The following is a 112,936-nucleotide window of genomic DNA, read 5'->3' on the forward strand; positions in this document are numbered from 1 at the left end:
CTGATGCTGTCCGGCAAAAAGTCGGTTGCAGAAAACATCATCTACGGTGCATTCGAACACATTCAATCCAAGTCGGGCAAAGACCCGCTGGAAGTGTTCACGACCGCGATCAACAACGCCAAGCCGCTGGTGGAAGTCAAGTCCCGCCGTGTCGGTGGCGCCAACTACCAGGTGCCAGTGGAAGTTCGTCCGGTTCGTCGTATGGCGCTGTCCATGCGTTGGTTGCGCGAAGCCGCAAACAAGCGCAGCGAAAAATCCATGCCGCAACGTCTGGGTGGTGAACTGCTGGAAGCGGCTGAAGGCCGCGGCGGCGCGATGAAGCGTCGTGACGAAGTGCACCGTATGGCAGAAGCGAACAAGGCGTTCTCGCACTTCCGCTTCTAAGCAAAAGGGCGAAGGTAGGGGGAATATTTCCTTGTGCTAACGTCCCCGTAGTATCTGTTGTTCAGGCCGGGCTCATTTTGATCATCAAGATGATGCTCGGTTTTGTCCATTCAAAGATTTAGGAAAAATTATGGCACGCAAGACCCCCATCGAGCGCTACCGCAATATCGGTATTTCGGCTCACATCGATGCTGGTAAAACCACCACCACCGAGCGCGTCCTGTTCTACACGGGCGTCAACCACAAAATCGGCGAAGTGCACGATGGCGCAGCGACGATGGACTGGATGGAGCAAGAGCAAGAGCGCGGCATTACCATTACTTCGGCAGCGACGACCTGCTTCTGGAGCGGTATGGCCAACAACTTCGCCCCGCACCACATCAACATCATCGACACCCCGGGCCACGTTGACTTCACCATTGAAGTTGAACGCTCGATGCGCGTGCTCGACGGCGCCTGCATGGTTTACTGCGCAGTCGGCGGCGTGCAGCCACAGTCGGAAACCGTGTGGCGTCAGGCTAACAAGTACAAAGTTCCACGTCTGGCCTTCGTCAACAAGATGGACCGTACCGGCGCGAACTTCTTCAAGGTCTACGAGCAGATGCGCGCTCGCCTGAAGGCAAACCCGATTCCACTGCAGATCCCGATCGGCGCGGAAGAGAACTTCCTGGGCGTGGTCGATCTGGTCAAGATGAAGGCCGTGTACTGGGACGACGCGTCGCAGGGCATGAAGTTCGACTACCGCGACATCCCTGCAGAACTGCAGGACGAAGCCAACGAATGGCGTGAAAAGCTCGTCGAGACCGCTGCTGAAGCGACCGAAGAGCTGATGAACAAGTACCTGGAAGAAGGCGACCTCTCGGAAGAAGAGATCAAGGCCGCTCTGCGCCAGCGTACCATCGCGTCGGAAATCGTCCCGATGATGTGCGGCACCGCGTTCAAGAACAAGGGCGTACAAGCCATGCTCGACGGCGTGATCGAATACCTGCCATCGCCAATCGACATCCCGCCAGTCAAGGGCGTGGACGAAGATGACGAGCCAGTTGTGCGTGAAGCCAAGGACGACGAGAAGTTTTCGGCGCTGGCATTCAAGATCATGACCGACCCGTTCGTTGGTCAGCTGATCTTCTTCCGCGTCTACTCGGGCACGATCAAGTCGGGCGACACCGTCTACAATCCGATCAAGAACAAGAAAGAACGTCTTGGTCGTATTCTGCAGATGCACGCGAACCAGCGCGAAGAAATCAAGGAAGTCCACGCTGGCGACATCGCCGCTGCGGTTGGCCTGAAAGATGCAACCACGGGCGAAACCCTGTGCGATCCATCGTCGATCATCACGCTGGAAAAGATGGTCTTCCCTGAGCCGGTGATTCAGCAGGCAGTCGAGCCAAAAACCAAGGCCGACCAGGAAAAAATGGGCCTGGCACTGAACCGCCTGGCACAAGAAGATCCGTCGTTCCGCGTGCGTACCGATGAAGAATCGGGCCAGACCATCATCGGTGGTATGGGCGAGCTGCACCTGGAAATTATCGTTGACCGCATGAAGCGCGAATTCAACGTGGAAGCAACCGTCGGCAAGCCACAGGTTGCGTACCGCGAAACGATCCGCAAGGCAGTCACCGACGTCGAAGGCAAGTTCGTCAAGCAGTCGGGCGGTCGTGGTCAGTATGGTCACGCAGTCCTGACGATCGAGCCGCAAGAGCCGGGCAAAGGCTTCGAGTTCATCGACGCGATCAAGGGCGGTGTGGTTCCACGCGAATACATCCCTGCAGTCGAAAAAGGTGTGCGCGAAACCCTGACCTCGGGCGTGCTGGCCGGTTACCCAGTGGTTGACGTCAAAGTCACCCTGACCTTCGGTTCGTACCACGACGTCGACTCGAACGAAAACGCGTTCCGCATGGCCGGTTCGATGGCATTCAAGGACGGCTGCCGTAAAGCCAACCCTGTCATCCTCGAGCCGATGATGTCGGTCGAAGTCGAAACGCCGGAAGACTACGCCGGTAACGTGATGGGCGATCTGTCGTCGCGTCGCGGTATGGTGCAGGGTATGGACGAAATTCCAGGCGGCGGCGGCAAGATCATCAAAGCCGAAGTGCCACTGTCGGAAATGTTTGGTTACTCGACCTCGCTGCGTTCGGCGACCCAGGGCCGTGCGACCTACACGATGGAATTCAAGCACTATTCGGAAGCGCCTAAGCACGTGATTGACGCTATCGTCACTGCCAAGTCGAAGTAATCAGCAATACAAGCAATTCAAGGGAGACGGGACGTCCTGTCTCCCTTTAAACAGAACATATCGTTTCTTTAAAGGAATCTGGAAATGGCAAAAGGTAAATTCGAACGGACCAAGCCGCACGTCAACGTCGGCACCATCGGTCACGTTGACCACGGCAAAACCACCCTGACGGCTGCTATCGCAACTGTCCTGTCGAAGAAATTCGGCGGTGAAGCCAAGGCCTACGATCAGATCGATGCGGCACCGGAAGAAAAAGCACGCGGCATCACCATCAACACCGCGCACGTTGAGTACGAGACCGAAAACCGTCACTACGCTCACGTTGACTGCCCAGGCCACGCCGACTACATCAAGAACATGATTACCGGTGCTGCGCAGATGGACGGCGCTATCCTGGTGTGCTCGGCCGCTGACGGCCCAATGCCACAGACCCGCGAGCACATCCTGCTGGCGCGTCAGGTTGGCGTTCCGTACATCATCGTGTTCCTGAACAAGTGCGACCTGGTCGACGACGCAGAACTGCTGGAACTGGTCGAAATGGAAGTTCGCGAGCTTCTGTCGAAGTACGAGTTCCCAGGCGACGACGTCCCAATCATCAAGGGTTCGGCACGTATGGCCCTCGAAGGCAAGCCGGGCGAAATGGGTGAAGAGTGCATCACCCGTCTGGCCGAAGCACTGGACACCTATATCCCAACGCCAGAGCGCGCTGTTGATGGCGCGTTCCTGATGCCAGTGGAAGACGTGTTCTCGATCTCGGGTCGCGGTACCGTTGTGACCGGTCGTGTCGAGCGCGGCGTCGTCAAAGTCGGCGAAGAAATCGAAATCGTCGGCATCATCGACACCGTCAAGACCACTTGCACCGGCGTGGAAATGTTCCGCAAGCTGCTGGACCAGGGTCAAGCTGGCGACAACGTCGGCCTGCTGCTGCGCGGTACCAAGCGTGAAGATGTCCAGCGTGGTCAGGTCCTGGCAAAGCCAGGTTCGATCAAGCCGCACAACCACTTCACCGGCGAGATCTACGTTCTGTCGAAAGATGAAGGCGGCCGTCACACCCCGTTCTTCAACAACTATCGTCCACAGTTCTACTTCCGTACGACTGACGTGACCGGTTCGATCGAGCTGCCAGCAGACAAAGAAATGGTCATGCCAGGCGACAACGTGTCGATCACCGTCAAGCTGATCAACCCGATCGCGATGGAAGAAGGTCTGCGCTTCGCAATCCGCGAAGGCGGCCGTACCGTCGGCGCCGGCGTTGTTGCAAAAATCCTGCCTAACTAATCAGGGCAAGATGGTGGATCGGCTCTCTTTCGGGAGAGTCTGATTGACACAACGATGGGGACAGACTTTTCGGTCTGTCCCCATCTGTTTGGGTGGGAACGATGTTATACTCCCGCCTCTTGTGCAGTAACGAAGTATCTCGACCACATTGCCGGCACCAAGCCGGAACGTTCTTTTAAAGGAAATCGCATGTCCGCTAACCAGAAAATCCGTATTCGCCTGAAAGCATTCGACTACAAGCTGATCGACCAGTCGGCCCTGGAAATCGTCGAGACCGCGAAGCGCACCGGCGCCGTCGTCAAAGGCCCAGTCCCACTGCCAACCCGTATCCAGCGTTTCGACGTGCTGCGTTCGCCACACGTGAACAAGACCTCGCGCGACCAGTTCGAAATCCGTACGCACCAGCGTCTGATGGACATCGTGGACCCAACCGACAAGACCGTTGACGCACTGATGAAGCTCGACCTGCCAGCTGGCGTCGATGTCGAAATCAAACTGCAGTAATCGCATTTAAGTATTGGCGGCATTGGCCGCCGATGCTGCAAGAAGCCAGGTTGACCGTATTGCGGGCAACCTGGCTTTTGTCATTTGTGGACCCAGCTATCATCATGCCGGGTGCATGATCTGCGCCGTGGCAGCCATCAGGCATTGTCGGCCCCGGCAGGGCGTGATGTAATCGACTGGTTTACTTGGTTCGATTGCCCGCCCATGCGCCAGATGCATATAGTTTCCCTCTTGCGCGCCACGACCTGGCGCGAACTCGCCGGCGTGGCGATCGCTGCGCTGTTGCTTACTTCCATCATCAAAGCGCTTGCTCCAGACTCGGCCAAGCCACTACTGAGCCATGCCGCCCTGGCGCTGCCCTTGCTGCTTCTGATGGCAAAGGACATCGCGCACGCGCCCCAGGCGTGGCAACGGCTGCGTAGCGCCCATGCGGCGCGGGCGCCTTGGCATGCGCACTTTACGGCGCTGCTGCCGCCCGAACTGCCGGGACTGTTCAAGCTCGATCGCCTGCTGTGGCTCGGTTGCCTACGCCGCGTGCAGGGCCAGCCGCTACCGGTCACGCTGCCTGAGGGCGTCGCACTGACTTATCTCGAACGCGGCGCCTATAACACGGCGCGCGCCGTGGTCTTCGTCGCGCTGCTGCTCGAGCTGCCCACGCACGCACTGCTGCTGCACCTGTTCATCAAGGATCCCGACGCACTAATGGTGATCCACGTGCTGGGCGCTATCGCCGTGCCGTACACGCTGGCCTGGGTGCTGGGGGACCGCTGGCACATCGGGGCTGGGCACCATGTGATGACGCCAGAGGCCCTTCACCTGCGCGTGGGCGCGCGGGTACAGGGAACGCTGCCCTTGGGAGCGATCGCACGCGTCGAACCGGTCGAACTGCTGCTGCCGACGTGGCGTCATCGGCACGGTGTGGCGCGCAGGGATACGCTGGTGGTGACGCCATTCGACAAGCCGAACTGCGTTCTCGTGCTGCAGCAGAATGCGCAAGTTGACATCCTGCTGCATCAAGTGACGACGCGGCTCCCGCAGTACGTGTTCTTGTATCTCGACCGTCCGGCATTGCTGGCGGCGCACGTCGACCGGATGCGTCCGACTGTCAGCATGCCATGCTGATGCAGGAGCAGGGCGCAACGAGCCGCGCCGGATCCGTCGCGTTCATCGTGCTGGCGCACGTGCTGTTCGTGCTCGCCTTGCTGCACTACGCCAGTCCCCGGCCCGACAATGCCAGCACGCCGGTCGATTACATCACATTTGCCTTCATCGTCGCGCCGGTGAAGCCGACGCCAGTGCTGCAGGCGCGCAGCGCGCCGCCACCAGTTGCGGCCCAGGCCGTGCGGCCACGCCGCATCGCCACGCCGCGCGCAATGTCGGCATCGTCCGAGCCGATGACGATCATTGCGCTGCCGGAGGAAACCTCGGCGGCCACGCCGGCAGAGAATACGACGGCGCCGGCATCGGCGCCAACCGGAAAACTGGACATGGAATCGCTGCGCGGCCTGGCCCGGCAGGTAGAAAAAGAGCGCGTGCCAACGGCACTGGAACGCGTGCGCACCGCGGAGCAACTGCGTGGAGCCGATGACAATAACCTGTCGCGCGCGATAAAGAAGGCAAAGAACCCGGACTGTCAGAAAAAGTACTCTGGCGGCGACAAGCTCAACCTGATCCTTCTGGTCCCGCTGGCCATCGACACGATCACGGGTACCGGCTGCAAGTGGTAGCCATCACACAAGGAAGAGACGCGATGAGATTCCGGAAGCTGCTGTTGCCGTTGTTGATGTGCTGGACCAGCGCCGGACATGCCGTCGCGATCGACCCGCTGACGGTCGACATCGATGCGACCGACGCGCTGCGCTTTGCGCAACTCATGAAGAACGGCGCAATACCCAACGCAGCCGACCTGCAACATGGTTATCTCGACGGGGCCGGACTGGGTGTAAAGATCTTCACGCCGATGCGGATCGTCGACGCCAGGCGCCTGGCGCGCGTGGTCGCCGCCCAACCCGATCTGTATCGGCAGGCGATCCGGGATTGCCTGCCGCAGCTGCCTGCCTTGCGCAGCGATCTGCGGGCAATCTACCTGGCCTTTGCCGGTTTGCTGCCGCAACGCCCGCTGCCGCCCATCATGGTGGTCTTCGGCGCCGGGAATTCAGGCGGTACCGCCAGCGCCGAAGCGCAGGTCATCGGCCTGGAGGTGACGTGTTCACTAGGCGCCACGCCCCAGCAGTTCCGCACGACCATGCGTGGGTTCTTTGCGCACGAAACGGTTCACACCTGGCAGCGCGATGCAACACCGCAAGCGCAGGCCGATCCCCTGCTGACCCAGTCCCTGCTCGAAGGCGTTGCCGACTACCTTGCCAGCGTGGTCACGGGTGAGGTGCCAAGCCCGGATCGTGATCAATGGGCGCGTGGACGCGAAGCATGGCTGTGGCGCGAATTTCAGCGTGACCGCCAGACGATGCTGACCAACCCCGACAGCCCGCGCTTCAAGCGCTGGTTCGCCAATTACGGCGCCGCCCCGGAAGGCTGGCCCAGCGAGGCCGGCTACTGGATCGGCATGCGCATCGCCGAAGCCTACGTCGCCCGCTCGCCCGATAAGCGCGCCGCCATGGACGCCTTGATCGAACTGCGCGACCCAGCAGCAATCCTCGACACCAGCGGCTACGACCGCGACTTCAACCCAGCACATACCACAGCCGGGGTCAGGTCTGACATTCGGACACGAGCTCAGTAGTACAGCCGGGGTCAGGTCTGACATTCGGACACGAGCTCTGCGTTGCATTATCAGTCGTTCACGACGGAATTAAACGCGTACTCGCTGGCGGTGTTGACCAACCGACTCCTACAAAATTAATTAAAGCTGAGGCCGCGTCCAAAAGTCAGACCTGACCCCAGCTTTGCTCCTGCAAAATTAACTAAAGCTGAGGTCGTGTCCGAATGTCAGACCTGACCCCGGCTTTTTGTTATTTGCTGCCGGTTTTCCAGCGCATGCCGAAGCCGAAATGGCGGTCCATCAGTTCGTGGGCGCTGGTGGTGCCTTGCTGTTGGAAGTATTCGGCCAGTTTGGTGATCACGAGCTGGCCGCCGCGGTTTTCGATCAGCGCGATTGCGCACATGATCTGGCGGTCGCCGCCATCGAGCTTGACTTCCACCGGCGCCTGGCCTGGTGCGGTGATCGTCACCACGCCGTTGGTCACGCTCCAGTTGGGGGCGCCTTCGTAGATGAACGAGAAGATCACGGCGCGCTTGATCTGGTCGAAGCGCTCGCCGTTGATGAACAGGTTTTCGCCATTTGCTGCGGCGCCCGTGCGGTCGTCGGCGTCGAGCTTGATGAACGGATCGCGCTCGTAGTCGCCGAACGTGTTGCCCAGTGCTTGCACCAGACCGCGGCGGCCGTCAGTCAGCTCATACATGCAGCCGAGGTCGAGGTCGATGCCGGTGCGGCCCTTGCGTGACGCTTGCGCCTTGTTGGCCATCTCACCGGCCTTGTGCGCGAGGTCGCCGGCCATGCTGGTCAGGCGGTCGAGGAAGCCGCCGCCTCTGGCTGCTGCGGCCGGTGCCGGCGTCGATGGCGCCGGCGGCGGCGCGATCGCGGCCTGGTTCCAGTTCAGGTTGACGTGGATGCGGCCATAGCCGCCGCCCGCGCGCTTGTCGAGCGAGACCTTGTCGCCGCGCTTGTCGAGCGTGATTTTTGATAGCGAAACGCGTGGCGCGGCTGGCGTCGCGACGGGAGCAGGTGCCGGCGTGGACATCGGCGTCGGCGCTGGCGTTGCCGGCTTCGATGACGATCCCGCCTCGGCACCGCCAAAGTGCGCGAGCAGCGTCGACAAGCCGCCGGCAAAACCCTGGCCGACCGCGCCGAAGCGCCACTGGCCGTCGCGGCGATACAGTTCGGCCACGATCACGGCTTTCTCGTCGCCGAAGTCGGCGCCCGACCACGGGAAGCGCAGCGCGCTGCCCAGCGTGAGCGAACTCGCGCCCAGCGTGCGCATGCTGGCCGCGCCGTCGATCGCGGCGACGAATACCAGCTTGGCGATCGACGCCGGCAGCTGGTCGAGGTTCACGGCAAAACTGGCGCGGCCCGGCGACTGGTTCAGGCGCACCGCGCCCTCCGGGCTGGCCAGCTGGTTGTAGAAGACCATGTAGCGGTCGTCGGACAGCTTGTCGTTGGCGTCCAGGCCGAAGCAGGAGACATCGACCGAGGCGCCGTTGGCAGCAATCTCGACGTCGACATTGAAGACGTGGCCGCTGCCCAGATCGGCGAGTTTGCCTTTCTGGCCGCGCGAATAGGTGGTCATGTTCATGAGGGTTCCCCTTCCAGGAATGGTTTGTGATCCAGTTCGGCGCCGTGGAAACCGAACAGGCGCGATTGCTCGACCGTGCGTTCGGCCCAGGCGCGATGGGTGGCGACTTCGCACATGGCGTCGTTCATGCGAAACACGGCCGGTGCCGACTGGTCGAGAATCGCGCGCGCCACCGCCAGGTCTTGCGGCGACACCTTGAAGTGCTGCTCGATCGGTGCGATCTGGGTCGGATGGATGGCGGTCTTGCCGATCATGCCGTGCGCCAGGTCTTCGATGACTTCCTGGTCCAGCAGTTCGGGCAGATCCAGGTACTCGAACACGGGCGCGGTCAGCATGAAACCGTAGGGCCGGAACGTGGTAACCAGGCGCGAGATGACGGGGCCCAGCGGCGTGCGGTACAGCGTCATGCCGCGCGGTCGGCGCAGGCCCAGCAGCGCCAGCAGATCGTTGCCGCCAATGCGCAGCGCCAGGATGCGATGGCGTACGCCGGGCGCTTCGAGCACGGCGCGCAGTCCCTGCATCTCGTGGTCGTCAAAGGCTTCGGCCGTTTCCAGCGTCGGCATCAACACATGCTCGGTGTGGCGCAGCAGCCGGTAGTAGTTGTCGAAGTTGTGGCGCGTAATCTTGGGCAGCACGAAACCGGTGAGCTTGTCGGCGCCCGGCATCGCCAGCACGCGCTCGAGGACTTCGGTATTGCGCACCCGGACGAAGCGGTCGGCCGCCACATCCACGCGCATATTGGCCAGCACCACCGACAGGTTGAACAGCGAATAGCTCAGCTCCCGGTCGGCGATGGCGTCCTCCGTGCAGAAGATCAGCGACCGCGCCTGCGGAATCAGGTCGCCATTGGCGATCTCCGCCAGGTCCTTGTGATTGGCCGGCACGTACAACGACGCGCCCAGTGATTTAGCCATCGGATGCACTCCTGATCAGGGATACTGCGTGGTAGGGCAGGCTCGGGTCGATGTCGACCGGGACCTGTTTTTCTTCGGCCAGGGCGGCCAGGTGCGCCACATCCGGCGCATCCGCATTGCGCAGTACCAGCAGCCGCGGCACGCGCCGCAGCAGAACGCGCGTGGCTTCGCCGATGCCCGGCTTGACGAGGTTGATGTCGGCCACGCCATAGCGCCTCATCGCGGCGCCGAGATAGGCTTGCGAGCGTGCGCGCGCCGCGTGTGCATCCACTGGCGGCGTCTCGGCGACATCCGCCGCCAGCGCCAGCGCGGTCAGGTCATCGGCGAACCCTTGCGAGCGGTCGATGCCGGCAAAGTCCGCATAGAACACACAGCCGTGAAATTCGTCTTCACTCAGATCGTCGGGCATGACGGTGCGGCTCACCAGGCCCGATACCGTGGCGTTCAGGATGCTCGACGGGATCAGGTAATCGTCGCACGAGGCGGCGCAGGCGGCAGCGCCGGCCAGATCCGACAGCACGTACAGGCCCGTGTCGATCGCCACGCCGTGGCGCGCATTGAACGCGTCGACCGAGCCGGCCAGTTCGCGCGCGATGACGCCCTTGCCGGTCCAGCCGTCGACGAACACGATCGACTCAGGCGCGTTGCCCTGGGCCAGGATGTGGCGCAGCGCGGCCGCGTCGATGCCGCGGTCGCGCACGATCGACACGCAGTAATGCACGGCGTCGCGCCCGAACCGCTCGCGCAGCAGGCGCGCCACGACCACGCCCACCGGCGTGCCGGCACGCGCCAGCGAGACGATCGTGATCTGCTGCGCGCGGCGCCCAGCGATCAGGCCCGCCAGACGCAGGCAGTCCTGCGCCATGCGCGGGTTGTTGGCGGCGCAGGCGGCGTCGAACAGGCGCATATAGCGCTCGGACGGTGCCGATTCCGGCGACAGCATCTGGCTGTAGTGACGCTGGCCGCTCTGGATCAGTGCTTCCTTCTCGGCGACGTCGGTGAAGTCCTGCTGCGGCAGGCGGCGCAGCAAAAAGTTGACGTCACCGCCGCGGTAGCTGCCCGGGAACGGGGCATGCGCGATCACAGCGCCCCCACGGTGGCGCCGGCCAGCTGCGTGCCGCGCGGGATGATCGCGTAGTCGCAGGCGGCCATGAAGCGTGCATCCGAGCGGCTGTCGCCCATGCCGAACGTGACGATTTCGCCGTGTTCGGCCTTCAGGCGCGCCGTGATGTGCGCGACCGCATGGGCCTTGTCCAGCGCCTTGGGCAGGATCGCCAGGTTGTTGCCGTTGCGATGGACAACGTAGTCGCGGTTGCCGTCCGCGATCCACGGCCGCACCACGTGTTCTTCGAGCGGCGCGAGGCGCTCGCTCAGCTTGTCCGGGTCTTTCACGACCAGGAAGAACGGCGTGCCGATATCTTCGATCATGCGCGCGCGGCCGGCGTAACCGGTGCGTTCGCCATGGGCGTCGATGTGGGCGGCCAGCTCCAGCAGGCCGGGCAGGGCGGTGTGCATCGCCGTGCGCACACCCTCGAGAAAGGGCCGGTCGACCGCGCCGCCCGGTTCGAGCACGACGCCGCCGTAGTTGATGACGGCGTAGCTGGCGAACGGCAAGTGCACGCGGCGCAGGCCATCGAGGTCGCGCGCCGTGGTCGGGATCATCGTCATCCCGTCCTGCAGCAGCGCGAGAAACGAGCGCTGGGCCGGGGTGGTGTATGAACAGATGCTGCCATCCTTGTAGTACGCAGCAGGCTGCAGCGCATCGGGGGCATCCCGGTGCGTGCCGCACTTGCCAAAGGTCTGGAACAGCGTGTCGTCCAGGTCAGCGAACAGGAACTTCTTCAACGTGGTCCTCGGACTGAAAGTGGAGCAGGCGCGCGCGCAGGGTATCGGCCAGCGCGAACAGCGCGGGGCCGGGGGTGGTTTCAAAGCACAGCAGGACATGGTCGTACTGGCCGGGTGCGACGTTGTACAGGTAGTTGGCAATGCCTTCGCCGTAGTTGTCGGGGAAGCGCAAGGCGTGGCCCACCGCGCCCCAGGTCAGGATCGGCGAGCGGGTCGTCGACTGCACCACCACGTCGACGCCGCGCGCTTGCAGGGCCGCGCCTAGCAGTGTGGAGGCGTGCATGAATTCACCGGTTCCCAGCACCAGCACGCGGCTGCCGGGCGCGAACTCGCCGGCCAGGCGCGCGGCCAGGGCGGTCGGCGCTTGCACGGCGTGGTCGATGCCGAGACGGCCGAACGCGCTGCTGGCGCCGCGGTCGGCGTCGTGCTCGAAGCGCTGGGCCGCGCCCTGGTCCGGCGGCAGCGGGCCTTGCGCGAACGTGAACTGGCCGTCGACCAGCGCGCCGATGGTGGCCGGCAGGCCGAAGCGCGCATCGAGTTCGCCGGGGGCGGCCGGGCCCATGAAATTGGTGATCGTGGCCAGGTGCACGCGCTCGATGCCGGGGTTCAGGCGCTGGCAGGCGGCGGCCAGGTTGACGAAGGTATTGCCGGTGCTGGCTTCATCGTCGACCATCACGACCGTACGCGCCGCCATGAACAGCGCGTGCAGCGCCGGATCGGTGGGCTCGTGCAGGAACTGGCGCGGCGCGTGGCTGTGCGCCTCGGCGAATTCGATCAGCGGCCCGGCGCCCACGCGGTAGCGCGTGGTGTACAAAAACAGCGCCTGCTGCGCCGGATGCGCGCGCAGCCAGGCTTCGAACACGCCCTGGCCCAGGCCAATCGCGGTTTCAGCCATCGCGATGAAGAGCACCAGGCCATCGACCGGCGGCACCGTGGCCGCGAGGCGCTCGTGCACGGCCAGCATCGTGCGGGGCGACGCCGGCCAGTGCTTACCGAGCACCTTGCTTAGGAAGAGAAAGCCACGCTTGGCGTTGGCGCGTGCGGCAAAGCCGAGCAGCTCGTCGACCTCGGCCGCGCCGCTGTCGATGCGCAGTTCGAGCGTGCCGGTGGGCAGTTCGATGCGCTGCAGGGTGGAGGAAGGCGCAGCCATGGTCATGCCAGTTCCGTGGCGACGCTGACTTCGGCCACGCGCATGCCGTTGGCTACCGGTGGCACGGTGACGCTGTCGAAACCGTCGGCAAAGCAGCGCAGCGCGATGTACGGCAGGTTGGGGCCGGCCAGGCACGCCATGGCGATCCCGCCCGACATGCGCGGGTTGATCTCCAGCAGGCGCGGACGGCCGCCGCCTTCGCGGAACTGGGCGTTGAACACGCCGTTCAGGCGGTAGTCGGCGCACAGGCGCGTGGTGGCGTCCAGAATGTCCTGGCGCATGTCGATCAGCTGGCCGCTGCCCGCCTGCGGCAGTTTGCGGCGCACGACGGCGGCCACCAGACGACCATTGTCGCCAACGCAGTCGACGCTGTATTCGGGACCTTCGAGGAACTCCATCAGGAGCATGGTGCGAAATTCGCCCATCTCAGCCAGGCCGCGGCGCAGGTCGTCGTAGCCGACGTGGTACTCGGCGCCGGCCAGCAGCAGCGCGGCGCTGCTGCGCGCTTCGTCGACGATGGCAAAGCCCAGGCCATAGATCGAATGCGACGGCTTGACGCACAGCTTGGCGTGGCGTGGGCGCAGTTCGGCCCAGGCGGCGTCGAATTGGGCGATGTTTTCAAAAACACGGAATTCCGCGACCGGCGCGTCGGGCAGCACGGTCTCGGCGTAGAAGTCGGCCTTGTCGTGGATGCGTTTGAGTTCGGCCGGCGGCGCGGCTGACAGCACGCGCGTGCCGATCTCGGCAAAGCGCCCCAGCTCGGACGCCAGCAGCGTGGCTTCACGGCCGGGCACGAAGATGTCGATCTTGTGCTCGCGGCAGAAGGCCAGGCACCAGTCGATATACGCTTCGCCTTTCAGGCCGACGGGCTCGATATGGAACTCGTGGGCCAGGCGCGCAGCAGGCGCATGGCGGTTGGCGTTGCTGTGAACGATGGTGAAACGGCCGTCGGTATCGGCCTCGCGAATCAGCTTGATCGCAGCATTGACGGACGAAAAAGTCCTGTTGTACCAAACGCGCATGCGCTATTTCCTGAAGATGTTGCAGACAGGGCCCGCATGTGGCGCGGGCCCGGGGGATTACGTGGCGAACGGCGAGACGAACGACTCAGACGTTGACGCCGAACGAGCGGGCCAGAGGACCCAGGCCGCCCTTGAAGCCCTGGCCGACGGCGCGGAACTTCCATTCGCTGCCGTGGCGGTACAGTTCACCGAAAATCATTGCGGTTTCGGTCGAGCTGTCTTCGGACAGGTCGTAGCGCGCGATCTCGGTTTCGCCAGCGGCGTTCAGGCAGCGGATGTACGCCTTGCTGACCTGGCCGAAGCTCTGGCGACGCGCCTCGGCATCGTGGATGGTGACGCAGAACGAGATCTTGTCGATGTCGGCCGGCACGCGGTTCAGTTCAACGGCGATCTTTTCGTCGTCGCCCTCGCCCTGGCCGGTGGTGTTGTCGCCTGCGTGGACCACGGAACCGTCGGTCGACTTGAGGTTGTTATAGAAGATGAAGTCGGTATCGCCGCGCACTTTGGCGTCGGTCTTGAGCAGGAAGGCGCTGCCGTCCAGATCGAAAGCGGAACCGTCGGTCGAGCGGGGATCCCAGCCCAGGCCGATGATGACCTTGGTGAGGCCCGGTGCTTCCTTGCTCAGGTTGACGTTGCCGCCTTTTTGCAGACTGATTGCCATACGAACTCCTTGTTCCGTTGAGGGTTGACTGGCCGCCGGTGGACTGGCGAACCTCGGGGGATGGTGCCGCCAATATAGGCGGTAACCGATCAATTGTACATGGGGCCACGGCGCGCGGATTTCAACCGTTTTTCATAGGAGGATGTATGTACCTGGGGCCCACAAAAGTCATGCCCGCGTACGTAGCGGGCGAAAGAACGCGCGGATCTCTTCGGCCAGCATCGCGGGCTGTTCGAGCGCCGCGAAATGCCCGCCCGCCGGCATCGTGTTCCATTGCCGCACGTCGAAGCTGCGCGCGACCCAGCTACACGGCGGCATCGGCAGCTCGAACGGGAACACGGCCACGCCCAGCGGCGGCGCAACGCGCGCCGTCAGTGCCATGGGCCGGGCGCGGCCTTCGACATACATGCGAAAGGATGACCCGACCGATTCCGTAAACCAGTACAGGCTGATATTGGCCAACAGCGTGTCGAGGTCGATGGGACCATCGCTCCAGGCCTGGAATTTTTCGGCAATCCACGCGGCCAGGCCGGCCGGCGAATCGTTCAGGCCCACTGCCAGCGTGTGCGGCTTGGTGCCCTGCAGCCGCGCATAGGCGCCTTCGCGGTCCAGAAACTCGGTGGCGCGGCGCAGGAAATCCTGCTCGTCGTCCGTCAGCTGTTCGCCATCGGCCAGCGGTGGCCGGAACGAACCGGGGATGTAGTTCAGGTGCATGCCGATGACTTGCTCCGGGAAGCGCTGGCCCAGCCAGGCGCTCACGCCGGCGCCGATATCGCCGCCCTGCGCACCGAAGCGTCGGTAGCCCAGGCTCGTCATCAGTTCGGCCCACAGGCCCGCGGTCTCGAATGCGCCGATGCCCTTGTGCCCGGGTTGCGACGAATAGCCGAAGCCGGGCAGCGACGGCGCCACCACGTGAAAGCTGTCGCGCGGATCGCCGCCGTGCGCGCCCGGGTCGGCCAGCAGCGGGATGATCGCTTCCATCTCGAGGAACGAGCCGGGCCAGCCATGCGTGAGCACCAGCGGCATCGGATCGGGTCCGGCGCCGCGCTGGTGAACAAAGTGGATGGTGTGGTCCTGCACGCGTGCACGGTACTGCGGCAGGCGATTCAGCCGTGCTTCGACCGCGCGCCAGTCGAAGCCGTCGCGCCAGTGCGCCAGCAACTGCGCCAGGAAGGCGGGATCGATGCCTTCGCTCGATCCCTGGCCGGCAATGGACGGCGCGAGGCGGGTGCGCGCCAGGCGCGCCTGCAGGTCGGCCAGGTCGGCCTCGGGAACGGCGATATGAAACGGTTCGATATGCATGGCGGCCGGGAGCTGGGAAGGTAGTGCCGATTGTAAGGTGCCCTGGCGACGGCGCACGATTTGGAGGATCAGGCAAAGACCGGCCAGCTTCCGGCAACGGCGCGGGCGGCGCGGATCACATACTTGTGGCTCTCTCCAACCTACAAGGAATCACCATCATGACCACCATTGCTCTCGTTACCGGCGCGAGCCGCGGCCTGGGACGCAACACCGCACTGCACATCGCCCGCCGCGGCGGCGACGTGATCGTCACCTACCAGAGCCGCGAAGCGGAGGCCCTGGCCGTGGTCGACGAGGTACGCGCTTTGGGCCGCCAGGCGCTGGCGCTGCAGCTCGACGTGGGCGACGTCGCCAGCTTCCCCGCGTTTGCCGCCAGCCTGCGCGCGGCGCTGGCCACTACCTGGGGCCGCGAACAGTTCGACCACCTTGTCAACAATGCCGGCCACGGCGCCATGGCGCCCATCGCCGACACCACCGAGGCGCAGTTCGACCATCTGGTCGACGTCCACTTCAAGGGCGTGTTCTTCCTGACCCAGGCGCTGCTGCCGTTGCTGGCCGATGGCGGGCGCATCGTGAACCTGTCCTCAGGCCTGACCCGCGTCTCGCTGCCGGGCTTTGGTGCGTATGCGGCCGTCAAGGGCGCGGTCGAGGTCCTGAGCCTCTATCTCGCCAAGGAACTGGGCGGGCGCGGCATCGCGGTCAATACCGTGGCGCCCGGTGCGATCGAGACGGATTTCCTCGGTGGTGCGGTGCGCGACACGCCGGACCTGAATGGTGTGTTTGCCGGCATGACGGCACTGGGCCGGGTGGGGGTGCCGGACGATATCGGGCCGATGATCGCCAGCCTGCTGGGGCAGGACAATCGCTGGATCAACGGCCAGCGCATCGAAGTCTCGGGCGGGCAGGCGATTTGAGGGTTTGATCTCAGGCGGCGTGCAGGCGCTCGTGCGCGGCGCTCACGTCGCGCACCGGCGGCAGCCCGAACATGCGCCCGTACTCGCGCGTGAATTGCTGCACGCTCTCGTAGCCGACCGCATGGGCGGCCGTGCTGGCGTTGAGGCCTTCGGCGAGCATCAGGCGGCGTGCCTCGATCAGGCGCAGCTGCTTCTGGAACTGCAGCGGCGTGAGCGACGTCACCGCGCGAAAGTGCTGGTGGAACGAGGAAGGACTCATGCCGGCCAGGCCGGCCAGTTGCTCCACCGGGAGCCGGCGCGCATAGTCGGTGCGCAGCAGCGCGACGGCGCGCGCAACGCGGCGCACGTGACTGTCGGGCAGGCCAAGACGCCGCACCGCCGCGCCATGGCGGCCGGCCAGCAGCCAGTAATGAAATTCACGTATGAGCGATGCCTGCAGCACCGGCAGCGCGGCGGGCCGCTCGATCAACCCCATCAGGCGCAGGGCGGTATCCGCCAGGTGCGCATCGGTCGGCGCGCTGCGTACCGGCGCGCCGGTGGTGTCTTCGATTGTCGCCATGTCGGTGGCCAGATCGGCAATCACGGCCGGATTCAGATCCAGCACCAGCGAGCAATAGGGCGTAGCGCTGCTGGCCTGCGTGATCTGGCTGACGGTGGGCACGTCGGCCATGATCAGGAGCGAATCGCCCGCATGGAACGTGAGCGTTTGCCCGCCTGTGCTGACCTCTTTGCTGCCTTGCAGGACCAGGCAGGCCAGCGGGCGGGCGATCTGGCTGGTCAAAGCGCTGCGCTCGTTCACGCGGATCGCGACCAGGCCGGCGATCGGCGTGGGCGCGATACCGTCGCGGTCGGCCTGGAGGGCGGCGTAGCGCAGGACGCGGGCGAGAAGTGGCGTGTGCATGCGCCAAGTGTAGCGCGACGAACCCGCGTCAGGCAGCTTTCCCGATCGATGCATCGGCGTCATTGCCTGCCTGGGCGCTGTCGTGCGGCCGCGCCTCACGCGTCAGCTGCACGGTCTGCACCGGCAAGGCCAGCGCCACGTCCTGCGCCTGCAGCAGCGCCACGATGCGCAGGTAGATCTCCTGCTGGATATCCATGTAGATCGTGTAGTCGGTATTGTCGACGTAATACACGACTTCGTAGTTGAAGCTCGGCGCGGCCAGGCCGCTCAGATGGGCGCGGTCGAAGCGTACCTGCGGCTGGGCGCGCACGATCTTTTCCAGCAGTGCCGGCAGCGCGCGCAGGATCGGTTCCGGCGTGCGGTGCGACACGCCGAACCCGAACACGACGCGCCGTGACGCCATCCGGCGCAGGTTCTGGATGCGGCTCTTGAGCAGGTCGTTATTGGAAAACACGATCTGCTCGCCGCCCAGGCTGCGCACGCGGGTGGTCTTCAGGCCGATCTTCTCGACCGTGCCGAGCATCTTGTCGACGATGATGAAGTCGCCCACGACGAACGGTTTGTCGAGCACGATCGAGAGCGACGCGAACAGGTCGCCCAGGATGCTCTGCACCGCCAGCGCGATGGCGATACCGCCTATACCCAGGCTGGCCACGAGCGTGGTGATGTTCACGCCCAGGTTGTCGAGCACCATCAGGGCGACGATGGCCCACAGCGCGACGCGCACCAAAAAAGTGACAGCGGCCGACGAGGTGACGCGGTCCGGGTCTTCGCTGCTGCGCTGCGCGCGCGTGACGCGCAGCCAGGTGCGCAGGCCCGTATCGCCCCACAGCGCGACCTGGATCAAGAGCGCCGTGATCGCGAAGCGGCCGATGAACAGGTCCGCTTTCGCGGGCAGGGTCAGCAGGCTGGCGCCGACATACAGGCCGACAAAGCCCAGCACCACCAGCTTCGTCGAGCGCAGCGTGGCGGCGGCGATGTCGTGCAGCAGCGCGGGCGTGCCCGTTTCGGTCTGCGTGGCCCCAGCGCCCAGGCGCCGTGCGATGATGGACTTGAGGGCGTCCAGGCCGATGGTGACGGCCACCATGGCCGCCAGGGCGATCAGCCAGTCGGCCACGGGATTGGCAAGGATGATGTAGTTCATGTCAGGCCGCGGCGCGTTCGTCGATCGGTTGTTCATTACCCGGCGCCGGCAGTGCCGCCAGCACGGCCAGGAAGTCGTCGCCCCAGCGCGTCACGTCGTGACCGCGTACGATCGCCGCCATGCGCCCGGCGCGGTACGCCACTTCGTCGGCGCCCATGGTCAGCGCGTCGTACAGCGTCGCGCTCATGGCATTCGCGTCGTACGGGTTGACCAGCAGCGCGCCGTGCAGCTCGACCGCGGCGCCGGCGAACTCGGACAGCACCAGCGTGCCTGGCCGGCCCGTCGCATGGCGGGTGGCGACGTATTCCTTGGCCACCAGGTTCAGGCCATCGCGCAGCGGCGTGATCCAGGCGATGTCGCAGGCGGCGTAGTGGGCCACCACCTGCTCGAACGGCAGGCTGCGGTAGAAGTAGCGCACCGGTACCCAGTCCATCGTGGAGAAGCGCCCGTTGATGCGCCCGACGATGCGGTCCAGGTCTTCGCGCAGGCTGTCGTAGATGTCCATGCCGCTGGCGGCCGGCGTGATGATGTTCAGTAGCGTGACCTTGCCCAGCAATTCCGGGTGCTGTTCGAGCATGCGTTCATAGGCCTGCAGTTTCTCCAGCGAGCCTTTCACGTAGTCGAGACGCTCGATCGAGACAATGCCGGTCTTGCCATCCAGGTAGGCGTCGATCTCCGCAATCTGCTGCTGCACGGCGTCGGTTTGCACCAGCGCGTCAATCAGGTCCGTGTTGGTGCCAACCGGATGCGCGCCCAGCGCGACCTGGCGCCCATTCACCTCGAGCGCGGTGGTCATGTGGTCCACGCCCAGCGCGCAGCCGAAGGTCAGGAAGCGCGGCGCGCAGCCCACGCCCTCGACGATCTGCACCGGCGCGCACGAACGGGCGGCGTCGACGAAGTTCTCGACGTAGCGCGGGATGTGAAAGCCCACGTAGTCGCATTGCAGCAGGCTGCCGATGATGTCGCGCCGCCATGGCAGGATATTGAAGACGTCGCTCGACGGGAACGCCGTGTGGTGGAAGAACGCGATCTTCAGGTCGGGGCGCAGCGGGCGCAGGAAGGCCGGTACCATCCACAGGTTGTAGTCGTGGATCCAGGCGGTGGCGCCATACGCCGCTTCGCGCGCGGTCTGCTCGGCGAACAGGCGGTTGATCTCCAGGTAGCGTTCCCAGTGGTCCTGGCGGAACACGGCCTTGTCGGGGAACGAAAAGATGATCGGCCAGAACGCCTCTTTCGAGAACTTCTTGTAGAACTGGTCGATGTCGTCCGGCGTGAGCGCGATGCGGGCCGCTTTCAGGTGGGGATAGCGCGCCGCATCGACTGCGACGTGTGGAACGAAGCCGGCCGGTGTGCGGCTGTTCTGCTGCGACCACGCGACCCACGAACCCTTGCGTCCACCGGCGAAAAAGCTCAATAGCGTGGGCATGATGCCGTTCGGGCTTTTCGGGCGCCGCGCGTACGTCACGCCATCCTCGACCACTTCGTCGTAGGGCAGGCGGTGATACACCATCGCCAGCTCGGCGTTGCCGCAGACCGGGACGGCGGGCGGGCTGTCGTCGCCATCGAAACGCAGGCCATGGCGGCTGAGGGCTTCCAGGATGCCGCCGCAGCCGGCTGCGTCGGCCACCACCACGCGCGGCGACTTGCGCACGGCTTCGACCAGCGCCGGCTCGGCCGCGCCCACGACCACGCCGCGAAAGCCCGCTTCGAACATCGACAGGTCATTCAGCGTGTCGCCCGCCACCAGGATATGGGCCGGATCGAACCCGGCCACCTCGGCCAGGCGGCGCACGGCGGCGCCCTTGCCGACGCCGCGCGGCAGCACGTCCAGGTATTGTCCGGCCGAGAACAGCAGATCGCAGCCGAGGGCGTCGACCGCCGCGCGCAGTTCTGGTGTGATGGCGGACTCGGTCGCATAGAACGAGCAGCGCCGCTCCTGCGGCACGAGCTGGCGCACCAGTTGCGGGAAGCCGCTCAGCGCGCGCAGTACTTCATGGGTGCCGGGCCACGTGGCGGCGATCTCGTGCGCGAGCGGCTCGACCGGGCGCAGGTCGGCATCGACAATCGTCGCGCCGACGTCGGCAATGATGTAATGGGGGCGCGGGACAGTGGGATCGCTCAGCAGCGGAATGACGGTTTCCAGGCCGCGGCCGGTGACGAAGACCAGTTTGGCGCCGGGCAGGGCGCCCGAGAACAGTTCGCGGATGCGGCGCCGCGCCTCATGGGTGCCGGCCAGCAGCGTGCCGTCGAGATCGGTAGCGAGAACAAGGCGGGAAGGGTCGAGCAGGCGGGGCCAGCGTTGTGTGTCAATGACAGTCATGTTGTACATCCTTGCAGCAATGCGTCCGCCAGCAGACCAGGTGTGGACTGACGGCGCAGGTCGGGGCCCGCGAAGTCGCCAGGGAGGCGCGCGGGCCGGGGAAAGGCGGATGGCGCGAAGCGCGCTTTGTTGTACGAAGAAGTGCGCGTTCGACAGGGGCCGCCAGGCGGAGAAGGAAGGGGCAGCGCCGGCATGGTTGCCGGAGACCACGTGCGCCAGGTGCACACGACGAAGCCCATCCTCGAACTACATTTGTACAATAACATTTCGATGATTCAGGCACAACCGGCGATTCGCCTCCGCCGCCGGGTTGGAGTGGAATCAAAATTCTGCTGGAAAGTTGAATCACCGAAAAAAGCTGTTGCAAAAGTTCCAGCATGCCTCGTATAATTCGGCTCCCCGGGCGGTTAGTTCAGTTGGTTAGAATACTTGGTCGACATCCAAGGGGTCGCAGGTTCGAATCCTGCACCGCCCACCAGAAATTCAAGTCGCAGGCTCCCAGCAATGGTTGATGCCTGTAGAGACAAGGCGCACGATGCTGTGCCTGTCTGTGCCGTTCAGCTCGAACGGATTCTTCATTCTCCAGATACTGCGAAAAGCGCAACAGGACCGGTTTCGATGCCGATTTTTCCTGTTGCGCCGTTGCCGTTTGCGCGCTATACTAGCCGGCTTCGGTACGGGTGCGTCTTTTATTGCCCGTATTATTTAGTAGTTCAACTACCCCCGCCCAATCGTAGGTGGGAATGGAGAAAAAATGAGCTTGGGCCTTCTCGGTCGCAAGGTTGGCATGATGCGTATCTTCACGGACGAGGGTGATTCAATCCCTGTCACCGTGCTGGATGTGTCGAACAACCGTGTCGCACAAATCAAAACCCCTGAAACTGATGGCTACACCGCAGTTCAGGTCGTCTACGGTCAACGTCGTGCTTCGCGCGTGACGAAAGCCGCTGCCGGTCACTACGCCAAAGCTGGCGTCGAAGCCGGTACGATGCTGAAAGAATTCCGCATCGATTCCACCAAAGCCGCCGAACTCAAAGCCGGTGACACCATCGATGCTTCGCTGTTCGAAGTGGGCCAGAAAATCGACGTGCAAGGCACCTCGATCGGTAAGGGCTACGCCGGTACCATCAAGCGTCACAACTTCGCATCGGGCCGTGCTACCCACGGTAACTCGCGTTCGCACAATGTTCCTGGCTCGATCGGTATGGCCCAGGATCCAGGCCGCGTGTTCCCAGGCAAGCGCATGACCGGTCACATGGGCGACGTCACCGTCACCACCCAGAACCTGGAAGTTGCTCGCATCGACACCGAACGTCAGCTGCTGCTGATCAAAGGTGCCGTACCTGGCGCGAAGAACGGCCAAGTGGTCGTCAAGCCTGCTGTTAAAACCAAACTCAAGAAAGGAGCGTAAGCCATGGAACTGAAGCTCCTGAATGAGCAAGGTCAAGACGGCGCCAATGTTGCAGCCGCCGATGAAGTGTTCGGTCGTGAATACAACGAAGCCCTGATTCACCAAGTCGTCGTCGCCTACGCTGCTAACGCACGTGGCGGTAACCGCAAGCAGAAAGATCGTGAAGAAGTCCACCACACGACCAAGAAGCCATGGCGCCAAAAAGGTACCGGCCGCGCTCGTGCTGGTATGTCGTCGTCGCCACTGTGGCGCGGCGGTGGTCGTATCTTCCCGAACAGCCCAGAAGAAAACTTCACGCACAAAGTTAACAAGAAGATGTTCCGCGCAGGTATCTGCTCGATCTTCTCGCAACTGGCCCGCGAAGGCCGTCTGAGTGTCGTCGAGAACCTGTCGATCGAAGCACCAAAGACCAAGCTGCTGTCGCAGAAACTGCTGGGCATGGGTCTGGACTCGGTCCTGGTGATCACCGATACCATCGATGAAAACCTCGAGCTGGCATCGCGCAATCTGCCGCACGTTCTGGTCGTTGAGCCTAAGCACGCTGACCCGATGTCGCTGGTGTTCTACAAGAAAATCCTGGTCACGAAAGCTGCTCTGGCCAAGATCGAGGAGATGTACGCATGAGCGCCGCAATCAAATTTAGCGAAGAGCGCCTGATGAAGGTGCTGCTGGCTCCGATCATTTCCGAGAAGGCTACCTTCGTCGCGGAAAAGAACGAGCAGATCGTGTTCAAGGTCATGCCTGACGCGACCAAGCCAGAAATCAAGGCTGCTGTCGAACTGCTGTTCAAAGTCGAGGTCGAATCGGTCCAGACGTTGAACCGTGAAGGCAAGCAGAAGCGTTCGGGCCGTTTCAACGGTCGTCGCAACCACACCAAGCGTGCTTTCGTGTGCCTGAAGCCAGGCCAGGAAATCAATTTTGTCGAGGAGGCTAAATAATGGCACTCGTTAAGATGAAGCCAACCTCCCCAGGCCGTCGCGGCATGGTGAAAGTTGTGACTGAAGGCCTGTACAAAGGTCGTCCATTCGCAGCCCTGGTTGAAAAGAAATCGAAAACTGCCGGCCGTAACAACAACGGTCACATCACCACCCGTCACATGGGCGGCGGTCACAAGCAGCATTACCGTCTGGTCGACTTCAAGCGCCAGAAGGACGGCATCCCTGCCAAGGTCGAGCGTATCGAATACGATCCAAACCGTACCGCGCACATTGCACTGCTGTGCTACGCGGACGGTGAGCGTCAGTATGTCATCGCCACCAAGAACATGGCTGTCGGCGATAGCATCATGAATGGCTCGGAAGCGCCGATCAAGGCCGGTAACTGCCTGCCGATCCGCAACATCCCAGTCGGTACCATCATGAACTGCGTCGAAATGCTGCCAGGTAAGGGTGCCCAGATGGCCCGTACCGCCGGCGCCGGCGTCGTGCTGATGGCACGTGAAGGCACCTACGCTCAGGTCCGCCTGCGCTCGGGTGAAGTCCGTCGCGTGCACATCGAGTGCCGCGCTACCATTGGCGAAGTCGGCAATGCCGAACACAGCCTGCGCAAGATCGGTAAAGCTGGCGCGATGCGCTGGCGTGGTGTTCGTCCAACCGTTCGCGGTGTGGTCATGAACCCTGTCGATCACCCGCACGGTGGTGGTGAAGGTAAAACTGCAGCCGGTCGTCACCCAGTGTCCCCATGGGGCCAGCAGACCAAGGGTAAGAAGACGCGTTCGAACAAGCGTACTTCGTCGATGATCGTTTCGCGCCGCGGCAAGAAATAAGGATAAAAAATGACTCGTTCATTGAAAAAAGGGCCGTTTATTGACGCCCACCTGGTGAAAAAAGTCGAAGCCGCGCAAGCGAACAAAGACAAAAAGCCAGTCAAAACCTGGTCGCGCCGCTCGACGATCTCCCCAGACTTCATCGGTCTGACGATCGCTGTTCACAACGGCAAGCTGCACGTTCCTGTGTATGTGTCGGAGAACATGGTCGGCCACAAGCTCGGCGAGTTCGCGCTGACCCGTACGTTCAAGGGCCACGCCGCTGACAAGAAGGCGAAAAAATAATGGAAACTAAAGCTATCCTCAAAGGCGTGCGCCTGTCGGAACAAAAAGGCCGCCTGGTGGCCGATCTGATCCGCGGCAAGAAAGTTGACGCAGCACTCAACATTCTGCAATTCAGCCCAAAAAAGGGCGCGACGATCATCAAGAAGGTTCTCGAGTCGGCTATCGCCAACGCAGAACACAATGATGGCGCGGACATCGACGAACTGAAAATCGTTCAGATCTATGTCGAAAAGGGCCCGATCCTGAAGCGTTTCACGGCACGTGCAAAAGGCCGCGGCGATCGTATTTCTAAACAATCCTGTCACATTTACGTGACTGTCGGTAACTAAGGAGTCACAGAATGGGTCAGAAAATCCACCCTACCGGCTTCCGCCTGGCGGTCACCCGTAACTGGTCGTCGCGTTGGTATGCTGGTAACGGCAACTTCGCAGCCATGCTGCTGGAAGACCTGGAAGCACGCGCTTTCCTGAAAAAGAAGCTGAAGAACGCTTCGGTCGGTCGTATCGTCATCGAGCGTCCTGCCAAGAACGCGCGTTTCACCATTTACTCGTCGCGTCCTGGTGTCGTGATCGGTAAAAAAGGCGAAGACATCGAAGTGCTGAAGTCGTCGCTGGCGAAGATCATGGGCGTGCCAGTGCACGTCAATATCGAAGAGATCCGCAAGCCTGAGATCGATTCGCAGCTGATCGCCGATTCGATCTCGCAACAGCTCGAAAAGCGCATCATGTTCCGTCGTGCAATGAAGCGCGCGATGCAAAATGCAATGCGTCTGGGCGCTGTCGGCATCAAGATCATGTCGTCGGGTCGTCTGAACGGCATCGAAATCGCACGTACCGAATGGTACCGCGAAGGTCGCGTGCCACTTCACACCCTGCGCGCCGATATCGACTACGGCACCAGCGAAGCATCGACCACGTACGGCATCATCGGCGTCAAGGTCTGGGTCTACAAGGGCGACCGTTCGGTCACCGGCGAAGCACCAGTCATCGACACCCCGCCGGACGACAAGAAGCCACGCGGCCCACGTCGTGACGATGGCAAGCCATCGCGCGGCCCACGCCCAGCAGGCGGCGCACGTCCAGCCGCAGCGCCAGTTGTCCGCGCTCGTCCAGCTGTCAAGCTGGCGACCCCGGCTGCCGCTGCACCTGCTGCTGCCCCAGCTGAGAAAGCAGGAGAATAAGCATGCTGCAACCATCGCGCAGGAAGTATCGTAAAGAGCAGAAAGGCCGTAACACCGGCATTTCGCACACCCGCGGCACCGCGGTCTCGTTCGGTGAATTCGGTCTGAAGGCAGTTGCCCGCGGCCGTATCACTGCACGTCAGATCGAAGCGGCACGTCGTGCCATGACCCGTCACATCAAACGTGGCGGTCGTATCTGGATCCGTATCTTCCCGGACAAGCCGATTTCGAACAAGCCAGCTGAAGTTCGTATGGGTAACGGTAAAGGTAACCCGGAATACTACGTCGCTGAAATCCAGCCAGGCAAAGTCCTGTATGAGATGGACGGCGTTGATGAAACCCTGGCGCGCGAAGCATTCCGCCTGGCCGCTGCCAAACTGCCACTGGCAACCACGTTCGTGGTTCGCCAGGTCGGTCAATAACAGGAGTTGTATATGAAAGCATCGGAACTCCGCGGCAAGGACCAGGACGCGCTGCAGAAGGAGCTGAACGAGCTGCTCAAGGCCCAATTCGGTCTGCGCATGCAAGTCGCCACCCAGCAGCTCGGGAATACCTCGCAGCTCAAGAAAGTACGTCGCGATATCGCGCGTGTGAAGACTGTGATGAACACGAAGGAAGCCAAATGAACGACACCACTAAAACGGCGCTGAAGCGTACGCTGGTCGGTAAAGTCGTGTCCGACAAAATGGACAAGACGGTAACCGTACTGATCGAACGTCACGTCAAGCATCCGCTGTACGGCAAGATCATCGTGCGCTCGAACAAGTATCACGCGCACGACGAAGCGAACGAAGCGAAAATTGGCGACACCGTCGAGATCGCAGAAGGTCGCCCGATCTCGAAGACGAAAGCCTGGACGGTCACCCAGGTGCTGTTGGTAGCACCAGTCCTCTAAGCTTTAAAAATTGTCTTGCGTGGCCCGCTGGTATCTGAGATACTAGCGGGCTTCGTTCATGTGTTGCCGCAGTTTGTCCCCCTCGGCAAGTGCGGCCTGTAACGAAGAGCGTTATTGGAAAGTCCAATCACCCAATCGTGGTGCTCCAGCAGGGGCGTTACGGCGGGACCAAGACTGACCGCAGGCCCACAGATTGTGGGGTTTCTTCGGCTTAAGTTGGGAAAGAAAATACTATGATTCAAACCGAAAGCCGGCTCGAAGTAGCCGACAACACGGGTGCAAAGGAAGTTCTGTGCATCAAGGTGTTGGGCGGCTCGAAGCGCCGTTACGCGAGCATTGGCGACATCATCAAGGTCACCGTTAAAGTCGCAGCCCCACGTGGCCGCGTCAAAAAAGGTGAAATTTACAATGCCGTGGTTGTGCGCACCGCAAAAGGTGTGCGTCGCCCGGATGGTTCCCTGGTCAAGTTCGACGGCAATGCCGCTGTCCTGCTGAACGCCAAGCTGGAGCCAATCGGTACCCGTATCTTCGGACCAGTGACGCGCGAGCTGCGCACTGAAAAGTTCATGAAGATCGTGTCGCTGGCACCTGAAGTTCTGTAAGGATACGACATGGATAAGATTCGTAAAAACGACGAAGTCATCGTTCTGGCCGGGAAAGACAAGGGCAAGCGCGGTGTCGTTCAACAGCGTGTAGACGCTGAACACGTCATCGTCGAAGGCGTCAACGTCGCTAAAAAAGCGACCAAGCCTAACCCGATGACCGGTGTTACTGGTGGTATCGTCGACAAGACAATGCCGATTCACGTGTCGAATGTCGCGCTGTTCAACGCAGCGACCGGCAAGGCAGATCGCGTTGGCTTCAAAGACCAGGACGGCAAAAAAGTCCGCGTCTTCAAGTCGAGCGGCGAAGTAGTGAAGGGGTAAGAATAAATGGCCCGTCTCCAAGCAATTTACAAAGAAAAAGTCGTCGCCGAGCTGACCGAGAAATTCGGTTACAAGTCGGTGATGGAAGTGCCACGTCTGACCAAGATCACCCTGAACATGGGTCTGTCGGAAGCAGTCGCTGACAAGAAGATCATCGAGCACGCCACTGGCGACCTGACGAAGATCGCCGGCCAGAAGCCAGTGATCACCAAGGCACGCAAGGCAATCGCTGGTTTCAAGATCCGCGAAGGCTACCCGATCGGCACGATGGTGACCCTGCGCGGCGCCCGCATGTACGAATTCCTGGACCGTTTCATCACCGTGGCTCTGCCGCGCGTGCGTGACTTCCGCGGTGTCAATGGTAAATCGTTCGATGGTCGCGGCAACTACAACATCGGTGTCAAGGAACAGATCATCTTCCCAGAGATCGACTACGACAAGATCGATGCACTGCGTGGCATGAACATCTCGATCACCACGACTGCTAAGACCGACGAAGAAGCCAAAGCGCTGCTCGCCGCCTTCAAATTCCCGTTCAGGAACTAAGAGCAATGGCAAAACTTTCACTGATTAACCGCGAAAAGAAGCGTGCAGACCTGGTGGAGAAATTCGCCCCGAAGCGTGCCGCTCTTAAAGCGATCATCGACGACCAGTCGAAGACGGAAGAAGAACGCTACGAAGCGCGTCTGAAGCTGCAGGCTCTGCCGCGCAACTCGGCGCCGACCCGTCAGCGTAACCGCTGCGCCATCACTGGCCGTCCACGTGGCACATTCCGTAAATTCGGTCTGGCACGTACCAAAGTCCGCGAATTCGCCATGAAGGGCGAAATTCCTGGTATGACCAAAGCAAGCTGGTAATAGGAGAATATGCAATGAGTATGAGCGATCCTATCGCCGATATGCTGACCCGCATTCGCAACGCACAAGTTGTTCAGAAAACCACGGTCGCAATGCCGTCGTCAAAAGTCAAGGTTGCCATTGCCAACGTCCTGAAGGACGAGGGTTACATTGAGGATTTCGCTGTCACCTCCGAAGGTGGTAAAGCGGAACTGAAAATCGGTTTGAAGTATTACACTGGCCGTCCGGTCATCGAGCGCCTTGAGCGCGTGTCCCGTCCAGGCCTGCGTATCTACAAAGGTAAAGACGAGATCCCAACCGTCATGAACGGCCTGGGCGTGGCAATCGTGTCGACTCCGCAAGGCGTCATGACTGATCGCAAAGCGCGCGCTACCGGTGTCGGTGGCGAAGTGATTTGCTACGTGGCTTAAGGAGTAGACGATGTCTCGAGTAGCTAAGATGCCTATCGCCGTCCCTGCCGGTGCCGAAGTCGCGATCAACGCGTCGTCGATCACCGTCAAGGGCCCGCTGGGCTCCCTGACCCAGGCCCTGAACGGCCTGGTCAAAGTGGAAAACAACAATGGCACGCTGACCTTCGACGTAGTCGATGATTCGCGTGAATCGAACGCCATGTCCGGCACCCTGCGTGCTCTGGTCAACAACATGGTAACCGGCGTGACCAAGGGCTTCGAGAAGAAGCTGAACCTGGTCGGCGTGGGCTACAAGGCAGCAGTGCAGGGCAACGCCCTGAACCTGTCCCTGGGCTTCTCGCACCCGGTGCTGCACGCAATGCCAGAAGGCGTTACTGCAGCAACTCCGACCCCGACCGAGATCCTGATCAAGGGTATCGATCGTCAAAAGGTCGGCCAGGTTGCCGCTGAAGTTCGCGCTTACCGCTCGCCTGAGCCTTACAAAGGCAAGGGTGTCCGTTATTCGGACGAAGTGGTGAAGCTTAAAGAAACCAAGAAGAAATAATCGGAGCTGACATGGACAAGAAAGAATCACGTCTGCGTCGTGGACGTCAGACCCGCATCAAGATCTCGCAGCTGGGCGTGAACCGTTTGTCGGTTCACCGCACCAACCTGCATATCTATGCGAACCTGATCAGCCCGGACGCAAAAGTACTGGTGTCGGCTTCGACTCTGGAAGCTGAAGTGCGCGCCGAGCTGGCAGGTCAGACTGGCGCCGGCGGCAACGCTGCAGCAGCCGCTCTGGTCGGCAAGCGCGTCGCAGAAAAAGCACTGCAAGCAGGAATCACCGAAGTTGCGTTCGATCGCTCCGGTTTCCGTTACCACGGTCGGGTGAAGGCGCTGGCGGAAGCCGCGCGTGAAGCCGGTCTGAAGTTCTAAGGAAGAATCGTCATGGCAAAAATGCAAGCGAAAATGGCAAGCGACAAGCCGGATGATGGCATGCGCGAGAAAATGATCGCGATCAACCGCGTGACCAAAGTGGTCAAGGGTGGTCGTATCATGGGTTTTGCAGCGCTGACCGTTGTCGGTGACGGCGATGGCCGCATCGGCATGGGCAAAGGCAAGTCGAAGGAAGTTCCAGTCGGCGTGCAAAAAGCGATGGAAGAAGCCCGCCGCAACCTGATCAAGGTGCCACTCAAGAACGGTACGCTGCACCACACCGTGTCCGGTCGTCACGGCGCCTCGCGCGTCATGATGATGCCAGCTAAGCCTGGTACCGGCGTGATCGCTGGTGGCGCAATGCGCGCTATCTTCGAAGTGATGGGCGTGACGGACGTGGTCGCTAAATCGACCGGCTCGTCGAATCCATACAACCTGGTGCGCGCTACTCTCGACGGTCTGTCGAAAATGAGCACTGCTTCCGACATCGCCGCCAAGCGTGGCAAGTCGGTCGAAGACATCCTGGGTTAAGGGGAAATCACATGGCTAACACCGTTAAAGTTCAGCTCGTCAAGGGCCTGATCGGTACCCGTCAGGATCACCGTGCCACCGTGCGCGGTCTGGGTCTGCGTCGCGTCAACTCGGTCTCCGAGTTGCAAGACACCCCGTCCGTGCGTGGCATGATCAACAAAGTATCGTACCTCGTGAAAGTGGTTTCGTAAGCCCTCGGGCTTGCGAACGGAGAAATCAATGGAACTCAATACCATTCAACCAGCTGACGGCGCCAAGCACTACAAGCGTCGCGTCGGCCGCGGTATCGGCTCCGGCATCGGCAAAACTGCCGGCCGTGGTCACAAGGGTCAAAAGTCGCGTTCGGGCGGCTTCCACAAAGTCGGCTTCGAAGGCGGTCAAATGCCTCTGCAGCGTCGTCTGCCAAAGCGTGGTTTCAAATCGCTGAACGCAACGTTCAAGGCTGAAGTGCGTCTGTCCGATCTGAACAACCTGGCCGTCGGCGAAGTCGACATCCTGGTGCTCAAAGCGGCTGGCGTCCTGTCGGTTCTGGCACGTGACGTGCGCGTCATCCTGTCCGGCGAGATCACCAAAGCGGTGAACCTCAAAGGCCTGAAAGTGAGCGCCGGCGCTAAAGCGGCAATCGAAGCAGCTGGCGGCTCGGTCGCGTAAAGCGATCGCTGCCTGATCGGAGCAAAAATTGGCGACTAATTCACAACTTGGTAAAAGCGCCGCTTCCGGATTCCCATGGGCCCGGCTGTGGTTTTTGCTTGGCGCGTTGGTCGTGTACCGCATCGGTGCTCATATTCCGGTCCCCGGGATTGACCCGGTGCAGCTCGCTGCGCTGTTCAAGCAGAACGAAGGCGGCATCCTGGGCATGTTCAACATGTTCTCGGGTGGCGCCTTGTCCCGCTTTACCGTGTTCGCGCTCGGCATCATGCCTTATATTTCGGCTTCGATCATCATGCAGCTCGCATCGATCGTTTCGCCGCAACTCGAGGCGTTGAAGAAAGAGGGCGAGTCCGGCCGTCGCAAGATCACCCAGTACACCCGTTACTTCACGGTTGCGCTGGCACTCTTCCAGGCGTTCGGTATCGCTGTCGCGCTCGAAGCGCAGCCTGGCCTGGTCATTGACCCCGGTCTCGGCTTCCGTTTCGTCACCATCGTGACCCTCTTGACCGGCACCATGTTCCTGATGTGGCTGGGCGAGCAAATTACCGAGCGTGGTCTTGGCAATGGCATTTCGATCATCATCTTTGCCGGCATCGCAGCAGGTTTGCCGTCGGCACTGGGTGGCTTGTTCACCCTGGTGTCAAACGGTTCGATCGGCAGCTTCTCGGCCATCCTGATCGTTCTGCTGATCGCTGCGGTGACGTATGCGGTGGTGTTCGTGGAACGCGGACAGCGCAAGATTCTGGTTAATTACGCGAAACGCCAGGTCGGCAACAAGATCTACGGTGGCCAAACCAGCCACCTGCCCTTGAAGCTGAACATGGCAGGCGTGATCCCGCCGATCTTCGCGTCGTCGATCATTCTGTTCCCGGCGACGATTGTCGACTGGTTCACCCGTGGCAAGGATTCCAGCGGCCCGGTGATCGGGTTCCTGAAGGATCTGGCGGCGTCGATGGCGCCGGGCGAACCAATCCACGCGTTGCTGTATGCGGTGGCGATCGTGTTCTTCTGCTTCTTCTATACCGCGCTGGTATTTAACAGCAAGGAAACGGCGGACAACTTGAAGAAAAGTGGCGCGTTTGTACCGGGCATCCGTCCGGGTGATCAGACCGCTCGCTATATCGACAAGATCCTGATGCGCCTGACCCTGGCTGGTGCTGTCTACATCACCCTGGTGTGCCTGGTGCCGGAGTTCATGACCGCCCAGTGGAAGGTTCCCTTCTACTTCGGTGGCACGTCGCTCCTGATCATCGTTGTGGTGACGATGGACTTCATGGCACAAGTACAGAACTACGTCATGTCGCAGCAATATGATTCACTGCTGCGCAAGGCGAACTTCAAGGGTGGCGTCCCGACGCGATAAGTTGTCGGGTGCATGGCGCGAATGGCAGAAGACGATGTCATCCGAATGCAAGGGGAGGGTCGAAAGACTCTCCCAAACGCGACGTTCCGCGTGAAGCTGGAAAACGAAATGTGAGCCTGGGGTCGATCTCGGGTAGAATGCGTGTTCGCTTCTGCCCGCGTGACCCGGTAATGGTGAAGTTGACCCCGTTATCGAGGTCCCGGGCCCGCATCGTATTCGGCACCAAGTAAAAACACATCATCAAGTAAACGAACCGAAGAGAGTGCAAAATGAAAGTTAACGCTTCAGTCAAGCGGATCTGCCGCAACTGCAAGATCATCAAGCGCAAGGGCGTGGTCCGTGTGATCTGCGTCGAGCCGCGTCACAAGCAGCGTCAAGGTTAATTTCGAGGAATAACGAATGGCACGTATTGCAGGGATTAACATCCCAAATCATCAGCACACTGTTATCGGCCTGACGGCGATCTACGGTGTTGGCCGTCCGCGTTCGCAGAAAATCTGCGACGCAACCGGTATCGCGACCACCAAAAAAGTCAAGGACCTGGACGATAACGAACTCGAGAAGCTGCGTGACGAAGTCGCGAAGTTTGTCGTGGAAGGCGATCTTCGCCGCGAACTGTCCATGAACATCAAGCGTCTGATGGACTTGGGCTGCTACCGCGGCATGCGTCACCGTAAGGGCCTGCCGGTCCGCGGTCAGCGTACCCGCACCAATGCGCGTACCCGTAAGGGCCCGCGTAAGGCAGCTCAATCGCTCAAGAAATAATCTAGGAACCGACTATGGCCAAGCAACAAAGCAGCGCGGCAGCAGCGCGCGTCCGCAAGAAAGTCAAGAAGAACGTTGCCGAGGGCATCGCCCACGTGCACGCGTCCTTCAACAACACGATCATCACGATCACCGATCGTCAGGGCAATGCTCTGTCGTGGGCAACTTCCGGCGGCGCCGGCTTCAAGGGTTCGCGCAAATCGACCCCGTTCGCAGCGCAGGTTGCTGCCGAAGCTGCTGGCAAGGTCGCTCAGGAATCGGGCGTGAAGAATCTGGAAGTGCGTATCAAGGGCCCAGGCCCAGGCCGTGAATCGGCTGTGCGCGCACTGAACAACCTCGGCATCAAGATCACCGAGATCCAGGACGTCACCCCAGTTCCACACAACGGTTGCCGTCCACCAAAGCGTCGCCGTATCTAAGTTGCAGGGGAGGGCGGCTTGCCGCCAGCCCATGTACTTGGTAATCGATGCTCGGGGCGCATAGCCCCGTTGTGTTTTCAAGAAAAGCCGGTGCAGTTGCCCGTAAATGGGATATACTGCCCGGCTCTTGTCGCCTGCTGCTCTAGCGGTGGGTGATGCAAGCCACGTCCGGCTGACTTTCCAGAGCTGGACTAGCGCCTGGGTGCTTCTGCACTCTGGGGCGTGATCAATTATTAAAGGAATCTAACGTGGCACGTTATATCGGACCAAAAGCAAAACTGTCGCGCCGTGAAGGCACTGACCTGTTCCTCAAGAGCGCACGTCGCTCGCTCGACTCGAAGTGCAAACTGGACATCAAGCCAGGCCAGCACGGTGTCAAGTCGGGTGCCCGCACCTCGGACTACGGCAACCAACTGCGCGAAAAGCAAAAAGTCAAGCGCATGTACGGCATCCTGGAACGTCAGTTCCGCCGCTACTTCGCAGAAGCTTCGCGTCGCAAGGGTAACACCGGCGAAACGCTGCTGAAGCTGCTGGAAGCGCGTCTGGACAACGTGACGTACCGCATGGGTTTCGGTTCGACCCGCGCTGAAGCACGTCAGCTGGTCAGCCACAAAGCCTTCACCGTCAACGGTCAGGTCGTGAACATTGCTTCGTACCAGGTCAAGACCGGCGACGTCGTTGCTGTGCGCGAAAAAGCCAAGAAGCAAGTGCGTATCGCTGAAGCCCTGTCGCTGGCTGAGCAAATCGGTTTCCCAAGCTGGGTGTCGGTCGATGCCAAGAAGCTGGAAGGCACCTTCCGTTCGTTCCCAGAGCGTAACGAAATCGCTGCTGACGTCAACGAAGCGCTGATCGTCGAACTGTACTCGCGTTAATCGATCGCGACGGCGCCGACAATGTCGGCGCCTGACGATCGTGCCCGCGCAGGCGGGATTCAGGTTAAGCATGCAACGCCGCAAAACCTGGTCTCACCTGCGCGGCAACGGCGTGGTGGTTGTGCAAGCGCAGCGATCCCGGATCGGCACTTGCAAAGAACAGCGAATTCTCTGGAATCAAAGTTTCCTCCTCACCGTCGTAACCCAATTCGTTTTACCGCCTGCTCCGGCAGGCGTTTTCCATCAAGCCATCAGCCTTATCGGTGTAACGAGCCGAGGGTATTGAAAAGGACTACGTTCATGCAAAATAGTTTGTTGAAGCCACGTATCATCGACGTCGAAGCACTGGGCGCCGGCCACGCGAAAGTCGTGATGGAGCCGTTCGAGCGTGGCTATGGCCACACCCTCGGCAACGCACTGCGTCGCGTGCTGCTGTCGTCGATGGTTGGCTACGCGCCGACCGAAGTGACGATCGCTGGTGTCGTGCATGAATACTCGTCGCTCGATGGCGTTCAGGAAGACGTCGTCGACCTGTTGCTGAACCTGAAGGGTGTGGTCTTCAAAGTCCACAACCGTGACTCGGTCAACCTGACCCTGAAAAAGGAAGGCGAAGGCCCAGTCCTGGCATCGGACATCGACCTGCCGCACGACGTCGAGCTGGTCAACCCGGATCACGTGATCGCTCACCTGACCGCCGGTGGCAAGCTGGACATGCAGATCAAGGTCGAAAAAGGCCGTGGCTATGTGCCAGGTAATGTCCGCCGTCTGTCGGAAGACACCAACAAGACCATCGGCCGCATCATCCTGGACGCTTCGTTCTCGCCAGTGCGCCGCGTGTCGTACGCTGTTGAATCGGCCCGTGTCGAACAGCGTACCGACCTGGACAAGCTGATCATCAACATCGAAACGAACGGCGTCATCACGCCAGAAGAAGCGATCCGCCAGTCGGCTCGCGTCCTGGTTGATCAGCTGAACGTGTTTGCTGCCCTGGAAGGCACCGAAGCCGCCGCGGAAGCGCCATCGCGCGCACCGCTGGTCGATCCGATCCTGCTGCGTCCAGTCGACGACCTGGAACTGACCGTCCGTTCGGCCAACTGCCTGAAAGCAGAAAACATCTACTACATCGGCGATCTGATCCAGCGTTCGGAAAACGAACTGCTCAAGACTCCAAACCTGGGCCGCAAGTCGCTCAACGAAATCAAGGAAGTCCTTGCTTCGCGTGGCTTGACCCTGGGAATGAAGCTCGAGAACTGGCCACCTGCCGGTCTGGAAAAGTAATCCACGTTTTTTGTCGCACCCCGCCCGGACGCGTTGTCCAGGCGGATTTAACCCGAACCGGTCCGCGGACGTGCCCTGAAAACAGGGCACGAACGATCGAAGAACTGGCATTGAAAACACCCGAAAGGAATTACCATGCGTCACCGTCACGGCCTTCGTAAGCTGAATCGTACTTCGTCCCACCGTCTGGCAATGCTGCGCAACATGACTGTTTCGTTGCTGCGTCATGAAGCCATCAAGACCACCGTCCCAAAAGCCAAGGAACTGCGTCGCGTCATCGAACCGATCCTGACCCTGGGCAAGACCGACACCCTGGCAAACAAGCGCCTGGCCTTCGCTCGCCTGCGCGACCGCGAAATGGTCCTGAAGCTGTTCGCTGAGCTGGGTCCACGCTACGCAAACCGCAACGGCGGCTACCTGCGTATCCTGAAGATGGGTTTCCGCGTTGGCGACAATGCACCAATGGCTTACGTCGAACTGCTGGATCGTCCAGAAGTGACTTCGGAAGAAGAAGCACCGACCGCCGAGTAATCGACTGTCGTTGAAAAGACCAGGTTTCGGCCTGGTTTTTTTTCGCCTGTCGATCGAGCCTCCTCTGCGCGCCCTGGACAGCCGGTGTACCATGCCCGTGCCTTATTACAACTGACTCGACCTCCATGCCCCGATTCCCTGCACGGCACTGGCTCGCTGCCTGCCTGACGCTGTTTGCCTTTTTCACGCTGTTTGCCACTGCGCCTGGCCGCGCCGCCGAGGAATTTCTCGATCCCGCCATCGCCTTCAAATTCGAAGCGCGCATGGCCGATCCGCAGACGGCCGAAGTCACGTACACGATTGCGCCGAAGTACTACATGTACCGCGAGCGCTTCGCCTTCAGGTCGAGCAACCCGGCAGTCAAGCTGGGCACGCCTGCGATTCCGCCGGGTACCGTGAAGTACGACCAGACGTTCGAGAAGGATGTGGAAACCTACAAGGGAACACTGACGATCCGGATCCCGGTCGAGGGCGACGGCGCGTTCACATTGACAGCCACCGGCCAGGGCTGCGCTGACGCCGGCCTGTGCTACCCGCCGCAGGATCATACTGCCAGCCTGAGCGCAGGGGAGGGCGGCGCCGCCGCACCGGCGCTGCCAATCGGCGCCGCAGCGCCGCAGGCCGGCATGTCGACACCGTTGTCGTCCACGCCAATGGCCGAGAGCGCGACGACCGCGCCAGCCGCCACCCCGCCAGCCGCAGCGACACCACCAGCACAATCCGACCTCTCCAACATCGCCGGCATCCTCGGCGGCGGCAACCTGCTGGCCATCATCCCGGCATTCATCCTGCTGGGCCTGGGCCTCGCATTCACGCCATGCGTGCTGCCGATGGTGCCGATCTTGTCGTCGATTATCGTGGGCGAGGGCAAGAACGTCAGCCGTGCGCGCGGCTTTTTGCTGTCGGTGACGTATTCGCTGGGCATGGCAATCGTCTACACCTTGCTGGGCGTGGCAGCGGGCCTGGCCGGCGAAGGTTTATCCGCAGCGCTGCAGAATCCCTGGGTACTTGGCACATTTGCCGTGTTGATCGTGGCAATGTCGCTGTCGATGTTTGGTTTCTATCAGTTACAACTGCCATCGGCATTGCAGACCAGTCTGAGCAATGTCTCCAACCGCCAGCAGTCCGGCAAGCTGGCCGGCGTGTTCGCGATGGGCGCCATTTCCGCGCTGATCGTCGGTCCGTGCGTGGCGGCCCCACTGGCCGGCGCGCTCGTCTACATCAGCCAGACGCGCGACGTCTTCCTGGGCGGCGCGGCACTGTTCTCGATGGCCGTGGGCATGAGCATTCCATTGCTGTTGGTGGGCGTGTCGGCCGGTTCGCTGCTGCCGCGCGTGGGTGCCTGGATGGAGTCGGTCAAGCGCTTGTTTGGCGTCCTGATGCTGGCGATGGCCATCTGGCTGGTTTCGCCCGTCATCCCGCCGGTCGCGCAGATGCTGCTGTGGGCCGCGCTGCTCTTGGGCTACGGCTTTTATCTGCTGCGTCACACGCGCCATTGGGCCGCGATGGCCTTTGGCGCCGCGTTCGCGCTGATGGGCGGCATGCAACTGGTGGGCGTAGCCAGCGGCGGGCGTGACGCATTCGCACCCCTGGCGCACCTGAGCGGCACGCCGCAACACCACGGCCTGGTGTTCACCCGCATCAAGACGGTGGATCAGCTCGACGCGGCCCTGGCCGCCAATGCCGGCAAGACCGTCATGCTCGACTTCTATGCGGACTGGTGCGTGTCGTGCAAGGAAATGGAAAAGTTCACGTTCGTCGATCCGAAGGTACAGGCCAAGCTGGCCAATACCGCGCTGCTGCAGGTCGACGTGACGGCCAACGATGCGGCCGACAAGGCGATGCTCAAGCGCTTCGGCCTGTTCGGGCCGCCGGGCATCATCCTGTTTGACGATCAAGGCAAGGAGATCGCCGATAGTCGGGTGATTGGCTACCAGAATGCAGAGAAGTTTTCGACGTCGCTGGAACGTCTGGGCAAATGAACGCCGGCGGCGTGGGCCGCCGGCGTCAGGTGAGGCAATGGATTATGCGTTGGCGCGATGCTGCTGATGATGACGCCCGCCCTTGCGCTGCTGGGCCTGCGCATCGAACGTCTTGCGCTGCTCTGGCGTGAGCACCGCATAGAAGCTGTTCAGGGCGGTGAGGCGCGATTCCATGTGCGCGGTGCGCGCTTTCTGCATCGCGATCTGCTTCTCCATACGCTGCGGTGCGCTCAGGCTGGCCCAGGCGGCGCGGTCGCCGCGGCCAGCGCGCTCACCGTGTTTCGCCGGCGTGCGACTGGCGACGAATGCATCCCAGGCCGGTTTTTGCTGGGCCGTCAGATTCAGCGACGCCTGCAGCCTGGCCTGATGCTCGGCGCGCTTCTGCGCCATCTTTGCGTGACGCTCGCCCGCCTTGGCTTGCCACTCGGCCTTCTTGGCCAGGCGTTGTTCAGCCGTCAACGTCGATGCCTGGCGACCCTCGGTCGGGGCTGCGTTCTGGGCCTGGGCCCCGACGGTGGCGCCGAACAGGCCGGCAGCGGTGAAAGCGATCACGAGGTGTTTGCGAAGGGTGTTCATGGTAGGTCCTTTGTGTGAGAGTCTGGTGAAGTGCATCCGAAACGCTCGCTGCACAGGACCCATCCTGGGTCAAAACTGTAACCATGGGATTTCCCCTGCCGCGCACTTTGTATCCATATGTTTCGCGCCTGTCGGCTTATACACAGCGATACAAATACTTCCGCCGGTCTTGTCATAAATTCGGATAATTGCGGTTATGGATAATCCCTCTACGATTCTGATCGTCGACGACGACCGCGACATCCGCACGCTGCTGGCCGACTACCTCGAGTCCAACAGTTACCGGACGCTCGGCGCCGCCGACGGCACCGCGATGTGGAAGACGCTCGACGAAACGCGTCCCGACCTCATCGTGCTCGACTTGAACATGCCCGGCGACGATGGCCTGACGCTGTGCCGCAAGCTGCGCGCCACCTCGAGCCTGCCTGTCATCATGCTCACCGCCCGCAACGAGCCGCTCGATCGCATCCTGGGCCTGGAAATGGGCGCCGACGACTACCTGCCGAAACCGTTCGAGCCGCGCGAGCTGCTGGCGCGCATCCGCAGCGTGCTGCGCCGCTCGCACGCGATGCCGTCGAACACGCCATCCGAGAACGTGCAGCAGATGCGCTTTTCGGGCTGGACGCTCGACCTGACCGCGCGTCACCTGCTCAACCCGGACGGCATCGTCATCATGCTCTCGGGCGCCGAATTCCGCCTGCTGCGCGTGTTCCTCGAACACCCGAACCGCGTGCTCAATCGCGACCAGCTGCTCAACCTCACGCAGGGCCGCGACGCCGATCCGTTCGACCGCTCGATCGACATCCAGATTAGCCGCCTGCGCCAGAAGCTTGGCGAAGACGCGCGCATGCCGCAGATTATCAAGACGGTGCGCAACGGCGGCTACGTGCTGGCCGGCCAGGTCACCGTGGAGCCGGCGGCGTGAAAGCGTTCTTCGGGTCGATGACCGGGCGCGTGTTTCTCACGCTGCTGCTGGGCATTCTGACCTCGGCCGCGCTGACGCAGCTGGCGGCCGACTACCAGCGCCTGCGCGACTTCGAAAACCAGCGCGATGCGCACGTGCTCGAACGCGCCGAGCAGCTGATCATGGCCACCGAGATCGTCCCGGCGTCGGCCCGCTCGATCTACCTCGATGTTGCCAACCGCCCGGGCCTGCAGCTCCAGGTGGGCGATATGCCGCCGGAAGCGGCGCCCCTGACGCCGTTTGCCGCGTCGCTGGCCAAGCGTCTGGGCAAGGGTTATCTGGTGGCCTCACGCGCAACGCGCCCGACTGCCTGTGGTGTCGTGCAAACGCAGCCTGTGATGTACGGTTTGCTGAGCATGAAGTGGGAGGGCGCCTGTGAGTCGATCGACGTGCGGCTGCGCGATGGCGCCGAACTGCAACTGTCGGTGCTGCCACCGCGGCTGGTCGGTGAGGATGTCGACACGAGCATCATCCTGGGCATGTTCCTGGTCAGCATCGCGGTGCTGGCCTACTTCGTGGCACGCATGACCGCGCGCCCGTTCAAGCAGCTTGCACAAGCCGCGCAAGACCTGGGCCAGGACATCAACCGCGCGCCGCTCGACCTGGTCGGCGCGATTGAGATCCGCCAGGCCAGCGCAGCCTTCAATGCGATGCAGGCGCGCATCCGCCAGTACATCTTCCAGCGCACGCAGATGCTCGCCGCGATCACGCACGACCTGCAAACGCCGCTCACGCGCATGCGCCTGCGGCTCGAGAAGGTCAGCGACACCGAACTGCAGGACCGCCTGATCGGCGACCTGTCGGCGATGCAGGAAATGGTGCGCGAAGGCCTGGTACTGGCGCGCAGCATGGACACGACCGAGACGATGCAGATGCTCGATCTGGATTCACTGCTCGAGGCCGTGTGCGCTGACGCGACCGATGCCGGCCAGGCCGTGACGCTCGCCGGCAAGGCCTCGATCGCCGTGCTGGGCCGGCCGATCGACATGCGCCGCTGCCTGGTCAACCTGATCGACAACGCGGTCAAGTACGGGCGCGATGCGCGCGTCTGCGTCGACCGCACCAACGGCACCGCGCGCATCCGCATCCGCGACAGCGGGCCGGGCATTCCGCGCAGCGAACTGGTGCGCGTGTTCGATCCGTTCTACCGCGTGGAGACATCGCGCTCGCGCGAGTCGGGCGGCACCGGCCTGGGCCTGACGATCGCACGCAATATCACGGAGCAGCACGGCGGCAGCATCAGCCTGGCCAACCATCCGGAAGGCGGCCTGGAAGTCACGCTGATGCTGCCCACGTATTACCCGAACAAATAAAAACCAACAAGCAAAATAAAGCCGTAACGACAGTGTGGGACAATGCGCGCGCGCAATGGCCACATCAACAAGCAGCATCACTGAGAGAGCCGTCGGCACTGGCGGCAAGGGACAAGCATGAACAAGAAGAATGTCGGTGTCGTCGCCGTCGTGGCGGCGCTGGTCGTCGCTGGCGGCTGGTACTTCAATCAGGGTCATGAGGCCAAGGCCCAGGCGCCAGGCGCCAAAGGGCAGGGCGGCGGCCAGCCACCGGTGACCGTCAGCGTGGTCAAGCCCGAGCGGCGCGATGTCGGCGTCGAGCTGTTCGCCAACGGTACCGTCACGCCGGTGCGCACCGTGAACCTGCATCCGCAGACCGTCACCACCATCCGCAAGGTCCATATCCGCGAAGGCCAGTTCGTCAAGGAAGGCGAACTGATGTTCTCGCTCGACGACCGCGCCGACCAGGCCAATGTCGCGCGCGCCGAAGCGCAGGTGGCGCGCGACCGCGCCACGCTGGCCGACCTGGACCGCCAGTACAAGCGCAGCCAGGAGCTGGTATCGCAGAACTTCCTGGCCCAGAGCGCGCTCGACTCCCTGCTGAGCCAGGTGGAAGCCCAGCGCGCGCTGGTGCAATCCAACCAGGCGGCGATGCGCGCCACCCAGGTCAGCGCCAGCTATACATCGATCCGCGCGCCGATGTCGGGGCGCGTAGGCGCTATTGACGTCCATCCAGGCGCGCTGGTGCAGATGACGACGTCGCTGACCACCGTTACCCAGCTCGACCCGATCAATGTCTCGTTCACGCTGCCGGAATCGACGCTCGGCGCGCTGCTCGGCGCCCAGCGAGCCGGCAACGTCGACGTCCACGTGACGAGCGGCGCCGACGCGAAACCGGTCGCTGGCCGCCTGAGCTTCATCGACAACGCCGTCGACGCGCAGGCTGGCACCATCCGCGTCAAGGGCGAATTCTCCAACAACAAGACCAGCCTGTGGCCCGGCCAGTACGTGACCGCGCGTGTGGTCGTGCAAACGCTCAAGGACGCCCTCGTGATCCCGCAAACAGCGATCATCACATCGACCAACGGCACGTTCGTTTATGTGCTGGCCGAAGGCGACTCGGCGCGGCAGGTGCCGGTCAAGCGCGTGTATGCATTTGGCGACCACGCTGCCGTCACGGGTTTGACCGGCGCCGAGCAGGTGATCACCGAAGGCAAGCAGAACCTGCGGCCGGGTGGCAAAGTGCGCCTGGCCCAGGCAGCCAAGCCTGCCGCCGACAAGCCGGCTTCCACTGCGCAACCCAAGCAGGGTGAACAGGCATGAACCTGTCCGAACTGTGTATCCGCCGGCCGGTGATGGTGGTGCTGCTGTCGATCAGCCTGGTGCTGGTGGGCATCCTGTCGTACATGAAGATCCCGGTCGCCGCACTGCCAAGCTACAACACGCCGGTCATCAACGTCTCGGCCAACCTGCCGGGCGCGAGTCCCGAGACGATGGCCTCGTCGGTCGCGCTGCCGCTCGAGAAACAGTTCTCGACCATTGCCGGCATCAAGCTGATCACGTCGAGCAGCACCCAGGGCGACACCAATATCACCCTTGAATTCGACACCGCGATCGATGTCGACAAGGCTGCGGTCGACGTCCAGGCGGCGCTGCTGGTGGCGCAGCGCCGCTTGCCGCTCGAGATGACAGAACTGCCGGCCTACCGCAAGGTCAACCCGGCTGATGCCCCGATCCTGTTCATGCACCTGACCTCGCCGTCGATGGACTTGTCGGAGCTGAACGATTACGCAGAGAATCTGATCTCGCCGGCGATCTCGACCGTGCAGGGCGTCTCGCAAGTCTCGATCAACGGCGGCAAGCGCTTCGCCGTGCGCGTGCGTGCCAAGTCCGACCTGATGAACGCGCGCAATATCTCGATGGACGAGCTGGCAGCAGCACTGCGCGCGGCCAACTCGAACACGCCGCTGGGTATCCTCGATGGTCCGACCCAGGCGCTGACGATCCAGGGCGGCGGCCAGCTGATGAAGGCGGCTGATTTTGCCAACCTGATCGTCGCCACGCGCGAAGGCATGCCAGTGCGCCTGCGCGATATCGCCGACGTCCAGGACAGCTACCAGTCGGTCAAGGCCATGGGTAGCCTGAACGGCGAACGTTCGATCTCGCTGATGGTGCAGCGCCAGCCCAACGCCAATACGGTCGAAGTGGTCGACGCCGTGCGCGCGCTGATTCCCCGCTTCGAAGGGCAATTGCCGGCCTCGATCAAGATCGAGCTCGTCAACGACCGTTCGCTGTCGATCCGCGAAGCAATCCACGACGTCAACCTGACGCTGCTGGGCACGGTGATGCTGGTGATCCTGGTCATCTTCCTGTTCCTGCACCGCGCGGCCGCCACGTTCATTCCGGCCGTGACGGTGCCGATCTCGCTGCTGGGCGCGCTCTCGCTGCTGTACTGGCTGGGTTATAGCCTCGACAATATTTCGCTGCTGGGCATTACGCTGGCCGTCGGCCTGGTGGTCGACGATGCGATCGTGGTGCTGGAAAACATCGTGCGCCACATGGAGATGGGCAAGAAGCCGATGCATGCATCGCTTGTCGGCGCGCGCGAAATGGGCTTTACCATCATCTCGATCTCGATTTCGCTGGTGGCCGTGTTCATCCCGATCTTCTTCATGCCGGGCGTGATCGGCCTGCTGTTCCGCGAATTTGCCGTGATCGTTGGCCTGGCCGTGATGGTTTCGGCGATCGTCTCGCTGACCCTCGTGCCGATGCTGTGCTCGCGCCTGCTCAAGGATGGCGGCCACGTCGATCCGAAAGACATGTCGTGGATCGGCCGCCGGTTCGAAGCCATGTTCACCAATGTGCGCAACGGCTATGGCCGCACGCTCGACACCGCGCTGCGCCACCGCTTTTTGGTCCTGATGCTGGCGCTGGGCACCTTCGTGCTGACCGCCGTGCTGTACATGACGATGCCCAAGGGCTTTTTCCCCGAAGAAGACATCGGCCAGATCCGTGTGAACGTCGAGGCGTCCGAAGACACATCGTCGGTCGCGCTGGCCGAATTGCAGGGCAAGGTAGTGGACATCGTCCGCGCCAATCCGTATGTGCAGGACACGACCTCGTTCAGCGGCGGCGGCAATACGGGCCGCATGTTCCTGGTACTGAAACCCCGCGGCGAGCGCCCACCGATGGATCTCGTGATCGACGACCTGCGCAAGGCCACGCGCGCCGTGCCGGGCGTGCAGGTATTCATGTCGCCCCAGCAAAACCTGCAACTGGGTGGCCGCCAGAGCAAGGCGCGCTACCAGTACACGCTGCAGAGCGTCTCGGGCGGCGAAATCGGCGGCTGGGCCGAACGGTTCCTGGAAGGCATGCGGCAGGATGCGCGCTTCCGCGACGTCAACAGCGACTCGCAGAACAAGGCGCTGCAAGCGACCGTGGATATCGACCGCGACAAGGCTGCACTGCTGGGCCTGGAAATGGACGATATCCGCACCGTGATGTACGCGTCGTTTGGCGAGCGCCAGGTGTCCACCATCTACTCGACGGCTGCCAGCTACTACGTGATCCTGGAAGCGGCCGCCAGCGACCGTTACTATGACGAAGCGCTGTCGCGCGTGTCGGTGCGCAGCAAGTCGGGTGACCTGGTCAAGCTGTCGAGCATTGCCACGGTGCGCCGTACGGTCGGCCCGCTGCAAGTGAATCACCAAGGGCAATTGCAGGCGATCACGCTGTCGTTCAACCTTGCGCCGGGCGTGCCGCTGGGCGACGCTACCGCCGCCATCGAACAGATGGGTACGGCGATGAAGTTGCCGGCCTCCGTGATTGCCACTTATGGCGGCGACGCGGCCGTGTTCCAGGACACGCAGTCGAGCCAGCTGATCCTGATCCTGACGGCCATCGGCGTCATCTACGTGCTGCTGGGCGTCTTGTACGAAAGCTATATCCACCCGCTGACCATTCTGGCCGGCCTGCCGTCGGCAGCGGTCGGTGCGCTGCTGACGCTGTGGATCTTCGACAAGGACCTGACGCTGATCGCGATGATCGGCATCCTGATGCTGATCGGTATCGTCAAGAAGAACGCCATCATGATGATCGACTTCGCGCTCGATGCGCAGCGCACGCTCGGCATGAGTCCGCAAGAGGCGATCCGCGAAGCGTGCATCCTGCGCTTCCGGCCGATCCTGATGACGACGCTGGCCGCGCTGATGGGCGCGCTGCCGATCGCGCTCGGTATCGGCGCCGGTGCCGAACTACGCCAGCCACTGGGCCTGGCGGTGTGCGGCGGCTTGATCTTCTCGCAAGTGATTACGCTGTACATCACGCCGGTCATCTACCTGTACCTGGACCGCTTCAGTGGCACGGGACCGATGACGGACGATCAGCTCGCGAAGGCCGACGATGTCCCGGTTGCTCAGCATGCTTAATTTCGGAAACATTTAGTAACAACCATCAACGCCAGCAGCGGTGCAGTCCGCTCGCTGGCGTGATGCGCAGGTACTCTAAAACGGTTAGACTGCGGCTCTCTGCTGTTTTTTTAGACGTCGCTTCCAGGATACCGATCTACCTTGCGTGACCATCCCCACTCCTACGATCAGGACAGCGAAGTTTGCTCCCACTGCGGACAGCCACTGGTACGCCCTGGGCCGCAATACGAGCGCGAGGGCTCCAAGCGCGGCGGCCTGATCGGCACGATCGCGCTGCACTTGCTGCTGCTGGCGATCTTCATCTTCAAGCCGCCCGAAAAAGAGCAGAAGACAGCGCGCCCGGCATCCGAGCGCGAAACTGACGTGTTCTTTGTCCAGCCGCTGCAGCAGCCGACCAAGGCCCAGCGCGAGCAAAAGCCCAAGCCCGCACCGAAACCGACGCCCCGGCGCGAAACGCCGCGTCCGAAGCAACCGGAGCGCGTGTTCGTCCAGCGCCTGCCGGACACGATCACGATTCCCGACGAAAAGCCGGTCGAGCGCACACCGCCACCACCGCAGCCGCCACAGCCGAAGACCGAGGTCCCGCCTGACATGGACATGGCTGCCTACGTCAAAGCCCAGCGCGAGCGCCGCGGCGCACCGACCGGCAGCGAAGTGGAAACCCCGGAAAGCGACGCGGTGCGCGGCAACCGCAACGCGCTGGCGAACATCGCCGCGATCAACGGCCGCGGCCGCGACGACAGCAACGAGTCGGGTGGCATCTTCTCGATATCGAACAAGACGTTCAACACGATGGACCTGAAGTTCCGCGGCTGGAACCCGAGCTTCAAGCGGCGCTGGCTGACGGCGGTAACGGTGGAGCAGGGCAGCGCACGCGACATCGAAACGGCCGTCATCAAGAAGATGATCGAACTGATCCGCAAGGAAAAGACCGGCGACTTCGAGTGGGATTCGCACCGCCTGGGTCGCGTGGTGAAGCTCAGTGCACGGCCAGCAGACGAAGCGCGCCTGACCGAGTTCTTGTACAAAGAAATGTTCCCGGAATACCGGCCGCCGCCGGGAGGTTGATGAATGTGGAAAAAAAAGCCGGGGTCAGGTCTGACATTCGGACACGACCTCGACAGTCGGGCAGTCAAAACTGGCTGGCACCGGGCCATGCCAATACCGGGCAAGACACCATTGGATGGCCAAAGCTGAGGCCGTGTCCGAATGTCAGACCTGACCCCAGCTTTGCAGCTGTGCCGGACTAGCTGGCACCGGGCCATGCCGACACCGTTAGATGTGTAAAAGGTTGAGTTCGTGTCCGAATGTCAGACCTGACCCCAGCTGTTTCGTAAAAAAACCGTGCCATGGCACGGTTTTTTGTTGGGTGTGCGGGTGGTTAACCTGCCTTCAATTTCCGGGCAATATCCATTGCAAAGTACGTCAGCACCCCATCGGCGCCGGCGCGCTTGAACGCCATCATCGATTCCATCATGACCTTGTCATGGTCGAGCCAGCCATTGAGCGCGGCTGCCTTGAGCATCGCGTACTCGCCGCTGACCTGATAGGCAAACGTCGGCACCCTGAACTCATCCTTTACGCGGCGCACGATGTCCAGATACGGCATGCCTGGTTTCACCATCACCATGTCGGCGCCTTCGGCCAGGTCCAGCGCCACTTCGCGCAGTGCTTCATCGCTGTTGGCCGGGTCCATCTGGTAAGTGTTCTTGTCGGCCTTGCCGAGATTGGCTGATGAGCCGACCGCATCGCGGAACGGGCCGTAGAACGCGGACGCATACTTGGCCGAGTACGCCATGATGCGCGTATGAATATGACCTTGCGCCTCGAACGCGGTGCGGATCGCGCCGATGCGCCCATCCATCATGTCCGATGGTGCGACGATGTCCACGCCGGCGTCAGCGTGCGTGAGTGCTTGCTTGACCAGCATCTCGATCGTCTTTTCATTAACGATATAGCCGTTCTCGTCCGGCAGGCCGTCCTGGCCGTGGGTCGTGTACGGATCGAGCGCGATGTCGGTGATGATGCCCAGCTCGGGGAAGTTGCGCTTGAGCTCGCGGACCACGCGCGGTACCAGCCCGTCCGGGTTGGTCGCTTCGATGCCGTCATAGGTTTTCACCGACTGGTCGACCAGCGGGAACAGCGCCAGCGCCGGAATCCCGAGCGCGACGCATTCTTCGGCCACTTTCAGCAGCAGGTCGAGCGAGACGCGGGCCACGCCCGGCATCGAGCCGACTTCCTGGCGCACGTTCTGGCCTTCCAGCACGAACACGGGATAGATCAGGTCGGATGCGGTAATCGTGTTCTCGCGCATCATGGCGCGGGAGAACGGGTCGCGGCGCATGCGGCGCGGCCGGGCCGCCGGATAGGCGGAAGTGATGATGCTCATCGAATAGCTCCTTGCAGGATCAGGCGGAGGTTTGATCGTCGTCCGCCGACGGCGCGCCAGATTCTTCGTGCTCTTCTTCTTGCTCACCTTCGTACTCGCCGGCAACGCCGTCCAGTCCGGCCAGCGCCAGGATCTTGGCATCGGCTTCTTCGATGCCGATGCGCTTGAGCGCCGAGAACAGCTGTACCGTGAACGGGAAGCCCACGCCATCTTCATCGACGTAGCTTTCGAGCACGCCGCGCGCTTCGCGCAGGGCGTTGGTCGACTCGTTGCGGTTGAGCTTATCGGCCTTCGTCAGGATGCAGTGGATCGGCTTGCCGGTGGGGGCAAACCATTCGAGCATCTGGACGTCCAGGTCGGTGAACGGGCGGCGCGAATCCATGATCAGGATGAGCGCAGCGAGCTGGTCGCGGCGCTGGACATAGTCGCCCAGCAGCTTTTGCCAGTGCAGCTTGGCCGTGCCCGACACTTCGGCGTAACCGTAGCCCGGCAAGTCGACCAGCAGCGCTTCGATTTCATCGAGCCGGACTGCGTCCTTGCGGTGCTGGCCCACATGGGCGCCGCCGATCGAGAAATAATTGATGTGCTGCGTGCGACCTGGCGTCTTCGACGCGAAGGCAAGACCCTTCTGGTTCGTGAGGATATTGATCGCTGTGGATTTGCCGGCGTTGGAGCGCCCGGCGAAGGCGATTTCCGGCACAGTAGTGTCGGGAAGGTCGCGCAACTGATTCACGGTCGTAAAGAACCGGGCTTGCCATAATCTGGACATTGGGGAGAAGGTATAAGAGGACTACGAAATGGCGTTGGAGAAACAAAGCTATTGTACAATAAGGGGTTGATTGCTGCCTGCCAGCCCCATGGCCCAGGCAATCAAGGGCGCTGCACTGAACCTTCAATTATTGACTTTTTCAAGGTGCTAGTATGAACCGCTTGTCGTCCCCCCTGCTCAAAACACTGTTGGTCACACTAACTGTTTTCGGGGGACTCCCGGCGGCAACAGCAGCAGCGCCCGCAGCGGTACCTGCCCTCAAGGCCGATCCGGCCCGGGGCGGCGCGCTGTACGATGCGGGCGACCCGGCGCGCGGCCTGCCAGCCTGCGTGTCATGCCATGGCGCGGCGGGCAATTCGTCCATCGTTGCCAATCCCAAGCTGTCGGGCCAGTTCGCCAGCTACACGCACAAGCAACTGGTCGATTTCACGACCCCGAATCGCCAGCAGCCGATCATGACGACCTACGCCAAGATGCTCACCGACGCCGAGAAGAAGGACATCGCGGCCTGGCTGGCGGTGCAGGTGCACAAACCGGGCGCAGCAAAGAACAAGGACACCGTTGAACTGGGCCGCAAGATCTATCGCGGCGGCATCGCCGAGCGTGGCGTGGCGGCCTGTGCCAGCTGTCATGGCGCCAATGCCAGTGGCATCCCCGCACAATATCCGCGCCTTGCAGGCCAGCATCAGGATTACACGACCGCCCAGCTCGAAGCATTCAAGAGTGGCACCCGCGCCAACAGCCCGCAAATGACCACGCTCTCGCAGCGCATGTCGACGGCTGAAATGCGCGCGGTGGCCGACTATATCGCCGGCTTGCGCTAAGAGACTCCACGATCTCGCATAAGCAATATTGAACGCAGGAAGGGCGGCAGCAACGGGCTGCCCCCTTTCTGCAAGCGGTTACCCGCCGCGCAGGAAGAAAGTTGTAAAGCATGAGTACCACCGGAATTACACTGAACACCCGCCGCCGTGGTCTGGCCGAGGCGGTCGAACTGATCTCATCGATGCGGTTTGCGATCAGTCTTCTCACCATCATCTCCATCTCGTCGATCATCGGCACCGTGCTCAAACAGGCCGAGCCGATGTCGAATTACGTCAACCAGTTCGGCCCGTTCTGGTTCGAGATTTTCAACAAGTTCGGCCTGTACAGCGTGTATTCCAGCTGGTGGTTCCTCGTGATCCTGGTGGTGCTGGTCATGTCCACCGGCCTGTGCCTGATCCGCAATGCGCCGAAAATGATGCGCGACATGCGTAGCTGGCGCGAGAACGTGCGCTTCGATTCGCTGCGCAACTTCCACCACAAGCTCGAATGGCAGGCGCCGCTCTCGACGAGCGCACTGGCCGAGCAGAGCGCACTGCGCCTGCGCCACGCCGGCTACGCCACCAAGATTGTCGAGAAGGATGGCGGCACGCTGGTCACGGCCAAGAAGGGCGCCGGCAACAAGTTCGGCTACATCTTCGCGCACTCGTCGATCATCGTGATCCTGGTGGGAGGCACACTCGATTCGGACTTGCCAGTGCGCATCCAACAATGGATCTTCAACAAGACGCCATTCACCGGCAGCGGCGCAATCGCGGACATTCCCGCCCAGCACCGCCTGGGGACGGGCAACCCGACCTTCCGTGGCAATACCGCCATTGCCGAGGGGCAGGCCAGCCGCAGCGCGATCCTGAACCAGCCGACGGGTGTGCTGGTGCAGGAGCTGCCGTTCTCGCTGCAGCTCAAGAAATTCCATATCGAGTTCTATTCGACCGGCATGCCGAAACTGTTTGCCAGCGACGTGGTCGTGCGCGATCTGGAAACCGGTCACACGTTCGAGTCGACCATCAAGGTCAATCATCCGCTGATCTACAAGGGCATCGCCGTCTACCAGTCGAGCTTTGACGATGGCGGCAGCAAACTGCGGCTGACAGGGTTTCCGATGAACGGTACCGGCAGCGCCAGTTTCCCGATCGAAGGCGAAGTCAACAGCGCCACCGAACTGAAGATCGGTGGCGATACCTATGCGGTCGAGTGGTCGGGTTTCCGCCCGTTCAACGTCGAAAACATCAGCCAGGGCAATGACGTGCGCGCGGTGAGCAAGGGCAAAACGTTCAACGAACAGTTCGCTGCCACGCTGGGCAAGGCCTCGGGCGCGGCTGCCAATCCGGACGCCACCAAGGACCTCAAGAACGTCGGCCCCAGCGTGCAATACAAGTTGCGCGACGCCAGCGGCCAGGCGCGCGAATACATGAACTACATGCAGCCGATGACGCTCGACGGCGCGCAAGTCTATCTGGCCGGCGTGCGCGCGAACCCGTCGGAAAGCTTCAGCTTCCTGCGCATTCCCGTCGACGAACGCTTTGGCGTGGGCGACTGGATGCGCCTGCGCGCGGCGCTGGCCGACCCGGAGGCGCGCGCCGTTGCGGCGCGCCGCTATGCCGCGCGGGCGCTGGGCGGCAATCCCGGAAGCGCCCTGGCCGGCCAGTTGCAGGAGTCGGCCGCACGCACGCTCGGCATCTTCGCCGGCGGCGACGGTCGCGGCGGCTTCGTTGGCGTGGCCCAGTTCCTGGAAAAGATTCCGCAGGCCGAGCAGGAGAAAGCAGCCGGTATCTTCATGAAGATGCTCAACGGCACGCTGTGGGAACTGTGGCAAGTAGCGCGCGAAAAGAATGGCGACGCTCCCGCCGCGCCAACGGACGCCAATGGCCGCTTCCTGCAACTGGCCACCAATGCGTTGTCGGACAGTTATCTGTACGGTGCGCCGGTGTATCTGCAGCTCGACGATTTCACCGAAGTGAAGGCCTCGGTGCTGCAATTGACGCGCTCGCCGGGCAAGAACGTGGTCTACTTCGGCTGTGTCCTGCTCGTGCTGGGCGTGTTCGCAATGTTCTACATTCGCGAACGGCGCGTCTGGATCTGGGTGCGCGACGTGCCCGGTAACCCGGAGGCTGGCGCCGAGGCGCTGATGGCCATGAGCACGCAACGCAAGACGCTCGATTTCGAGCGCGAGTACGAAGACTTGACTGTAAAGCTGCCACAACCGGCGTAAGCTGCGCGGGCCTGGAGAAAACAATGGAACTGTCACAACCCAAGACTGGCGCCCCGGCGCGCCCGACCGACCAATACCAGGAAGCGCCGGGCTATTTCCGCCGCCTGGGTCCGCTTGACTGGCTGTACGCGCTGGCCCTGTGCGCCGCGGCGCTGTTCGCGCTGAACCGTTACGGCCACTTCATGGACATCTATGAAGAGGTGATCCTGGTGTGCACGGCGCCCGTGTTTGCCGTGCTGGGCTGGTACTGGAAACCGATGCGCTGGCTGCTGCCGCTGGTCGCCGTGCTGTCGCTGGGCGCGATCGCGCTGTACGACGGCAACCTGGCTGCTGCCGAGCAGAAATTCTTCCTGAAGTACATGCTGTCGAGCCAGTCGGCCATCCTGTGGATGAGCGCGCTGTTCGTGTTCTCGACCGTGTTCTACTGGGTTGGCCTGTTAAGCCGCGGCAAGTTTGGAGGCGGCGTGGGCGCGGCGCTGTGCTGGGCCGCAGTCGTGATCGGCGCGGTCGGCATGATGGTGCGCTGGTACGAGTCGTACCTGATCGGCCCGGACGTTGGCCACATCCCGGTGTCAAACCTGTACGAAGTGTTCATCCTGTTCGCCCTCATCACCGCGCTGTTCCACCTGTATTACGAAGAACATTACGCCACGCGTCAGCTGGGCCCGTTCGTGATGCTGATCATTGGCGCTGCCGTCGGCTTCCTGCTGTGGTACACGGTCTCGCGCGACGCCGCCCAGATCCAGCCACTCGTGCCGGCGCTGCAGAGCTGGTGGATGAAAATCCACGTGCCGGCCAACTTCATCGGTTACGGCACCTTTGCACTCGCTGCGATGGTCGCGTCGGCCTATCTGCTCAAGTCGCATGGCATGCTGGTCGACCGCCTGCCTTCGCTCGAGGTGCTCGACGACGTGATGTACAAGTCGATCTCGGTCGGTTTCGCGTTCTTCACCGTCGCCACCATCCTCGGCGCCCTGTGGGCCGCTGAAGCGTGGGGCGGCTACTGGTCGTGGGATCCGAAAGAGACGTGGGCGCTGATCGTTTGGCTGAACTACGCGGCGTGGCTGCACATGCGCTTGATGACGGGCCTGCGCGGCCGTGTCGCGGCCTGGTGGGCGGTGGTCGGCTTGCTGGTGACCACGTTCGCCTTCCTGGGCGTGAACATGTTCCTGTCGGGCCTGCACTCGTACGGCGAGCTGTAAAGAAGGCGCGGGCGCTGACCCGATAGTGTTGGCCGCCTAACGCAAGCTTAAGGGAACTTCGTGTAATGTGAAGCTTCCCAAGCTCGCGAGGCCAGCCATGCTCTTCAAACGCAATCCCAACGGACTCGATCTTCCGTACCCTTCCGAAATCACGCCGCAAGAGATTTATACCGGCCGGCGTGAATTCATCACCCGCATGGCCGCCACGGCCGCTGTCGGCAGCGGCGTCTGGGAGATGGCCAACCGCGAAGCCTTTGCCCAGACCGCCGGCCAGAAGCTCGCGGCGCGCGCCAATGTGGCGCTGTCGACCGACGAAAAGCAGACCCCGTTCAAGGACGCTGCCGGCTACAACAATTTCTACGAATTTGGCCTCGACAAGGGTGACCCGGCCGAGAACGCGCACACGCTGCGCACCCGGCCCTGGACCGTGCGCATCGAGGGCGAGGTCAAGAAACCTCTCACGCTCGACATCGACAGCCTGCTGAAACTCGCGCCATTAGAAGAACGCGTGTACCGCCTGCGCTGCGTCGAAGGCTGGTCGATGGTCATTCCGTGGGTCGGCTATTCGCTGTCGAACCTGCTCAAGCAGGTGGAACCGACCGGCAACGCCAAGTTCGTCGAATTCACAACGCTGGCCGACGCCAAGCAGATGCCCGGCCTGCGTAGTGGCGTGCTGGATTGGCCGTACGTCGAGGGCCTGCGCATCGACGAAGCCATGCACCCGCTGACGATGCTCACGATGGGCATGTATGGCCAGGTGCTGCCGAACCAGAACGGCGCGCCGGTGCGCCTCGTCGTGCCATGGAAGTACGGTTTCAAGTCGGCCAAGTCGCTGGTGCGCATCCGCCTGCTCTCGCGCCAGCCGAAGACCGCCTGGAACGACATGGCCCCGCGCGAGTACGGCTTCTTCTCGAACGTGAATCCGAACGTGGACCACCCGCGCTGGTCGCAGGCCAGCGAGCGCCGCATCGGTGAATCGGGCCTGTTCGCACCAAAGCGCAAGACCCTGATGTTCAATGGCTACGACCAGGTGTCGTCGCTGTATACCGGCCTGGATTTGAAGCGTTATTTCTGATGGCAGGGTTGAACAGCAAACAGGTCGGGTGGGTCAAGGCCATTGTCTTTGTGCTTTCTCTGGTCCCCTTCGCGCGCCTGGTCTGGGGCACCGCCAGCGGCAGTTTTTCGGATCCGCTGGCGGCGATCACCAAGGGCAGCGGCGAATGGGCGCTGTACTTCCTGTGCATCACGCTGGCAGTGACGCCGCTGCGGCGCCTGACCGGCTGGAACTGGCTCGTCAAGCTGCGCCGCATGATTGGCCTGTTCATGTTTTTCTATGCACTCGTGCACTTCACGGCATTCCTGTGGTTCGACCACTTCTTCGATGTGCCGGCGATGCTGGCCGACGTCATCAAGCGGCCGTTCATTCTGGTGGGCTTCATCGCCTTCGTGCTGCTCATCCCGCTGGCAGCGACATCGACCAACGCGATGATCAAGCGCCTGGGCGGCAAGCGCTGGCAATGGCTGCACCGCCTGATCTACCTGATCGCGCCGCTGTCGATCCTGCACTTTTGGTGGATGAAAGAGGGCAAGAACGATTTCGCCAGACCGATCATCTTTGGCCTCATCGTGGCACTGCTTCTCGGTGCGCGCCTCGTCTGGAGTCGCACCAAGGCCGCTACTATGCGCACCGAGCGTACCTGACGCCTTGCGCGCTCAGAGCGGGAGCGCGACCGTCGGATCACCCAGAATCACGGTACTCTGGATATCGCGCACCACCAAGAGACGGTGCAGCATCTGGTAATGCCTGGTCTTGCGCAGGAAGCGATCATAATCCATGTACAGTCCCCCCAGTTGCGCTGACAGCGGTGCCAGCGATAAGCCAATCGGCACTGGCTGGAACAGCTCGTCGTACAGTGCGCTGATCAAAGGATCCGTTGTGAACTGGCCGGTTTCGCGTTGTTGCAGCGTCCAGTTGAAGGTGGGTTCCACGTGCCCGATAAAGGCACGCAGTGGACGCCGGGCGCCCAGCAGCGCCTGAGGCAGTGGCGCCACGCGCGCACCACAGCGCGCGACGCCCTGCAATAGCTGGTCGACGGGCGAATCCCGTTCGAGCAGGCCATCGAACAGGCTTCGGGCGTCGCTGCCGGCGCCGCAGCAGGCATGCGCATACCAAATGGCGCCGTCGGGCTGCCAGTTGCTCAGCAGCGCTTCCGGGCGGACCAGACCGTAATCGCTGTCGACCAGCAAGCCCAACTGCGCCGCCATCGTCCCCACATCGTTCAGCGGTCCGGTCATGCCGTGGCTGGTCGTAACGATGAAACCGGGGCGGCGCTCGGCCAATTCGCGCGCCAGGCGGGTTGCGCTGCCCTCACCAGCACTGCCATCGAGGAAGCAGGTGCCGTTGCCGATCTCGTCGTCGGCGCGCAGTTTCTGGACCAATGGCACGGCAATGGACTGGCGCATCAGGCTGGTAATGTCGTCAATGCCGTGGTCGGCCGACCAGACAAGGGCTGCATGCCGGTCGGCGCTGGTGTCACCCCAGTCATCCAGCAGGGCGTTGACGTAGTTGACAAGCTGGTCACCTTCGAGGCTCAGGCGGCCCACGCAGCGGCTACCTTGCAGCGCGTATTGCGTCTCCCAGGGGATGGTGTCGGGTCCCGCATGGATCAGCAGATAGCGCGGCACCGCGCGCTCCCCGACGCCGTAGAGCGACTGGTTGACAGGCAGGTCGACCGCGCCACGGCGCAGAAAGCCAATGTGTCCATCTTCAGGGACATGGCGCAGTACCGGGGCAGGCCCGCCATCTGTCCCACGGCGCTGCACGAGCTCGCGGATTGGTTCGGGAGCGTCGATCGCCGTCATCGATTGTTCGGGCGTGAGTGCGGGGTTAAATGGCAGTACCAGGCCCCAACCGACACGTTCGTCATGCCAGTCGCGTGGATCGGCCTTCGGAAGCGAGCGCAGATAGGGGAGGATGGCCGGCGGCGCATGCTGCATGGTCCAGGTGTGCCACTTGCCAGCCAGTGCACTGAGCTGGCTCGCGTTGCCATCAAACGCGTTGATTTGCAGTTGTGATGGACGAACTTGCTGTTGCATGGGGGGCTCCTGACGCTTGATTGAGGATTGTTTCAATCCTGGCGATACGTCGGTCGATATCCTCGACGACAGAAGGAATGTCTGCCAAAAGCTTGCGCTCCTCGTTCAATTGCAGACGTTCATCTTCGAGCAACATTCTTGTCGCTGCGGACAGATGACGCGGCCTGTGGCCGCGTTTCGCCCCGTTCGAATGTGCTTGTGCCTGCAGTGCCGGCGCATGCGGCGCGCTACCTTTGATCATCAGCTTGAAGTCGTAGACGGCGTGCATGACAGGCAGCGTCCACTCGGGTGGTGTGCTGTCTTGCCCGCTGAGCTGGCGAATCGGGAGCAGGGCGCTGGCCCAGTGGACGTCGACCAGCCCGCCTGTGGAAGGCACGTTGGCGATGCGTTTTTTCAGGTCTTCCAGCAGGTTCTGGTAAAACGTGTAGCTGAAGATATCGGCAAAGTTTTCCTGGATGCGTTCGCGCATGCCGAGGGCTGCGGGGATGCCCTGACGTGCAAGGGCCGCGGCCACTGACATTGACAGCGGCCCGCCAGCCTGCGCATCCATCGCGGTTTCACAGCAATTGAGCGTGACCATCCAGATGCTGTTGCCGCTATTGGCACGTGCCATTACTTGCATGCTGTCGATAAGAATGCTTCCAGGTTTGCCGAGCTCCCAGTCCTTATAGGTGGCGACCTGCAACTGGGGATGTGGGTTGGCGCACGCGTGCGAAAAGATATGCAGGATGTGGGGCGCGTAGGCCTTGATGTAGTCGAACAGGAGGTCGCGCGGCTCGAAACCGGCTTGCGGCGGCTCGTGCTCCTCGCGTGCCGGTCCGCTTGGTGGAATCAGGTCAGCCTTGGCCCAGCCGAGCCGCTGTCGGTTGATGGCGTTCTTCAGGAGGCGCTCGCAGGTCAGTACCCGCAGTTCAACCGGCAGTCCGCTCTGGCTCACCGCATGGCACAAGCTCTTCCATTGAGCCTTGCCGGTGATCGGCTTTTCGTGCCCGCTGATGTCGCCACCCGCGCCCAGTACTGCCAGGATGCGCAGTGGCGGATCGAATGGCCATTCGATCCGGGCGTTCTTGCAGCACTGCGAACGGGCGATCGGAAAGTGTTTGTTCATGGATAGGAAGTGCACGTCCGGCGTGTACATGGCTTCCCATGGCCAGCGCTCCAGCTGGGCCATTGGACTCTTGAAGTACAAGTAGATGGGCTCTTCGTGCTCGGTAAAAGGATGCAGTTTTTGCGCCATCCTCGCAGCAATCACTGGGTGTGTTTTCAGAAGGTCCATCAGCGCAGTGCCGATGTATTGCATGTGTTTATCCCTGTCGACAGCATGCGGCAGGGCCTCGACGAGCCGCTCGACGTCGAGGATGCGTTGCCGGCTGAGTAATTTCGCCTTGTTGTCGTGGTCGTTTGCGATGCCGGGATCGATCAGATGCACCGTGGGCGAGCCCTTGTACATGCTATCCAGCGCGATGACGATGCTCATGTCGCTCTCCTGCGGCGAGCTTGCCCTGCTGCCGCTTTTCGGACTTCGCGCGTGACCGCATCGAGCACGAGCTTGCGCGCTTGGGCACGCCCAACGGCGCCGGCTTCGACGGCTTCGGCCAGCGCACCGGCCGTGCTCTCGAGCTTGCGCTGGCTCGACGCCAGCCACGGAATGGCAGGATCGCTAACCTTGCCGTGCAAGCGCTCATCGAGTGTATAGCTTGCCAGTTGCCGGTTGCTGACCGCGTCATTTGCGTGCGCGGCGAGCAGTATTGGATGACAGTACAGCGCCACCGCGGCGGCCGCAGGCGGGTGAGCGTCCTCGCCGAGCAGGAAGCGGTAGGTGGCCTGCAGCGCCTCCCGGCTCCCCGGTACGTTCATGTCATGCACGACGGCCGGCCCGGGCCGATGTTGCGCGACTGCTGTCTGCAGCATGCGCAAGCCTGCAGCCGAACGTTCGGTCGGTGCGGACGTGAAAGCGACGCACCATGCACCGAGATAGTCGAGGAACGCGACCAGACTGGTATGGTCCACGCACGAAGGCTGGCCAGTGTGTTCTTTGCCGGGCGCGGCTGCGAGCAGCAGCATCCCTTCGTCGAGCGATCGCGCGCCATGGCAGATGAAGTGCACGAAGTCGACGCTACCCTGGCCCAGTGCGGCTTCCATCCATCCCAGCCAGGGATTGGCCGATTGTGCGCCGGCGGCCACTTTCACGGCTCCGCGCGGGTCGTAAATCGCGATGCGCACACGGCCCTGGTACTGGCGCTGCAGGTCGCACAGGTAGGGATAGATGGTGCGGTCGCCAAACAAATGAAATCGCGTGCGCTGCGCCAGCTCGGGCGGGACTTCGCGCACGAAGGCGTCGACACGTTCTTGCAAGTCCGGTTCATTCGCCGGGGAACTCAGGCAGACGACCGTATCGATACCGGCGCGTGGAATGCGCGGCGCTAGCGCCTGGCAGGGCAGGCGCAGGATCGGTACACCCAGCTGTGGCTGCAGAAATTCTTCCCAAGGCACGGCGGCCAGGAGGCCGAGCGGTACGGATAGCCGTAGCCACAATGGCTGGCCGGCTGCTGCGTCTTCATCGAGCCAGGCTTTCAAGGCTACGACGACATGCTCCGGAATCGCATAGGTATCGGGCAGGATGCCCTCCTGGGGCCCTTCATGCTCGCACGAAGCGAACCCCAGTTCGGGCAGCGACGCTGTCAGGAGTGCCACGTCTTCCCCCTTGCTGAGCGTCAGGGTGAACACCGCCAACGGCTGCTCGGTTGGCGTGAAATCCATGTAGATGCGCAGCACGCGCAGCTGATATTCTTGTTGCAGGCGAACCTGTACACGGTCGACTTCGGTCATCTTGTCGCTCCTGCAGCCATTCCTGCCAGCACCAGATTGACCAGCGCCCACTCGGTATAGCGGTTACGCACATCGCCATGGTCGTGAATCCCCTGGGCGCCATCAAGCGCCCGCACATACACCTGCCTGGCAGCGGGCTTGTAGAAGCTGGGGCAGTCGAGAAGCGGCATGACATCGAGTTCGCCGGGCGCCATGTTTTGCGGGCCGGTCGCCCCAAGCGCCGCAAACAGCGTCGACGGTGCACCCGCTTCCACTTCGGCGATATCGCGGCCGCGCCGCAAGGCCAGTGGATAAAAGCGCGTCAGCGCAGCGTCTTGCGCGCTGAACGTGACATGCAGCGGCACGACGGTCTTGGCGAGTACTTCACGGTAGCCGCCAGGCCGAACGTCCTGCTCGGTGATGCGCGGGGCGAAACAGCGGGCACTGACCGCCGCCTGCAACAACAGCACCGACGTCACGCGCAGCGGCGCCGGCAGTTTCGCCAGCGCCGCGAGCATGACCTTGGCGCCATATGAGTGACCGGCAAGATGCACGCGAAGGCCATCGACGGCAACGGCCTCGTGCACCAGATGGGCAACGCCCGTGGAGCCGACAGTGCCTGCACGATCTTTCATCAGGAACACAGTCGCCTTGCGGATGATCTCGCGTGGATTGACAAAGCGCAGTATGCCGCCCGCTTCCAACTTGGTCGGCACAGGCTCTTCTGCCAGCGGCAGCCGGCCCGGCGCGCCGGACTGCGTACCGGGTTGCGCACCGTTGCCCGAGGCGCTGGTGCCCCAATGTTGTAGCAGCATGGCGAGATCGCCTGCGGACACAGTGCCTTCGCTGTCGCCACCCGTATGCCGGCACAAAACCTGTTCCAGAATCCGTGCCAGCGTCAGCGCGTCGGCACCTTCCAGTGGCCCGAAGCGCGTCGCCAGGGCCTCGAGGCACGCGGCATCCGCAGGCGACAGGTCGCTGGCCAACGCTGCAAGTTCGGGCAGCGCCGGGGCTTCGCCGACTGCCGTCGTATGCCGGGAATCGCTTGGCGAGGCCAGCGAGGGCGGTTCTTCGCCCGGTGCGAGCAGCGCCGTGCTGGGCCAGATCAGGCCGGCTACCAGCGGCCGGTAGCGGCGCGCGTCCAGCCCGGCAGTGATGCGCAGGGCAGCGTATTCGGTGAAGAATTCGGTGTAGTGGCGCACAGCTTCGTCGAACACATTGTTCCAGCCGTGCGAGTAGATGTGCAGATCGGTGAAGCCGCCACTGGCCACATCGGCCAGGAGCGCAGCGCGCGTGAGTGGCGATGTGCAAAGCCCCTGCTTGTCGAATGATAAAAGATACAAGGGGAAATCGGGCAAGCCGCCCCCTTTGATCATGAGTAACGGACCTGCCGCGGTGTCCTCAGCCATATGGCCTCCCGATGCGTAGTGCTTGATTTATCAGCACCAGTCTACGCCGGGAGCATAAGGGGGAGATTGAATCGCACTGACGTTTGCGCTGCGTCAAACCCCCGCAACGCCAGCATCAAGACAACGCAAGACCTCGCTTACTTATTTGATGAGGGTTTCGAGCGCGAAGGTCTCGGTCGGCGTCTCGCGGCGGCGTACCAGGTGGATGGCGTCGCCGTCGACGATCACTTCGGCCGCGCGGCCGCGCGTGTTGTAGTTCGACGCCATGGTCATGCCGTAGGCGCCGGCCGTCATCATGGCCAGGAGGTCGCCCGGTTCCAGCGCCAGCCCGCGCTCGCGCGCCAGCCAGTCACCCGATTCGCAGATCGGCCCCACGACATCCCACATCAGCGCTTCGCTCTCGCGCTGCGTCACTGCCTGCAATCCCATCCAGGCCCCGTACAGCGTCGGGCGCATCATGTCGTTCATGGCGGCGTCGACGATGCAGAAGTTCTTCTCGGCGCCAGGTTTCAGGTATTCCACGCGCGTGAGCAGCACGCCGGCTTCGGCGACGATCGAGCGGCCCGGCTCGAAGATTACCTTGAGCGGCTGGCCGTCGTACTTTGCCGCACGCCAGGCGTCGATGCGCGCGAACAGGCGGGCCAGGTAGTCGCCCACCGGCACCGGCGGCGCGTCGCCGGCCACGCCGTAGTCGACGCCAATGCCGCCGCCAATGTCCAGGTGGTGCAGGTGGATGCCTTCGGCGTGCAGCGTGTCGATCAGGTCGATCAGCTTGTCGAGCGCCTCGAGCAGCGGTGCGTCGTCCAGCAGCTGCGAGCCGATATGGCAGTCGATGCCGACCACGTCCAGGTGCGCCAGTGCGGCGGCCGCGCGGTAGGTGTCGAGTGCCTCGTCGAAGGCAACGCCAAATTTATTGGCTTTCAGGCCGGTGGCGATGTACGGGTGGGTCTTGGCGTCCACGTTCGGGTTCACGCGCAGCGAGACCGGCGCGCGCATGCCGAGTTTGCCGGCCACGGCGTTCAGGCGGTGCAGTTCGGGGATCGATTCCACGTTGAAGCACAGGATGCCTTTTTCCAGTGCCAGCGTCATCTCGGCCTCGGTCTTGCCCACGCCCGAGAAAATCGTCTTGCCCGGATCGCCGCCGGCAGCGATCACGCGCAGCAGTTCGCCGCCCGAGACGATGTCGAAGCCCGCACCCTGGCGCGCCAGCAGGTCGAGCACGGCGAGGTTCGAGTTGGCCTTCATTGCATAGCAGACCAGCGCGTCGCGCCCGGCGCAGGCATCCTGGTAGGCGTTGAAGTTCTCGAGCAGCGTGGCCTTTGAGTAAACATAGGTCGGCGTGCCGAATTCGTCGGCGATGGCGGACAGGGAAGCGCCTTCGGCGTGCAGCACGCCGTCCTGGTACAAGAAGTGGGGCATAAGGTAAAAGCGAAGGTGGAAGCGGACGGTTAGCGGTACGGCGCCGGGGTGGACGCGTTGTTCGACGGGACGGGCTGGGCTGGCTGGTCGACGACGACCGGCACGGGCCTGGCGGGTGGGTTGGGCATGTACAGCGGGCCGGTCTGGCCGCAGCCGGCGAGGGCAGAAGCAAGCAGCGCAGCGCCGAAAGGAAGCGCGAGGGAGGACTTCACGATTAGAATCAAGGTTTGATTAGCAGATTTGGAGTGTAGCATGACCGAAACCGAATTTTTGGACCTGGCCGACCTGACCCTGAAACGGATCGAAACCGCCTTTGACCGCCTGAACGACGAGGACATCGTCGACGTCGAGTGCAAGCGCAGCGGCAACGTGCTCGAAATCGAGTTCATCGACAACGGCACCAAGATCATCATCAACAGCCAGGCCCCGCTGCAAGAGATGTGGCTGGCCGCGCGCTCGGGTGGCTACCACTACAAGCGCGTGGGTGACGAGTGGCGCAACACGCGCGACGACAGCGAGTTCTTTGCGGCGCTCGGGCGCTATGCGAGCGAGCAGGGCGGGGCGCCAGTCAACCTGGTGTAACGCAATCTCGCAATAAAAACAAAGGCGGCCAGTTGGCCGCCTTTATCGTTTCATGTCCGGGTGATCAGAACAATTCGTTCCGCACCGCGTCGCGTTCCTGCTGTTGCTGCGCCGGCGGCGGCTGGCCGACGTCGAGCGCTTCGACGCCGCTGCCCGGCGGCGTCTCGGCGTAGTAGTACTCGGACCCGTACTGCACCAGACCGGCCGGCACCTCGCGTTCGACCATCGGCTGGTCTTTCAGCGCCTTTTGCATGTAGCCAATCCAGATCGGCAGGGCCAGGCCGCCACCGGTCTCGCGCGCGCCCAGGTTGCGCGGCTTGTCGTAGCCCATCCAGGCGATGCCCACCAGCTTTGGCTGGTAGCCGGCGAACCACGCATCGATCGAATCGTTGGTGGTGCCGGTCTTGCCGGCCAGGTCGGTGCGCTTCAGGGCCATCGCCTTGACTGCAGTGCCGTGGCGGACCACGTCCTTGAGCATGCTGTCCATCAGGAAGGCATTGCGCGCATCGATCACGCGGTTCGCTTCGTCGCCCGCGCGCGCCGGCCGTGCTTCGGACAGAACCTTGCCATCGCTGTCAGTGACCTTCGAGATCAGGTACGGGCTGACGCGGTAGCCGCCGTTGGCAAACACCGCGTAAGCGCCGGCCATCTGCAGCGGATTGGTCGCGCCGGCGCCCAGTGCCAGCGTCAGGTAGGCCGGATTACGTTCCGGCTCGAAGCCGAAGCGGGCCGCGTATTCCTGGCCATAGCGCGCACCGATCTTGTTCAGGATGCGGATCGAGATCATGTTCTTCGACTGCATCAGACCGCGCCGCATCGTCATCGGGCCGTCGTACTTGCTGTCGTAGTTCTTCGGTTCCCACGCCTGGCCGCCCGTCTGGCCGGCATCGAAACTGATCGGCGCATCGTTGATGATGGTGGCCGGCGACAGGCCGCGCTCGAGCGAGGCCGAGTAGATGAACGGCTTGAACGACGAACCGGGCTGGCGCCAGGCTTGCGTCACGTGGTTGAACTTGTTGCGGTTGAAGTCGAAGCCGCCCACCAGCGCGCGGATCGCACCGTCTTCGGTATTGGCCGCCACAAAGGCCGATTCCACTTCGGGCATCTGCGTGATCAGCCACTTCGATTCCTCGTCCTGCATCACGCGGACCACGGCGCCGCGGCGCACGCGCCGGTTCGGCGCCGCCTTGTCCGACAGCCAGGCTTTGGCAAACGCCAGGCCCGGACCCGACAGCGTGATTGTCTCGCCCGATGCGATCGCTGCCTGGACCTGCGTGCTCGACGCCTGCAGCACGACGGCGGCGATGATGTTGTCGCTGTCCGGATGCTCGGCCAGCTCGGCTTCGATCGCTTCGTCTGCTGCCGCTTTGCCCGATGGCAGGTCGATGAACGATTCCGGGCCGCGATAGGCACGGCGGCGTTCATAGTCCATCACACCGCGGCGCAGCGCCAGGTAAGCAGCGTCCTGATCGGCCTTGGTGATGGTCGTAAACACGTTCAGGCCGCGCGTGTAGGTGTCTTCCTTGAACTGCTCATACACCAGCTGGCGCGCCATTTCGGCCACGTACTCGGCGTGCACGCCGAAGGCGGCGCTGTCGGTCTTGATCTTGAGTGGCTCGACCTTGGCCTGGGCGAACTGGGCGTCGCTGATATAGCCCAGCTGGTGCATGCGCACCAGGATGTACTGCTGGCGCGTCTTGGCGCGGGTCGGATTGACCACGGGGTTGTAAGCCGACGGGGCTTTCGGCAGACCGGCCAGCATGGCCGCTTCGGCCACGGTGATGTCGCGCAGGTCCTTGCCGAAATAGATCTGGGCCGCCGACTGGAAGCCGAAGGCGCGCTGGCCCAGGTAGATCTGGTTCATGTACAGCTCGAGAATCTGGTCCTTGGACAGGTTCTTCTCGATCTTCCAGGCCAGCATCGCTTCATACGCCTTGCGCTTGAAGGTCTGTTCCGACGACAGGAAGAAGTTGCGCGCTACCTGCTGGGTGATGGTCGAGGCGCCCTGGCGCGCGCCGCCGGTGGCGTTGCGCACGGCCGCGCGCATGATGCCCAGATAATCGATGCCGCTGTGTTCATAAAAGCGGTCGTCTTCGATCGAGAGCACGGCCTTTTTCATGACATCGGGAATGTCTTTGAAGTGGACCAGCGTGCGGCGCTCTTCGCCGAATTCGCCGATCAGGACGTTATCGGCCGTGAAGATCCGCAGTGGCATCTTGGGCCGGTAATCGGTGATCGTGTCCAGCGCCGGCAGGTTCGGGTACGCCATGGCCAGGGCGAACACGAGCACGAGTACGCCAATCGCACCCAGACCGAACAGGCTGGCAAATGCGATGAGGATCAGGCGCTTGGGGCTGAACTTCGAGGAGGAAGAAGGTGCTGCCTGTTTCTCTTTCATGCTGACTTTCGCTTTGTTGATCCGCCTCATTATAAGACAGCAGTTTGGCACCCGATACTGGCCGAGCCTTAATCGAACCACAGAGCAATATTTAGCTAGCAAGGAATCGGCAAAGTGTGGTGCGCATGCCCCGCATTCTGATGTTCCCAAGTAGAAATATCTTGTCCGGCATCATCCTTTATTGCTACGATCCGAGACGGTGCTTTCACGTAAGTATCGGATTTTTATAAGAAATTAACAGGTGTTTGGTTAACGACAACGACCCTTGCAAGGGCGTCTACAGCCAGATTCTGCCCCAATCGGTGTCAAGGAGTGTTTTGGTGATCAATCTGGGTTCCTTGTTTGGAAAGTCGAGTCCGCCAATGATCGGGCTCGATATCAGCACGTCCGGCGTTCGCCTGGTCGAGCTGGCCGACGCCGGCAAGGGACTCGTGCGTCTCGAGCGCTACGCGACCGAATCGCTGCCACGCGGCGCCGTGGTCGATGGCAATATCGAAAACATGGACCAGGTCGCCGACGCCGTGCGCCGGGTCTGGAAAAAGAGCGGCACGCGCGCCAAGCACGTCGCGCTGGGCATGCCGCCGGCGGCTGTGATCACCAAGAAAATCATCCTGCCGGCCGGTTTGTCGGAAGACCAGCTCGAAGTGCAGGTCGAGTCCGAAGCCAGCCAGTACATCCCGTTCGCCCTCGATGAAGTCAGCCTCGACTTCGACGTGATCGGCCCGGCGCCCAATTCGCCGGACGACATGGAAGTGATGCTGGCCGCTGCCCGCCGCGAAAAAGTCGAAGACCGCATCGCCATCGCCGAAGGTGCAGGCTTGCTGGCCACCGTGATGGACATCGAATCGTACGCCGCGCGCAGTGCACTGGAAAACGCCGCTGGCCTGATGCGCGACCAGATCGTGGCACTGTTCCAGATCGGTGCCCAGGCCACCCACGTGTCGGTGCTGTTCAATGGCGAAGCAGTCTACGAGCGCGAACAGCCGTTCGGCGGCAACACGCTCACGCAGGACATCGTGCGCGCCTACGGCATGGCATTCGAAGAAGCCGAAACGCGCAAGAAGGCAGGCGACCTGCCGGAAAACTACCGCGCCGATCTGCTCGCGCCATTTCTGGAAAACGCGGCGCTGGAAGTCACGCGCGCGATCCAGTTCTTCTACACGTCGACGCCGTACACCCGGATCGACCGCATCTACCTGGCCGGCGGCTGCGCGCTGCTGCCGGGCATCATGGAAATCGTGACCGGCCGCACCCGCATCGCCACCAGCCTGGCCTCGCCGTTCGACAATATGGCGTTCGGCCCCGGCGTGCGTGAGCACCAGCTGCGCCAGGAAGCGCCGGCCTACCTGGTCGCGTGTGGCCTGGCGCTGCGGAGGTTTGGCTGATGATCCGCATTAACCTGTTGCCTCACCGCGAGGCAAAACGCAAGCAGAAGCAATCGGCGTTCGTGGCGCTGATGGCGCTTGGCGGCCTGGTCGGCGCCGGCATCGTGCTGCTGGTGGGCGGCTACAACGCCAGCCAGATTTCGGTCCAGAACGAACGCAACGAGGTGCTCAAGCAGGCCAGCGCGGATCTCGACAAGAAAATCGGCGAGATCACGACGCTGAAGGAAGAAATCGCCGCGCTGCAAGCACGCCAGCAGGCGGTCGAAGATCTGCAGGGCGACCGCAACCAGCCGGTCTACCTGCTCGACGAACTGGTGCGCCAGACGCCCGACGGCGTGCACCTCAAGACCGTCAAGCAGGATGGCCAGCGCGTGATCCTGACCGGCACCGCCCAGTCGCAGGAACGGGTCGCCGAGCTGCTGCGCAATCTGTCGAGCCAGTCGGCGTGGCTGGAAAAGCCTGACCTGACCGAGGTGCGCGCTGCCACCGTCACCCAGAGCAAGAGCGCGCGCAAGGTGGTCGAATTCACGCTGGCCGTGTCGATCAAGCGCGCCCGCAACAGCGATGCGCCGGAGGACGGCGCCACCGCCAAACCTGGCGCGTCGGGGAAATCATGAACATCGATATCAAGGCGCAGTTCGCCCAGCTCGCGGCGCAATTCGAGGACCTGCAGGGCCGCCAGCCGGGCCAGTGGCCGCTGGCACCGCGCCTGTTGTGCGCGGCCGGCGTGGTGGCGCTGGTGGTCGGCCTGGGTTACTACTTCTACTGGAGCGACCAGTTCGCCGAGCAGGAAACGCTGGCGCAGGAAGAAGTGCGGCTGCGCGGCGAGTACGAAACCAAGATGGCGCAGGCGATCAACCTGGAAGCACTCAAGGCGCAGAAGGCGCAGGTCGACCAGTACGTGGTGCGCCTGGAAAAGCAGTTGCCGAGCAAGTCGGAAATGGCCGCGCTGCTGTCGGACATCAACCAGGCCGGCGTGGGCCGCGGCCTGCAGTTCGAGCTGTTCAAGCCGGGCCAGGAAGTGGTGCGCGACTACTACGCCGAGCTGCCGATCAGTATCAAGGTGAGCGGGCAGTACCACGACATGGGTGCGTTTGCCGCCGACATGGCGAACCTGCCGCGCATCGTCACGCTCAATAACCTGTCGCTGGTGAGCGTCAAGGAAGGCAACCTCGAGATGGAGGCGATTGCCAAGACCTTCCGCTATCTCGACCAGGAAGAACTCATCGCCCAGCGCGCCGCGCGCGCGGCCGAAAAGAAAGCCGCCAAAGGCAAGGGTAAAGGCAAGTGATGATACGAGCTCACGTGATTACGCTGCTCGCCATGGCAGCCTTGCTGGCCGGTTGCGGCGATGGCGGCGTCGGCGAAACCCGCGCCTGGATGAAAGACGTCGAGGGCCGCACCGTCTCGAAGGTCAAGCCGCTGCCGGAACCGAAGACGTTCCAGCCGCACGCGTACCTGCCGGGTGGCGCGCTCGACCCGTTCGACCAGACCAAGTTGCTGGGCGAACTGGCGCGCATGGCGCAATCGAGCCCCAACGCCAACCAGCCTGACCTGACCCGACCCAAAGAGCCGCTCGAGAACTTCCCGCTCGACACGATGCGGATGGTCGGCACGATGAAAAAAGGCGGCGTGAGCTACGCGCTGGTACAGATCGACCGGGCGCTGTACCGCGTCCGGCCTGGCCAGCGAATGGGACAGAACTATGGCCGCGTCACCCGCGTGAGTGACGAGGCAATCGAAATCAGGGAATCGGTGCAGGACGCCACCGGCGATTGGGTGGAACGACTAGCCAACATCGAGCTGCAGCACAACCAGGAGAGCAGTAAATGACCCCCAACGTCCAGATTCGCTTCGCCATGCCGGCCTGGCTGGCGCGCGCTGCCACCGCACTCGTGCTGTTGACGTGCGCCGGCGCCGCCCTGGCCCAGGGCAATGCGATCGAATCGATCACGGCCAGCCAGCAAGGCAGCAACGTGGTCATCAATGTGACCATGCGCGATGTGCCAACCCGCGCGCCGATCGGTTTTGCCATTACCAACCCGGCTCGCATCGCGCTCGACTTCGGCGCCACCGCGAACGCCACCGGCAAGAACATGCAGGAGCTGAACCTGGGCGATGTGCGCAGCCTGAACCTGGTGCAGGCCGGCGAGCGCACCCGCATGGTGGTCAACCTGGCGCGCGCGCTGAACTACGCAACGGCCATCGACGGCAAATCGATCATCGTGACGGTCGAAGGCACGGGCGGCGTGGCGCGCGCGGTCAATGCCAGCGGCCTGCCGGTCGCAGCACCGGCCGCACCGGTGGCTTCGGCGCTGGCGGCGCGGCCGCAACTGCGCGACCTCGACTTCAAGCGCGGCGCCAACGGGGCCGGGCGCGTCGTGGTCGACCTGCCGAACAACCAGGTCGCCGTCGATGTGCGCCAGACCGGCACCGGTGTGACGGTCGATTTCATCGGCGCGCGCCTGCCCGAATCGCTGCGCCGCCGCCTGGATGTGACCGATTTCGGCACGCCCGTCACGCGCGTGGCCACCAGCGCCCAGGGCGACAACGTGCGCATGACGATCGAGGCGCAGGGCGCCTGGGAGCAGTCGGTCTTCCAGAGCGACTCGCAACTGGTGGTCGAAGTGCGCCCGGTCGTGGAAGACCCGAACCGCAACAGCCCCGGTTCGAGCAACAACCCGCAGGGCTACCGCGGCGAAAAACTCTCGTTCGATTTCCAGAACGTCGAAGTGCGCGCCGCACTGCAGGCCGTGGCCGACATCTCGGGCCTGAACATCATCGCCAGCGATTCGGTGGCGGGCTTCCTGACGCTGCGCCTGAAGGACGTGCCATGGGACCAGGCACTGGACGTGATCCTGACCGCCAAGGGCCTGGACATGCGCAAGAACGGCACCGTGCTGTGGATCGCGCCGAAGGAAGAACTGCTGACCAAGGAAAAGCTCGAACTCGAGCAGCGCGCCCAGATCGCCGAACTCGAGCCGCTGCGCTCCGAGATCTTCCAGCTCAACTACCAGAAAGCCGAATCGTTCCGCAACGTGTTCGGCCTGGACCAGGGCGGCGCCAGTACTGGCGCTGCCGGCGACACGGGCCGCAACCGCGTGCTGTCGCGGCGCGGCAGCGCGATCATCGATCCGCGCACCAACCAGCTGTTCGTGACCGATATCGCGTCGAAGATCGAAGACATCCGCAAGCTGATCCAGAAAACCGACGTCGCTTCGAAGCAGGTCCTGATCGAAGCGCGCCTGGTGGAAGCCAATGACGGCTTCTCGCGCAACCTCGGCGCCAAGCTGGGCTTTGCCGACATGCGCACGATGCGCGGCGGCGATTCGGGCTGGCAGGTCAATGGCAACGAACGCGTCGCCATCGGCGGCAACCTGGTCGGCGTGGGCCAGACCACCGGTCAGGTGACCAACAGCGCCGACAGCTTCAACAACACCACGATGGTCAACCTGCCGGCGGCCGGCATCGGCGGCATTCCGGCTTCGTCGCTGGCGTTCTCGCTGTTCTCGTCGGCGGCCAACCGCTTCCTGAACCTGGAACTGTCGGCGCTGGAAGCGGACGGCAAGGGCAAGATCATCTCGAGCCCGCGCGTGGTCACCGAAGACAAGCAGGTCGCGCTGATCGAGCAGGGCGTCGAGCTGCCTTACGAAAACAGCACCAGCAGCGGCGCCACCGCGATCGAATTCAAGAAGGCCAACCTGCGCCTGGAAGTCACGCCGCAGATCACGCCGGACGGCAATGTGGTGCTCGAAGTGGACGTGAGCAAGGATTCGAAGGGCGAAGACACCCGCGCGGGCTTTGCCATCAATACCCAGCACGTCAAGACCAAGGTGATGGTCGAAAACGGCGGCACCGTGGTGCTGGGCGGGATCTACCAGCAGACCGAGCGCACCAACGAGAGCAAGGTACCGTTCCTGGGCGACGTGCCGCTGCTGGGTTACCTGTTCAAGACCACTGCACGTGAAAGCAGCAAGACCGAACTGCTGGTCTTCATCACCCCGAAGATCGTGAACGACAACGTGGCAGGCGCACGCTGATTCTTGTTTCATCAACGACCGATATAACAACAACGAACTGAAATGACAAACCAGAAAATCACCTATGGCAGCCTGGCGCTGCTCCTGGCTGCAACCCTCAGTGCGTGCGGCGGCGGCGGCGGCAGCCCGGGCACCACCGGGGGGACTGGCACCGGCAGCACGCCGGGAACGCCGGCCACGCCGGCCACGCCCACCGTCGGCGTGAGCTTTGCCAATGGCAATTCGCTGAGCGGCGCGACGCCGCTGACGGTGCGCGCCGTGGTCCTCGACGCGAACAAGAAGCCATTGCCGAATGCGCTGGTCACGTTCACCACGGATGCGGCGCTGGGTGCATTTACCCCGGGCGCCGGCACCGCACTGACCGATGCCACCGGCACTGCCAGCATCACCCTGCGCGCGGCCAGCCTGGCTGCCAGCGGCGCCGGCAAGGTCAGCGCTACCACGAGCGTGGCCGGCGCCGCCATCACCGGTGAGGCGAACTATTCGATCGTCGCGACCCCACTGACCTTCAGCGCACTGACACTGTCACCGGCCAGCATCGATGCCTATGGTTCGAGCGTGGTCTCGGTCGACCTGCTGGCCAACGGCGCCAAGTACACGGCGCAACAGGTCACGGTCAACTTCAGCTCGGCCTGCGTCACCGCCGGCAAGGCGACCCTGGCCGCCACCGCAACGACCAATAATAACGGTACCGTCCAGGCGGTCTACCGCGATCAGGGTTGCGGCAACAATGACGTGATTACCGCCACTGCCGACGGCGTTGCCACGGCGGTCACCGGCTCGCTGGCGATCGCCGCGCCGAGCGCGTCGTCGGTGCAATTCGTCGAAGCGATTCCGACCGATAAATCGATCGTGATTCGCGGCCAGGGCGGCATCAACCGCACCGAGACGGCGACGCTGCGCTTCCGCGTGTTCGACGTATTCAACCGTCCGCTGGCCGGCAAGCAGGTCAACTTCAGCGTGGTGCCAAGCGGCGCCGTCAAGCTGAACAAGGTCACCGACAGCACCGACCAGAACGGCGAAGTCATCACCACTGTCAATTCGCTCGACACGCCGACCACGTTCCGTGTGCAGGCCGTATTGCCGGGCACCGCAACGGCCGGCCGGGCGGACATCTCGACCGCCTCGGACTCCATCGTCGTGACCACCGGCCTGCCGGTGCAGCGCGCGTTCTCGCTGACCGCCTCGCAGGGCAACGTGGACGGCTGGTCCTACGACAGCGGCACTGCCACCCCGGCCGCCGTGGTCACGGTGCTGCTGGCCGATGGCTTCGGCAATCCGGTGGCCGACGGCACGCCGGTCGTGTTCCAGACCAATCTGGGCGCCATTGGCTCGTCCAGCACGGGCGGCTGCAACACCGTCAACGGCGGTTGCTCGGTACCGTTCCGTACCCAGAATCCCCGCGTGGCAACGCCAGGCACCCCGGCCACGCCATGCAATAGCGGTACGGGCTCCAGTCCGGACGCCACCCGTACCGGCGTGGCCACGATCTGCGCCAGCACGACCGACGGCACCAACACCCAGTTCGCCAGGACCACCATCACGTTCAGCGATGAAACCCTGGCGCGAGCCTACGTCAATGGCAGCGCGACGCCATCGAACGGCGACCTGGGCAACGCGAGTGCCAATGACCCGGTCGTGTTCCTGCTCCAGTTGACCGACCTGAACGGCAATCCGCTGCCGGCCGATTCAACCGTGGCGATCACGGGCCTGGCCAATGCTGCACTGGTGGAAATCAGCCCGGCCAAGGTGCCAAGCATCTTTGCCGGCGCCGGCACAGGGCCGCAGGGTTCGTTGCACCGTGTCACGCTCAACGCCACCAGCGCCAAGCCATGTACGGCAGGAAGCCGTGCCACGTTCAACGTGACTACCACCACCCCGCGCGGCGACGTCAGCTCGCTGCCGTTCACGCTGAACTTCACCTGCCCGTAAAATTGGCGGAATGAGAGGCGGCCAGTCTATACTGGCCGTCTTTTTCATCTCAACGGGTCTGGTTGTGCCACATCCCAAGAACAACAATATCTTCCTTGTTGGCCTGATGGGGGCAGGGAAGACCACGATCGGTCGATTGCTTGCTCGCAAGCTCAATCGCCGCTTCGTCGACGCCGATCACGAGATCGAAGCGCGCACCGGCGCGACCATTCCGTGGATCTTCGAGATCGAGGGCGAAGCCTGCTTTCGCCGGCGCGAAGCCGATGTGATCCGCGACCTGTCGGCGCAGCAGGGCCTGGTGCTGGCCACTGGCGGCGGCGCCGTGCTCAATCCGGCCAGCCGCGCGCTGCTGGCCGAACGCGGCACCGTGATCTACCTGCGCGCGTCGATCGGCAGCATCCTGCAGCGCACCGCGCATGACAAGAACCGCCCGCTGCTGCAGACCGCCGACCCGCGCGGCAAACTCGAGCAACTCTGGACCGAACGCGATCCGCTGTATCGCGAGATCGCCGACCTCGTCATCGACACCGGCAGGCCTAACGTACAATCGATGGTTCAAACCATATTGGACCAGCTGGCCGCGCAGGAAAATGCCCGCGCGCGCAAGCATGCAAGGACAGCAATGAACGAACAGGCACACATCACACTCAACGTCGAACTCGGCGAGCGCAGCTACCCGATCGAGATCGGCGCCGGCTTGCTGGACGACGCCGCGCTGCTCGCGCGCCACATCGGCGGCCACAAGGTCGCGATCGTCACCAACACCACGGTTGCCCCGCTGTACCTCGACAAGGTCGCGGGCCACCTGCGCGCGGCGGGCCGCGACGTGCTCGAAATTATTCTGCCGGACGGCGAAGAGCACAAGAACTGGCAGTCGCTGAACCTCGTCTACGACGCGCTGCTGCAGCACAAATGTGACCGCAAGACCACGCTGGTGGCGCTGGGCGGCGGCGTGATCGGCGACCTGACCGGCTTTGCCGCGTCGAGCTACATGCGCGGCGTTCCGTTCGTGCAGATCCCGACCACGCTCTTGGCGCAGGTCGATTCGTCGGTGGGCGGCAAGACCGGCATCAATCACCCGCTGGGCAAGAACATGATCGGCGCGTTCTACCAGCCGCGCGCCGTGATCGCCGACACCGCAACGCTGGCGACGCTGCCGGCGCGCGAGCTGTCGGCGGGTCTGGCCGAAGTGATCAAGCATGGCGCGATCCTCGACGCCGATTTCTTCGACTGGATCGAAGCGAACATCGAGCCGCTGATCGCGCGCGACCGTCACGCCATCGGCTACGCGATCGCCCGTTCGTGCGAAATCAAATCCGACGTCGTGCGCAAGGACGAGCGCGAAGGCGGCCTGCGCGCGGTGCTCAACTTCGGCCATACCTTCGGCCACGCGATCGAGAATGGCCTCGGCTACGGCGCCTGGCTGCACGGCGAAGCGGTCGGCTGCGGCATGGTGATGGCCGCCGACATGTCGGCGCGCCTGGGCCTGATCGAGCCGGCCGCCGTGGAGCGCGTGCGCGCGCTGGTGCGCGCCGCCGGCCTGCCGGCCGTGGCGCCGAATCTGGGCGAAGCGCGCTGGATCGAGCTGATGGAAGTCGACAAGAAGAACGAGGGCGGCGAAATCCGCTTTATTTTGCTCAAACCACTGGGCAGCCCGTCTATCACGACCGCGCCGCTGGACGTGCTGCGCTCGACGCTCGCGGCCTGCAGCGGATGAGTAGCCTGATGCGTGACTTCGACGCGGGTCTCGCCCCGTATGCGGCGCACTCGGCCCAGTCGCGAGGGCGCACGCATGCCGAGCCGGGCCCCGGTTCGCGCAGCGAGTACCAGCGTGACCGCGACCGCATTATCCATTCCACCGCGTTTCGCCGCCTTGAGTACAAGACGCAGGTCTTCATCAACCATGAAGGCGACCTGTTTCGCACGCGCCTGACGCACAGCATCGAAGTGGCCCAGATCGGCCGCACGCTGGCGCGCAGCCTGCGCCTGAACGAAGACCTGGTCGAAGCCACGGCGTTGGCGCATGATCTTGGCCACACGCCGTTCGGCCACGTGGGCCAGGATGTGCTCAACGAATGCATGAAGGACTTCGGCGGCTTCGAGCACAATCTGCAAAGCCTGCGCGTGGTCGACCATCTCGAGGAACACTACGGCGCCTTCGATGGCCTGAACCTGACCTTCGAGACGCGCGAGGGCATCCTCAAGCACTGCTCTCTGAACAATGCGCGCCAGCTGGGTGACCTGGGCCAGCGCTTCATCGAGCGCAGCCAGCCTAGTCTGGAAGCCCAGTTGACCAACCTGGCCGACGAGATCGCGTACAACAACCACGACATCGACGACGGCCTGCGTTCGGGCCTGCTCACGATGGCGCAGATGGAAGAAGTCGAGCTGTTCGCGCGCCTGCATCGCGAGGTCGAGGCGCGCTATCCGGGCCTGCCGGGCCGGCGCGCGCTGTACGAAACGATCCGCCTGATGATCACCGCGATGACGGCCGACCTGGTCGACACCTCGGCGCGCCTGATCGCCGAGGCGGCGCCGGCGACCATCGACGACGTGCGCGCCGCGCCGCCGCTGATCCGCTTCTCGGACGCGATGCGCGCCGAGACCGTGGCACTCAAGCGTTTTTTGTATGCGAACCTGTACCGCCACTTCCAGGTCAACCGCATGCGCGTGAAAGCCAGCCGCATCGTGCGCGAGTTGTTCGAGGCGTTTCTGGCCGATCCCGTGCTGCTGCCGGGCGACTACCAGGTGCAGGGCGATCCGCACAAGCAGGCGCGCAAGATCGCCGACTACATCGCGGGGATGACCGATCGCTACGCGATCCGCGAACACCGTCGCATTTTCTCGCTCGATCACTTTTAGGGCTGCGCGTTCAACTCGGCTTCGCATCCCACAGAGCGAAGTCGGTTTGAACGCGTGGGCGGCATAGCCGCCCACCCTACGACCAATGGGTTTACTGGCTGAACAGGCTTGGCTGCGACAGATCCAGCAACAACTTCTTGACCGGTGCCGGCAACGGCGCCTCACCAATCGCGTCGAGCTTCCACCACACATGCCCGGCGCCATGCTCGCCACGCGTGGCCAGCGTCACCGCGAACGGCGCGATGTGCAGCTTGTAGTGCGTGAACCCGTGCATCAACGGCGTGAGCGCGCGCACTTCGTCAATCGTGCCGAACGCGCTGCTGGCCGCGGCGATGTCCGCTGTGCAGACGGGATCGGCGTCGCCGTCCATCGCCACATGGCCGCCCACTTCCGGCAGCGACAAGAGGCCGCCCCAGATGCCCGTTTGCGGGCGCTGTTCGAGCAGCACTTCGCCGCGGTCGATCAGCACCAGCATCGCGGTGCGTTTTTCGGGCGTCGTCTTCTTCGGTTTGCGCACCGGCAGTTCTGCCGTGCGGCCGGTGGCGAAGGCCACGCAGCGCGCTTGCAGCGGGCAGCGGCCGCAGTCGGGGCGAGAGCGTGTGCACAGCGTGGCGCCCAGGTCCATCAGGCCCTGCGTGTACGACTCGATGCCGCCATCTTCCGGCAGCAGCGCTTCGGCGCGGCGCCACAGTGCATCCTCGACCGGCTTGATACCGGGGTAGGCGTCGATCCCGAACAGACGCGCGAAGACGCGCTTGACGTTGCCGTCCATGATCGCGGCGCGCACGCCGCCCGAGAAGGCGGCAATAGCAGCGGCGGTCGAGCGGCCGATGCCGGGCAGGTCGGCCAGCAGTGCCGGGTCGCTCGGGAACACGCCGTCGTAATCTGCCACGACGCGTTTGGCGCAGGCGTGCAGGTTGCGCGCGCGGGTGTAGTAACCCAGGCCGCTCCAGTGGGCCATCACGTCCTCCGCCGGGGCTTCGGCCAAGGCGTGCACGGTCGGGAAGCGTTCCAGGAAGCGGGCGTAGTAGCCCAGCACCGCCGCGACCTGCGTCTGCTGCAGCATGATTTCGGACAGCCACACGCGGTAGGCGTCGGTGGTGTTTTGCCATGGCAGGGTGTGGCGGCCATGGCTGCGCTGCCAGTCGATCACGGCCCGGGAAAAGGTCGGATCGGCCAGCTGGTCAAACTCGGTCAGTCGCTTCATGCAGTCGTGTAGTGGGCTTCGGCGCTGATGGCCGTTGCAGAGTTAGGTAGGTTGTCGGACAAGGTCGCGGTCACGCCGGCGGCCAGCGAACCAAGACGCGTGCGCGTGATGTCGAGTTCGGCCTGGCCGCTCTCGAAGGCACCGATTTTCTGTTCCAGGCTGTCGCTGGCTTCGTGGATGCGTTTCACCGTTGCCTGGCGCTGGCGCAGGTTGTCGCGGTGCTGGCGGATCTGCGCTTCGAGCGGCGCGTTGGCCACTTTCAGCCAGGCTTCGATATCGGCGTTGGCAGCGCGGTACACACGGCGCACGCGTGAAGCGATCGAATCGAAGAAGCGCTCGAGCAGCGTGGCGCGGCTATTCATCCACAACGTGGCGGTGCCGAACTGGCGCGAAAAGAGTTCTTCGATGGCGTCGATCTCGTCGCGGTGGCGCGCCAGCGACAGGGTCGGCGGCAGGCCCAGGCTCATGCCATGCTCGGCGGCGAACTTGCGGTGCATGGCGTCCATCATCGACGTGATTTCGGTGAGCTTGGCGTCTGCCTCGGCCAGGCCGGCGCGGGCGCCGTCGAAGTAGTTGCGTACCGGCGCGCGCATGCCGGTCGCAAAGCGCACTGCGCTCATTGCCACGCGCACGGTGTCGGTCCGGTCCTGCAGCACGTCCATGCCCAGCAGTGTGTACAGCTCGGTCGACAGGCGCGTGAACACGGCGCGCGTGCCCTGCAGCTTGAACAGGCCGGCGTCGAATTCCTTCTTCTCGGCCTCGACCCGGCGCACCGTGTGCGCGATCACGCCCTGATTCTTGCCGCGCAGGCTGCGCAGTTCCTGCAATTGCTCGACCAGCTCGCGCAGGCGCGTGGCCACCAGCATCTGCTGGCTGGCCACCAGCGCCTCGAGATCGGTGTGCAGCTGGCGCTCGACGATCGCGCGCCGCGCCGGAATCAGTTCATGGAACAGCGCCGCTTCGAGCTCGCCCAGACGGCTGCGCTCGAACAGAGCCATGTCGCCACCGATGCGCCCGACCAGCGCCTTGTGCGCCGACACCGGATACACCTGGCTGGCCGAGAGGCCCAGCTGGCGCGCCACGTCGTGCTGCTGGCGCGCGATGTCGGCGTCCACCGCTTCTGGCGACTTGAGCTCGTCCCACATGGCGTCGATCTTGTTGAGCACGGCCAGGCGCCCCGGCCCGGCGCCGATGTGCGTGCGCCAGACTTCGATGTCGCTCTTGGTCACGCCCGTCTCGGCGGCCAGCACGAACAGCACTGCGTGCGCGTTCGGGATCAGGTTCAGGGTCAGTTCGGGCTCGGTGCCGATGGCGTTCAGGCCCGGCGTATCGAGAATCACCAGGCCCTGCTTGAGTAGCGGGTGCGGCAGGTTGATGATCGCGTGGCGCCAGCGCGGGATCTCGATCGTGCCGTCGGGGTCGAGGCTGGCCGCCAGGTCGGGATCGTCGGCATCGTACAGGCCGTAGCGCTGCGCTTCGACGGTCGAGACGCGTCGCGTCTGGCTGACCTGGCGCAGCGTGTCGTGCATGGCCGCCGGCGAATCGAGATCGAGCGGGAACACGGTCCAGGCGGCAGGATCGTCGCGGTAGTCGCCGGTGGACAGGTGGCCGGCGCGCGTGTCGATCGGCAGCAGGCGCAGGCAGGGCGGCAGGCTCGCATCCCACAGCAGTTCGGTCGGACACATGGTGGTGCGGCCGGCGCTGGATGGCAGGATGCGCTGGCCGTAGTCGGCAAAGAACAGTGCGTTGATCAGCTCAGTTTTACCGCGCGAGAATTCGGCCACGAAGGCCACCGACAGGCGGTCGTCACGCAGGCGGCCCAGTGCGTGCGCCAGCAGCTGCTCGCCGGCCGCATCGATCAGCCCGGCGTCGCGCAGTGCGCTGCCGTAGCCGGTGAGGGAGGCGGCGACCCGGGCGCGCCAGGCGCCGTACTGTTGTAAATCCTGCATCGTGTTTGCTCGTAGGGATGACTAGCGCTGGCACTGGGCGCAGTAGAACGTCGAACGTTGCCCTTGCTTGATCTGGCGTACCGGCAGCGCGCATTGGCGGCAGGGCACGCCTGCACGATCATAGACGAAATATGTCTGCTGGAAATATCCAGACTGGCCATTTACAGCAATAAAGTCACGCAGCGTGCTGCCGCCCTGGACGATCGCTTCGGCCAGAATGACGCGGATCGCGTCGGCCAGCCGGTCGTAGCGCGCGCGGCTGATGCGCGAAGCCGCCGTTTTCGGGTTGATGCCGGCCCGGAACAGGCTTTCGCACGCGTAGATATTGCCCACGCCAACAACGATGTCGCCAGCCAGCAGCACCTGCTTGATCGGGGCGCTGCGGCGGCGGGTTTCGCGAAACAGCAGGGCGCCGTCGAAGCCGTCGGCCAGCGGCTCCACGCCCAGGCCGCGCAGCAGCACGTGCTCGGCCAGCGGTCCGTCTTCGTTGGCATGCCACAGCACGGCGCCGAAGCGGCGCGGGTCATTCAGGCGCAGCACTTGCCGGCCCTCGGGGCCGTCCACGACCAGATCGAAGTGGTCGTGCGTGCGCGGCTCGATGCCCGGAGGCAGCACGCGCAGGTGGCCCGACATGCCGAGGTGGATGATCAGGGTGCCGTGCTCAAAATTGATCAAAAGATATTTGCCGCGCCGCCCGATAGCCAGGATGCGGCGGCCTTCCAGCAACGCGGACAGGCCGGGCGGGAAGGGCCAGCGCAACCCTTCGCGACGGCAAATGACGTGCTCGACGATACGGCCTTCGAGATGGGGCGCGACGCCGCGCCGGGTAACTTCGACTTCTGGGAGTTCAGGCATGCCTAAGGGGATTCGTGTAGAGTCAGTTGACAGCGCAGCACATGCGCGGCAGGTCTGCGCATGAGCGTAGAATCAAACTCACTTTGGACTTCTGGACTTGCTTTGAAAAACGCTTTCGCCATTGTAACCCTCTCCGGTCTGTTGACTGCATGTGCTGTCGTACCGCAACAGCACTCCGTCGCCGCCGATGTCCAGGCCGCGGCCACGCCCGCCGCCGAGCCCTTGCTCGATGACGAAGCGCAGGCCGCCAGGCAAAAAGCCGAGGAAGAAGCCCGCCTGCCGAAGGTCGAAATGACCCCGGTCATGCTCGACCAGTTACTTAAGGCCGAATTTGCATTTCGCAATGGCGACTGGCAAGGCCCGTACCTTACGGTGCTGAGCCTGGCCCAGCAGACGCGCGATCCGCGCCTGGCCCGGCGCGCTGCCGAGATGGCCGTCGCCGCCAAGCAGGCCGACGACACGCTCGCCGCGGTGCGTTTGTGGTACCGGCTCGATCCCGAGTCGGATGAAGCGACCCAGTATTTCGTCGGCATGGTGGTTACGTCCGAAAAGATCGCCGAGCTCGAGCCCGTGTTCGAGGAGCGCCTGCGCGAAGCGCCGGCCGCCCGGCGCGGCATCCTGATGTTCCAGGTCCAGCAGTTGCTGGGCCGGGCCAAGGACAAGGACGCCGCGCTTGCCATGCTCGAGCGCCTGATCGAGCCCTACGACAAGATGATGGAAGCGCGCATCGTGCGCGCGCAGATCGCACTGGTGCGCGGCGACAAGGCGCTGGCGCGCACTTACGCCCAGTCGGCGCTGGCTGCCAAGCCCGACGCCGAGATCGCGCTGTTGATGCTGGCGCAGGTCACCGATGACGAGGCGCAGGTGGCGGCCATGATGGAGAAATTCCTCAAGACCTATCCAAAGGCGAACGATGTGCGCGCCGCCTACGCCCGCGTGCTGGTCAACCGCAAGGATTATCCGGCGGCGCGGCGCGAGTTCGAGTCTCTGCTCAAGGTGCAGCCCGACAATGCCGCGACGCTGTATGCGCTGGGCATCCTGGCCACACAAACGGACGATGCGCCCGGCGCCGAGACCTATTTCACGCGCTTCGTGGATGTGCTTGGCCGCAATCCGAACGACGAACGCGACCCGTCGCGCGCGCTCCTGATCCTGTCGCAGCTGGCCGAAGAGCGGGGCGACCTGGCCGGCGCGCTGCTGTGGCTGAACAAGGTGCCGGAGAACACCGATGAGCAAACCCGCTTCAACGCCCAATTGCGCCGCGCGCATTTGACGGGCAAGGGCGGCGACCTGGCTGCTGCGCGTGCGCTGCTGGCCGAGGTCAAGCCGACCGAGCCGGAGCGCCAGGCCCAGTTGATGGCGGCCGATGCGCAATTGCTGCGTCAGGCCAATCAGTTGCCCCAAGCGTATGCGGTGATGGAAGCGGCAGCGCAACGCTTCCCGAAAAATCCGGATCTGCTGTACGACTTCGCACTGCTGGCCGAAAAGCTGGGCAAGGTCGATGTGATGGAGGCGCAGTTGCGCGAAGTGATGGCGCAGGCGCCCGACAATCACCATGCCTACAATGCGCTCGGCTACTCGCTGGCTGAACGCAATGTGCGCCTGCAGGAAGCCTACGGCCTCATCGCGAAGGCGCTCGAGATGGCGCCGGACGATCCCTTCATCATGGACAGCATGGGCTGGATTCACTACCGCATGGGCAACCTGAACGAAGCCGAAAAGTTCCTGCGCCGCGCGTATGGCGTGCGCAAGGACGCCGAGATAGGCATTCATCTGGGTGAAGTGCTGTGGCAGAAGGGCGATAAGTCGGCTGCCCAGGCACTCTGGCGCGACGCCCGCGCCAAGGACCCGCAGAACGAGGCCCTGCGCGAGACGCTGACCCGCCTTGGCCTGTCCTTGTGAAATAATCCACCCCTGTTCAATTGTTTTGCTGCCCCATGATGCTGCTTACCCGACGCCTTGCCATCCTCGCCCTTGCCGCAACGGTCCTGACCGGTTGCGCGACAAGTACCGCCAACCTGTCCACCGCCACGGTCGGCGCGTATCGCGAAACGATCGACCTGGCAGGGCGCCTGTCGGTGAACTATCAGAAGGATGGCCGGGCAGAGTCGATCAGCGGCAGTTTCAACTGGGAGCAGCGTCCGGGCACGATCGATGTCACCCTGATGTCGCCGCTGGGCCAGACGGTTGCTGCGATCAATGTCACGCCAGGCGCGGCCACGCTCACGCAGGCCGGCCAGGCGCCGCGCACGGCAGCCGACATCGATAGCCTGACCCAGCAGACCCTCGGCTGGCCGCTGCCCGTGTCGGGCTTGCGCGACTGGCTGCAGGGTTATGCAGTCGATGCACAGGGGCAGCGTTTTCGCGCTTCGCCGGCCAGCAATAGCGTGACGACAAAGGATGGCTGGCGCCTGCGCTTCGTCGACTGGCAGGCGGCCGGGGCTGGTGACGCAGTGTCCGGTGCTGCTGCGGCTGCACCGGTGCCGCGCCTGATCCAGGCCGAGCGCGCCGCGTCGGGCGATATCCAGGATCTGGCGATCCGCATCGTCGTCAACCCGGCGGCTTGACCCTCATGCGCATGCGTTCCCTGCACGATTGCCCGGCCCCGGCCAAGCTCAACCTGTTTTTGCATGTCATTGGCCGGCGCGCCGATGGCTACCACCTGCTGCAAAGCGTGTTCCAGTTGATCGACCGCGCTGACCGGCTGCACTTCGACCTGCGCGACGACGAGCGCATCGTGCGCACGACCGATGTGCCAGGCGTGCCACACGACCAGGACCTGATCGTGCGCGCGTTGCGCTTGCTGCAGGCAGAATATGCGCGCCGCCATGGACGCCTGCCGCCGGGTATCGATGTGGCGGTCGAGAAGATCCTGCCGATGGGTGGCGGGCTGGGCGGTGGATCGTCCGATGCCGCCACGGCCCTGATGGCCGCGAACCACCTGTGGCAGGCGGGCCTCACGCGCGAAGAATTGATGGCGCTGGGCTTGCCACTGGGCGCCGATATCCCGTTCTTCCTGTTTGGCGAGACCGCGTTTGCGGAAGGGGTGGGGGAGGCCTTGCAGGCCGTGGAAGGCCCAGATTGCTGGTATGTCGTGCTCGAGCCCGGCGTTGCGGTGCCAACACCTGCCATTTTTTCTGCGGCAGATTTGACAAGAGACGCAAAGCCGGTCAGAATAGCGGACTTTTCCAGCCACACCAATTCAGGCAGCATGGTGGGGTTTGGTAAGAATGATTTGCAGAACGTGGCGATGCGCCTGTTCCCGCCGGTAGCTGAAGCGGTTGAATGGTTGAGCAGCTACGGCGATGCCAGGATGACTGGCTCAGGGGCATGCGTATTTTGCGCAGTCTCCAGCGAAGACGCTGCCGACCAGGTGTTGGCGCAGGTGCCGCAGAAGTATGCGGCATGGAAAGCGAAGTCGTTGAAGACCCACCCTTTGAAAAAATCGCTCTTGCAAAACAATGAGTTGTAGAATAAAATTTTGCCTGTCGCGACGCTGAGCAGCACAGAAAGATGTGCAGCACAATGTGAAGCGGCAAGTAGTACAGGTCGTGTAGGGGAATCGCCAAGTTGGTTAAGGCACCGGATTTTGATTCCGGCATTCCAAGGTTCGAATCCTTGTTCCCCTGCCAAAGTTTTCTTGTTCTGTCGATGCCGATGCGTCCAGCAAGAGAATCGCGATGCGGTGCCAAGCGCCATATCAGCAAGTTAATCAGCCGGTATAGCCGGCTGATTGTTTTTCTACTGTATTAACGCTTCTTACCTTTTGGGACTCCCATGGCTTACGAAAACCTGATGGTTTTTACCGGCAATGCCAATCCGGCGCTAGCAGAAGGGGTCGCAAAAAGCCTCGGTATTCCTCTCGGCAAGGCTGTCGTCTCGAAGTTTTCTGACGGCGAAGTCATGGTCGAAATCAATGAGAACGTGCGCGGCAAGGATGTCTTCGTCCTGCAGTCGACCTGCGCACCGACCAACGACAGCCTGATGGAAATCATCCTGATGGTCGACGCTCTCAAGCGCGCCTCGGCTGGCCGTATTACCGCGGCGATTCCTTACTTCGGTTATGCCCGTCAAGATCGTCGCCCGCGTTCGGCGCGCGTTGCGATCTCGGCCAAGGTCGTGGCGAACATGCTGGAAAAAGCCGGCGTCGAGCGCGTCCTGATCATGGACCTGCACGCTGACCAGATCCAGGGTTTCTTCGATATTCCGGTCGACAATATCTACGCATCGCCAATCCTGCTGAGCGATCTGCAGAAGCGCAACTACGACGACCTGCTGGTCGTCTCGCCGGACGTCGGCGGTGTGGTGCGCGCACGCGCCCTGGCCAAGCGTCTGGGTTGCGACCTGGCGATCATCGACAAGCGTCGCCCGAAGGCGAACGTGTCCGAAGTGATGAACATCATCGGTGAAGTCGAAGGCCGCAACTGCGTGATCATGGATGACATGGTCGACACCGCAGGCACACTGTGCAAGGCTGCCGAAGTGCTCAAGGAGCGCGGCGCCAAGAAGGTGGTTGCTTACTGTACGCACCCGGTGTTGTCCGGCCCGGCGATCGAACGCATCGCGAACTCGCCGCTGGATGAACTGGTCGTCACCGACACGATCCCGCTCAGCGCCGCTGGCGCCGCTTGCGGCAAGATCCGCCAGCTGACCTGCGCACCGCTGCTGGCCGAGACTTTCAAGCGGATCGTCAAGGGTGACTCGGTGATTTCGCTGTTCGTCGACTAAGCTTCATCGACGTTGTATTCCACGGCGCGCCTGGCTGATTAGCCGGCGCGCCGTTGTAGCATCCAGGATTTCCGTATCTTTTGAGCGCGTAACAATGCGCTCTTTCCTGACTGCCCCTGGTCGCGGGGGTGGTCGCCACTTGGCTACCGGGCTGTTGATCGTTTTCTTCGGCATTCGGGCCTGTTTTATTTTTGGAGTATCACATGAAAGTAGTCGCATTCAACCGCACTCTGCAGGGGACCGGAGCGAGCCGCCGCCTGCGTAAAGCTGGTCAAACGCCAGGCATCATCTACGGTGGCGCAGGTACGCCTGAGCTGATCGCCCTGGACGGCAACGCCCTGTGGCACGCGCTGAAAAAAGAAGCGTTCCACGGTTCGGTTCTGGACCTGGAAATCGACGGCAAGACCCAGCAAGTCCTGCTGCGTGACTTCCAGATGCACGCGTTCAAGCAACTGGTCCTGCACGCTGACTTCCAGCGCGTCGATTCGTCGAAGCCAGTGCACACCAAGGTCGCTTTCCACTTCGTCAACGCCGAGAACTCGCCAGCCGTCAAGCTGAACAGCGCTGTCATCTCGCACGTGCTGAACGAGCTGGAAGTGTCGTGCCTGCCAGGCCAACTGCCAGAGTTCATCGAAGTCGACCTGGCAAACCTGGAAGCCGGTAACTCGATCCACACCGACGACCTGGTCCTGCCAGAAGGCGTCACCGCACTGACCCATGGCCAGAACCTGACCATCGTCACCGCAACCATCCCACGCGGCGCAGTCACCGCTGAAGAGACCCCAGCTGCCGAGTAATCGCAGCTGACGCGTCGCTCCGGCGACGCATCGCAAAGAACCCGCCGCGGCTTGCCCGGCGGGTTTTTATTTTTTGATTTGCACGTTTCGGCGATAATCGCCTTTTATCGACAGAATCTCACGCATGTCCATTCGACTGATCGTTGGTCTCGGCAATCCCGGCCCCGAGTACGAACAAACCCGCCACAATGCCGGCTTCTGGCTCGTGGACAATCTCGCCAATGGCTTGCCCGGCTGCCGTCTGCAGCGCGAATCGCGTTTCAATGCCCTGGTTGCCAAGACGTCGATTGCCGGCAACGATGTCTGGCTGCTCGAGCCGCAGACCTATATGAACCGCTCCGGCCAGTCGGTAGGCGGTCTGGCGCGTTTTTATAAAATCAATCCGGATGAAGTGCTGGTCGTGCACGACGAACTCGACCTGCCGCCGGGCGTTGCCAAGCTCAAGAAGGGTGGTTCTTCAGGTGGTCACAATGGCCTGAAGGACATCACGGCGGCGCTGGGCACCCAGGATTACTGGCGCCTGCGCCTTGGCATCGGCCATCCGCGCACGATGAATCTGCAGCAGGTGGTGGCTGACTTCGTTCTGCACCGTCCGCGCCGTGAAGAGCAGAGTCTGATCGAGGAATCGATCGACAAGAGCCTGCATATCATCCCACTTGTCTGTGAAGGCAAGTTCGATACGGCCACGATGCGGTTGCACACCGCCTGACAGGCCTGTGCACGGCGAGCGTCAGCTACGCTTGAAAACCACCTGCGAGCGCAGGTCGCGCACCATGCGCTCGAGTGCGGGCCGCATGCGCCGGTAGTCGTCGGGCGTGCAGGTTGCCGCCGTGTGGCGGAACTTGAGCTGGCGCTGCACCGTCACCAATGGGCCGCGCCGCGCATAGCGCGAGCGGTAGGCAAAGTTGGCATCGTCCACATGCATGGCGCGCGGCAGTGTCAGCACGCGCGAGCGCGTCGGAAGTTGAAAGCGCACTTCGTCCTCGGCATCGATCGCTGGGCACACAAAGTCCTGGTGCCGCTCGGGTTCTTGCGTGAACGCGAACACGGCCTCGCTCAAGCTGCCCCTCAGATCGTAAGTCGTAGCCAGCCGTGCCGGCCCTGGCGGTTTCGTGAAACCGTTGCTGGCGCCGCGCAACGATATGGCGATATTGCCGTCCGGGGCGCGCCGGTACGGTTCTGCCAGGGCGCCGCTGCCGGTGCGCGTGACCGTAAAGCAGCGGCTGCCATCGGGCTGGATGGTGAACTGCGTGAGCGTGTGGCTATGCGCCTGCTGGAAGAAAGGGAGCATCGCGAACTCGCCCGAGCGCGTCAGCACTGCCGGCTTGCCAAGCAGCGCTGCCGGCAAGAAGCCGCCCGCCACGTTCTCGGCCGTCGGATCGAGATACAGCTGCAGCGACGGCACGTAGACGATCGCGTGATTGAGCACGCCCAGCGTGGGCACGGCGGTCAACTGATAGGCGTTACCGTTGTTGACGAGAGCAACGGTGCTGTCGATGCCGGCGCTGGCCAGCAGGGCGACGAGCAGCGTTGTCTGGTCCTTGGCGTCGCCATAGCGATTGGCCAGCACGCTGGCCGCCGCGTGCGGCACGATGCCGCCGGGGCCCAGGTGCATGCCCACATAGCGCACGTTGCGGCGTACCCAATCGGACAACGCGATCGCACGCGCACGGGGCTCGACCAGATCAACGGTCACGCGCGCCGCCAGCGCCGCTACCGTGTTGTCAGGCTGCGCGTGTGCGCCCGCGCGATCCTGGTAGGCGAGGGCAAGGGCGGCGTAATCGGCGAAGCTGGAGACGGCGAGCCGCTTGCCGTAATCAAGATGGCTGACCGCGTCGGCTTCTGGTCGGACATTGTCGCCATCGACATAGCGCCACGCGTAGCGCCGTTTGCCAGCTGCGGGTGCGGGCAGGTCGGCGGCGGCGGTCGGGACGAACCCGGTGGCGTCGGCATGCAGCAGCATCGGGGCCGGCATGTCATAGACCAGCCGGAAGTCGCGCTGGCGCTGGAGGCGGGCACTGGACAGGTCTTCGAAATGGCCGGGAAACAGTGGCGTGTGGCGCCGCACGACGTAGCGCACGGCTACCTGGTCGCCGGCATCGACGTCGGGAAACACGACACGCTTCAGGCGCATGTTCTGGAACATCGGAGCGTCGACCGAAGCAGATTGTGGCTGGTCGCTGATCTGGTGCGGCTGCACGGAGAGCCGGCGCCCGTCGGCCTTCTCGGTATGCGCCTCAACGGCGATGATCTCCTCGAGTGACTGGTTGTAGGCGATGTCGTACCGGGCATAGTCGTGCAGCGCATCGCGCTGGGCGATGGTCCTGGTTTGTTCGACCGTGAGCAGATAAGCGCCGCTGGGTTCGACCACAAAGTAGCGTACGTGGCGCTCGACGCCGGTATCACGCGCGCATGCCGGCTGCAGCCCGAGTAATGGCCACAGAAGCAGACACAGCATGACGATACAGCGCAGCATCATCTCAATCTCCAATATGCGACCGACCCATGGTACGGGGCGGCGTTTGTGCAGGATTGATGTCGCGCAAGCGGCTGCTGTCAGCCGGACTTCTGCGATAATTTCACGATGAGAGCGCTTAACTTCCAGGCCGGCCCCCTTGCCATGGCCCAGATCGCCGCCCATGGCTTGCGCGCGCAGGACATTGCCATCGTGCCGGCGGCAGCCGGCGGCCCCAAAGGCCTGATTTTCGCGTCGCTCGATGCGTGGCTGTTCGGCGAGTGGTTGCCCACGGCGCCGCGCGAACGCACCCTGATCGGCGCCTCCATCGGCGCCTGGCGCATGGCGGCCGCGTGCCAGAAGGATCCGGCAAAGGCGTTTGCCCGCCTGGCCGAACTTTATACAGGCCAGCGCTACACGCGCCTGAAACCCAGCGCGCAAGAAATCGACGATGTCGTGCAAGTCCTGCTGGCCGAACTGGTGAGCGGGCACGAAGACGACATCATCCGACATCCCCATCACCGCCTGCACATCCTGGCCGACCGTGGCCTGCGTTCGCTGGCCGCACCGGTCGGCCGCCACGCCGAACTGCGCGGCTTCGCCTCGGCCGCGCTGCACAACGCCGGCTCACGGGCGTGGCTGGCGCGCTTGATGGAGCGGGTGGTCATCGGTGGCACGCGCGCAGGCGATCTGCCATGGCTGCACGAGCCGTTCGACCGTTTCACGACGCATTTCGCGCCACTGACCCGCGCCAATCTGGTACCTGGCCTGCTGGCATCCGGTACGCTGCCGCTGATCATGAAAGCGGTGACCGACATTGCCGGGGCGCCCCCCGGCAGCTACTGGGATGGCGGCATCATCGACTACCACCTGGCCTTGCCGTATGCGCGCGCGGCCGGCGCGGACAAGAGCGAACTGGTGCTCTATCCGCATTTCACCGATCACATCGTGCCAGGCTGGCTCGACAAAAGCATGCCGTGGCGACGCGCCGCGCGTGGCCCCAACCGTGGCTGGTTGGAGAACGTGCTGCTGGTAACGCCTTCCGCAGAATTCCTGCGTTCACTGCCGCGCGGTAAATTGCCGGACCGGACCGACTTCACGTCGTTCGGTCTCGACCACGACGCGCGCATCCGCGTATGGCGCCACGCGATCGGGGAGGGCGAGCGCCTGCGCGATGAGCTGGCCGAATTCGCGCTGCGGCCCGACCTGGCGCGCATCCAGCCAATTTAGCTTGTCATTGGGGCAATCGGCTCGTTGCAGCAGAGGCGCGGTGCGCCTTTTTTTTCAGCAGAAAAGCCGGTCCGGGTTACAATGCAGGGTTTAGGGCGGTTCATTGATCGCTCGCTTTTTACCGAATCAGAAAGAGTTCTCATGACCCTCAAATGCGGCATCGTCGGCCTGCCAAACGTCGGCAAGTCCACCCTGTTCAACGCGCTGACCAAGGCCGGCATCCCGGCTGAAAATTATCCGTTCTGCACCATCGAACCGAACGTCGGCGTTGTCGAAGTGCCGGATCCACGCATGGATGCGCTGTCGGCCATCGTCAAGCCGGAACGCATGGTCAATGCCATCGTAGAATTCGTCGACATCGCCGGCCTGGTCGCCGGCGCGTCGAAGGGCGAGGGCCTGGGCAACCAGTTCCTGTCGCACATCCGCGAAACCGACGCCATCATCAACGTCGTGCGCTGCTTCCATGACGACAACGTGATCCACGTGGCCGGCAAGGTCAGCCCGTTGGACGACATCGAAGTCATCCAGACCGAGCTGGCGCTGGCCGACATGACCGCCGTCGAAAAAGCGATCCACCGCGAAGGCAAGAAAGCGCGCTCGGGCGACAAGGATGCCGCCAAGCTGGTCGCCGTCTGCGAACGCCTGATGCCGCACCTGGACCAGGGCAAACCAGTGCGCACGCTGGGCCTGGACGCCGATGAAATGGAAATGATCAAGACGCTGCACCTGATCACGGCCAAGCCGGCGATGTTCGTGGCCAACGTGTCCGACACGGGCTTCACCGACAACCCGCTGCTGGACCTGCTGACCGCGTACGCCAAGGAGCAGAACGCGCCGATCGTTGCCATCAGCGCCGCAATCGAGTCCGAAATCGCCGAGATGGAAGATGCCGACAAGGCCGACTTCCTGTCCGACATGGGCATGGAAGAGCCGGGCCTCGATCGCCTGATCCGCGCCGCCTACAAGCTGCTCGGCCTGCAGACGTACTTCACCGCCGGTGTGAAGGAAGTGCGCGCCTGGACCATCCACGTGGGCGACACCGCGCCACAGGCGGCCGGCGTGATCCACACCGACTTCGAACGCGGCTTCATCCGCGCGCAGACGATCGCGTATGACGATTTCCTGGCGTACAAGGGCGAGGCTGGCGCGAAAGAAGCGGGCAAGATGCGCGCTGAAGGCAAGGAATATGTCGTCAAGGATGGCGATGTGTTGAACTTCCTGTTCAACGTCTGATCCTCGTCGGGGATACCCGGCGCGCTACCAAAGTAGGATGGACGGCTATGCCGTCCACGCGTTCAAACCAACCTCGCGCCGTGGTATGGCGAAAGCGAGTTGAACGCGTGGGCGGGGAACCCGCCCACCCTACGACCTTTATCTGAACGACATTGGCCCTGCAGGGCTTTTTTTACGCCGCCCGAGATTGAGCACATGGCCACCCTCACCGAACTCGTTATCTACCCGATCAAATCGTGCGCCGGCCTGTCCGTCCCCGAAGCCCGTCTGGCTCTCGACGGCCTGTCAGCAAACGGCGTGCACGACCGCGAATGGATGCTCGTCACGCCCAACGGCCTGTTTATGACTCAGCGCGAAGTGCCGCGCATGGCCACGGTCACGCCGCGCATCGACGCCACAGAGCTGATCGTCAACGCCCCCGGCATGCCGCCCCTGCACCTGCCACTGGCGCACGACGCCGCCGCCCCCACCATCGAGGTCCTGCTGTGGGAAGACCGCCTCCCCGCCGCCGATTGCGGCGACGCGGCCGCCAGCTGGTTCACCACCGCCCTCAACGCCCCATGCCGCCTGGTGCGCTTTCGCCCCGACGTGCACCGTCCAACCAGCACCAAATGGACGAAAGGCGTTCCGGCCGCCACGCGCTTTTCGGACGGCTATCCGATCCTGCTGATCGGCCAGGCGTCGCTCGACGACATCAACGCGAAACTCGCGCAGGCCGGTCGCGAGAAACTGCCGATGAACCGCTTCCGCCCAAATGTCGTCGTCGATGGCATCGCCGCGTTCGAAGAAGATTTCGTCGCGGCCTTCCACGGCGACGGAATGACGCTGCGGCCCGTCAAGCCCTGCGCGCGCTGCCCGATCCCAGCCGTCGACCAGGTGACTGGCATTCCCGGCCCCGATCCGCTCGACATCCTGCAAGCCTGGCGCGCCAATCCGCGCATGGACGGCGCCGTCACGGTAGGCATGAACGTGATCGTGCAGGATGGCATCGGCCAGACGCTGCGCGTCGGCCAGCCGTTGAACGTCGAGCTGGCCTTCTAGAGCACGCCACTGTCGCTAATTCGCCTAACCGCCTGCCTGATCAGGCGGTTTTTCATATCCAAGCCCAAGAGGATGGCGTAATGTTACGGTTATTGCTGAAAGGAATTCTTCATGCACGAGCCGGGCATTTCGTCGCGGGAACTAATGGCGGAAAACGAGACTTTGCGCGCACGCATGGCGTATCTGCTCGAACAGGCCGAGCGCAATCACGAGATCATGTGCCGCCACCAGGCATTCGACCTGCAGATCGTCGGCGCCAGCAGCTTTCCCGACCTGGTCGGCACGATCTTCAGCACGCTGCCCGTGATCTCGGACCTCGATATCGTCACGCTGTCATTGATCGACCAGAACGCCGATATCTACACGGTCATGCACCGCCTGGGCGTCGATTTTGAAACGCTGCCCAACCTGATGTTCTGCGAGCATGCGGTCGAACTTGGCTTTGACATGGCGCCGGAGCGCCAGCCGCGGCCCACCCTGGGCCCCTATGCGCCGGGCCGGCACCGCGCCATGTTCCCGCAGCCGCCGGCCGATCTGCGCAGCGTGGCGCTGGTGCCGCTGCTGCGCAACAAGCGCCTGATCGGCAGCCTGAACCTGGGCAGCGCGGACCCGGGCCGGTTCACGCCGGCGCTGGGCACCGATTTCGTCGAGCACATGGGCTCGATCATCGCGATCTGCCTCGAGAACGTGATCAGCAACGAGATGCTCAAGTACATCGGCCTGACCGATTCGCTCACCGGCGCCTACAACCGGCGCTACATGGACCGGCGCCTGGTCGAAGAAATCGCGCGCGCGCGGCGCCAGGGCTATCGTTTGTCCTGCATGTACATCGACATCGACCACTTCAAGCGCGTCAACGACACGGTCGGCCATCAGGGCGGGGACGATGTGCTGCGCGAGGTGTGCATCCGCATCAAGGCTGAACTGCGGATGTCCGATACATTGTGCCGCTTCGGCGGCGAAGAATTCGTCGTTCTGCTGATCGACGCCGACCTGGAAAACGCCAGCATCGTCGCCAACCGCATCCGCACCAGCGTGGCCGGTTTGCCGGTGGACTTGACCACGGGTGAGCAGGTGGATGTGACGGTGTCGATCGGCGTGGCGGCGCTGACCGATTTCGAGCGCGATCACGCCATCGAAGGCGTGGCGCAGGAGCTGATCGCGTCGGCCGACGCGGCGCTGTACCAGGCCAAGGCCGCGGGCCGCAACCAGGTCGTCACGTTCGCCTGACGGTTACAATAACCTTTCTTCGGCGCGGCTGACTGCTTCGCTGTCCCCGCGCAGCACCACGACGTCGCCCGATGCCAGCAGCACGTCCGGGCCGGGCGCCAGATCCTTGCCACCGCGCCGCAAGGCTGTTACCTCCACCGCCACATCATGCAGCCGCAACGCGCCCAGCGCCAGACCGATTGCGCCGGCCTGCGCATGAAGGCGCACCGAATGCAGCTTCACCTGGCCATGTTCGAGATCCGCACCGCTGTCGTCCGTGCCGTGGAAGTAGCCGCGCAGCGTGGCGTAGCGGCCCTTGCGCGCGGCCTGCACCCGGTGCACCACGCGGCGCAGCGGCACGCCCAGCGTGACCAGCGCGTGCGAGGCAAGCATCAGGCTGCTCTCGAGCGCTTCGGGCACCACCTCGGTCGCGCCGGCCGCCTTGAGCACGTCCATGTCGCCGTCGTCGTGGCTACGCACGATCACGGGCAGGGCGGGCGCCAGTTCGTGCACCAGGTGCAGCACCTTGAGCGCCTGGCGCGTGTCGGCGAACGTGATCACCAGCGCGCTGGCGCGGTGTACGCCGGCCGCGATCAGGCTTTCGCGGCGCGCCGCATCGCCATACGAGACCGACGCGCCGGCCGCCTGCGCCTTCTGCACCCGCTCCGGATCCAGGTCGAGCGCGTACCACGGCAAGGCTTCTTCTTTCAGCAGCGTGGCCAGGCTCTGGCCACTGCGCCCGAAGCCGGCGATGATCACGTGCTTCTGGGTGCTCATGGTGCGCGTGGCCAGCTGCGTCAGTTGCAGCGACTGCATCATCCATTCGTTGGCCGCGACCTTCATCACGATCCGGTCCATGTAGCCGATGATGAAGGGCGCCAGCAGCATCGACAGCACCATCGAGGCCAGCACCAGCTGCATCACGAACGGATCGATCAGCTTCGAGCCGGATGCATGACTGAGCAGCACGAAGCTGAACTCACCGGCCTGCGCCAGCGCGAGGCCCGTGCGCAGCGCGGTGCCCAGCGGCGCGCCGAACGCGCGCGCCAGCAGCACGATCAGGCCCGCCTTGAGCAGCACCACGAGCGCCAGCAGCAGCGTGACCTGCCACCAGTACTGGCTCACCAGGCGCAGGTCGAGCAGCATGCCGATCGTGATGAAGAACAGGCCAAGCAGCACATCGCGAAACGGCTTGATGTCTTCTTCCACCTGGTGCTTGTAGGGTGTTTCGGAGATCAGCATGCCGGCGACAAAGGCACCGAGCGCCAGCGACAGGCCGGCCTGCTCGGTGATCCAGGCGGAACCCAGTGTCACGAGCAGCAGGTTGAGCATGAACAGCTCCTGCGAGCGGCGCTTGGCCACGATCGTGAACCACCGCCCCATCAGCTTCTGGCCAAAGAACAGCAGCAGCGCCAGCACCAGTCCCGCCTTCAGTGCGGCCAGGCCGAGCGTGATGGCCATGTCTTCCGGATCGCGCGCCAGCGCCGGGATCATGATCAAGAGCGGCACCACCGCCAGATCCTGGAACAGCAGGATGCCGATGATGCGCCGCCCGTGTTCGCTCTCGAGCTCGAGGCGCTCGGTGAGCAGCTTGACGACAATCGCCGTGGACGACATGGCCAGCGCCCCGCCCAGTGCGAACGCGGCCTGCCAGGCCAAGGTGAGGTGGGGCATCAGGTACGCCGCCAGCAGGCCGATGCCCATGGCTGCAGCGACGGTCGTCACTACCTGGCCAAGTCCCAGCCCGAACACGATGCGCCGCATCGAGCGCAGCTGGCCGAGCGAGAATTCGAGCCCGATCGAGAACATCAAGAAGACGATGCCGAATTCGCCCAGTGCATGGGTAGTGGGGCTGTCTTCGGCCAGTGCCAGGGCGTGGGGGCCGATCAGGACGCCGACGGCCAGGTAGCCGAGCATCGGCGGCAACTGCAGGGTGCGAAAGGCCACCACGCCAAGGACGGCGCAGCCAAGCAGCAACAGGGTGAGTTCGAGACCAGAATGCATGGGGTGAAACGGGTGGTGGTTATGGTGGCGAGGCGTGCTTGTTATCGAATGTTACGACTGGCAAGTTTTTTGCTTTCGCAATTCGTTTATACTTCTGGAATGAGTGTAACTGATGACCAAATAATGCTGAAAAGTTTTGACGAAACCCTGGCGCAGCGCGTGCTGGAACTGGGTCGCCAGACGCTTGCGATCGAGGCCGATGCCATCGTGGCGCTGCACGCGCGCCTGGGCGACGACAGCAGCTTTGTCGACGCCGCGCAGCTGATCTACGCCGGCACCGGCCGCGTGGTCGTTTCGGGCATGGGCAAGTCGGGGCACATCGGCCGCAAGATCGCTGCCACGCTGTCGTCCACCGGTACGCCGGCGTTCTTCATGCACCCGGGCGAAGCCGCGCACGGCGACCTGGGCATGGTCACCGCGAATGACATCCTGATCGCCATTTCCAATTCGGGCGAATCGTCTGAACTGCTCGACATCCTGCCAGCCGTGAAGCGCCTGGGCGCGCGCGTGATCGCCATGACCGGCAAGCCGGCCTCGCGCCTGGCCAGGCTGGCCGACGTCCACCTGAACATCGCAGTGGCGAAAGAAGCCTGCACGCTGAATCTGGCGCCGACCACCAGCACCACCGTTACGCTGGCCATGGGCGACGCGCTGGCCGTGGCGCTGCTCGACGTGCGGGGTTTCCGCGAGCAGGATTTCGCGCTGTCGCATCCGGGCGGCGCGCTGGGCCGGCGCCTGCTCACGCACGTGCGTGACGTGATGCGCACCGGTGACGCCATCCCGTCGGTGGGCCTGGATGTCCCGCTGGTCAAGGCGCTGCTCGAGATCAGCCAGAAAGGCATGGGCATGACCGCCGTGGTCGATTCCGATGGCCGCCCGCTGGGCGTGTTTACCGATGGCGACTTGCGCCGCGTGATCGAGCGCATGCATGATTTTTCGAACGTGCTGATTCGCGACGTCATGCACGCCAATCCGCGCAGCGTACGCCCCGAGCAGCTGGCCGTCGACGCGGTCGCCGTGATGGAAGAATTCCGCATCAACCAGATGCTCGTGATCGATGAAGCGGGCCAGCTGGTCGGCGCGCTGCACATCCACGACCTGACCCGTGCAAAGGTGATTTGATGACTATTCCTGTATTGGCTCACATCGAGCGCGCCGCGCGCATCAAGGTCATGATCTTCGACGTCGACGGTGTGCTCACCGACGGCAGCCTGACCTACGGCCCCGATGGCGAAGTGACCAAGACCTTCAATGTGCTCGACGGCCTGGGCATCCAGATGCTCAATAAATCCGGCGTGCAGACCGCGATCATCAGCGCGCGCCTGTCGCCGATCGTCGTGCGGCGCGCCGCCGACCTGGGCATCTCGCATGTCTACCAGGGCAACCACGACAAGCGCATCGGCTTTGCCAATCTGCTGGAGGCCACCGGCTTTACTGCCGACCAATGCGGCTATATCGGTGACGACGTGATCGACCTGCCGCTGTTCGCGCGCGTCGGCTTTGCCGTCGCGGTGCCGTCGGGCCATCCGGACGTGCAGCACCGCGCGCATTACGTGACGAAGAACGGTGGCGGCCGTGGCGCGGTGCGCGAGATCTGCGACCTCGTCATGCGCGCGCAGGGCACCTATGACCAGGCGCTCGCGCCGTATTTCGCCTGAGCGCCATGGCCACCATCGCCTCCAACAAACGCACCGCGCATCGCTGGAATCTGCTGGCGATGATCGTGATCGGCGTATTCTTCGCCTTCGGCAGCTTCTGGCTGCTGCAGCTGATGCAGGGGACCGAGATCGATGCGCAACTGGGCGGCCCGCCCGACGAGCCGGATTACATCGTCGAGAACTTTTCGTTTGTGCGAATGACGCCCAACGGCCAGCCGAGCTACGTGGTGTCGGGCAAGCGCCTGGCCCACATCCCGCAAGGGGACGTGTCGAACGTCGACCAGCCGCTCATGCGCGGCATCGAACCGGGCCGTCCGCCGATGACGGTGGTGGCCAAGAGCGCGCGCATCTTCCACGAAGAACACCGTGTCGAACTGTTCGGCGACGTCGATCTGCAGCGCCCCAAAACGCCCGCCAGCGAAGCGCTGCGCGTGCGCACGTCGGCCATGACCGTATTGCCCGACGAAGAAATCGTCAAGACCGACCAGCCGATCGACATGGAGCTTGGCGCGTCCACCCTCAAGGCCGTCGGCCTGGTGGCCAACAACGCGACAATGCAGATGAAATTGTCCGGCCGCGGCCGTATCGTCTATCCGCCACGCCAGCGCTGAAGGCCATCAGCCATGCGCGCGTGCTAACCCAGGACCAGCACCATCATGAAAAAACTCTTCGCTGCCGCTTTCTTTTCACTCCTTTCCTTGACCGCCATGGCCGAAAAGGCCGACTCGCTCAAGCAGGCGGCACTTGAATACGACAACGGCGACCTCGATGGCGTCGCGGGCGTTCGCACCTTTACCGGCAACGTGATCCTGACCCGCGGCACGTTGCTGGTCAAGGCCGAGCGCGCCGTGGTCAGGGATACGCCCGAAGGCTATATGAGCGTGACGCTCACCGCGGCCAACGGCAAGCCTGCCACGTTCCGGCAGAAGCGCGACGGCGGCCCGAACCTGTGGGTCGAGGGTCAGGCCGAACGCATCGAATACGATGAACGTTCGGAGCTGGTGCGCCTGTACTCGAACGCGGTCGTCAAGGAACTCGAAAACGACCGGATGACCAACCAGATGACTGGCCCGTTCATCTCGTACGACAACCGCAAGGAAGTCGTCGCCGTGCGCAATGACGTCAGCGGCGAAAGCAAGGTTGGCGGCGGACGTGGCACGCTGATCCTGGCGCCCAAGCGTACGCCGGCCGGAGGCACGCAATGACGGAGCTGAACGATCGCAGCACGCTGGTCGTCAAGGGCCTGCAGAAAAGCTATGGCAAGCGCCTGGTCGTGCGCGACGTGTCGCTCGACGTCGAATGCGGCGAGGTGGTGGGTTTGCTGGGCCCGAACGGCGCCGGCAAGACCACCTCGTTCTACATGATCGTCGGCCTGGTGCCGTCGGATGCCGGCTCGATCAGCATCAACGGCACCGACATCACCAGCCTGCCGATCCATCGCCGCGCGGTGCTCGGCCTGTCGTATCTGCCGCAGGAAGCGTCGGTGTTTCGCAAGCTGACGGTGGAAGAAAACATCCGCGCCGTGCTCGAACTGCAGAAGGTCGACGGCAAGTCGCTGACCAAAGCGCAGATCGGCGAGCGGCTCGACAACTTGCTGGCCGACCTGCAGATCGAAAAGCTGCGCGAGAACCCGGCGCTGTCGCTGTCGGGCGGCGAGCGGCGCCGCGTGGAGATCGCACGCGCACTGGCCACCAATCCGCGCTTCGTGCTGCTCGATGAACCCTTTGCCGGTGTCGACCCGATCGCCGTGATCGAGATCCAGCGCATCGTGCGCTTCCTCAAGGAGCGCAAGATCGGCGTCCTGATCACCGACCATAATGTGCGCGAGACGCTTGGCATCTGCGACCGCGCCTACATCATCAATCAGGGCGCGGTGCTCGCATCCGGCCGTCCCGACGATATCATCGCCGACGAGTCGGTGCGCCGCGTGTACCTTGGTGAACATTTCCGCATGTAAGCCATGACCAATTGATGAAACAGTCCCTTCAGCTCCGCACTTCGCAGCACCTGGCGCTCACGCCACAGCTGCAGCAATCGATCCGGTTGCTGCAGCTGTCGACGCTCGAACTGCACCAGGAGATCGAGCAGATACTGGGCGATAACCCGCTGCTCGAAAGGCTCGACGATCCGCTCGATCATTCGGTGCGCTTGCTGGCCGATGGGGCCATCAACAATGCGCCGGCATCCGGCGAGGCGCCACCGGCGCCGGGCCAGCAGGCCGAAGGTGAAGGCAGCGCGCCGGCCGAAGGCGAGGGCGCTGAAGGCGGCGCGGTCGATGGCGACCGGCCCGACAACGAGTGGAGCGAAGGCAGCGGCGCGTCGTCCGGCAGCAGTAGCAGCAGCGACGACGAAGACGGCCGCCCGCAGCTGGAGGCGTGCGCCATCACGCTGCGCGAACACCTGATGGAACAGGTGCGCGAAACGCTGCTCTCGACCCGCGATCGCGCACTGGCCGAACTGGTGATCGACGCGCTCGACGACAACGGTTACCTGGACGAGCCGCTCGACGACATCCACTCGCGGCTGCCCGAAGAACTCGAGGTCGATCTCGACGAACTGCGCTGCGCGCTGGCGATGGTGCAGAGCATGGACCCGGTGGGCGTGGGCGCGCGCAGCGCGGCCGAATGCCTGGCGCTGCAGATCCGGCGCATGCCGGGCGTGCCGATGGTCACGCGCCGCATGGCGCTGAAGATCGTCGAAGGCTACCTGACCTGGTTCGCGCAGCGCGAATACAGCAAGCTGAAAAAAGCGCTCGATTGCGACGACGAAGACCTGCGCGAAGTGCAGGCTGTGGTCCGCCAGTGCAATCCGCATCCGGGCGCCGCGTTCGCGTCGAACGTGTCGGATTACGTGGTGCCGGACGTGATCGTGCGGCGCGCGAAGAATGGCTGGGCGGTCACGCTGAACCCGGACGTGATGCCGCGCCTGCGCGTGAACAGCCTGTACGCCACGATGCTCAAGCAGGGCCGCAGCGAGAGCCAGATGGGCGCGCAGATGCAAGAGGCGAAGTGGCTCATCAAGAACATGCGCCAGCGTTTCGACACGATTCTGCGTGTGGCCGAGGCGATTGTCGAGCGCCAGCGCAACTTTTTCAGCCACGGCGCGGTTGCCATGCGGCCCCTTGTTTTGCGCGAGATAGCTGATACACTAGGTCTGCACGAGAGCACCATCTCTCGTGTCACAACCCAGAAATACATGCTGACCCCGCACGGCATGTTCGAGTTGAAGTATTTCTTCGGCAGCCACGTTGCCACCGAAGCGGGAGGCGAAGCATCCTCAACGGCAATCCGTGCGCTCATCGCACAATTGACAGGAGCAGAAGACCCTAAGAATCCATTATCCGACAGCAAGATCGCGGAAATGCTCGGGGAACAAGGCATGGTCATTGCGCGCAGGACGGTCGCAAAATACCGTGAAGCGCTCAAGATCCCCCCCGTCAGTCTCCGCAAAGCCTTGTAACAACGCCGCTCATACAGTCTGTGCCTTCAGCTCCTGTGTGGTGCAAGCGACGTGACATCTTCAAAGGAGTGTGTATGAACCTCACCATCAGTGGTCACCATCTCGAAGTAACCCCTGCCATCCGTGAATACGTTCAGAATAAGCTGGAACGCATTATTCGCCATTTCGATCAAGTCATAGATACCCACGTCTTCCTGGCCGTCGATAACCTCACTGAAAAAGAAAAAAGGCAAAAAGCTGAAATCAATGTCCAGGTGTCGGGCAAGACCCTGCACGTGGCGAGCGTCGCGCAAGACCTGTATGCCGCGATCGACATGTTGATGGATAAACTGGATCGACAAATCCTGAAGCACAAGCAGATGCTCAAAGACCATAACCGCACAGCGATCAAACGCCTGGACGTCGACGAAGCCGACGTCGCTGTCGCCTGATCGAGCGCAGGTCACCACCGCCAGGGGCGTCTTTTCGGGACGCCCTTTTTGCATCCCGCTGCCGGTAAAATACGTGTTTCCTTTCGATGGATCACGCCATGTCCGAACACGTCCTGACCCGCATCGCCAACCGCACCGGCATCATCACGCTAGACCGTCCCAAGGCGCTCAATTCGCTGTCACTGGACATGGTGCGCGCGCTGACCGCGATCCTGCTCGACTGGCAGCGTGACGCTGCCGTCGATGCGGTCGTGATCACCAGCAGCAGCGAAAAAGCACTGTGCGCGGGCGGCGATATCCGCTTCTTCCACGAGGTCGGCAACGCCTCGCCGCAAGGCGGCAGCGCACTGCTCGAGGATTTCTTCACCGAAGAATACGCGCTGAATCACCTGATCCATTTTTATCCGAAACCGTATATCGCGCTGATGGATGGCGTGGTCATGGGCGGGGGCATGGGCATCGCGCAGGGCGGCCCCGATTGCGGCCTGCGCATCGTCACCGAGCGCACCAAGATGGCGATGCCCGAGGTGAATATCGGCCTGTTCCCCGATGTCGGCGGCAGCCATTTTCTGTCGCACGCGCCGGGGCAATTGGGGATGTTCCTGGGCTTGACCGGCTTGACGATCGGCGCGGCCGACGCGCTGTATGTGGGCCTGGCCGACGTGTTCGTGCCGGGCGCCGACCTGCCGGCGTTGCAGGCGCTGATCGAGGCGACGGCAGGCGCGGATCTGCCGGCGGCGATCCGCGAGTTTGCCACGGCGCACCCCGGCGAGAGCGAATTGCAAGCCAACCGCGCGCGCATCGATGCGCACTTTGGCGCGGATTCGGTGGCGGCAATCATGGCCTCGCTCGAGGGTGACGACACGCCATTCGCGCAGAAGGCATTGAATGCAATGCGTCAGCGCTCGCCATTGATGATGTGCGTGACGCGCGAGCTGCTGCTGCGCGGCGCATCGCTCGATGTCGCCGACTGTCTGCGCCTGGAGCGCTCGCTGGTGCGCCGCAACTTCGAGCATGGCGAGGTGCTCGAAGGCGTGCGCGCGCTCGTCATCGACAAGGACAATGCGCCGCAATGGAATCCGCCATCGCTCGACCTCGTGACCGATGCGATGGTGGCGCACTTCTTTGCGCCGGTGTGGCCGGTGCATGCGCATCCGCTACGGCATCTCGCGTAAGCGTCTCCATGCATATCCGTTTGCGCGTGACTTTTCGTGCAGGCGGTGCAAACATCGTGGCTTCATGAACCGATGAGGAACCCCGATGCGCATGACCGCCTTGCTGTTGTCGATGACCTTGTGCGGCAGCGCCGCCGCCCAGGCCTGGCAGCCTGACTTCAATGCGGGCGCATTCAAGGGACCGGCCTCCGGGCCTGCCAATGAGGTGCTGGTATTGGGCTCCCCCCATCTGTCGCAATTGCCGAAAACCTTCCAGGCCGCCAGCCTGACGCTGCTGAACGAACGCCTGGCCGCATGGAAGCCGCAGGCGATTGCGATCGAGGCGGTGTCCGGGCCGCAGTGCGACTTCATGCGACGCTACCCAGTCCGCTACAAGGACTCGATCGATTCCTATTGCAGGGATACTGCACCGGCGCGGCTGGCCACAGGCCTGGATGTCGCAGCGGCGACCGAGGCTGCCGAGGCCTTGCTGGCTGCCTGGCCCGACGCGCCGACCCCGGCGCAGCGCCGTCACCTGGCAGCGCTGTTCCTCGCTGGGGGCGAGCGCGCATCGGCGCTGGTCCAGTGGCTGCGCTTGCCCGAGGTTGAGCGCCGTGCCGGTGACGGTCTGGATGCCACACTGGTCAGCGTACTCGTGAAGCTGGAAACCAGGATGGACGAAAGCCTGATGATCGGTGCACGCCTGGCGGCCCGGCTCGGTCTTGAACGCCTGTACGCAATGGACGACCATACCGCCGACAGCGCGTCTGAAGACCAGAAGGCGTTTGGCGATGCGCTGATGACGGCGTGGGATAACCCTGCCACGAAGCAGCGCGCTGCAGTGGACAAGACGCAGGAGGGGTTGCTGGCCAGTGCCGAAGGCGTGCTGGCGATGTACCGCGCCGACAATGCGCCCGGCCAGGCGGCCCTGATCTACCGCAGCGACTTCGGCGCGGCGCTTAATGAGCCGTCAGCGCAGCGCTTCGGCCGCCAGTACGTGGGTTACTGGGAAACGCGCAACCTGCGCATGGCGGCCAATATCCGGGACGTCCTGGGGTTGCGGCCCGGTCAGCGCATGCTGGTCATCGTCGGCGCGTCGCACAAGGGATATCTGGAATCGTATCTGCACCAGATGCATGATGTGCGGATTGTAGATGCGGCGTCGGTGCTGAAATAATGTGACGGTCGCAGTACCTTAAAAGCAGAACCAATCAATGAAATTAGCCAGATTATTCCTGATGGGCCGCTGACCTACGTGTACTACACCGGTGGTAAGGTAATCGGTCCGATCTGACATGACGGCGACATTCGCATCAGGGATGCTGGTGTCACCGGCATTTCTTCTGTTATGTGCGGTTGATTGATACGCCACCATCCACCAAAAGCGTCGAGCCAGTGCTGAAGCTGGAGGCATCAGAAGCGAGATAGAGTGCCGAGCGGGCGATTTCCTCTGGCCGTGCAATGCGTTTGAGGGTGTGCAAGCCTTTTACAAAAGCCAGTGCCTCAGGCGTATTGGCGGTCGCTCGACCCATCGGTGTATCGGTTCCCCCGGGGAGTAAAGCATTGGCGCGAATACCGTGCATGCCATATTCGACGGCGATGACCTGCATCAGACCGATCAGTCCTGCTTTACTGGCAGCGTATGCCCCCATTCCTGGAAAACCCACAGTGCTTCCGACAAATGTCGACGTGAAAATGATCGAACCGCCGCCTCGTTTTATCATTGCGGGCAGTTGGTACTTCGCACCGAGAAAAGAGCCCGTCAAATTTGTATCGAGCGTAGCTTGCCAGGCGTCAGCCGTTATATCGGCCACTGGGGCGGGATCCCCTGTCGTACCAGCGTTGTTGAAAGCAATGTCGAGTCCGCCAAAGCGGCTTTCTGCCATTTCAACCAATGAGCGCGCAAGGTTCTCGTCCCTGATATCCCCGGCAATGGCAACTGCCTCACCGCCATGGCGCTCGATGTCCGCGACCAGTTTGGCAAGTTCGCTGTGGCGGCGAGCGGTGACGACCAGATTCGCACCTTCGCTTGCGAATAGCTTGGCCGTTTCGTAGCCAATGCCTGAACTTGCGCCAGTGACGATTGCTACTTTCCCTGATAACTGCAGCATCGTGAATCCTTTGAAAGTATGGAGGAGATTCACAGCCTAACCAGTTAACGGGTGACGATCTATTCGTTTATTGCTTTCAAATCGAACGGCCATGAATACTGGTTCATGGACTAGATAAACCGCATAGGACTACAACGCGAGACTTGCCGTACTAGGGTTTGCAAGCGATTGAGCAGTGCGCTGCGGCTAAGTGCAGAGCATGTAAATAATGCGAAGCTGCAAGCGACTAAGCTTCCGAGCCGCCATGAATAGTTTCTCGGCGCATAAATGTCCAGTCGATCAGGCATTCAATTGATGGGCCGAGCGCGAGGCCCATTTCGCTAAGTGCATATTCGACCTTAGGTGGCACCTGCGGATAAATTTTCCGTATGACGGTCTCGTCCTTTTCCAACTCTTTCAGTTGTTGGATGAGCATCTTTTGATTGACGCCCTCCACGCGGCGCTCGAGTTCCGAAAAGCGAAGCGGCTGTTTCGCTGCAAAGAGCTGGAAGATGATGACGATCTTCCATTTGCCCTCAAGCACACGTAGCGCTTCGCCTGTTGCAGCCGCCCAGACCAGCTGCTGCTTTGAGTCCTCACATTTCCAATCACGAATCGACATGCACTTACCTTTTGGTGTGTATCCCACTTTTTGGTGGGTTCTTGTTGTTACAGAAGTTAGTCCATATTATGACACCACAGTAATCGTCAATGGGAGGGAATATGAAAATCGGTATTTTGGGAACAGGAAACATTGGTAAGACGCTTGTTGTGCGCTTGAGCCAGGCCGGGCATGAGGTGAAGGTCGCAAATTCGCGTGGCCCTGAAACGATTGATAAGGAACTTCTATCTTCAGGTGCGCTCGCTGTGACTACCGAGAACGCCCTGACGGATGTGGAGGTCGTCGTTCTGTCCATTCCACTCAATCGCATCCGAGATATTGCATCGCTGGTAGCCGGCCTTCCCGCTGAGACTGTCGTCATCGACACCTCCAACTATTATCCTTTCCGCGATGAAAAGATCGACGCCATCGAGCAGGGACAAGCGGAGAGCATGTGGGTAGCCGAGCAGCTTGGTCGCCCAATCGTCAAAGCATGGAATGCAATTGGCTCAGCGTCTCTGGCCAGGAAGTCAAAGCCGGCCGGGGCATCTGACCGGATCGCTATTCCGGTGGCCGCGGATCGAGATCACGATCGCAAGGTAGCCATGTCGCTGGTCAATGATACCGGCCTTGATGCTTTCGATGCTGGCTCGCTCGCGGACTCGTGGCGCCAACAGCCAGGCGCACCGGTGTATTGCACGGATCTTTCTTACGCTGAGATCGGCGCGGCCCTGGATGCTGCACAGCGAGACAGGCTGCCCAAACGTCGAGATCTCGGCGTTGCCGTAATGCAGGAGCGCCTTGGGGACAGCACAACGAATCCTGACGAAGAGTGGGGTGTTCGGTTGATCCGCGCCATCAACATGTAAGCGTGCAATGCGCGTTGCGCTAGGCGCAAACATTCATCCAATAAACGAGTGGGTTCGCCAGAACCTGCTTACCGAAAGGCCTCTCATGCATCGTCGGCAATTCATTTTTTCGGGTAGCGCTATCGCTGGCGTTTCCATGTTTTCTGCAACAGCGAGTGCTGCTGAGGTCTTGCGCAGTGCGGCGCCACTTCAACCGGCTACCGCGATTGCGAACGGCATTCGACCGTTCAAGATTGCGGTTCCACGTGCGCGACTGATCGATCTTCAAGCGCGCCTGGCAAAGACCCGGTGGCCGGACAAAGAAACTGTCGAAGACACCACGCAGGGACCACCACTTGCCAATATTCGCAGCTTGGTCGAACGTTGGCAGAACGGTTATGACTGGCGTTCTTGCGAAAAGCTTCTTAACAGTTCAGGGCAATACGTCATCCAGATTGATGGCATCGACATTCATTTTCTACATATCCGCTCAAAAGAGCGGAATGCCCTGCCGCTGCTTCTAACTCATGGCTGGCCGGGCTCAGTGCTGGAGTTCCGGCACGTCATTGGCCCATTGACTGATCCTGTTGCGCACGGTGGCAAGGCGGCGGATGCGTTTGACCTGATCATACCGTCACTGCCAGGTCATGGTTTTTCGGGCAAGCCTACAACGACTGGGTGGAATAACGAGCGCATCGCCAAAGCCTGGATCGTGCTAATGGAGCGATTGGGGTCCAAGCGGTGGGTTGCGCAAGGCGGTGATCGGGGCGCGCAAATTACAACCAGGCTCGGTTACATGCAACCGGAAGGGTTGATCGGCATCCACCTGAACCTGATTGATTTCACGCCCACCGACACTGAACGCTCGAGCGCAACGCCAGAAGAGCAAAAGATTCTCGCTGATATGCAAGAGTATCTAGACAATCTTTCAGGATACTTCGCGATACAAAGCAAACATCCGCAATCGATTGCCTACAGTGTCGCCGATTCTCCATCCGGGCAAGCGGCGTGGATCTACCAAATGCTGCAGGACGTCTCAGACAGCGGCGGCGAACCGGAACGGGTGTTCAAACTCGACGACATGATTGACAACATCATGCTCTACTGGCTGCCGAACACTGGACCGAGCTCAGCCCGTCTGTATTGGGAGACGGCGAAGGAGAAACCTCGTCAGGTGACGATCGAGGAGCCGATGCCACTGCCCACAGGCATCAGCATGTTCCCGGGAGAGAAAGCACGCATCTCAAAGCGGTGGGCTGAACCACGTTTTGCGAAGCTCGTTCATTTCAACGAGCTGCCAAAAGGCGGCCATTTCGCCGCCTGGGAACAACCTGCCGCGTTCGTCGACGAATTGCGCGCCACGTTCAGCAAGGTGCGGTAATGAGCATGACGAGCAACCTTCCCGTGTCGGCCCAACTGCTGATCGGTATGCAACTCGGAAACGGCTATGGGTCTCAACCCGGTGCATGGCGTGTGCCGGGTGTTGATCCAAAGAGCTATACCAGCGTCGAGGCAAAGATCAGGCATGCCCAAGCTGCGGAACGCGGCAAGCTCCATTTCCTGTTTCTGCCGGATGGCCCCAGTCACATTGGAGACATCGAGCACGAACCCCCGTACTACAGCCTGGACGTCATGCTGATGCTGGCGGTACTCGCTCGTGAGACAAGCCGTATCGGTCTTGTCGCCACTGGTTCGACAACGTTCAATGAACCTTACAATCTGGCGCGTCAGTTCAAGGCGCTTGACGTCATGAGCCACGGGCGTGCCGGCTGGAACGCTGTGACATCGAGCAGCGAAGATGTCGCGGTAAATTATGGCAAGCGTCTCCCGTCGAGCGCAGATCGTTATGGCAGGGCGCACGAAGCTATTCAGCTGGTTCAAGCGCTTTGGGGAAGCTGGGGCAAGGACGCATGGGTTCACGATCAGGCGAGCGGGCAGTTCGCCAGGGCGGACGATATCGAACCGGTTGCCGCAGGCGGCAAATATGTCGCTTCGCGCGGCCCGTTATATATCCCGCCATCCGAACAGGGACAGCCAGTCATTTTCCATGCGGGCGGCAGCCCGAACGGTCACGATCTTGCCGGCCGCTATGCCAACGCGCTTATTGGCGCCGTGTTTACGATCGATGATGCACGTGCCCAGCGTATGGCGTTGAGAAACGCGGCAGAACGCGCAGGTCGCGATCCGAATGAGGTGAAGTTCTTTGCTGGCTTGATGACGTCGATCACCGATACCAAGCGGACTGCACTGGATCGACGGATCACCATGATGGGCACGTCTTTGCCACAGCGGCTGGCGTACCTCCAACAGATGCTTGGCATCAGACTTGACCTCTCGCAGCTCGATACTCCTTTGTCACGCGAGCAGCTCGCCAATGCTCGGCCATCAACCAGAGATCCGCGGTCCTCGAACGCGCTGAAAGTAGCGCGCGAAGGATGGAGCCTCAGGGACGTTCTTGCTCATGGCGTTATTGACTATCACCCGGTGATCGCTGGTCCGGCTATTGAAGCTGCGGATCACATGCAGGAGTGGCTCGAAGCGGGCGCTGTGGACGGCTTCTGGATATCTCCGGACATCGATGATGGCATCGACGCTTTCGTTGACGGGGTGATTCCAATCCTGCAGGCCCGCAGAATTTTTCATTCTGATTATGGTGGTTCGACCTTACGCGAACACCTTGGCGCGCCGGCGCAATACGGGCTCGACCCGCGTCTCCACGACTGAACAATATCAATTCATGAATAACCTCAGGAGATTACGCATGGCGTGCACAACGAAGCCCTGGAAACCACTGGAGCATCAATACAGCACCGTTCGCACTAAGGTGGCAATCATCATGGTGTCAATCACTGCCGCCATGGCGCCGACTGCAGTGTTAGCGCAGACTCAAGCGAAGTCAGGATCGCTTGGGAACTGTGGGGCTGAGCTGAAGACCGCTTTGGCAGACCATGCCGATACCCGACTGGTGATCGCGAAGCCGTTTAAGCGGGGCGACCGTCTTGTATTGACAGACGATCCAAGCGCGGCCTCATCAGCTTCGGCAGTCGAGGGGGGCGGTACCGCGCAGCCACCTATCGCCGGGACGAATTTGTGTATGGTTAAGCTGATTGTCGGTCCTGGGAATCCCGGCCCGGCTGGTGCCCCGTCGACATCTGCAGGCATTGGGATTGAAATCTTATTACCCTCGCCACAAACGTGGAACCAGCGCATTCGCGTCTTCGGTAATAGCGGCTGGTCTGGCACGCCACAGGCTAGCCCCACTATTGTCGCCAGCGACGACATCCATTCAGCCGCTGTCACTAAAGGGTTTGTCGTGGCGACGTCGGATAACGGGCATGCTGGCTCACCCTTCGATGCATCGTTCGCGATGAATCCTGACGGTAGCATCAATACCGTCGGATGGCGCGATTTTTCAGAGCGGAGTCTCCACGAACTTGCGGAGAAGACGAAGGCAGTGACTCGGGCCTACTACGGTCGCCCGCATCGGTTCGCTTACTGGGATGGATTTTCGACAGGGGGACGACAAGCCCTGAAGGTAGCGCAGCGCTTTCCGGATGACTTCGACGGCATCCTTGCTGGCGCTCCGGCGATTAACTGGAGCACGTTCCACACTGGAAATCTGTACGGCCAGATTGCTATGAAGCAGGAATTGGGACGCGTGATTGCTCCTGAAAAGCTTGCCGTTGTCACAAAAGCTGCCATCCAGGCATGCGGAGGATCGGCGCTAGGATTCGTGCTGGACCCGCTGGCTTGCCGATACGATCCCGTGGAGGATCCCGCAGTTTTGTGTCCAGACAGCACATCAGCAGGAGCAGCTGCTGCGCCACAGTCAACTTCTTGCATCACTCGCGAAGAAGCAAAGGTGGTTAACAAGCTCTGGTATGGCCAGACGCGGGACGGCAGCGCGCCTTCTCCTGCCGTTGACAATGGCGAGAGCATCGGTCTTTCTGACACAAAGCGGCTATGGTTTGGCTGGACCCGCAGTGTGGAGCTGAAGAATACATCTGCAGGAGGCGCTCCAGGCTTACTTCTGGCTGCGGACCAGGTGGCACTGGAAATGAAAAATCCTTTGCTCGGCAGTACTGGTTTTCGTAATGCGACCGGTGATGGGGAGAATCGCTGGATCACAGAGCTTGATTATGCCGGTCTGGTCAATGCGCGGTTACAGGGATTGGCATTGCAGAGCCAATTCAGTGCAATTAATACCGATAGCTCAAACCTTTCTGCTTTTGCTGCTGCAAAAGGAAAACTGCTGATGTATCACGGCTTGGACGACGAATACATCCCGGTTCAGGGCTCGATACATTACTACCAAAAAGTTGTAGAAAACATGGGCGGAATCAAGAATGCTCAGCGCTTCTATCGATTTTATCTTGTCCCCGGTTTCACTCATAGTGGACGTTCTGAAGGAGCGCCTTTCATTCCAATTCCGCAACCGGCGTCCGGACGCGACGAAATGTTCGCTGCACTTCAGACTTGGGTGGAGCATGACCAGGCACCACAAGATATAAAGGTGCAATCGGGTGACGCGCGTCTGAAATTGCCACTGTGCCTATTCCCGAAAAAGTTGCGTTATGTCGGAACTGGCTCGGAACAATCAGGTTCAAGCTACAAGTGCCAATGAAATTGGTAATGGCGGGCATCAGGTTCGGCTAGTCTGGCGATGAATTTTTTCAAATCAAAAAGGATGAATCATGAATCGACTCAAAGATAAAGTTGCAATCATCACCGGCGCGGCAGGTGGACAAGGCAAGGCTGAAGCCAAATTGTTCGCGCAAGAAGGAGCCAAAGTCATTGCTACTGACATGAACGGCGAAATGCTTCTGAAAACCGTAAAAGAGATCAATGATGAACTAGGCGGCGAATCGGTTATTGCAGTCAAGCACGACATTGCGACTGAGGAAGAGTGGGCGCACGTGTTTGCAAAAACCATGGAAAAATTCGGCAAGGTAGACATTCTGGTCAACAACGCGGGGATGCCTGGGAAGACTCATGAGAATGTGTGGGACATTGACACAACAGAGACCATGCGGATTGTGAGCGTAAATCTGGTGGGAACGCTTCTCGGTATCAAAACCGTGATGCCCGAGATGATCAAGAACGGCAAAGGCTCGATCATCAATATTTCTTCGGCGGCTGGAATTGTTGGCGGAATCAGTGGAGGCTCCGTTGCATATTCAGCGACGAAAGCTGCACTTCAAGGCATCACAAAAGAAATCGCTATCGACGTCGCGAAAAAGGGCGTTCGTGTCAATACAGTATTTCCCGGGCTTGTTCATACGCCTATCATGGATAGTTTTTCCAAGGAAGTTACCGAACTTACCCTTTCTAAAGTGCCGATGGGTTTTCCGGCAGAGCCGATCGATTTGGCATACGCCGTATTATTTCTGGCGTCTGATGAATCAAGGTTCACGACGGGTGCTGACTTTATCATCGATGGTGGATTCACCGCTCAATAATTCGTTTCATTATCAGGATCGAGGAAGTCATGATTCAACACATCGTGCTATTCGGAATAACTAAAGAAACATCGACTGAAGACTTGATGCAAGCCCGTAATCAGCTTCACGCATTAGTTGGAAAAATTCCTGGGCTCGTTTCTTTGAAAGCTGACATTGACATGGGGATTGAGGGGAACTGCAGGCTCGGGTTGGTTGCACACATCACGGATCGTTCAGCACTCGACGTATTTTCCAAGGATCCAGATCACTTGGCAGTGGCAGATTATATTTCTGGATTTCGAACAAGTATCGCAATCATCGATTACGAAATTCCAGATTGACTGCTTCAGTTCCAAGTCGGGCTGGTTAATAAATTCTGACTGCGAAGACTCAGAACAAAAATTAAAAATTTCTCGCTATTGAAGTAATTACTCTGAATTTTTATTTCCCATGGAGTAGGACGAAAAATCATGAAGATTGGTATCGTAGGAACTGGTTATATCGGCGGAACTTTGATTAAGAAACTCAACCAAGCCGGTCATGACGTAAGAATTTCAGACGCGAGAGGAATTCATCTGATTCCGGAGAATCTTAAAAATTCAGGCGTCCAAGTGGTTGAGGTCACGGAGGTATTCTCTGATGTGGATGTCGCAATCCTCTCTGTTCCACTGGTTGTCCTGCCAAAATTGGTAGAGACGGTAAAAGTTGCGTCAAGAGAGTGCGTCTTGATTGATACTTCCAATTATTATCCTTCACGCGATCAAAAAATAGATGCTATTGAAGAAGGCAAGGTTGAAAGCATCTGGGTAAAGGAATTATTCGGCCGCGAGGTGGTCAAAGCTTGGAACGCAATGGGATCTGACTCATTAGCCCGACTTGGTACCGCGCCCGGAATGCCTGGCAGGCTTGCCATTCCCGTAGCTGGCAACAATTCCGAACACAAGCGAGTCGCGATGCAGTTAGTCGATGATATCGGGTTTGATCCCGTTGATTCTGGTACTTTGGCCGAATCCTGGCGTCATCAACCAGGTTCACCGGCATATTGTACGGATCTCACGGCAAAAGAACTGGAGGACGCATTGGGTACCGCGGTTAAATCTCGTCTTCCTGCCCGACGCGATATTGCGGTAGAAGCAATTACAGAAAGGTTCGGTGGCGACGGTACAAATCCGGATGCCGCATATCTCGTAAGACTAAACCGAGCATTATTTAGCTGAACCAAGATCGACGAAGCTGCCGCCACTGCTGCTCCTGCTGATGAACGCGCTGTCTCTCAACCGAAAGTGGCTTGCCAATGCCGGGTTAGCCTTGTTGTCTGGTGTCGTACTGTTTCACCCAGCGACGCATCACGGTCATGCCAAGATCCGTCACCTGCAGAAATGCAAGATGCTTACGCATACAGCGCATCGTCGAACGTCATCATCATTTACATGATGATGACGCCGGCATCAGAACTATCTTTTCCCTTCAATTGCCAACCTGGAAAAGCGGACGGGTTTTACCCCGCCCGATGCTTCGGCTGCTCGCGATGCCTGACAATCACGCGCTCGGTCGCGCCGAAGTGCGCGCCCAGGTGTTCGGCCATGTAGACCGAACGATGCTGTCCGCCCGTGCAGCCGACCGCCACCGTCAGGTAGCTGCGGTTGTCGGTCTTGAACGACGGCAGCCACTTGGCGACGAAGTTCTGGATGTCGGACAGCATCTCGACCGCGCTCGGTTGTGCATCGAGGAAGGCGATCACGGGTGCATCCTTGCCGGTAAGTGGGCGCAGCGCCAGGTCGTAATACGGGTTCGGGATCGCGCGCACGTCGAACACGAAATCGGCGTCGAGCGGCACGCCGACCTTGAAGGCGAACGACTCGAAGAACAGCGTCAGCGGTGCGTGGTCGATCTCGGCGAGTTCCTTGATCCAGCCGCGCAGCTTGTTCGACGAGAGCTCGGACGTGTCGATCACGTGGCCCAGGTTCTCGATCGATGACAGGCGCTCGCGCTCTTCGGCGATGCACTCGATCAGGGTACGGCGCGAGGCCGGGTTTTCGCCCGGACGCAGCTCGTGCGACAGCGGATGGCTGCGGCGGGTTTCGGAAAAGCGCGCCACGAGCGAATGGGTGCTCGCAGTCAAAAACATGACCTTGACCGAGTGGCCGTCCTCGCGCAGGCGCCGCACGCTCACGGGCAGTTCGGCCAGCGATTCGGCGCTGCGCGCGTCGACCGCGACGGCGATCTTGCCGCCGCCGCTTTCGCTGACGGTATTGACGAGGGCCGTCAGCAGGGCTGGTGGCAGGTTGTCGACGCAGTAGTAACCGGCGTCTTCCAGGACATTCAGGGCCACGGATTTACCCGAGCCGGAAATTCCGGTGATGAGGACGATGTGCATAGGGGCGATGATACCGCAAGCGCCGGTCAGCCGTACACTCGCGGGCCGCTCGCACCGGGTCAGTCGGCGCTCATGGCCTGGCGCTGGCGTTCCATGAATTCCTGCAGCGTATCGATGCCGCGCAGTTGCAGGATCGTGTTGCGCACGGCGGCCTCCAGCAGCACGGCGATGTTGCGGCCGGCTGCCACCGGGATCACGACCTTGCGGATCGGCAGGCCCAGCACGTCTTCGGTCGGGAAGTGAAAGGGCAGGCGCTCGACTTCTTCGTCCTGCGCGCCACGCTTGACCAGGTGGACGATGAGCTTCAGGCGCATCTTGCGGCGCACCGCCGTCTCGCCAAAGATCGCCTTGATGTCCAACAGGCCCAGGCCGCGCACCTCAAGCAGGTTTTGCAGCAGCGGCGGGCAGCGGCCCTCGATCATGTTCGGCGCGATGCGCGAGAATTCCACCGCATCGTCGGCCACCAGGCCGTGGGAACGCGAAATCAGTTCCAGGCCCAGTTCGCTCTTGCCCAGGCCCGACTCGCCGGTGATCAGCACGCCCACACCCAGCACGTCCATGAACACGCCATGCATGATCACGCGCTGCGCCAGTTTCTTGGACAGGTACACGCGCAGGAAGTCGATCACCTGCGCCGCTGGCAGCGGCGTGGAAAACAGCGGGATGTTCTGCTCGTCGCAGATCGCGAGGATATCGGGCGGCGTTTCCAGACCCTGCGCGATGATCAGCGCCGGCGGCCCGCCGCCGATCAGTTCGCCAATCACGTGGGTGCGCGAATTGGCTTTCAGGCGGTGGTAGTAATTGAGTTCCTGGTGCCCGAAGACCTGGATGCGGCCCGGGTGGATCAGGTTCAGGTGGCCGACCTGGTCGGCGGCCGAGGCGGCGTCGCCGGCGATCTGGCGTTCGCCGCCGGGAAAGCCCGCGAACCAGCCGAGCTGCAGGCTGTCGCGGTTATCGTCGTACAGCCGTTGAATGGTCAGCGGGGACTGCAGCATGGGCATCGTCTTCGTCACAAAAAAAGGCGCGCGACATCATTGCCGCGCGTTCGCAGTGACGTGAAGTTTAACCCAGAGCTTGCAGGCTGGGTTGCCAGTTGATAATGCGCTCGTGGACCGCCTTCGGGTCGGCATCGGTCGCCAGCGCAGTGCGGATGGCTTCATCCGAGAACAGCTCGGCGATTTCCGACAGGATCTCGAGGTGTTGCTGCGTGACGTGGTCCGGAATCAGCAGGAAAAACAGCAGGTTCACCGGCTGGCCATCGGGCGACTCGAACGGAATCGGCTCCTTCAGGCGCACAAACGCGGCCATCGGCGCCTTCAGGCTCTTGCTGCCCTTGATGCGGCCGTGCGGAACGGCCACGCCGTGCCCAAGGCCGGTGGAGCCGAGACGCTCGCGTGCGAACAGGTTGTCGGACACAATCGAACGGGCAATACCGCAATTGTTTTCGAAGATCAGGCCGGCTTGTTCGAAGGCGCGCTTTTTGCTCGACACTTCGATGTCGAGCTGGACGTTTTCGAGCGAGAGGATTTTGCTTAGATTGGTCATAACATGGGGTGCGTGGCACAAGTGCGCAGCACAAGTGGCGTGCTTGCGAGCACGGATTATAGGCCTGTTTTCTGCCCGGGACACTCGAAATCGCGAGCGTCAGGCCAGTTGGCGGG

The 112,936-nt window shown here is 62.4% G+C and carries 112 protein-coding genes, 2 tRNA genes and 1 pseudogene (1 of these 115 running past the window's edge); 84 read left to right on the forward strand and 31 right to left on the reverse strand.

The annotated features are described in order from the left end of the window. From rpsG to AC56LY_RS21645, 7 genes are all read left to right on the forward strand, one after another. Positions 1-384, forward strand: partial view of a 30S ribosomal protein S7 gene (gene rpsG, locus AC56LY_RS21615; protein ID WP_183554302.1) — the 3' portion only. The gene continues 87 nt to the left of window position 1, outside the view; only the last 384 of its 471 coding nucleotides appear in the window; the start codon falls outside the window, past its left edge; the stop codon is at positions 382-384. Positions 385-514: 130 nt separating this feature from the next. Further along, the gene (fusA, locus tag AC56LY_RS21620; RefSeq protein WP_183554299.1) at positions 515-2,620 is read left to right on the forward strand and encodes an elongation factor G; all 2,106 of its coding nucleotides are present in this window, start codon (positions 515-517) and stop codon (positions 2,618-2,620) included. Positions 2,621-2,704: 84 nt separating this feature from the next. After that, positions 2,705-3,898 (forward strand): elongation factor Tu, encoded by a 1,194-nt coding sequence (gene tuf, locus AC56LY_RS21625; protein ID WP_183554297.1) that lies wholly within the window; start codon positions 2,705-2,707, stop codon positions 3,896-3,898. Positions 3,899-4,087: 189 nt separating this feature from the next. Beyond that, a complete protein-coding gene (gene rpsJ / locus AC56LY_RS21630) occupies positions 4,088-4,402 on the forward strand; it encodes a 30S ribosomal protein S10 (protein WP_183554295.1) in 315 nt (104 codons plus the stop codon). A gap of 213 nt (positions 4,403-4,615) precedes the next feature. Beyond that, a complete protein-coding gene (locus AC56LY_RS21635; RefSeq protein WP_499583072.1) occupies positions 4,616-5,524 on the forward strand; it encodes a hypothetical protein in 909 nt (302 codons plus the stop codon). Further along, on the forward strand, positions 5,518-6,129 hold the full coding sequence (locus AC56LY_RS21640) for a hypothetical protein (protein WP_499583074.1): 612 nt from the start codon (positions 5,518-5,520) through the stop codon (positions 6,127-6,129). Before AC56LY_RS21635 ends, AC56LY_RS21640 begins: the two co-directional genes overlap by 7 nt. A 23-nt stretch (positions 6,130-6,152) precedes the next feature. Then, positions 6,153-7,142 (forward strand): gliding motility protein GldB-related protein, encoded by a 990-nt coding sequence (locus tag AC56LY_RS21645; RefSeq protein WP_499583076.1) that lies wholly within the window; start codon positions 6,153-6,155, stop codon positions 7,140-7,142. Between the two features lie 229 nt (positions 7,143-7,371). Here AC56LY_RS21645 and AC56LY_RS21650 read toward each other — a convergent pair whose 3' ends face one another. The 8 genes from AC56LY_RS21650 to AC56LY_RS21685 form a co-directional block, all read right to left on the reverse strand. Continuing rightward, positions 7,372-8,712 (reverse strand): TerD family protein, encoded by a 1,341-nt coding sequence (locus AC56LY_RS21650; protein WP_499583078.1) that lies wholly within the window; start codon positions 8,710-8,712, stop codon positions 7,372-7,374. Next, positions 8,709-9,626, reverse strand: coding sequence for an HpcH/HpaI aldolase/citrate lyase family protein (locus AC56LY_RS21655; RefSeq protein WP_499583080.1), 918 nt, complete (start codon positions 9,624-9,626; stop codon positions 8,709-8,711). The genes AC56LY_RS21650 and AC56LY_RS21655 overlap by 4 nt, the downstream gene beginning before the upstream one ends. Beyond that, positions 9,619-10,710, reverse strand: a complete 1,092-nt coding sequence (locus AC56LY_RS21660; protein ID WP_499583082.1) for a cysteine protease StiP family protein — start codon at positions 10,708-10,710, stop codon at positions 9,619-9,621. The genes AC56LY_RS21655 and AC56LY_RS21660 overlap by 8 nt, the downstream gene beginning before the upstream one ends. Then, positions 10,707-11,471: an HAD family hydrolase gene (locus AC56LY_RS21665; protein ID WP_499583084.1), complete on the reverse strand. Its 765-nt coding sequence runs from the start codon at positions 11,469-11,471 to the stop codon at positions 10,707-10,709. Before AC56LY_RS21665 ends, AC56LY_RS21660 begins: the two co-directional genes overlap by 4 nt. Next, on the reverse strand, positions 11,449-12,627 hold the full coding sequence (locus AC56LY_RS21670; protein WP_499583086.1) for a phosphoribosyltransferase domain-containing protein: 1,179 nt from the start codon (positions 12,625-12,627) through the stop codon (positions 11,449-11,451). The genes AC56LY_RS21665 and AC56LY_RS21670 overlap by 23 nt, the downstream gene beginning before the upstream one ends. Further along, a complete protein-coding gene (locus tag AC56LY_RS21675) occupies positions 12,624-13,643 on the reverse strand; it encodes an ATP-grasp domain-containing protein (protein WP_499583088.1) in 1,020 nt (339 codons plus the stop codon). Before AC56LY_RS21675 ends, AC56LY_RS21670 begins: the two co-directional genes overlap by 4 nt. An 85-nt stretch (positions 13,644-13,728) precedes the next feature. Beyond that, the gene (locus AC56LY_RS21680) at positions 13,729-14,304 is read right to left on the reverse strand and encodes a TerD family protein (RefSeq protein WP_183554281.1); all 576 of its coding nucleotides are present in this window, start codon (positions 14,302-14,304) and stop codon (positions 13,729-13,731) included. Positions 14,305-14,472: 168 nt separating this feature from the next. Further along, positions 14,473-15,606, reverse strand: a complete 1,134-nt coding sequence (locus AC56LY_RS21685; RefSeq protein WP_499583090.1) for an epoxide hydrolase family protein — start codon at positions 15,604-15,606, stop codon at positions 14,473-14,475. 158 nt (positions 15,607-15,764) lie between these two features. On the opposite strand from AC56LY_RS21685, the gene AC56LY_RS21690 reads away from it, so the two are divergent. Further along, positions 15,765-16,520: an SDR family NAD(P)-dependent oxidoreductase gene (locus tag AC56LY_RS21690; protein WP_499583092.1), complete on the forward strand. Its 756-nt coding sequence runs from the start codon at positions 15,765-15,767 to the stop codon at positions 16,518-16,520. A 10-nt stretch (positions 16,521-16,530) separates the two neighbouring features. Here the strand turns inward: AC56LY_RS21690 and AC56LY_RS21695 are convergent, their stop codons facing one another. Genes AC56LY_RS21695 through ggpS form a run of 3 tightly spaced genes read right to left on the reverse strand, consistent with a single transcriptional unit; the run spans position 16,531 to position 20,885 of the window. Further along, positions 16,531-17,421 carry an AraC family transcriptional regulator gene (locus AC56LY_RS21695; RefSeq protein WP_499583094.1) on the reverse strand — a complete coding sequence of 297 codons (891 nt, stop codon included), beginning with the start codon at positions 17,419-17,421 and terminating at the stop codon, positions 16,531-16,533. A gap of 28 nt (positions 17,422-17,449) precedes the next feature. Next, complete coding sequence (locus AC56LY_RS21700) at positions 17,450-18,601, reverse strand: mechanosensitive ion channel family protein (protein WP_499583096.1); 1,152 nt, start codon at positions 18,599-18,601, stop codon at positions 17,450-17,452. Then, positions 18,567-20,885 carry a glucosylglycerol-phosphate synthase gene (gene ggpS / locus AC56LY_RS21705; protein WP_499583098.1) on the reverse strand — a complete coding sequence of 773 codons (2,319 nt, stop codon included), beginning with the start codon at positions 20,883-20,885 and terminating at the stop codon, positions 18,567-18,569. The genes AC56LY_RS21700 and ggpS overlap by 35 nt, the downstream gene beginning before the upstream one ends. A gap of 401 nt (positions 20,886-21,286) precedes the next feature. On the opposite strand from ggpS, the gene AC56LY_RS21710 reads away from it, so the two are divergent. The 30 genes and pseudogenes from AC56LY_RS21710 to dsbD all read left to right on the forward strand — a co-directional run bounded on the left by AC56LY_RS21710 (position 21,287) and on the right by dsbD (position 37,924). After that, positions 21,287-21,363 (forward strand) — tRNA-Val (locus tag AC56LY_RS21710). Positions 21,364-21,639: 276 nt separating this feature from the next. Continuing rightward, positions 21,640-22,296 carry a 50S ribosomal protein L3 gene (gene rplC / locus AC56LY_RS21715; protein WP_183554268.1) on the forward strand — a complete coding sequence of 219 codons (657 nt, stop codon included), beginning with the start codon at positions 21,640-21,642 and terminating at the stop codon, positions 22,294-22,296. Between the two features lie 3 nt (positions 22,297-22,299). Further along, positions 22,300-22,920: a 50S ribosomal protein L4 gene (rplD, locus tag AC56LY_RS21720; RefSeq protein ID WP_183554266.1), complete on the forward strand. Its 621-nt coding sequence runs from the start codon at positions 22,300-22,302 to the stop codon at positions 22,918-22,920. Continuing rightward, entirely contained in the window at positions 22,917-23,234 is a 318-nt protein-coding gene (gene rplW / locus AC56LY_RS21725) for a 50S ribosomal protein L23 (RefSeq protein WP_183554264.1), read from the forward strand. The genes rplD and rplW overlap by 4 nt, the downstream gene beginning before the upstream one ends. Further along, complete coding sequence (gene rplB / locus AC56LY_RS21730) at positions 23,234-24,061, forward strand: 50S ribosomal protein L2 (protein ID WP_183554262.1); 828 nt, start codon at positions 23,234-23,236, stop codon at positions 24,059-24,061. Before rplW ends, rplB begins: the two co-directional genes overlap by 1 nt. Positions 24,062-24,070: 9 nt before the next feature. After that, positions 24,071-24,346, forward strand: a complete 276-nt coding sequence (rpsS, locus tag AC56LY_RS21735) for a 30S ribosomal protein S19 (protein ID WP_119811777.1) — start codon at positions 24,071-24,073, stop codon at positions 24,344-24,346. Further along, positions 24,343-24,675: a 50S ribosomal protein L22 gene (gene rplV / locus AC56LY_RS21740; RefSeq protein WP_183555278.1), complete on the forward strand. Its 333-nt coding sequence runs from the start codon at positions 24,343-24,345 to the stop codon at positions 24,673-24,675. Before rpsS ends, rplV begins: the two co-directional genes overlap by 4 nt. An 11-nt stretch (positions 24,676-24,686) precedes the next feature. Next, positions 24,687-25,526, forward strand: coding sequence for a 30S ribosomal protein S3 (gene rpsC, locus AC56LY_RS21745; RefSeq protein WP_332530667.1), 840 nt, complete (start codon positions 24,687-24,689; stop codon positions 25,524-25,526). A gap of 2 nt (positions 25,527-25,528) precedes the next feature. Continuing rightward, positions 25,529-25,948: a 50S ribosomal protein L16 gene (rplP, locus tag AC56LY_RS21750; RefSeq protein ID WP_145653055.1), complete on the forward strand. Its 420-nt coding sequence runs from the start codon at positions 25,529-25,531 to the stop codon at positions 25,946-25,948. A 12-nt stretch (positions 25,949-25,960) separates the two neighbouring features. Further along, positions 25,961-26,152: a 50S ribosomal protein L29 gene (gene rpmC, locus AC56LY_RS21755; protein WP_183554257.1), complete on the forward strand. Its 192-nt coding sequence runs from the start codon at positions 25,961-25,963 to the stop codon at positions 26,150-26,152. Beyond that, a complete protein-coding gene (rpsQ, locus tag AC56LY_RS21760; protein ID WP_183554240.1) occupies positions 26,149-26,421 on the forward strand; it encodes a 30S ribosomal protein S17 in 273 nt (90 codons plus the stop codon). Before rpmC ends, rpsQ begins: the two co-directional genes overlap by 4 nt. Positions 26,422-26,654: 233 nt before the next feature. Continuing rightward, positions 26,655-27,023 carry a 50S ribosomal protein L14 gene (rplN, locus tag AC56LY_RS21765; protein ID WP_183554239.1) on the forward strand — a complete coding sequence of 123 codons (369 nt, stop codon included), beginning with the start codon at positions 26,655-26,657 and terminating at the stop codon, positions 27,021-27,023. 9 nt (positions 27,024-27,032) lie between these two features. Continuing rightward, entirely contained in the window at positions 27,033-27,347 is a 315-nt protein-coding gene (gene rplX, locus AC56LY_RS21770) for a 50S ribosomal protein L24 (RefSeq protein ID WP_171085179.1), read from the forward strand. Between the two features lie 6 nt (positions 27,348-27,353). Further along, positions 27,354-27,893 carry a 50S ribosomal protein L5 gene (gene rplE / locus AC56LY_RS21775; protein WP_123069942.1) on the forward strand — a complete coding sequence of 180 codons (540 nt, stop codon included), beginning with the start codon at positions 27,354-27,356 and terminating at the stop codon, positions 27,891-27,893. A gap of 5 nt (positions 27,894-27,898) precedes the next feature. Beyond that, positions 27,899-28,204 (forward strand): 30S ribosomal protein S14, encoded by a 306-nt coding sequence (gene rpsN / locus AC56LY_RS21780; protein ID WP_183554238.1) that lies wholly within the window; start codon positions 27,899-27,901, stop codon positions 28,202-28,204. Between the two features lie 14 nt (positions 28,205-28,218). Further along, positions 28,219-28,614, forward strand: a complete 396-nt coding sequence (rpsH, locus tag AC56LY_RS21785; RefSeq protein ID WP_183554237.1) for a 30S ribosomal protein S8 — start codon at positions 28,219-28,221, stop codon at positions 28,612-28,614. A gap of 10 nt (positions 28,615-28,624) precedes the next feature. Then, a complete protein-coding gene (gene rplF, locus AC56LY_RS21790) occupies positions 28,625-29,158 on the forward strand; it encodes a 50S ribosomal protein L6 (protein ID WP_183554236.1) in 534 nt (177 codons plus the stop codon). Between the two features lie 11 nt (positions 29,159-29,169). Next, positions 29,170-29,532 (forward strand): 50S ribosomal protein L18, encoded by a 363-nt coding sequence (gene rplR / locus AC56LY_RS21795; RefSeq protein ID WP_258837174.1) that lies wholly within the window; start codon positions 29,170-29,172, stop codon positions 29,530-29,532. A gap of 12 nt (positions 29,533-29,544) precedes the next feature. Beyond that, complete coding sequence (gene rpsE, locus AC56LY_RS21800) at positions 29,545-30,063, forward strand: 30S ribosomal protein S5 (protein WP_183554232.1); 519 nt, start codon at positions 29,545-29,547, stop codon at positions 30,061-30,063. Between the two features lie 11 nt (positions 30,064-30,074). Beyond that, positions 30,075-30,254, forward strand: coding sequence for a 50S ribosomal protein L30 (gene rpmD, locus AC56LY_RS21805; RefSeq protein WP_123069947.1), 180 nt, complete (start codon positions 30,075-30,077; stop codon positions 30,252-30,254). A 28-nt stretch (positions 30,255-30,282) separates the two neighbouring features. Beyond that, positions 30,283-30,714, forward strand: a complete 432-nt coding sequence (gene rplO, locus AC56LY_RS21810) for a 50S ribosomal protein L15 (protein WP_183554230.1) — start codon at positions 30,283-30,285, stop codon at positions 30,712-30,714. Between the two features lie 28 nt (positions 30,715-30,742). Then, complete coding sequence (secY, locus tag AC56LY_RS21815) at positions 30,743-32,077, forward strand: preprotein translocase subunit SecY (protein ID WP_183554228.1); 1,335 nt, start codon at positions 30,743-30,745, stop codon at positions 32,075-32,077. Positions 32,078-32,098: 21 nt separating this feature from the next. Next, a pseudogene (locus AC56LY_RS21820) lies at positions 32,099-32,307 on the forward strand (S1 domain-containing protein). A 39-nt stretch (positions 32,308-32,346) separates the two neighbouring features. Continuing rightward, positions 32,347-32,460: a 50S ribosomal protein L36 gene (gene rpmJ / locus AC56LY_RS21825; RefSeq protein WP_005663407.1), complete on the forward strand. Its 114-nt coding sequence runs from the start codon at positions 32,347-32,349 to the stop codon at positions 32,458-32,460. A 16-nt stretch (positions 32,461-32,476) separates the two neighbouring features. Then, positions 32,477-32,842 carry a 30S ribosomal protein S13 gene (rpsM, locus tag AC56LY_RS21830; RefSeq protein ID WP_499583102.1) on the forward strand — a complete coding sequence of 122 codons (366 nt, stop codon included), beginning with the start codon at positions 32,477-32,479 and terminating at the stop codon, positions 32,840-32,842. Between the two features lie 14 nt (positions 32,843-32,856). Beyond that, positions 32,857-33,261 carry a 30S ribosomal protein S11 gene (gene rpsK, locus AC56LY_RS21835; protein ID WP_005663404.1) on the forward strand — a complete coding sequence of 135 codons (405 nt, stop codon included), beginning with the start codon at positions 32,857-32,859 and terminating at the stop codon, positions 33,259-33,261. 248 nt (positions 33,262-33,509) lie between these two features. Further along, positions 33,510-34,133, forward strand: a complete 624-nt coding sequence (gene rpsD, locus AC56LY_RS21840; RefSeq protein WP_183554224.1) for a 30S ribosomal protein S4 — start codon at positions 33,510-33,512, stop codon at positions 34,131-34,133. A 300-nt stretch (positions 34,134-34,433) separates the two neighbouring features. Next, a complete protein-coding gene (locus AC56LY_RS21845; RefSeq protein ID WP_332530665.1) occupies positions 34,434-35,411 on the forward strand; it encodes a DNA-directed RNA polymerase subunit alpha in 978 nt (325 codons plus the stop codon). Positions 35,412-35,546: 135 nt separating this feature from the next. Further along, positions 35,547-35,942: a 50S ribosomal protein L17 gene (gene rplQ / locus AC56LY_RS21850; protein WP_183554222.1), complete on the forward strand. Its 396-nt coding sequence runs from the start codon at positions 35,547-35,549 to the stop codon at positions 35,940-35,942. Positions 35,943-36,067: 125 nt separating this feature from the next. After that, positions 36,068-37,924 carry a protein-disulfide reductase DsbD gene (gene dsbD, locus AC56LY_RS21855; protein ID WP_499583105.1) on the forward strand — a complete coding sequence of 619 codons (1,857 nt, stop codon included), beginning with the start codon at positions 36,068-36,070 and terminating at the stop codon, positions 37,922-37,924. Positions 37,925-37,966: 42 nt separating this feature from the next. Here dsbD and AC56LY_RS21860 read toward each other — a convergent pair whose 3' ends face one another. Then, on the reverse strand, positions 37,967-38,500 hold the full coding sequence (locus AC56LY_RS21860) for a Spy/CpxP family protein refolding chaperone (RefSeq protein WP_499583107.1): 534 nt from the start codon (positions 38,498-38,500) through the stop codon (positions 37,967-37,969). Between the two features lie 196 nt (positions 38,501-38,696). On the opposite strand from AC56LY_RS21860, the gene AC56LY_RS21865 reads away from it, so the two are divergent. The 5 genes from AC56LY_RS21865 (at position 38,697) to AC56LY_RS21885 (ending at position 46,251) form a co-directional block, all read left to right on the forward strand. Continuing rightward, positions 38,697-39,425 (forward strand): response regulator, encoded by a 729-nt coding sequence (locus AC56LY_RS21865; protein ID WP_183554216.1) that lies wholly within the window; start codon positions 38,697-38,699, stop codon positions 39,423-39,425. Next, positions 39,422-40,777, forward strand: coding sequence for an ATP-binding protein (locus AC56LY_RS21870; RefSeq protein WP_499583109.1), 1,356 nt, complete (start codon positions 39,422-39,424; stop codon positions 40,775-40,777). The genes AC56LY_RS21865 and AC56LY_RS21870 overlap by 4 nt, the downstream gene beginning before the upstream one ends. 117 nt (positions 40,778-40,894) lie before the next feature. Further along, positions 40,895-42,079 (forward strand): efflux RND transporter periplasmic adaptor subunit, encoded by a 1,185-nt coding sequence (locus AC56LY_RS21875; protein WP_499583111.1) that lies wholly within the window; start codon positions 40,895-40,897, stop codon positions 42,077-42,079. Next, positions 42,076-45,183 (forward strand): efflux RND transporter permease subunit, encoded by a 3,108-nt coding sequence (locus AC56LY_RS21880; RefSeq protein WP_499583113.1) that lies wholly within the window; start codon positions 42,076-42,078, stop codon positions 45,181-45,183. The genes AC56LY_RS21875 and AC56LY_RS21880 overlap by 4 nt, the downstream gene beginning before the upstream one ends. Before the next feature lie 141 nt (positions 45,184-45,324). Beyond that, positions 45,325-46,251, forward strand: coding sequence for a hypothetical protein (locus AC56LY_RS21885; protein ID WP_499583115.1), 927 nt, complete (start codon positions 45,325-45,327; stop codon positions 46,249-46,251). Positions 46,252-46,564: 313 nt separating this feature from the next. Here AC56LY_RS21885 and hemB read toward each other — a convergent pair whose 3' ends face one another. Continuing rightward, positions 46,565-47,572 carry a porphobilinogen synthase gene (gene hemB, locus AC56LY_RS21890; RefSeq protein WP_499583117.1) on the reverse strand — a complete coding sequence of 336 codons (1,008 nt, stop codon included), beginning with the start codon at positions 47,570-47,572 and terminating at the stop codon, positions 46,565-46,567. 19 nt (positions 47,573-47,591) lie between these two features. Then, positions 47,592-48,341, reverse strand: a complete 750-nt coding sequence (gene yihA / locus AC56LY_RS21895; protein ID WP_499583119.1) for a ribosome biogenesis GTP-binding protein YihA/YsxC — start codon at positions 48,339-48,341, stop codon at positions 47,592-47,594. A gap of 152 nt (positions 48,342-48,493) precedes the next feature. Between yihA and AC56LY_RS21900 the strand changes: the two genes are divergently transcribed. The 5 genes from AC56LY_RS21900 to msrQ all read left to right on the forward strand — a co-directional run bounded on the left by AC56LY_RS21900 (position 48,494) and on the right by msrQ (position 54,278). Then, positions 48,494-49,165: a c-type cytochrome gene (locus AC56LY_RS21900; protein ID WP_499583121.1), complete on the forward strand. Its 672-nt coding sequence runs from the start codon at positions 48,494-48,496 to the stop codon at positions 49,163-49,165. A gap of 110 nt (positions 49,166-49,275) precedes the next feature. Continuing rightward, a complete protein-coding gene (locus AC56LY_RS21905) occupies positions 49,276-51,375 on the forward strand; it encodes a cytochrome c biogenesis protein ResB (RefSeq protein ID WP_499583123.1) in 2,100 nt (699 codons plus the stop codon). A gap of 23 nt (positions 51,376-51,398) precedes the next feature. Further along, positions 51,399-52,577, forward strand: a complete 1,179-nt coding sequence (gene ccsB / locus AC56LY_RS21910) for a c-type cytochrome biogenesis protein CcsB (protein WP_499456455.1) — start codon at positions 51,399-51,401, stop codon at positions 52,575-52,577. A gap of 97 nt (positions 52,578-52,674) precedes the next feature. Then, positions 52,675-53,652, forward strand: coding sequence for a protein-methionine-sulfoxide reductase catalytic subunit MsrP (msrP, locus tag AC56LY_RS21915; protein ID WP_258837186.1), 978 nt, complete (start codon positions 52,675-52,677; stop codon positions 53,650-53,652). Next, positions 53,652-54,278 (forward strand): protein-methionine-sulfoxide reductase heme-binding subunit MsrQ, encoded by a 627-nt coding sequence (msrQ, locus tag AC56LY_RS21920; RefSeq protein WP_499583126.1) that lies wholly within the window; start codon positions 53,652-53,654, stop codon positions 54,276-54,278. Before msrP ends, msrQ begins: the two co-directional genes overlap by 1 nt. 12 nt (positions 54,279-54,290) lie before the next feature. On the opposite strand, the gene AC56LY_RS21925 is transcribed toward msrQ, so the two are convergent. The 6 genes from AC56LY_RS21925 to lptM all read right to left on the reverse strand — a co-directional run bounded on the left by AC56LY_RS21925 (position 54,291) and on the right by lptM (position 61,521). After that, positions 54,291-55,673 carry a hypothetical protein gene (locus AC56LY_RS21925; RefSeq protein ID WP_499583128.1) on the reverse strand — a complete coding sequence of 461 codons (1,383 nt, stop codon included), beginning with the start codon at positions 55,671-55,673 and terminating at the stop codon, positions 54,291-54,293. Next, positions 55,627-57,150, reverse strand: a complete 1,524-nt coding sequence (locus tag AC56LY_RS21930; RefSeq protein WP_499583130.1) for a CHAT domain-containing protein — start codon at positions 57,148-57,150, stop codon at positions 55,627-55,629. Before AC56LY_RS21930 ends, AC56LY_RS21925 begins: the two co-directional genes overlap by 47 nt. Next, positions 57,147-58,502 carry a hypothetical protein gene (locus tag AC56LY_RS21935; protein ID WP_499583132.1) on the reverse strand — a complete coding sequence of 452 codons (1,356 nt, stop codon included), beginning with the start codon at positions 58,500-58,502 and terminating at the stop codon, positions 57,147-57,149. The genes AC56LY_RS21930 and AC56LY_RS21935 overlap by 4 nt, the downstream gene beginning before the upstream one ends. Then, the gene (locus AC56LY_RS21940) at positions 58,499-59,857 is read right to left on the reverse strand and encodes a hypothetical protein (protein ID WP_499583134.1); all 1,359 of its coding nucleotides are present in this window, start codon (positions 59,855-59,857) and stop codon (positions 58,499-58,501) included. Before AC56LY_RS21940 ends, AC56LY_RS21935 begins: the two co-directional genes overlap by 4 nt. A 174-nt stretch (positions 59,858-60,031) precedes the next feature. Next, positions 60,032-61,309, reverse strand: coding sequence for a diaminopimelate decarboxylase (lysA, locus tag AC56LY_RS21945; protein ID WP_499583136.1), 1,278 nt, complete (start codon positions 61,307-61,309; stop codon positions 60,032-60,034). Between the two features lie 29 nt (positions 61,310-61,338). Further along, positions 61,339-61,521, reverse strand: coding sequence for an LPS translocon maturation chaperone LptM (gene lptM / locus AC56LY_RS21950; RefSeq protein WP_332530650.1), 183 nt, complete (start codon positions 61,519-61,521; stop codon positions 61,339-61,341). 40 nt (positions 61,522-61,561) lie between these two features. Between lptM and cyaY the strand changes: the two genes are divergently transcribed. Beyond that, positions 61,562-61,891, forward strand: coding sequence for an iron donor protein CyaY (gene cyaY / locus AC56LY_RS21955; RefSeq protein WP_258837190.1), 330 nt, complete (start codon positions 61,562-61,564; stop codon positions 61,889-61,891). 64 nt (positions 61,892-61,955) lie between these two features. Here cyaY and AC56LY_RS21960 read toward each other — a convergent pair whose 3' ends face one another. After that, on the reverse strand, positions 61,956-64,289 hold the full coding sequence (locus AC56LY_RS21960) for a penicillin-binding protein 1A (RefSeq protein ID WP_499583139.1): 2,334 nt from the start codon (positions 64,287-64,289) through the stop codon (positions 61,956-61,958). Positions 64,290-64,651: 362 nt separating this feature from the next. Between AC56LY_RS21960 and AC56LY_RS21965 the strand changes: the two genes are divergently transcribed. From AC56LY_RS21965 to AC56LY_RS22000, 8 genes are all read left to right on the forward strand, one after another. Next, positions 64,652-65,674: a pilus assembly protein PilM gene (locus AC56LY_RS21965; protein ID WP_499583141.1), complete on the forward strand. Its 1,023-nt coding sequence runs from the start codon at positions 64,652-64,654 to the stop codon at positions 65,672-65,674. Then, a complete protein-coding gene (locus AC56LY_RS21970; RefSeq protein ID WP_499583143.1) occupies positions 65,674-66,291 on the forward strand; it encodes a PilN domain-containing protein in 618 nt (205 codons plus the stop codon). The genes AC56LY_RS21965 and AC56LY_RS21970 overlap by 1 nt, the downstream gene beginning before the upstream one ends. Further along, a complete protein-coding gene (locus AC56LY_RS21975) occupies positions 66,288-66,965 on the forward strand; it encodes a type IV pilus inner membrane component PilO (protein ID WP_499583145.1) in 678 nt (225 codons plus the stop codon). Before AC56LY_RS21970 ends, AC56LY_RS21975 begins: the two co-directional genes overlap by 4 nt. A gap of 14 nt (positions 66,966-66,979) precedes the next feature. Continuing rightward, positions 66,980-67,507, forward strand: a complete 528-nt coding sequence (locus AC56LY_RS21980; protein ID WP_499583147.1) for a pilus assembly protein PilP — start codon at positions 66,980-66,982, stop codon at positions 67,505-67,507. Beyond that, positions 67,504-69,714, forward strand: coding sequence for a type IV pilus secretin PilQ (locus tag AC56LY_RS21985; RefSeq protein ID WP_499583149.1), 2,211 nt, complete (start codon positions 67,504-67,506; stop codon positions 69,712-69,714). Before AC56LY_RS21980 ends, AC56LY_RS21985 begins: the two co-directional genes overlap by 4 nt. Positions 69,715-69,756: 42 nt before the next feature. Beyond that, a complete protein-coding gene (locus AC56LY_RS21990; protein WP_499583151.1) occupies positions 69,757-71,646 on the forward strand; it encodes an Ig-like domain-containing protein in 1,890 nt (629 codons plus the stop codon). A 106-nt stretch (positions 71,647-71,752) separates the two neighbouring features. After that, the gene (gene aroKB / locus AC56LY_RS21995) at positions 71,753-73,363 is read left to right on the forward strand and encodes a bifunctional shikimate kinase/3-dehydroquinate synthase AroKB (protein ID WP_499583467.1); all 1,611 of its coding nucleotides are present in this window, start codon (positions 71,753-71,755) and stop codon (positions 73,361-73,363) included. A gap of 8 nt (positions 73,364-73,371) precedes the next feature. Continuing rightward, positions 73,372-74,508 carry a deoxyguanosinetriphosphate triphosphohydrolase gene (locus tag AC56LY_RS22000; RefSeq protein WP_499583153.1) on the forward strand — a complete coding sequence of 379 codons (1,137 nt, stop codon included), beginning with the start codon at positions 73,372-73,374 and terminating at the stop codon, positions 74,506-74,508. A 91-nt stretch (positions 74,509-74,599) separates the two neighbouring features. Here AC56LY_RS22000 and mutY read toward each other — a convergent pair whose 3' ends face one another. Genes mutY through mutM form a run of 3 tightly spaced genes read right to left on the reverse strand, consistent with a single transcriptional unit; the run spans position 74,600 to position 78,519 of the window. Then, the gene (gene mutY, locus AC56LY_RS22005) at positions 74,600-75,715 is read right to left on the reverse strand and encodes an A/G-specific adenine glycosylase (protein WP_499583155.1); all 1,116 of its coding nucleotides are present in this window, start codon (positions 75,713-75,715) and stop codon (positions 74,600-74,602) included. Next, positions 75,712-77,664, reverse strand: coding sequence for a dynamin family protein (locus AC56LY_RS22010; RefSeq protein ID WP_499583157.1), 1,953 nt, complete (start codon positions 77,662-77,664; stop codon positions 75,712-75,714). Before AC56LY_RS22010 ends, mutY begins: the two co-directional genes overlap by 4 nt. Before the next feature lie 21 nt (positions 77,665-77,685). Beyond that, the gene (mutM, locus tag AC56LY_RS22015) at positions 77,686-78,519 is read right to left on the reverse strand and encodes a bifunctional DNA-formamidopyrimidine glycosylase/DNA-(apurinic or apyrimidinic site) lyase (protein ID WP_499583159.1); all 834 of its coding nucleotides are present in this window, start codon (positions 78,517-78,519) and stop codon (positions 77,686-77,688) included. A 102-nt stretch (positions 78,520-78,621) separates the two neighbouring features. Between mutM and AC56LY_RS22020 the strand changes: the two genes are divergently transcribed. From AC56LY_RS22020 to pth, 7 genes are all read left to right on the forward strand, one after another. Then, entirely contained in the window at positions 78,622-80,421 is a 1,800-nt protein-coding gene (locus tag AC56LY_RS22020) for a tetratricopeptide repeat protein (protein WP_499583161.1), read from the forward strand. A gap of 38 nt (positions 80,422-80,459) precedes the next feature. Beyond that, positions 80,460-81,086 carry a lipoprotein insertase outer membrane protein LolB gene (gene lolB, locus AC56LY_RS22025; RefSeq protein ID WP_499583468.1) on the forward strand — a complete coding sequence of 209 codons (627 nt, stop codon included), beginning with the start codon at positions 80,460-80,462 and terminating at the stop codon, positions 81,084-81,086. An 11-nt stretch (positions 81,087-81,097) separates the two neighbouring features. After that, positions 81,098-81,991, forward strand: coding sequence for a 4-(cytidine 5'-diphospho)-2-C-methyl-D-erythritol kinase (gene ispE, locus AC56LY_RS22030; RefSeq protein WP_499583469.1), 894 nt, complete (start codon positions 81,098-81,100; stop codon positions 81,989-81,991). Between the two features lie 83 nt (positions 81,992-82,074). After that, positions 82,075-82,151: transfer RNA gene (locus AC56LY_RS22035), tRNA-Gln, on the forward strand. Between the two features lie 145 nt (positions 82,152-82,296). Continuing rightward, complete coding sequence (locus AC56LY_RS22040; protein WP_183554159.1) at positions 82,297-83,247, forward strand: ribose-phosphate pyrophosphokinase; 951 nt, start codon at positions 82,297-82,299, stop codon at positions 83,245-83,247. 203 nt (positions 83,248-83,450) lie between these two features. Then, on the forward strand, positions 83,451-84,044 hold the full coding sequence (locus tag AC56LY_RS22045; protein ID WP_183554157.1) for a 50S ribosomal protein L25/general stress protein Ctc: 594 nt from the start codon (positions 83,451-83,453) through the stop codon (positions 84,042-84,044). Positions 84,045-84,168: 124 nt separating this feature from the next. Further along, positions 84,169-84,753 carry an aminoacyl-tRNA hydrolase gene (pth, locus tag AC56LY_RS22050; RefSeq protein WP_258837205.1) on the forward strand — a complete coding sequence of 195 codons (585 nt, stop codon included), beginning with the start codon at positions 84,169-84,171 and terminating at the stop codon, positions 84,751-84,753. A 21-nt stretch (positions 84,754-84,774) separates the two neighbouring features. Here the strand turns inward: pth and AC56LY_RS22055 are convergent, their stop codons facing one another. Next, the gene (locus AC56LY_RS22055; RefSeq protein ID WP_499583163.1) at positions 84,775-86,523 is read right to left on the reverse strand and encodes a DUF3857 domain-containing transglutaminase family protein; all 1,749 of its coding nucleotides are present in this window, start codon (positions 86,521-86,523) and stop codon (positions 84,775-84,777) included. A 105-nt stretch (positions 86,524-86,628) separates the two neighbouring features. Between AC56LY_RS22055 and AC56LY_RS22060 the strand changes: the two genes are divergently transcribed. From AC56LY_RS22060 to AC56LY_RS22075, 4 genes are all read left to right on the forward strand, one after another. Further along, positions 86,629-87,729: a patatin-like phospholipase family protein gene (locus AC56LY_RS22060; protein ID WP_499583165.1), complete on the forward strand. Its 1,101-nt coding sequence runs from the start codon at positions 86,629-86,631 to the stop codon at positions 87,727-87,729. 141 nt (positions 87,730-87,870) lie between these two features. Continuing rightward, on the forward strand, positions 87,871-88,962 hold the full coding sequence (gene ychF / locus AC56LY_RS22065) for a redox-regulated ATPase YchF (RefSeq protein ID WP_499583167.1): 1,092 nt from the start codon (positions 87,871-87,873) through the stop codon (positions 88,960-88,962). 195 nt (positions 88,963-89,157) lie between these two features. Then, positions 89,158-90,003 carry an MOSC domain-containing protein gene (locus tag AC56LY_RS22070; RefSeq protein WP_499583169.1) on the forward strand — a complete coding sequence of 282 codons (846 nt, stop codon included), beginning with the start codon at positions 89,158-89,160 and terminating at the stop codon, positions 90,001-90,003. Positions 90,004-90,114: 111 nt separating this feature from the next. Continuing rightward, positions 90,115-91,233, forward strand: a complete 1,119-nt coding sequence (locus tag AC56LY_RS22075; protein WP_499583171.1) for a DUF484 family protein — start codon at positions 90,115-90,117, stop codon at positions 91,231-91,233. 3 nt (positions 91,234-91,236) lie between these two features. On the opposite strand, the gene AC56LY_RS22080 is transcribed toward AC56LY_RS22075, so the two are convergent. Further along, positions 91,237-93,216, reverse strand: coding sequence for a monovalent cation:proton antiporter family protein (locus AC56LY_RS22080; protein WP_499583173.1), 1,980 nt, complete (start codon positions 93,214-93,216; stop codon positions 91,237-91,239). Positions 93,217-93,315: 99 nt separating this feature from the next. Between AC56LY_RS22080 and AC56LY_RS22085 the strand changes: the two genes are divergently transcribed. From AC56LY_RS22085 to AC56LY_RS22125, 9 genes are all read left to right on the forward strand, one after another. After that, entirely contained in the window at positions 93,316-94,338 is a 1,023-nt protein-coding gene (locus tag AC56LY_RS22085) for a KpsF/GutQ family sugar-phosphate isomerase (RefSeq protein WP_499583175.1), read from the forward strand. Further along, the gene (locus AC56LY_RS22090; RefSeq protein WP_499583177.1) at positions 94,338-94,874 is read left to right on the forward strand and encodes a KdsC family phosphatase; all 537 of its coding nucleotides are present in this window, start codon (positions 94,338-94,340) and stop codon (positions 94,872-94,874) included. The genes AC56LY_RS22085 and AC56LY_RS22090 overlap by 1 nt, the downstream gene beginning before the upstream one ends. Positions 94,875-94,879: 5 nt before the next feature. Next, positions 94,880-95,485 carry an LPS export ABC transporter periplasmic protein LptC gene (lptC, locus tag AC56LY_RS22095; protein ID WP_499583179.1) on the forward strand — a complete coding sequence of 202 codons (606 nt, stop codon included), beginning with the start codon at positions 94,880-94,882 and terminating at the stop codon, positions 95,483-95,485. A gap of 45 nt (positions 95,486-95,530) precedes the next feature. Continuing rightward, a complete protein-coding gene (gene lptA, locus AC56LY_RS22100) occupies positions 95,531-96,079 on the forward strand; it encodes a lipopolysaccharide transport periplasmic protein LptA (RefSeq protein ID WP_499583181.1) in 549 nt (182 codons plus the stop codon). After that, on the forward strand, positions 96,076-96,831 hold the full coding sequence (gene lptB / locus AC56LY_RS22105; RefSeq protein WP_499583183.1) for an LPS export ABC transporter ATP-binding protein: 756 nt from the start codon (positions 96,076-96,078) through the stop codon (positions 96,829-96,831). The genes lptA and lptB overlap by 4 nt, the downstream gene beginning before the upstream one ends. A 14-nt stretch (positions 96,832-96,845) precedes the next feature. Next, complete coding sequence (locus tag AC56LY_RS22110) at positions 96,846-98,333, forward strand: RNA polymerase factor sigma-54 (protein ID WP_499583185.1); 1,488 nt, start codon at positions 96,846-96,848, stop codon at positions 98,331-98,333. A gap of 74 nt (positions 98,334-98,407) precedes the next feature. Further along, positions 98,408-98,764: a ribosome hibernation-promoting factor, HPF/YfiA family gene (gene hpf, locus AC56LY_RS22115; protein WP_499583187.1), complete on the forward strand. Its 357-nt coding sequence runs from the start codon at positions 98,408-98,410 to the stop codon at positions 98,762-98,764. A 98-nt stretch (positions 98,765-98,862) separates the two neighbouring features. Next, positions 98,863-99,939 carry an enoyl-CoA hydratase/isomerase family protein gene (locus AC56LY_RS22120; protein WP_499583189.1) on the forward strand — a complete coding sequence of 359 codons (1,077 nt, stop codon included), beginning with the start codon at positions 98,863-98,865 and terminating at the stop codon, positions 99,937-99,939. An 85-nt stretch (positions 99,940-100,024) separates the two neighbouring features. Then, positions 100,025-101,095 (forward strand): DUF5694 domain-containing protein, encoded by a 1,071-nt coding sequence (locus AC56LY_RS22125; RefSeq protein WP_499583191.1) that lies wholly within the window; start codon positions 100,025-100,027, stop codon positions 101,093-101,095. 169 nt (positions 101,096-101,264) lie between these two features. On the opposite strand, the gene AC56LY_RS22130 is transcribed toward AC56LY_RS22125, so the two are convergent. Together AC56LY_RS22130 and AC56LY_RS22135 are read right to left on the reverse strand one after the other, a co-directional pair. Next, positions 101,265-102,029, reverse strand: a complete 765-nt coding sequence (locus AC56LY_RS22130; protein WP_499583193.1) for an SDR family oxidoreductase — start codon at positions 102,027-102,029, stop codon at positions 101,265-101,267. Between the two features lie 226 nt (positions 102,030-102,255). Beyond that, a complete protein-coding gene (locus AC56LY_RS22135) occupies positions 102,256-102,630 on the reverse strand; it encodes a winged helix-turn-helix transcriptional regulator (protein WP_499583195.1) in 375 nt (124 codons plus the stop codon). 101 nt (positions 102,631-102,731) lie between these two features. On the opposite strand from AC56LY_RS22135, the gene AC56LY_RS22140 reads away from it, so the two are divergent. The 7 genes from AC56LY_RS22140 to AC56LY_RS22170 all read left to right on the forward strand — a co-directional run bounded on the left by AC56LY_RS22140 (position 102,732) and on the right by AC56LY_RS22170 (position 110,115). After that, on the forward strand, positions 102,732-103,478 hold the full coding sequence (locus AC56LY_RS22140; protein WP_499583197.1) for an NADPH-dependent F420 reductase: 747 nt from the start codon (positions 102,732-102,734) through the stop codon (positions 103,476-103,478). Between the two features lie 136 nt (positions 103,479-103,614). Beyond that, the gene (locus AC56LY_RS22145) at positions 103,615-104,838 is read left to right on the forward strand and encodes an epoxide hydrolase family protein (protein ID WP_499583199.1); all 1,224 of its coding nucleotides are present in this window, start codon (positions 103,615-103,617) and stop codon (positions 104,836-104,838) included. Then, complete coding sequence (locus AC56LY_RS22150; RefSeq protein ID WP_499583201.1) at positions 104,838-106,181, forward strand: NtaA/DmoA family FMN-dependent monooxygenase; 1,344 nt, start codon at positions 104,838-104,840, stop codon at positions 106,179-106,181. The genes AC56LY_RS22145 and AC56LY_RS22150 overlap by 1 nt, the downstream gene beginning before the upstream one ends. A 37-nt stretch (positions 106,182-106,218) precedes the next feature. Next, positions 106,219-108,081, forward strand: coding sequence for a tannase/feruloyl esterase family alpha/beta hydrolase (locus AC56LY_RS22155; RefSeq protein ID WP_499583203.1), 1,863 nt, complete (start codon positions 106,219-106,221; stop codon positions 108,079-108,081). 70 nt (positions 108,082-108,151) lie between these two features. Further along, positions 108,152-108,916, forward strand: a complete 765-nt coding sequence (locus tag AC56LY_RS22160; RefSeq protein ID WP_499583205.1) for an SDR family NAD(P)-dependent oxidoreductase — start codon at positions 108,152-108,154, stop codon at positions 108,914-108,916. A gap of 29 nt (positions 108,917-108,945) precedes the next feature. After that, the gene (locus AC56LY_RS22165) at positions 108,946-109,239 is read left to right on the forward strand and encodes a Dabb family protein (RefSeq protein WP_499583207.1); all 294 of its coding nucleotides are present in this window, start codon (positions 108,946-108,948) and stop codon (positions 109,237-109,239) included. A gap of 129 nt (positions 109,240-109,368) precedes the next feature. Next, entirely contained in the window at positions 109,369-110,115 is a 747-nt protein-coding gene (locus tag AC56LY_RS22170; protein ID WP_499583209.1) for an NADPH-dependent F420 reductase, read from the forward strand. 281 nt (positions 110,116-110,396) lie between these two features. Here the strand turns inward: AC56LY_RS22170 and rapZ are convergent, their stop codons facing one another. The 3 genes from rapZ to AC56LY_RS22185 all read right to left on the reverse strand — a co-directional run bounded on the left by rapZ (position 110,397) and on the right by AC56LY_RS22185 (position 112,820). Beyond that, positions 110,397-111,275, reverse strand: coding sequence for an RNase adapter RapZ (gene rapZ, locus AC56LY_RS22175; RefSeq protein WP_499583211.1), 879 nt, complete (start codon positions 111,273-111,275; stop codon positions 110,397-110,399). 59 nt (positions 111,276-111,334) lie between these two features. Beyond that, positions 111,335-112,270, reverse strand: coding sequence for an HPr(Ser) kinase/phosphatase (gene hprK, locus AC56LY_RS22180; protein WP_343026507.1), 936 nt, complete (start codon positions 112,268-112,270; stop codon positions 111,335-111,337). A gap of 67 nt (positions 112,271-112,337) precedes the next feature. Continuing rightward, a complete protein-coding gene (locus tag AC56LY_RS22185; RefSeq protein WP_367611442.1) occupies positions 112,338-112,820 on the reverse strand; it encodes a PTS sugar transporter subunit IIA in 483 nt (160 codons plus the stop codon). Positions 112,821-112,936: the final 116 nt, after the last annotated feature.

This window comes from Telluria sp. ZT3P25, from assembly GCF_059685895.1.

Bases quoted from the DNA above. Each gene is read 5' to 3' on its own strand.
- fusA (WP_183554299.1), top strand. From the start codon at position 515: ATGGCACGCAAGACCCCCATCGAGCGCTACCGCAATATCGGTATTTCG.
- tuf (WP_183554297.1), top strand. From the start codon at position 2,705: ATGGCAAAAGGTAAATTCGAACGGACCAAGCCGCACGTCAACGTCGGC.
- rpsJ (WP_183554295.1), top strand. From the start codon at position 4,088: ATGTCCGCTAACCAGAAAATCCGTATTCGCCTGAAAGCATTCGACTAC.
- AC56LY_RS21635 (WP_499583072.1), top strand. From the start codon at position 4,616: ATGCATATAGTTTCCCTCTTGCGCGCCACGACCTGGCGCGAACTCGCC.
- AC56LY_RS21640 (WP_499583074.1), top strand. From the start codon at position 5,518: ATGCTGATGCAGGAGCAGGGCGCAACGAGCCGCGCCGGATCCGTCGCG.
- AC56LY_RS21645 (WP_499583076.1), top strand. From the start codon at position 6,153: ATGAGATTCCGGAAGCTGCTGTTGCCGTTGTTGATGTGCTGGACCAGC.
- AC56LY_RS21650 (WP_499583078.1), bottom strand. From the start codon at position 8,712: ATGAACATGACCACCTATTCGCGCGGCCAGAAAGGCAAACTCGCCGAT.
- AC56LY_RS21655 (WP_499583080.1), bottom strand. From the start codon at position 9,626: ATGGCTAAATCACTGGGCGCGTCGTTGTACGTGCCGGCCAATCACAAG.
- AC56LY_RS21670 (WP_499583086.1), bottom strand. From the start codon at position 12,627: ATGACCATGGCTGCGCCTTCCTCCACCCTGCAGCGCATCGAACTGCCC.
- AC56LY_RS21675 (WP_499583088.1), bottom strand. From the start codon at position 13,643: ATGCGCGTTTGGTACAACAGGACTTTTTCGTCCGTCAATGCTGCGATC.
- AC56LY_RS21680 (WP_183554281.1), bottom strand. From the start codon at position 14,304: ATGGCAATCAGTCTGCAAAAAGGCGGCAACGTCAACCTGAGCAAGGAA.
- AC56LY_RS21685 (WP_499583090.1), bottom strand. From the start codon at position 15,606: ATGCATATCGAACCGTTTCATATCGCCGTTCCCGAGGCCGACCTGGCC.
- AC56LY_RS21690 (WP_499583092.1), top strand. From the start codon at position 15,765: ATGACCACCATTGCTCTCGTTACCGGCGCGAGCCGCGGCCTGGGACGC.
- AC56LY_RS21695 (WP_499583094.1), bottom strand. From the start codon at position 17,421: ATGCACACGCCACTTCTCGCCCGCGTCCTGCGCTACGCCGCCCTCCAG.
- AC56LY_RS21700 (WP_499583096.1), bottom strand. From the start codon at position 18,601: ATGAACAACCGATCGACGAACGCGCCGCGGCCTGACATGAACTACATC.
- ggpS (WP_499583098.1), bottom strand. From the start codon at position 20,885: ATGACTGTCATTGACACACAACGCTGGCCCCGCCTGCTCGACCCTTCC.
- rplC (WP_183554268.1), top strand. From the start codon at position 21,640: ATGAGCTTGGGCCTTCTCGGTCGCAAGGTTGGCATGATGCGTATCTTC.
- rplD (WP_183554266.1), top strand. From the start codon at position 22,300: ATGGAACTGAAGCTCCTGAATGAGCAAGGTCAAGACGGCGCCAATGTT.
- rplW (WP_183554264.1), top strand. From the start codon at position 22,917: ATGAGCGCCGCAATCAAATTTAGCGAAGAGCGCCTGATGAAGGTGCTG.
- rplB (WP_183554262.1), top strand. From the start codon at position 23,234: ATGGCACTCGTTAAGATGAAGCCAACCTCCCCAGGCCGTCGCGGCATG.
- rpsS (WP_119811777.1), top strand. From the start codon at position 24,071: ATGACTCGTTCATTGAAAAAAGGGCCGTTTATTGACGCCCACCTGGTG.
- rpsC (WP_332530667.1), top strand. From the start codon at position 24,687: ATGGGTCAGAAAATCCACCCTACCGGCTTCCGCCTGGCGGTCACCCGT.
- rplP (WP_145653055.1), top strand. From the start codon at position 25,529: ATGCTGCAACCATCGCGCAGGAAGTATCGTAAAGAGCAGAAAGGCCGT.
- rpmC (WP_183554257.1), top strand. From the start codon at position 25,961: ATGAAAGCATCGGAACTCCGCGGCAAGGACCAGGACGCGCTGCAGAAG.
- rpsQ (WP_183554240.1), top strand. From the start codon at position 26,149: ATGAACGACACCACTAAAACGGCGCTGAAGCGTACGCTGGTCGGTAAA.
- rplN (WP_183554239.1), top strand. From the start codon at position 26,655: ATGATTCAAACCGAAAGCCGGCTCGAAGTAGCCGACAACACGGGTGCA.
- rplX (WP_171085179.1), top strand. From the start codon at position 27,033: ATGGATAAGATTCGTAAAAACGACGAAGTCATCGTTCTGGCCGGGAAA.
- rplE (WP_123069942.1), top strand. From the start codon at position 27,354: ATGGCCCGTCTCCAAGCAATTTACAAAGAAAAAGTCGTCGCCGAGCTG.
- rpsN (WP_183554238.1), top strand. From the start codon at position 27,899: ATGGCAAAACTTTCACTGATTAACCGCGAAAAGAAGCGTGCAGACCTG.
- rpsH (WP_183554237.1), top strand. From the start codon at position 28,219: ATGAGTATGAGCGATCCTATCGCCGATATGCTGACCCGCATTCGCAAC.
- rplF (WP_183554236.1), top strand. From the start codon at position 28,625: ATGTCTCGAGTAGCTAAGATGCCTATCGCCGTCCCTGCCGGTGCCGAA.
- rplR (WP_258837174.1), top strand. From the start codon at position 29,170: ATGGACAAGAAAGAATCACGTCTGCGTCGTGGACGTCAGACCCGCATC.
- rpsE (WP_183554232.1), top strand. From the start codon at position 29,545: ATGGCAAAAATGCAAGCGAAAATGGCAAGCGACAAGCCGGATGATGGC.
- rpmD (WP_123069947.1), top strand. From the start codon at position 30,075: ATGGCTAACACCGTTAAAGTTCAGCTCGTCAAGGGCCTGATCGGTACC.
- rplO (WP_183554230.1), top strand. From the start codon at position 30,283: ATGGAACTCAATACCATTCAACCAGCTGACGGCGCCAAGCACTACAAG.
- rpmJ (WP_005663407.1), top strand. From the start codon at position 32,347: ATGAAAGTTAACGCTTCAGTCAAGCGGATCTGCCGCAACTGCAAGATC.
- rpsM (WP_499583102.1), top strand. From the start codon at position 32,477: ATGGCACGTATTGCAGGGATTAACATCCCAAATCATCAGCACACTGTT.
- rpsK (WP_005663404.1), top strand. From the start codon at position 32,857: ATGGCCAAGCAACAAAGCAGCGCGGCAGCAGCGCGCGTCCGCAAGAAA.
- AC56LY_RS21845 (WP_332530665.1), top strand. From the start codon at position 34,434: ATGCAAAATAGTTTGTTGAAGCCACGTATCATCGACGTCGAAGCACTG.
- rplQ (WP_183554222.1), top strand. From the start codon at position 35,547: ATGCGTCACCGTCACGGCCTTCGTAAGCTGAATCGTACTTCGTCCCAC.
- dsbD (WP_499583105.1), top strand. From the start codon at position 36,068: ATGCCCCGATTCCCTGCACGGCACTGGCTCGCTGCCTGCCTGACGCTG.
- AC56LY_RS21860 (WP_499583107.1), bottom strand. From the start codon at position 38,500: ATGAACACCCTTCGCAAACACCTCGTGATCGCTTTCACCGCTGCCGGC.
- AC56LY_RS21865 (WP_183554216.1), top strand. From the start codon at position 38,697: ATGGATAATCCCTCTACGATTCTGATCGTCGACGACGACCGCGACATC.
- AC56LY_RS21875 (WP_499583111.1), top strand. From the start codon at position 40,895: ATGAACAAGAAGAATGTCGGTGTCGTCGCCGTCGTGGCGGCGCTGGTC.
- AC56LY_RS21880 (WP_499583113.1), top strand. From the start codon at position 42,076: ATGAACCTGTCCGAACTGTGTATCCGCCGGCCGGTGATGGTGGTGCTG.
- hemB (WP_499583117.1), bottom strand. From the start codon at position 47,572: ATGAGCATCATCACTTCCGCCTATCCGGCGGCCCGGCCGCGCCGCATG.
- yihA (WP_499583119.1), bottom strand. From the start codon at position 48,341: ATGTCCAGATTATGGCAAGCCCGGTTCTTTACGACCGTGAATCAGTTG.
- AC56LY_RS21900 (WP_499583121.1), top strand. From the start codon at position 48,494: ATGAACCGCTTGTCGTCCCCCCTGCTCAAAACACTGTTGGTCACACTA.
- AC56LY_RS21905 (WP_499583123.1), top strand. From the start codon at position 49,276: ATGAGTACCACCGGAATTACACTGAACACCCGCCGCCGTGGTCTGGCC.
- ccsB (WP_499456455.1), top strand. From the start codon at position 51,399: ATGGAACTGTCACAACCCAAGACTGGCGCCCCGGCGCGCCCGACCGAC.
- msrP (WP_258837186.1), top strand. From the start codon at position 52,675: ATGCTCTTCAAACGCAATCCCAACGGACTCGATCTTCCGTACCCTTCC.
- msrQ (WP_499583126.1), top strand. From the start codon at position 53,652: ATGGCAGGGTTGAACAGCAAACAGGTCGGGTGGGTCAAGGCCATTGTC.
- AC56LY_RS21925 (WP_499583128.1), bottom strand. From the start codon at position 55,673: ATGCAACAGCAAGTTCGTCCATCACAACTGCAAATCAACGCGTTTGAT.
- AC56LY_RS21930 (WP_499583130.1), bottom strand. From the start codon at position 57,150: ATGAGCATCGTCATCGCGCTGGATAGCATGTACAAGGGCTCGCCCACG.
- AC56LY_RS21935 (WP_499583132.1), bottom strand. From the start codon at position 58,502: ATGACCGAAGTCGACCGTGTACAGGTTCGCCTGCAACAAGAATATCAG.
- AC56LY_RS21940 (WP_499583134.1), bottom strand. From the start codon at position 59,857: ATGATCAAAGGGGGCGGCTTGCCCGATTTCCCCTTGTATCTTTTATCA.
- lysA (WP_499583136.1), bottom strand. From the start codon at position 61,309: ATGCCCCACTTCTTGTACCAGGACGGCGTGCTGCACGCCGAAGGCGCT.
- cyaY (WP_258837190.1), top strand. From the start codon at position 61,562: ATGACCGAAACCGAATTTTTGGACCTGGCCGACCTGACCCTGAAACGG.
- AC56LY_RS21960 (WP_499583139.1), bottom strand. From the start codon at position 64,289: ATGAAAGAGAAACAGGCAGCACCTTCTTCCTCCTCGAAGTTCAGCCCC.
- AC56LY_RS21965 (WP_499583141.1), top strand. From the start codon at position 64,652: ATGATCGGGCTCGATATCAGCACGTCCGGCGTTCGCCTGGTCGAGCTG.
- AC56LY_RS21970 (WP_499583143.1), top strand. From the start codon at position 65,674: ATGATCCGCATTAACCTGTTGCCTCACCGCGAGGCAAAACGCAAGCAG.
- AC56LY_RS21975 (WP_499583145.1), top strand. From the start codon at position 66,288: ATGAACATCGATATCAAGGCGCAGTTCGCCCAGCTCGCGGCGCAATTC.
- AC56LY_RS21985 (WP_499583149.1), top strand. From the start codon at position 67,504: ATGACCCCCAACGTCCAGATTCGCTTCGCCATGCCGGCCTGGCTGGCG.
- AC56LY_RS21990 (WP_499583151.1), top strand. From the start codon at position 69,757: ATGACAAACCAGAAAATCACCTATGGCAGCCTGGCGCTGCTCCTGGCT.
- aroKB (WP_499583467.1), top strand. From the start codon at position 71,753: ATGGGGGCAGGGAAGACCACGATCGGTCGATTGCTTGCTCGCAAGCTC.
- AC56LY_RS22000 (WP_499583153.1), top strand. From the start codon at position 73,372: ATGCGTGACTTCGACGCGGGTCTCGCCCCGTATGCGGCGCACTCGGCC.
- mutY (WP_499583155.1), bottom strand. From the start codon at position 75,715: ATGAAGCGACTGACCGAGTTTGACCAGCTGGCCGATCCGACCTTTTCC.
- AC56LY_RS22010 (WP_499583157.1), bottom strand. From the start codon at position 77,664: ATGCAGGATTTACAACAGTACGGCGCCTGGCGCGCCCGGGTCGCCGCC.
- mutM (WP_499583159.1), bottom strand. From the start codon at position 78,519: ATGCCTGAACTCCCAGAAGTCGAAGTTACCCGGCGCGGCGTCGCGCCC.
- lolB (WP_499583468.1), top strand. From the start codon at position 80,460: ATGCTGCTTACCCGACGCCTTGCCATCCTCGCCCTTGCCGCAACGGTC.
- ispE (WP_499583469.1), top strand. From the start codon at position 81,098: ATGCGTTCCCTGCACGATTGCCCGGCCCCGGCCAAGCTCAACCTGTTT.
- AC56LY_RS22040 (WP_183554159.1), top strand. From the start codon at position 82,297: ATGGCTTACGAAAACCTGATGGTTTTTACCGGCAATGCCAATCCGGCG.
- AC56LY_RS22045 (WP_183554157.1), top strand. From the start codon at position 83,451: ATGAAAGTAGTCGCATTCAACCGCACTCTGCAGGGGACCGGAGCGAGC.
- pth (WP_258837205.1), top strand. From the start codon at position 84,169: ATGTCCATTCGACTGATCGTTGGTCTCGGCAATCCCGGCCCCGAGTAC.
- AC56LY_RS22055 (WP_499583163.1), bottom strand. From the start codon at position 86,523: ATGATGCTGCGCTGTATCGTCATGCTGTGTCTGCTTCTGTGGCCATTA.
- AC56LY_RS22060 (WP_499583165.1), top strand. From the start codon at position 86,629: ATGAGAGCGCTTAACTTCCAGGCCGGCCCCCTTGCCATGGCCCAGATC.
- ychF (WP_499583167.1), top strand. From the start codon at position 87,871: ATGACCCTCAAATGCGGCATCGTCGGCCTGCCAAACGTCGGCAAGTCC.
- AC56LY_RS22070 (WP_499583169.1), top strand. From the start codon at position 89,158: ATGGCCACCCTCACCGAACTCGTTATCTACCCGATCAAATCGTGCGCC.
- AC56LY_RS22075 (WP_499583171.1), top strand. From the start codon at position 90,115: ATGCACGAGCCGGGCATTTCGTCGCGGGAACTAATGGCGGAAAACGAG.
- AC56LY_RS22080 (WP_499583173.1), bottom strand. From the start codon at position 93,216: ATGCATTCTGGTCTCGAACTCACCCTGTTGCTGCTTGGCTGCGCCGTC.
- AC56LY_RS22085 (WP_499583175.1), top strand. From the start codon at position 93,316: ATGAGTGTAACTGATGACCAAATAATGCTGAAAAGTTTTGACGAAACC.
- AC56LY_RS22090 (WP_499583177.1), top strand. From the start codon at position 94,338: ATGACTATTCCTGTATTGGCTCACATCGAGCGCGCCGCGCGCATCAAG.
- lptC (WP_499583179.1), top strand. From the start codon at position 94,880: ATGGCCACCATCGCCTCCAACAAACGCACCGCGCATCGCTGGAATCTG.
- lptA (WP_499583181.1), top strand. From the start codon at position 95,531: ATGAAAAAACTCTTCGCTGCCGCTTTCTTTTCACTCCTTTCCTTGACC.
- lptB (WP_499583183.1), top strand. From the start codon at position 96,076: ATGACGGAGCTGAACGATCGCAGCACGCTGGTCGTCAAGGGCCTGCAG.
- AC56LY_RS22110 (WP_499583185.1), top strand. From the start codon at position 96,846: ATGAAACAGTCCCTTCAGCTCCGCACTTCGCAGCACCTGGCGCTCACG.
- hpf (WP_499583187.1), top strand. From the start codon at position 98,408: ATGAACCTCACCATCAGTGGTCACCATCTCGAAGTAACCCCTGCCATC.
- AC56LY_RS22120 (WP_499583189.1), top strand. From the start codon at position 98,863: ATGTCCGAACACGTCCTGACCCGCATCGCCAACCGCACCGGCATCATC.
- AC56LY_RS22125 (WP_499583191.1), top strand. From the start codon at position 100,025: ATGCGCATGACCGCCTTGCTGTTGTCGATGACCTTGTGCGGCAGCGCC.
- AC56LY_RS22130 (WP_499583193.1), bottom strand. From the start codon at position 102,029: ATGCTGCAGTTATCAGGGAAAGTAGCAATCGTCACTGGCGCAAGTTCA.
- AC56LY_RS22135 (WP_499583195.1), bottom strand. From the start codon at position 102,630: ATGTCGATTCGTGATTGGAAATGTGAGGACTCAAAGCAGCAGCTGGTC.
- AC56LY_RS22140 (WP_499583197.1), top strand. From the start codon at position 102,732: ATGAAAATCGGTATTTTGGGAACAGGAAACATTGGTAAGACGCTTGTT.
- AC56LY_RS22145 (WP_499583199.1), top strand. From the start codon at position 103,615: ATGTTTTCTGCAACAGCGAGTGCTGCTGAGGTCTTGCGCAGTGCGGCG.
- AC56LY_RS22150 (WP_499583201.1), top strand. From the start codon at position 104,838: ATGAGCATGACGAGCAACCTTCCCGTGTCGGCCCAACTGCTGATCGGT.
- AC56LY_RS22155 (WP_499583203.1), top strand. From the start codon at position 106,219: ATGGCGTGCACAACGAAGCCCTGGAAACCACTGGAGCATCAATACAGC.
- AC56LY_RS22160 (WP_499583205.1), top strand. From the start codon at position 108,152: ATGAATCGACTCAAAGATAAAGTTGCAATCATCACCGGCGCGGCAGGT.
- AC56LY_RS22165 (WP_499583207.1), top strand. From the start codon at position 108,946: ATGATTCAACACATCGTGCTATTCGGAATAACTAAAGAAACATCGACT.
- AC56LY_RS22170 (WP_499583209.1), top strand. From the start codon at position 109,369: ATGAAGATTGGTATCGTAGGAACTGGTTATATCGGCGGAACTTTGATT.
- rapZ (WP_499583211.1), bottom strand. From the start codon at position 111,275: ATGCACATCGTCCTCATCACCGGAATTTCCGGCTCGGGTAAATCCGTG.
- hprK (WP_343026507.1), bottom strand. From the start codon at position 112,270: ATGCTGCAGTCCCCGCTGACCATTCAACGGCTGTACGACGATAACCGC.
- AC56LY_RS22185 (WP_367611442.1), bottom strand. From the start codon at position 112,820: ATGACCAATCTAAGCAAAATCCTCTCGCTCGAAAACGTCCAGCTCGAC.